Raw genomic sequence first — 112,614 nt, forward strand, 5'->3', positions numbered from 1 at the left:
CTCATTCGTGAACTACGTCATGGGCGGCGGCGTCTGGGATCCGTCCATTCGCGGCATCTACTCCTTACCCGCTGAGTTGCACCTTTCAGATGTTCTCAAGGCGATTGGGCTGTCGTTGGGGCTGTCATTCATCGTCACCTATTTCCCGGCCCGCCGCGCGGCGCGGCTGAACCCGGTTGAGGCGCTGCGCTATGAATGATCTGACGATGCGGCTGAACGGTTTGACCAAGACCTACCTCAAGGGCACTCCAGGTGAGGTGCAGGTGTTGCGTGGGGTCGATCTGGAATTGCGCGCAGGTGAGGCTGTGGCTTTGGTCGCGCCATCCGGGGCAGGCAAATCGACACTGTTGCACATTGCTGGGCTACTGGACAAACCAGATGAAGGATCAGTTGAGATCGCGGGCCAGAATGTAGCGGGCAGGGGGGATCGAACCCGTACAGCGCTTAGACGGCAGGACGTTGGGTTCGTGTACCAGTTCCATCATTTGTTGCCCGAGTTTACTGCGCTGGAAAACATCACCCTGCCGCAACTGGCTAACGGTGTATCCGAGAAGGCTGCACTGGACAGGGCGATGGCCTTGCTGGACCGCGTTGGAGTGGCGGCACGTGCCAAACACCGCCCCGCCGCCCTGTCAGGGGGCGAGCAGCAGCGTGTTGCGTTTTGCCGGGCCCTGGCGAACAAGCCACGCGTTTTGCTGGCGGATGAACCGACCGGTAACCTGGATCCCGAAACCTCGGATCAGGTATTTGGTGCTTTGATGTCGCTGGTCCGGGATGAAGGGCTTTCAGCGTTGATTGCCACGCATAACATGGATCTGGCCGCGCGGATGGACCGAAAACTGCGGCTGGAGGCGGGCGTTCTTAAGCCAGTTGAGTGATGGCGACACCGGCCGCCATCACGGCGATGCCCCCGGCCCGTATCCATGTCAGCGGCGTGACCTGCGCACCAAACAGGCCAAAATGATCGATGGCCGCCGTGCTGATCAGCTGTCCCAGCAGAACAAAGAACACTGCGTTGCCGACCCCGAAATGGGGGGCAACATGCGTGATCGACAGAACATAAAACGCAATCAAAACACCGGCCAGCAACAAGTGTTTCGGGGCTTGGGCCACTTTGGATAGCGCTTCCATTCCTGGAAACAGCAGCATGACCAGGGCTGACGCCACGAACGCGATGGCAAACAGGACTACGCCGGCGGTTGTCGGGGACCCGATCAGCTTGCCCAGTGCGGCATTCAAAGCCGCCAGAATCGGAACGCCGATCCCGGCCGCCAGCATAATGGCTGCGTATTGTGTCATTGCCCGTATCCTCCCGCTTCGTTGATCTGGATCATTGCGCCAAGCCGCCCGGCGGGCAAGCCTGCAAATGTCAATCGTGACAGGAGGATGCGATGATCAGACCGATGTTCAGGGCCGTTTGTGCGAGTGTTGCTGCGTTGGCGTCTCCGGCCATGGCGCAGAACGTTGAAACCGGTGCCGAACTCTATCAGCATTATTGTGCGACTTGTCATGGGATCGATGCGACCGGGCATGGGCCAATGGCTGGTGTGTTGGTGATACAGCCGACTGATCTGACCCTGCTGGCATCCAGGGATGGAGTATTCCCTACAGCCCGTGTTGTGGCGCGTATCGACGGGCGTGATCCCTTGGTCAGTCATGGCAGCCCGATGCCGGTTTACGGTCCTTATTTCGACGGGCAGGATACCAGAATGAAAACACCCGATGGGCAGCCGATCCTGACCAGTCAGCCGATTGTGGATCTGGTGGCTTATCTGGAGACGCTGCAATAAGGCTTAGCCTTCGCGGCAAATCCCTTCGACCTTCGCTCCGCTCCACGGAATGACAACGGCACGCTCGCGCTGCGCGCCAGGCAGCGGTGACAAGTCGAAATGCGCGCCCAACATGTCATGCAAGCGCAGGGTCCGCGGTGCGGTAGGGTCCAATGCCCGGCAGCAGACGTATTCCTCGACGATCGCCCCCTGTTGTTCGAATCCATAGGATAGAAAATCAGGCGATGTCTGCAGGTCGAACAAGTACGGGTCCTTGCTTCCGCCATGTTCGGCGGCGGCTCGCAAGGGATGGTAACCAGTGGACTGGCGGTTCTGCCATTGCCAGACGTGTGTCAGTTCGTGTGCAAGCAACATCCCGGCAATCAGGTCCATCTGTTCCGGGAAATCGGACATATAGTCCTCAAGGTACCAGTCCTTGTTAAAATAGACCTTATTGAACAGCGCAACAGCGGCGGGTTTCGCGGTTACGACCCCTTCTTCGGTTGGTGGCAGGATACGTTCCCGACAGGCCAGGCGCGGCCGGTCCTTGCGGTAAAACGTGATCGGCGTTACCGGCGCACCTTCGACAAGTCGCACGCGATCCAAATCCAGCGTGTCGCCTTGAACGGCACTTGCAAATGCGCGTTCCTGATCCGTCAAAGGGCGACCACAGGCAGCAAGCAAAATTAATAGCGTCATCAAAATACGAAAGGCCATAATCAAAGCCTAATGCGAAGTGCCCGCGCTGCAACCCGTTTTCACAGGCTCATCGCCAAAACCCTGCTGATTTCGGTTAGCGACCGGCCTGATTGATCCATCCATGTATTAAAGGCCTCTTGCACCGCAGCCATTGCCTTTTTCGAAGTCGCGGGTTTATCAACCACCCCTTCGGCAACCAGCCGCGCGGTCACATCTTGCGAGAGGATAAAACTGTCACGCCCTGAAAATCGCATGGCGTATTGGGCCGACGCGCCGCCCAGACGCGACCCGCGCTTAGCCAGCATCGCCAACAGACCGACGTAGTCTTCGGATGGCCATCCTCCAAGCACCTGACCCGCGCCGCCTTCATTACGCAGTTCCAGCAGAAATGCGGCATTGTCACGAACGGTCGCGATCTTGGTCCCGTTGCGCACAATGCTGGTATCCTGCAGCAAGGCGTCGAATTTCTCATCATCCATGAAGGCGCAGCGTCCGACATCGAAATCGTCAAATGCGATTTCAAACCCGTCCCACTTGTTTTCGATGACCTTCCAGTTGAACCCCGCCTGAAAGATGGATTTGGTGATAATCGAAAGCCAGCGATCTTCCGGCATCTCAGCAAGCTCGGCCAGGCTTTTGGGTTTGCTCAATTTTTCATTCAACGCATCCGGGCCACCATGGCGATTGGCAGCCATTACAAAAATTTCATCGAAATGATGCATCAATCATGTCCTCCACCGATAAAGTTGCCTGTTGAACGCTTCGTTGCAAGGTCTCAAAGAGAGTGAGGTTTTGGACATTTGGTGCGTCTAAGATCAAAATAAATGCAGAAAAATCGAACATCGAGCAAAGAAATGCTCGACAAAACAGGGGATTCGGGTTTGTGATTGACTCGTCAATCAAAGACCTGCGCCAGATATTTGTGTTAAACAAAAACGCGCGCGATCAGTACAACGCAGCGAGTGGGGACTTGCGGCTTAATACAAGGCGAAAAATTCCGCCTTTGTTCAAAGTGTTCACTTCCCTTTTGCGGCCAATATTGTGCATGTTGCGACATGGTATTGTCGTCTGTCCAACCTTCCGGCGCGCACCTGTGCGCTGAGGTGGACGAAAAACAAAAAAAGACAGGGAGAATGTCGATGAAAAAACTTAGTGTCAGCCTGTTGGCTATGATGGTAGCCGGTTCCGCTTACGCCGCCGATATGGGTGCCGTGGACGAGCCGATCAAACTGGCGATCAACGAATGGACCGGTCAGCACGTAACGACCCAAGTGGCGGGCGAGATGCTGAAAGCCGCGGGTTACAACGTCGAATATGTGACCGCTGGTATGATGAACCAGTTCCAGGCAATCGCGGATGGCGACATCACTGCGACGCTGGAAATCTGGTCGTCAAACGTATCGGACGAATACGCCAAGAAAATCGACGAAGGCACCGTCGTCGAAATTGGCGATCTGGGTCTGGATGCCAAGGAAGGCATCGCTTATCCGGCGCACGTGGCCGATCTGTGCCCCGGTCTGCCGGCATGGGAAGCGCTGAAGGATTGCGCGCAGGTCTTCGCGACCGCTGAAACTCTGCCCGGTGGTCGTCTGGTCGACTATCCTGCCGATTGGGGTACGCCCGGCGCCGACCGTATGACCGGTCTTGAACTGCCGTTCAAAGCTGTGCCTGCCGGTTCCGAAGGCGCTCTGATCGCCGAATTGCGCGCCTCGACCGAGCGCAAGTCGCCGCTGCTGATCACTTTCTGGCAGCCGCATTGGGCGATGTCGGCCTATGACGTTCAGTTCGTTGAATTGCCTGCCGGTGAAGAAGCTTGCTTTAACGATCCGGCTTGGGGACCGAACCCGAACGCCGTGAACGACTGCGATTTCTCGCCCTCGCGCATCTTCAAAGCCAGCTGGAACGGGATGGAAGAAAAATGGCCCGCGGCTTATGAAATCCTGTCCAACTATCAATTGGCGGTCGAGGACCAACAGCCGATGATGGGCGCGATCGACGTTGACGGCGGTAAAGTCGAAGAAGTTGTCGCCGAATGGATGGCTGCGAACGAAGACAAATGGCGTCCGGTTGTTGACGCGGCAACGCAGTGAGTTCGCATAAGTGACTGATGCGAATACGCCAGCCATTACCTGCCAGAATCTCTGGCAGGTTTTTGGTCAAGGCGCAGACAAAGCCCTGACCGACGCGCTGTCTCGGTCAGGGAATGACGCAGACAAAGCCGCCACCGATCTGCGCGAACAAGGGTTCATCCCGGCTGTTCAGGACGCAAATTTCGAAGTCAAAGAGGGCGAGCTCTTCGTCATCATGGGGCTGTCGGGATCGGGCAAGTCCACACTGATCCGCTGTATCTCGCAATTGCTGCCGGGCACGGGCGGCGAAATCCGTGTCGACGGCGAAAACGTTATCGGCGCGTCGAAGAAAGCGCTGACCGAATTGCGGCGCAAAAAACTGGGCATGGTGTTCCAGCATTTTGGCCTGTTTCCACACATGACTGTTGCGGACAACGTGGCCTATCCACTGCGCGTATCGGGCGTCGGCAAAAAGGAACGAATGGCCCGTGCGCAAGAGGTCATCACTCTGGTCGGACTGGAGGGGCGCGAGGACAGCTACCCGCGTCAGCTTTCCGGTGGTCAGCGTCAGCGCGTGGGAATTGCACGGTCTTTGGCGGTGAACCCGGACATCTGGTTTCTGGACGAGCCGTTCTCGGCCCTCGACCCGCTGATCCGCCGACAGCTGCAGGACGAATTCCTGCGCATTCAGGCGACGCTGAAGAAATCCATCGTCTTCATTACTCATGATATCCAAGAGGCGCTGAAACTGGCCGACCGCATCGCCATCATGCGCGATGGCAAGATCGTCCAGATCGGAACGCCGACGGATATCGTATTGCGCCCCGTAGATGATTACGTGCGCGAATTCTCGAAAGACGTGGCCAAGGGTCAGCACGCCAAGGTTGCCTCGGTCATGCGGGACGAGTCTGAACGTGGCCCGGATGATCCTGGCCTGACAACCTCGATGACGCTAGACGCCGCGTTGGCGCATTGCATGGAGCTTTATGAGCCCGTTCCTGTGCGAGATGAAAACGGCAATATTGTTGGCACGGTTCATCCTTCTGATCTTGCCGCCGCCCTTCAGGTGGATGAGACATGACTGCCGTGTCAGACATCCCCAGCAACAGCGCGATCCAATTGACGGTTGGCGCGAAGGCGGCATTAATCACAGTCGTTGTCGGCGCGATTTGCCTTGCGTTGGAGGGTCTTGCGCCTTGGCTGGTCAAGTGGCCCACCGCCTGGGAATTGCCCGCGACTGAGTGGGTTGGCGCGTTTTTGGACTGGTTTCTGAACGGCATCAAACCAGCGATGCGGTTGTTTTCCGATTTGATGGCATATCCCATGAACGGGGCTAATTTCGTATTAGGTAATACACCATGGCCCATCCTCATCGGTCTGGTAACGGCACTGGGCTGGTTCCTGGGCGGATTGCCCATGGCGGCGTTGGGTTTCTTTGGGCTGTGTTTCGTGCTGGCCTCGGGCTATTGGGCGGAGAGCATGAATACGCTGGCTCTGGTCGCTGTTTCGGTTCCTGTCGCGCTGATCGTGGGTGGTGCCATCGGCATTCTTGCCAACGAAGTGCCGCGAGTGAAGTCCTTTGTTCAGGCGGTGCTGGACGTAATGCAGACGGTTCCGACATTTGCCTATTTGACCCCGCTGTTGCTGTTGTTCGGCTTTGGTCCGGTCGTAGGGCTGATCGCTTCGGCCATCTATGCGGCCCCGCCAATGGCGCGCAACGTGATGCTGGGTCTGGAACGGGTCGAGCCCGAGATCAAAGAGGCAGCCATCATGTCCGGCGGCACGCGGTTTCAGCAGTTGTTTCAGGTCGAAATCCCCGCAGCGGCGACGCAGATCATGGTGGGCGTAAACCAATGCCTGATGGCTGCCCTTTCGATGGTCATCATCGCCGCCGTTATCGGCGGGTTCAACGACATCGGCTGGGAAGTCCTTCTGACCATGCGCAAGGCGCAGTTTGGTGAGTCGCTGATGGCCGGTCTCGTCATCGTGGTCTTTGCCGTGGTGATCGACCGGATGAGCGGCACGCTGGCGACAGAGCGTAAGCGCTATGATCAACGCGTTATCTGGGCGGTGTTGGGCTTTTCAACCCTGTTCACAGCCGCCTTCTGGGCATGGCTGCCGAACCCGTCCGAACTGACCCTGCTGGACCCGATGGCCGAGGCTGTCGATAGCGGCCTGACCGCGTTCACGCAAGCGAACGGTCCTTGGCTGGATGCGCTCAAGAACAACTCATTGTTCTATGTCCTGTTGCCACTGCGGATCGGTCTGGATCAGGCCGTTCTGCCGTTCACATGGGGTTTCCAGTGGACAGCTGGCATGAGCTTCGGCCTGTTCGCCGTCGGTGCGGTCATCGCCGCACTGATGGCATGGCGCGGTCATCTTACGGGCGGTTTGATCGTGCTGATCCTGATCGGAATGTTGGAAACTGGTATTGCAAACCTGCCATGGCCTTTCGTTCTTACCGGCGCTGCCGCGCTCAGCTATGTCGCGGGCGGCTGGCGTCTGGCGGCGCTTTCGGTGGGCTTGCTGTGCACCATCCTTGTTTCCGGCCTGTGGGAACGCGCCTTACTGTCGCTTTACCTCAGTGGGGCTGCAGTGTTTTCCTGCGCCGTGGCAGGCGGCTTGATCGGACTGGCTAGCGCGGTATGGGCGCCGGTCTGGAAGGTCGTTCGTCCAATTTGCGACATGCTGCAGACGATCCCGCTATTCGTATTCCTGATCCCGGTGTTGATGGTGTTCCAGATTGGCGAGTTCTCGGCCTTTCTGGCGATCTGTGCCTACGCAATCGTCCCGATGATCCGCTATACGCGGCACGGGCTGGTCAACACACCGGACGAGATGATGGAGGCCGCAATCTCAAGCGGTGCGACTGAGTGGCAGATCATGCGCGACGTGCGCGCGCCATATGCTGCGCCGACGATCCTGCTGGGGCTGAACCAGACCATCCTTTATGCCTTTGCCATGCTGGTGATTGCGGCGCTGATCGGGACCACTGGTCTGGGGCAGTCAATCTATCTCGCGCTGGGGCAGGCGGATGTGGGTCTGGGCATCTCGGCCGGTGCCGCTATGGCGATTCTGGCGCTCGTTGCCGACCGTATCGTACAGGGTTTTGCCGAAGAACGGCGCAAAGCGCTGGGACTGTGAAATGGGGCAGGGGCGGCGCGTCCGCCCCTTTTGCCCTGCACTTGATCTTAGACAAAGACCGGACAGCGTTCGGGAAGTAGACCGCGTGTAACACGTTCGGAGAATACGATGACCGGTTGGGCCTTCTTCCTCGCAGCACTGATCACCTTTCTTCTCAGCCATGCCATTCCGGTAAGACCGGCCGTACGCGGTCGGCTTATCGAAACACTGGGGCGCAAGGGATATTTCGCGGCATATTCCGCATTGTCCCTGTTGGTTCTCGTATGGCTAATCGTCGCCGCAGCCCAAGCGCCTTACGTTGAGGTCATACCACCGCTTGCCATTTTTCGCTGGGCACCACTCTTGGTGATGCCGATCGTGTGTTGGCTGGCGGTTGCAGGCTTGTCGATCCAAAACCCGTTCTCTTTTGGCGGGATGGGGCGCCGCGCCTTCGATCCTGAAAAACCGGGCATTCTGCGGACAACGCGCCACCCTATTCTTGTCGCCTTGATGCTGTGGGCAGTGGCGCATCTGCTGGCCAATGGCAGTCTGTCACACGTGATCCTGTTTGGCCTTTTTGCCGGTTTTTCTGTCTTAGGCATGGCCTTGATCGACCGCCGTAAACAACGCGATATGGGTATGGAATGGACTCGGTTGTCCCGCAATACAGGTCGTCTGTCGCTGCGCGCGCCGCGTCCTTGGACGCGCCCTTGGGTCTGGTTTGTTGCTATCATCATCTACATGGCCCTGCTTCATCTGCACGCGCCTGTGATCGGGTTGTCACCACTGCCGTAAAGCAAGAGAGTGGCCGCGCGAGTACTTGCGTGCTATCTGGAATGTCACAAATCTGTACTTAGGGGTCCTTAGATGCATCTGGCCTATGTCACTACCACCGACCGCGGCGCAACCGATCGCCTTTTAAGCGCGGTTGCCGAACACCTGCTCGCGAAAGGCGCGAGCCTTGCCGGAGTCGTGCAAACTAATACCGAATGCGCGGATAGCAGCAAGTGTGACATGGATGTTCGGGTTCTGCCCGAGGGAGAGACCATTCGCATCTCGCAATCCCTTGGTGAGCAGTCGCGCGGTTGCCGTTTGGATCCTGCTGCGTTGGAACAGGCCGTAGGATATGTGACGTCTTCGCTGGCCGATGCGCCGCAATTACTGATCATCAACAAATTCGGCAAGCACGAGGCTGACGGGCGTGGATTCCGCCCCGTGATTGCCGAAGCTCTGGCACTGGATATTCCCGTCCTTGTTGGTGTGAACGGTCTGAACAAAGAAAAATTCGACGCGTTCACTGGTGGTGCTGCCGAACAGATCGCACCTGATCCAGAAAGCATCATTGCATGGTTCGACCGCGTCACTGCGCAACGTGAGGCCGCGGCCTGACAAAGCTCCCGTCGGGTAAGCTTCTGTTTTCCTGACTTGTTTCGTGTCGCATGTGCTGCAATCCTCTCTCTCGGAGGAGACAGTGCATGTGGACCAACTGGGCCGGAAACCAGCGCACGGATACGCCAATAGCGCGCCCGACGTCGATTGCTGAACTGCAAAATGAGATCGCGCGACCCCAAAGCCTGCGGGTCTTGGGTGCGGGGCATTCCTTTACGCCAATCGTGGCCGGTGGTGACCGGATCGTGGACTTGTCTGATTTGGATCTGCCAACGCTTGGTGATGCCCGGCAGGATCGGGTGTGGGTCAACGCCAATGCGCGGTTGCGGGATCTGTCACCGGCGCTGGCGGACAAAGGACTGGCATTTCGAAACCTTGGGGATATCAACACCCAATCGCTGGCGGGTGCGGCGTCGACTGCGACGCATGGGACCGGGCGGGACTTGCCGTGCCTTGCGGCAGAAATCACTGCAGCCCAGATGATCGGAGCAAGTGGAGATATTCTGACCACGGATGATATCCCGCTTGAGATGGTACAGGTCAGTTTGGGGATGCTAGGCGTTCTGACCGAAGCGCAGATTTCAGTCGTGCCAAAATACAACTTACGTCGTCAGGTTCAGCTTGCCTCGGTCGAGGAAAGTCTGGCCACGATGCACCAGAATTGGACGGAGAACCGGAATTTCGAATTCTTCTGCATCCCGTTTACCGGAAAAACTGTCGAGCTACGTCACGCCATCATCGATGCCGCCGAAAGCAAGGCACCGCGCGATTTGGATATGATCGCTGTAAAAGTACTGAAACTTGCACGCAGCGCGGGGCGGATCAGCGAGGGTTTGCGCCGTGCGATGCTCAAGCTACTGACGCTTGCGCAGTCGGACGAGGATTACGTCGGCGAAAGCTGGCGGGTTTTGTGTAGCGACCGGCATATTCGTTTCAAGGAAATGGAATACCATCTGCCGCCAGATGTGGCTGGGGATGTTCTGCAAGAGATTCTGACGCGCCTGCACCGCGACCATAAGGATATCTACTTTCCGATCGAGGTGCGCCAGACCGCTGGTGACACGGCCTGTCTGTCTCCGTTCCAGGGTGGGCCGCGCATTTCCATTGCCATCCACACCGACGCAGCCGAGGATCATAAACGGTATTTCGAAGCCATTGAGCCGCTATTTGTCGAAGCAGGGGGCCGCCCTCATTGGGGCAAGTTGCACAATTTGACTTACAAAGACCTGTCCGTAATGTATCCGGGTTTTGACCAGTTTTGCGCGTTGCGCGAACAGCTCGATCCACAGGGTAAATTTCTGACGCCCTCGCTTGCTCGGTTGTTTCGACCATGAACGCAGCAGCCCTGAATGCTCTGTCAAATGTTCTGCGATCACACGGGGTCGACAAGCCCGTCGTCGTAGTGGACTTAGACTTGTTGGACGCCAATTGTGTTGTCGCGAACAGGGCTGCTGACGCTGGGCTGGCCCGCAGGCTGGTTGCCAAGTCTCTGCCCTGTCTTCCTTTGTTGGATTTCATTCGCGAGCGCATCTCGAGCTCTGGCCTGATGACGTTTTCCGAACCGATGTTGCAGGCGCTTTTGATGGCCGAGCCCGATACGGACCATCTGATCGGCAAGCCCTTGCCTGTCAGTACGGCTGCAAGGCTACTGACCACCAATCACGACGCGGCAAGGCGCGTTCAATGGTTGATCGACACCCCAGCTCGGCTTGGCGAATATCTGGCGTTGGCTTCAGATCGCCAGACGTCACTGCGTTTGTCTTTGGAGCTGGATATCGGCCTGCACCGTGGCGGGCTAAATTCTCAGAATGTCGCAGAACTTGCCCAACAAATAATAGCGCACCCATACGGGCAGCTTGCCGGGGTCATGGGTTACGAGGCGCATTTGGCGAAACTGCCCGGCATTCTGCGCAACCGCGCGGTTCGGGCCAGTGCAGATGCGTTCAACACAGCCGTCGCCGCTTTGCCGCGTGACGAGGATGGGTTGTGTCTGAACACAGGCGGCAGCCTGACCTTTCAATCCTACCTTGCCGAGGGTTCTGCGAATGAGGTGGCATTCGGCTCGGTCCTGGTAAAGCCCGGCGATTTTGACCACGCCACGACGCAGGCGTTTGACCCAGCCGCGTTCATTGCGACACCAGTTCTGAAAGTAATGCCGGGAAACGCATTGCCGGGTCTGGAGTTCTTGCCGCGACAAAAAACGGATATTGCGATCTTTGGCGGCCACTTCCTTGCCCAGCCGGTTTTCCCAGCAGCGTTTGGCTACTCAGCGGTCTTTGGCCGTTCAAGCAATCAGGAAGTGTGGACAGGCCCGCGTTCGGCAGACGTATCGCCGGGCGACATCGCACTGCTGCGCCCTGATCAAAGCGAGGCTGTGCTGACTCAGTTCGGCACCATTCTGGCCGTCCGAGGCGGGCAGGTGGTTAGTGAATGGCCATGCCTGCCTAACTAGGCGTCGGTTAATCTGCAAACACGGCTTCGGCGGCGCGGCGCGCCTCGGGGTCGCGTTTGATTTCTTGGTTGTCAGGAAGCTCGGCCAGTTCGGGCACCGACTGACGCAAGATCGCCGCGTTCAGCTCTCCATTTCGGCGCCGGGCAGGAGTGACGCCCATACTGCGCGAGATCAGGTATCTGTCGTTGAACGGATTGAGCGTAAAGTGACATGGCATCCCGTTCAGCATGGCACCCATTGTGTTTGGAAGGATGTTCTCAAGAAATGAAAGGTCATATGCGTTGGCGCGCGCTTCTGGCGGCAGTGTGTCAAGCCAAGTCATCACCTCACGCTGCCAAAAAACGGCTTGTTGAATGCCTTCGGGTGCCCTTAGGCGCAGACGTCGAACCAGATGAAGAAACCGAAACGCATCCTGCCTTTTCCACTGATTTGCACGGTTCATGTCCATGACGTTGCCGCGCAGAGAGATCTGGGCATCAGGGAGGAACGCATGCGCTGCCAATTCACGATACCCCATCGTCGACGTGTGCCCCCCCCGTGCGTAGGCCGAATAGTTTCTCATCTAAGCTCGGTGCATCCGAGGGGGCACGTTTTTCGGTCAACTTCATGCCGTCAATCAAATCGGGTTCGAATCCAAGTTTCTGTCCAATTTTCTGGGCAAGCAGACAATCCAGCGATGACAGATAGTTAACCCGGTGCGTATAAAACGCACTGACATGTTCAAGGTGCTCCTTGGCCGACGCGACCAGTGCCCGGCTGTCATACCCACCGGTAATCGGAATGGCGGACCGGCAAGATCGCGCAAGTGCACCAGCTGTCGCCCTGAGACGTGTCACTATTTCTGATGCAACAGTGTCAATATCTGCATCTGCGGTAAACGGCGCGTCCGATTGGGGCCAATGGCGATATTGCTGATACCGGTCCAGGGTCAGCGAATGACTTGGTCGGGCCAGCCGAAGATCGCGGTCAGCAGTGAAGCCTAAAGAAAAGTTAGTTGCCCCCGACATGACGTCCTCGACCCGGATATAGCGACCTGGCTCAATGGGTCGGTCCAGCGCCAAGAAAAGGTGATGAGCCGATTAGGCCCGTCTTAGGGTAATAGAAAAAGGACAATTCCAGTGTAGGATCGAAGTATAGCCTTTGTTCCCGCCTGAGCCTGCTGAATATGACAAAAGCGCCCGGCCAGGTTTTTAAGCCAGTCTTCCAAATCGCGCCAAGTCGGACTGGCACCAAGACCGACCAGTGTATCGCCTGCTATGACCGTTCCGGTGTCGACCGCGATCCCCAGAATCAACAGCTGTGGGCCAGCGTCGGCGCAATCGCGTAGCGTTCTGCCAAGGTCAACAATTTGCAACAGAGCCTCGCAATCGAAGGCCAGTGCAAACGAAAATGCTTGGATCGAGGGATCTCTATGTGATTGGAAAGTGGTGGGCGACCCTGGAATCGAACCAGGCGTGCGTCTCCGCGAGGGAGTTACAGTCCCCTGCCACACCTTGCGGCCTGTCGCCCACTGTCAGGCGTTGCACCTGACGTGGAGGCGTGATTACTAGCGCCTTGAAGAAGCGTCAACAGGAAAATTTGGCTTTGACGCAGGAAACCGAATTCCCGGCCCGGAGGCCCAAGAAATGAAGAAACCCAAGTGGGTCGTTGAAAAGGAACAGGCGCGCAAAGCTGCGGCGTCTGAAACCGTTTGGCTGTTCGGTTTGCATGCCGTTCGGGATGCTTTGATGAACCCGAACCGGCAGAAACTGAAACTGATTGTGACGCGGAACGCACGGGATAAACTGGCAGAAGCGATTGAATTTGCAGGGATTGAGGCCGAAATGGTCGATCCGCGAAAATTCACCGCGCCCATTGATCCCGGTTCAGTCCATCAGGGGGCTGCACTTGAGGTCAAGCCGCTGGATTGGGGCGGGCTGGCTGAAAATTGCATTGGGCGTGAGCATCCCAGGGTGATTTTATTGGACCGCGTTACCGACCCGCACAATGTTGGGGCGATTCTTCGCTCGGCCGAAGTGCTTGGAGCCAGTGCCGTGATCGGTACGCGACACCATTCGGCCCCGGAAACCGGAGCGCTGGCCAAAACCGCGAGTGGAGCACTGGAGCGTCAGCCCTATCTGCGCGTGCGCAATCTGGCGGATACCATTGTCGAGCTGCAGAACATGGGCTTTCTGGTATTGGGTCTGGACGGTGAGGCCGAACAAACCATCGAGACGGCGTTGGGCGGCAAACTGGACCAACCTGTCGCGTTGGTGCTGGGGGCCGAAGGACCCGGCCTGCGGCAAAAGACCAAGGAAACTGTCAATCAACTGGTGAAAATCGACGCAGCCGGTGGGTTTGGTTCTCTTAACGTCTCAAATGCTGCCGCAATTGCCTTATATGCTTCAAGGCATCGATAGACAGGAGAGAGCCATTACCAGCCCGACCAAAATCGCTACTTGCTGTTACTGCGGAACGCGCGCTGCGTTGGTTCTGAAAGGGAAGCAACGCCACGAACTCAGCTGCTCTAGCTGTGGGGCCCCTTTGCATGACCTCAAGATGGTTCCCAAGCGCAAGCTGAGCAATGACAAGCCAAAGCGCGACAGCTACAAAACCGCTACCGCATACAAGTCCAAAAAGAAAAAGAAGAAAAAGGGGATTTTTGCGCGCGTCATTGATGAAGCATGGGATGTGGTCGAGGATATCTTTGACTGACGCGGGATAAAGCGACACGAGCGTTCACAACCGCGTTAATAGGGGTGTTTCGCGCGACAAAAGATTGCATTTTGATACCCTGAATTTGTAATCCTGAGCATGTGATGCCAATCAAACGTTTCATACTTGGCGCGATAGCCGCCGTTGCCCTTCTTTCTGCCGCCCAAGCACAGGACATGCCCGTCTTCTATGAGGCGGACGGTGCCGTCATGGCCGGCTACGACCCTGTCTCATATTTTCTTGAGGAAACGCCGGTCCGCGGATTGCCAGAATATTCTGTGATCTGGAAGGGGGCTGAGTGGCATTTCGCCTCGGCCGAGAATCGCGATCTGTTTGAAAGCAATCCTCGCGCCTTTTCCCCTCAGTTCGGGGGCTACTGCGCCTATGCCATGGCGCAAGGTATCTTAAAAAGCACCGATCCGATGCTTTGGGACATGGTGGAAGGCCGGCTGTACCTGACCCACTCGCCTGAGATTGAGCAGCTCTGGCGTGGAGATCGTGCAGAATACATTCACATGGCCGAGGAAAACTGGCCTGTGGTGCTGTATCAAGACTAGGCGAATTTCCGCCTTCTTTGGGCTGTCATCACAAAAATGCGACGCCCCTCTTTTTTTCTCTAAACTTATGCCTAAATGTCACAGTGACCGCGGAACGGAACTGCCGCGGGTCATTTCACTGTCCCTCGTTCCAACAACTGGCGCTCAGGTTCGACCTGAGCGCTTTTTTCTTTGCTGCGCCAAGTCTAGGGTGCCCGCATGCCGAATTACACAGACCCATTCCTGAAAGACATCCTGCGTCGCACCAAGGTGATTGCTGTCGTGGGCGTTTCGATGAACCCGGTGCGGCCCAGCTATTATGTCGCTCGGTATCTTTCACTTAAGGGATACACGGTGATCCCGGTGAACCCAGGTCATGCCGGGAAAGTACTTTTCGGGCAGACCGTTCGCGCGTCATTGTCCGAGATTACTCAGCCGGTCGATATGGTTGACATCTTTCGCCGTTCCGAAGCTGTTCCGTCAATAGTCGACGAAGCACTGTCTTCTTTTCCCAACCTATGCACGATCTGGATGCAGATCGGCGTTGAACACCCCGAAGCCGCAGCCAAAGCACAGGCGCGCGGCGTGGATGTGGTGATGAATCGCTGCCCTAAAATCGAATATCAGCGCCTGTTCGGTGAGCTGCGCATGGGTGGATTCGCGACCGGAGTGATTTCTTCCAGACTGTGAAGGTTAGCCGCCGACATACGGCAGCAATTCCCCGTATTGTTCCTGGCGGCGCTTTTCCAGAACAACGCTTCGGGGCACCCACTCATACTTGGTGTCTTCCACCAAGGGCGACCAGAACAGAACACCGCCGTACCGCCATGGGTCCAGCACCACGCCTTCGTACATCGTCTCGCCCTTGCGGCTGATGATGGCTGTGCTGTGGTCGATTCTGAACTGGTTGTCCGCATTTGCTATCGCACGGTGCAAGTCCAGCGTCCGGAAGTTCTCTTGCTTCAGTCGACGTTCGATATCCTCGGCCCAATGCCAACACAGCCCACGCGGGCGTAGACCCTTGTTGACCTTGGCATTGTGGATCAGCGGAGGGTCAGTAATTTCGTATTCCTGAACCAGCTGCGCAGTATAGGAATAGGCGATGCGGGCCGCGCGGTCGGCTTCTTCGGGGTCGATGTCGGGACCAAGGCTGCGGATTTCCGTTGCCAGTCTTTGAACTTCATCACCGGTCGTGCGCGGCGGCGCCGAACACGCGGTAATCATCACAAGCGAAAGCAAAGCCATTACACTGGCCAGAGCCCTGGTCATTCCCGCGTTCCTCGGTCGGTCCCACACTGGTCCCTGACTATACAGGGCAGGGCGGCAGGACGGAACCCGCGCTTAGGTCTTTGGGCGTGATGCCTTTTCCGCGATTCCGCTTGTGCCCTGGCGTCGGGCCAACTCGGCCAAAACGTCATCCAGCGCCACGTCCCGCGCGGCCAGCATGACCAACAGGTGATAGAGGACATCCGCAGCCTCGGCGGTCAGCTTGTCCTTGTCGCCTTTGACGGCTTCGATGATGGCCTCAACAGCCTCTTCCCCGAACTTCTCGGCACATTTCTCTGGCCCCTTGGCCAGCAGTTTTGCGGTCCAGCTAGAGTCGGGCTCGGCACCTTTGCGGGTCTCAATTGTCGCGGCCAGATCGTGCAGGATGTTCATGTCAGCCTCATGGGGATGCCAGCCGCAGCCATGTGTTCTTTGGCTTCGCGGATGGTGTATTCGCCGAAATGGAAGATCGAGGCCGCCAGCACGGCACTGGCCCCGCCTTCTGTCACACCTTCGACCAGATGATCCAGGTTGCCTACGCCGCCAGAAGCAATCACCGGCACGTCCACCGCGTCCGAGATCGCGCGGGTCAGCGGCAGATTGAAGCCTGCCTTGGTGCCGTCGCGGTCCATTGAGGTCAAAAGGATTTCGCCAGCCCCTTTGGCGACAACGGTTTTGGCGAACTCAACCGCGTCGATACCGGTCGGCTTGCGGCCACCGTGGGTGAAGATCTCCCACTTGCCTGGGCTGGTTGTTTTTGCGTCGATGGCACACACAATACACTGGCTGCCGAACTGATCGGCAGCTTCTGCGATGACATCCGGATTGGCGACAGCGGCCGAATTGAAGCTGACTTTGTCCGCGCCAGCCAGCAACAGCGCCCGAACGTCGTCTTTGGTACGAACGCCTCCGCCAACCGTTAGCGGAACAAAGCATTGTTCTGCCGTGCGCTGAACCACATCGAACATGGTGCCACGATTTTCATGGGTGGCATGAATGTCCAAAAAACAGATCTCATCCGCGCCTGCTGCGTCATAGGCTTTGGCCGACTCTACAGGATCGCCCGCGTCACGCAGGCCAACGAAATTGACACCTTTGACAACACGGCCATCGGCGACATCCAGGCAGGGAATGATACGGGTTTTCAGCATACCGGCGTCCTTTGTTGGCGCACCTGTATCGGCAAAACCCCGCCTTTTCCAGTACCGTTAGGGCGCGTTGCGGAAAATGGCGGGGTCAATCATTGGCTAAGATCTTGCGCCGGTTCTATTGCTTGTTGTCCTTTAGCAATTTGAGCGCAGACAGAAGATTGGCCTTGTCGTCCGTCCACGGCTCACCTCCATCCGAAACCACGGCCTTCCATTTTCCGCTCTCGACAAAACTGTCGATCTTAGACTGGTCTTGGCTGGCAATCATCACATGGGATTCGTGCGCGCCAAGTTCATTGCTGTCCGGCTCGATCTGATGAAACTGACTGGCGGTATGAAGCCCAAGCTTGCCTGCAATGCGCGCTAGCGGGTCAACCAAGTCGTAGTAGCGATTGGTGATGTGGAAAACCAGAATCCCGTCATCAACCAGTCGATCCATGTACATCCGCACCGCTTCTTCAGTTGTCAGATGCAGGGGGATTGCGTCAGAGCTGTAGGCGTCCAGAACGAGTACATCGAAGGTATAGTCTGTCTGCGCCAGGACGATACGAGCGTCACCAAGATGCGTTGGCGAGTTTGGTGCACATTCCGAGATGTAGGTGAAAAGGGATGGGTCGCGCGCCACTTGATCCACCATGGCGTCGATTTCAAAGAAGGCCCATTCCTGCGATGGAAGTTTGTAGCAGGCCAGGGCCCCAACTCCGAGGCCGATAATGCCAATGCTGTCGGCGTCACGCCCGAAATCGGATGTTATGACCTGAGCGATCGGACCGTTGGGGTAGAAGTATGACTTCGGCGTTGGTTTTTCGCCAAATTCTGATTCCAATTGCAAACCGTGCAGAGTGGTCCCGTTTTGATAAATTCTCAGGCCCGCTTCCGAGTACACCCTATGGGTTCCAAAGAAGCTCCGATCCTGAAGTAGCGAACCCTTATGTGGCCAAAGGACCGGCAGCATCAGCGCCGCGATGATGGCGACGATACGTGCAGGTTGACTGCGAAACAGGATCAATGCACCCAGCAGCATTGCGGTTGCGACAAGTGCACTCAGAGGCCCGTCTGCAATAAGGTCAACTCCATCGATCATGCCGAACAGAAGAAGGATCGGGTAGCTGACTATCAGACCGATCGCCAGGTTTCTGGGCGTAACTGTTCCTTTTCCTATCAAGAGCAATCCGCTGGCCAAGAACAGTGTCAGCTGCGCCTCGACTTCTTGGGCAAATGCCAAAGGGGCAAGGATTGAATTGAACAATCCACCGAATGCGCCGCCTACCGACAGCGCGATGTAGAACACTGTAAGCTGTTCTGCTGGCGGCCTCATTTCGTAAAGCAACCTGTGCGCATACAGGGCGATTACGAACAGTACGGGGACGTACAACAAAAAGACGATTGGGCCCGAATGGTGGCCGATTTTGTTGGACAGCAAGACTACACCTGTCGCCAGTGCCAAAATCATTGGAACGTGTAGAGATTTCGCGCTTAGTCTTTTCAATTTCGCAAAGGCGAAAATGAAGGAAAGAAGGTAAGTTGCCAGAGGCACAACCCAGATAAGCGGGATTGACCCCAGATCTGTGCTGGCTTTCGTGGTAAATGACAGCATCAGAGATGAAGGTACAAAGGCGATCACAATCCAGGTTGCAATCTGCTTCATTCTTGGGGTGCTCTTCGCGATATCAGCTGCGATCGGCGCAATGACGCTGCTCGATCCGCGCAGCGCAATAAGGCCACTTATCGCCATTAACCCACCGAAGATGACAAACCCGATGGACCAAATGTTACTGGTCGCACTGGCACCCAGAAGGGGGTCTGCCAGCAAAGGAAAAGCCAAAAGAGCCAGCAGGGAACCGACGTTACTTGCGCTGTATAGGAAATAGGGGTCGTCTGCCGAAGGCCCACCGGACCGTGAATACCACGCCTGAAGCAATGGCGCATTGGCAGAAAGAACCGCAAATGGCAGGCCGACACCCAGGGCAAACAACTTAAGGGTTTGCAGCGCGGTCGAGCTGGATGCGTCATAACTCCAGCCGTCGCTTATTGTGAGGGGCAGGTATGTCAGTGCAGCCGCCCAAAGTGCCAGGTGAGTCACAAGCTGCCAGCGCAAGGGGATCCATTTCGTCAACACATGGGCGTAAATGTAGCCAACGATCAGAACCACCTGAAAGAACAGCATAGCGGTCGTCCAAACCGCAGGAGCGCCACCAATTTGCGGCAAGACCAGCTTGGCAAACAGGGGCTGAACAAAAAACAATAGAGAAGCGCTGACAAAAACTGTGGTGCAAAAGCTGAATATGATCGCAATTCTGAACCAAGAATTGTTCGAATATTCTGTGCTGGTAATACTCACGGTGGAATTCCCTGCTCGAGTTCTTTTGCGAACTGCTACAGGCGAATTAAGACGAAGTTTGGGCCAAGCTGGGTAAAATATCTGTCAGAATGGGTTATTGTTCTCGAATACGGGACGGTCTGCGCGGGTTTCAAAGTTGCGAGGGGTCGGGTGCGTGGCAAGGCTTCGCCGATGCCGGAGATGTGATTGCAAGTTCGCGAAAAGCTGAGACAATTTGGATGAAATTTACAGAAGGAAACCCGATATGCGAAATCTGATATTGGCAACAATTTTGACTTTTGGAGGGGCGATGTCTGCCATGGCTGACGACATCATCAAAGTAAACACGAACAAATCGGTGCAAGAGGCGTTGGACGCGCTAGAAGCTGCCGTTGGCAATGCGGGCGCGACCGTCTTTGCACGCGTCGATCATGCAGCTGGTGCGGAAAAGGTCGGTCTGACCATCCCCGCCAATCAGGTTCTGATCTTTGGCAACCCGGCACTGGGTACGCCCGCGATGCAGATTGATCCACGTGCCGGGCTTTTCCTGCCGCTCAAAGTGCAGGCATACGAAGACGAGACCGGGCAGGTCTGGCTGGCCTATGAGGACCCGAAAGAGACGATGGATGAGCTCGACGAAGTCGAGAAATCACCTGTCATCGAAAAGATGCGCGGTGCGCTTGCAAAACTGACTTCGGTTGCGGCCGAGTGATCAGCTTAAGGCGCGAATGGCCTCGGAAAGGTCAATCGCGCCATCATAAAGCGCCCGGCCCGAGATCGCGCCGTCCAATGCCACGCCACAATCACGCAGGGCGATCAGATCATCCAGCGAACTGACCCCACCCGAGGCGATGACCGGGATTGACACCGCACGGGCCAAATCTGCCGTTGCCTGGATGTTCGGCCCCTGCATCGCCCCGTCGCGATTAATGTCGGTATAGATGATGGCCGCAACGCCTGCGTCCTCGAAACTGCGGGCCAGATCGGTGACCTTCACGTTGGTCTCTTCGGCCCAGCCCTTGGTGGCCACCATGCCGTCGCGCGCATCGATGCCGACAGCAACTTTGCCCGGAAACTCCTTGGCAGCTTCACGCACCAGATCGGGGTTTTCGACCGCCACGGTGCCCAGAATCACGCGCGCCAGACCTTTGTCGATCCATGTCTCAATCGTGGACATGTCGCGAATGCCACCGCCCAACTGCGCGGGCACGTTGCATTCTCTCAGGATCGCTTCAACCGGGGCGGCGTTGACCGGCTCACCCGCGAAAGCGCCGTTCAGATCGACGAGGTGAAGCCATTCACAGCCTGCCTCGACAAAAGCACGGGCCTGTGCCGCCGGGTTTTCGTTGAACACCGTTGCCTTATCCATTTCACCACGCAGCAGGCGTACGGCCTGTCCGTCTTTGAGGTCGATGGCGGGGTAGAGGATCATGTCAGGCGGCCCTATATCTGATTTGTTCGCGCGGGATATCGCACATGCGGGGCAGGGGATGCAACGCGACGCCAAGTCAATCTTGCCGGAATTGCCCAGCCGGGCCAGACTGAGCAGAAATAAGGGAGGAAATCATGAAAACATTCACACTTGCAGCCGGGTTTGCGGTATTGGCCAGCGCTGCTTTTGCAGCCGATCCGGTTGACGGTCTTTGGAAGACTCAGCCCGGGGATACCGGTGGGTATCTACACGTTTCGATTTCGGAATGCGGCAGCGCGATTTGTGGCACCATCGACACCGCCTTTGACAAAGACGGTAATGAGCAGCTGGCGTATGAAAACCTCGGCAAGCAGATCATCTGGGATATGGTGCCCGATGGCGGCGGCAGCTATAGCGGCGGCAAGATCTGGGCCCCGGACCGGGACAAGACCTACAGCTCGAAAATGACGCTGGACAGCCAGAACAAGCTGACCGTCAAAGGCTGTGCTGTAGGCGGTCTCGTGTGTCGCGGGCAGGACTGGACGCGGGTTCAGTAACCGCTCAGGGCGTCCAGGTCAGGAAGTTCCCGATCATCCGCAGGCCCACATCCTGACTTTTCTCAGGGTGAAACTGCATCCCAACCATTGTGTCGCGGCCGATCACGGCCGTGACCTCCTGCCCATAATCCACAAAGGCCAGACGCTGCGCCGGATCGGTGACACGGAAATGGTAGGAGTGCACGAAATAGGTGTGATCGCCTGATTGCACCCCGGCAAAGACCGGGTGCTCGTTTTCCAGAACCAGATCGTTCCAGCCCATATGCGGTACTTTCAGCGCACTATCTGACGGCTCGATCCGCACCACATCGCCTGCAACCCAGCCAAGACCGTCGGTCTCGCGATATTCGTGACCCTTGGAGGCCATCAATTGCATGCCGACGCAGATGCCCAGAAAGGGGCGGCCTTTCTGTTCGACGGCCTCGACCATCGCGTCGTAGATGCCTTTGTGCCCGCGCAGCTCATTCGCGCAGGCGGGAAAAGCGCCGTCACCGGGTAGAACCAGCCGGTCCGCACGGGCAACCACCTCCGCGTCCGAGGTTACGACAACTTCACCCGCGTCCATCTCGCGCGCCATGCGCTGAAACGCCTTTTCGGCCGAGTGCAGATTGCCACTTTCGTAGTCGATAATGGCCGTCAGCATCTACAACGCGCCCTTCGTGGACGGAATCGCGTCCGCCTTGCGCGGATCGGTTTCGACCGCCAAACGCAACGCACGCGCGACGGCCTTAAACGCGGCCTCGGCGATGTGGTGGCTGTTGAAGCCGTGCAACTGGTCGATGTGCAGCGTGATGCCGCCGTGGGTGCTCAGCGCCTGAAAGAACTCGCGCACCAATTCGGTGTCAAAGTTGCCGATATTGGGTGTCGGCAGGTCCACGTTCCAGATCAGAAATGGACGCGCGGACAAGTCCAGAGCGCAGCGTACTTGCGCGTCATCCATGGGCAGGTGGCACTCGCCATAGCGTCGGATACCCTTCTTGTCGCCCAATGCCTGTGTCAGCGCCTGACCCAGTGCAATACCGGTATCTTCGACAGTGTGGTGGTCGTCGATGTGGTAATCACCCTTGGCGCGGATCGTCATGTCGATCAGCGAATGGCGCGCAAGTTGGTCCAGCATGTGATCGAAGAACCCAACACCGGTTTGGTTGTCATAGGTGCCGGTTCCGTCAAGATTGACCTCGACCGAAATCTCGGTCTCGGCGGTTTGACGGCTGATCTTTGCGCTGCGCATGGGCGAATTCCTTTTGCTACAGGCGCGCTTATAGACGGGGATTGGTCGGCTTATCCAGACCAAGCGTTGCTTTCACTACAATCTGTTGCAGGGGATTGCGCCCGGTGACGTGCCATGCCAGCCTGCCGGAAACTCAATCAACAGGTCCAAAACATGTCCACCTGCGTTTTCATTCAGATCCGCTGCACACCCGGCACCACCTATAAGGTCGCCGAAGAGATCGCGCTGCGCGAGATTCACTCCGAGCTTTACTCGACCAGCGGCGAATATGACCTGCTACTCAAGCTCTACATCCCTGAAACCGACGATGTCGGTCATTTCATCAATGAAAACCTGCTTGTGATCCCGAATATCGAGCGTTCGCTGACCACTATGACCTTCAAGGCGTTCTGAGTCAGGCCGAAGCGTCGGACACGGAACCTTGTGGCGCGGCACATGCCAAAATCGCGCCATTGCGCGCCTGCTGATCAGTTGTTCCTGCCCGGAGCAACTGATGCACACCGAACAATACCATCAGCGGAATGCCAAGCGAGACCAGATAGTTTTCTCCGGCCAATTGCGACCAAACCACACCGAAAGCGCAGACAATCAGCAAAACGGCAGAGTGCGTGTTTCTCTGTTTTGTCCCATTGGTCTGATAGTTCAGGAATCCGTTCGTTCTGAACAAGGTCAAAACGACACCCGTCAAGAAAACGCTCATAATAACGAGGGTCGCGATGTTCCGGGTCAAAATCGTCGCCGTGTCGCGATAGCCAAGCAAGATCAGGCATTCGATCAGTGGCGTGATCGCCACCATGAAGAGATTGATACCAAGTAAAATGGGCTGTGGACGCAGCGTTTTCCTGACATAGGTAACGCAAACCGAGGCGGCCAGAACCGTGCCGATCCACCCGGCCAATCGCATATCATCCGTGGCCCGAAACAAAAGCATGAAAACCACGCCCGGCAGATTCTCAAACATCTCAAGCAGCAATCGCTTTTGGGTATCGCTGGGCATTCTATAGATTTCCTTTTTGTAAATGCGCTTTTGGAATGTCGAGTGTGGGGTTAATTTACCCCAGTTCGAATGTTGTGATGCCGTAAATCCGGTCCAGATCAATATTTGGTGCGTGGCTGGAATACATGCGACCTGTTTCGAAGACTTTGGTCAAACCCAACTGTTGCGCCATTGCCATAGCATGCGCGTTGGGGTTGGGCATGTCGATGAAGACCTCCGCATCCATCTGATCGGCGGGAAGTGTAGCCAGCAGTGACATTAAAAGGGCTTGTGCGATCTCGGGATTGTTCGCAAATAGGGGGCCGACCTTGTACCCGCTCAAACATCGCCGCAGGGTTGCATAGCCCTTGATCTGACCATCTTCTTCGAACACGCGAGAGACGTGGCTGGGCGCACCGAGCCAGGCGTGAAGGAATGTGTCGCGCGGTGCAGGGAACAGGCCCCGATCATACGACCTCAGATCATCTGACAGGGCGCTGAGGGGTGTGATCTGATCGTGAAGGGACCGGCCCAGTTGATCTAGGATTTTACCCACCGTGCCCGAGAAGCGGTAATTGTCATAGGCCAGCTCGAACCCGAATTTTCGATAATTGTCCTGCTGTTCGACGACACCGTCCATGCCCATGTTCCGGTGCTGGCAATGCGCCTTGACCGCCTCGGCAACCTGCAGCCCATATCCCGATCCGCGATACTCGGGTTGCACGATATAAAAGCCTAAAAACGAGTAGTTATTGTCATAATTCACAGCAGAGGCCGATGCGATCATCTGCCCATCCAGGAAACCGCCCTTAAACCCTTCAGGGTCGGAACCGCGAAAGCAGACCGCGTCGTGTAGCCCTGGGTTCCAGCCTTCCTGGCCGGCCCAATCGACGGCCGTTTGTACTTCGTCTTCAGTCAAAGCGCGAATAACGTATTCTGGCATCAGCGCACCTCTGTTGTGATTGCGTGCCATTCGAGAATGCCGCAACACCAGACAAAGAACCAGCATGTTCAGAGAGGTTTGTATCTGGAGCGGGCGAGGCGATTCGAACGCCCGACCCTAACCTTGGCAAGGTTATGCTCTACCCCTGAGCTACGCCCGCATCAGATACATATTTTCGACCATTCGGTCTCTCAATGGAGCGGGCGAGGCGATTCGAACGCCCGACCCTAACCTTGGCAAGGTTATGCTCTACCCCTGAGCTACGCCCGCGCCGTTGAGTGAGGAGGGGTGTATTAATTCCCAAGCAGGGCTTCAAGCGGAAAAAACAAAAAAGAGGAAAATTCTTTGCGACGGAAACGCGCCTCTTAACCGTTCAAGAACCAGAGCATCCAAGAATAAGAACGGTGGAGGTGACGAAAATGACGTATACTAAGGATCTGAAGATGGCGGCCCTGGCGGCGATGATTTTGCTGGCTACGGCGGTGTCTGGCAAAGGCGAGAATCGAATGGGCGATGTCGAATCAATTTTTACGGAATCCCCTCGAATCGAAACGCAGATTTTGACGGGGTAATCCCCGCCATCCGGTTCACAGCGCCATCAAAAGGCTGGCTATGGCTGCTACCACAATCACGGCGAAGGTCAGCAACATGCCGATCTGGCGCAGAATCACGATCTGCGGTTTGCGGCCGAACCCATAGGCATGCAGCACGCGCCCGGCCAGAATGCCAAGGCCCAACAGATTGACCAACCAGCCACCGGCGCCCTGCAGCTCGACCATGGCGATCAGCAACAGGGCAAACGGTGCATATTCGGCAAAGTTGGAATGCGTGCGCATCACTTTGAGCATGTCGGTGTTACCACCATCGCCGTAAGAAATCTTGTCGCCGCGGCGCTGCATGATGACCCGCACACTGAGCGCGACATAGAGAAGTGCCAGCAATGCGGCATAGACTGGGGTGATGGACAGCATGGTCTGCTCCTTTCAGGATCAAAAAAGGGCCGCCCGGTTCCCCGAACGGCCCTTGTTCCCGAAAAGGTTAGGTCGTTTATTCCAGTTCGACCAGTAGGTCCTTTGCGTCAATCTGGCTGCCCGGCTGAACATGCACAGCCTTGACCGTCGCATCGCGCTCGGCGTGGATGCCAGTTTCCATCTTCATCGCTTCGATGGTCAGCAGCATGTCGCCTTCCTTGACCTCCTGGCCCGCGGTCACGGCAATGGTGGCCACCACGCCGGGCATCGGCGCGCCGATGTGGTTGGGGTTGCCTGCCTCGGCTTTAGGACGGGACTGCGTGGTTGAGGTCACCAGACGGTTTGGAACCCGGATCACGCGCGGTTGGCCGTTGAGTTCAAAGAACACTTTGACCTCGCCCTTTTCATCGGTCTCACCGATGGCCTGACAGCGGATTTCCAGTGTTTTGCCGGGGTCGATCTCGGCCGTGATCTCTTCGCCGGGTTCCATGCCGTAGAAGAAGGTGCGCGTGGGAAGAGTGCGCACAGGTCCGTAAGCCCGGTGACGCCCCATGTAGTCCAGGAACACCTTTGGATACATCAGATAGCCGTTCAGATCCTCGTCATCGACCTCTTTGCCTTCCAAAAGTTGGGACAGCTCGGCGCGTGTGCCTTCAAGGTCAACCGGTGGGACATCCTTGCCCGGGCGATCTGTGTTGGGTGTTTCATCCTTGAGGACCTTCGTTACGATAGTGTCGGGGAACCCGCCCGGAGGTTGACCCAAATTGCCGCGCATCATGTCCACAACCGAGTCGGGGAAGGCCACATCGGTATCCGGGTTTTCGACCTGTTCGCGGGTCATGTTCTGGCTGACCATCATCAGCGCCATGTCACCGACCACCTTGGATGACGGTGTCACCTTCACGATGTCACCGAACATCCGGTTCACGTCAGCATACATCTGAGCGACCTCGTGCCAACGTTCTTCCAGCCCCAGCGAACGCGCCTGCGCCTTGAGGTTGGTGAACTGTCCGCCGGGCATCTCGTGCAAGTAAACCTCAGAAGCCGGAGCCTGCAGACTGGATTCGAAGGCTGCGTACTGGCCGCGAACCGCTTCGAAATAGTCGCTGATCTCACGGATGGCCTTGATGTCCAACCCGGTGTCGCGCTCGGTATGGCGCAGTGCTTCGACCACGGTGCCCAGCGTCGCCTGCGAAGTGTTGCCCGAGAAGCTGTCCATCGCGCAATCCACCGCGTCCACGCCCGCCTCGGATGCAGCGAGAATGGTGGCGCTGGCGATACCGGCAGTATCGTGTGTGTGGAAGTGGATTGGCAGGCCGACCTCTTCCTTCAGCGCACGGATCAGGATTTTGGCCGAGGCCGGTTTCAAAAGACCCGCCATATCCTTCAGACCCAGAACGTGTGCACCTGCATCGCGCAGTTCTTTCGCCATGCCGACATAGTATTTCAGGTCATACTTGGCGCGGTCCGGGTCCAGAATATCACCGGTGTAACAGACGGTGCCCTCACAGATTTTGCCGTTCTCAACCACGGCGTCCATGGCCACGCGCATATTCTCGACCCAGTTTAACGAGTCGAACACACGGAACACGTCGATGTTCTGCGATGCTTGACGCACGAACTCCTGCACAACGTTGTCAGGGTAATTGGTGTAACCGACCCCGTTCGCGCCGCGCAGCAGCATCTGGGTCATCAGGTTCGGCATCGCCTCGCGCAGGTCGCGCAGGCGCTGCCACGGGCATTCCTGCAAGAAACGATAGGCCACGTCAAAGGTCGCGCCCCCCCAGCACTCGATCGAGAATAGCTGGGGCAAGTTCGCTGCATAGGTTGGTGCCACTTTGATCATGTCGATCGAACGCATCCGGGTCGCCAGCAGAGACTGATGCCCGTCACGCATGGTTGTGTCGGTGATCAGAAGCTGGCGCTGCGCCTTCATCCAATCAGCAACGGCTTGCGGACCTTTTTGTTCCAGCAGGTTGCGAGCGCCCATCTGCGGCTCGGAGTTCGGTGCCGGGGGCTTTGCGTCTTTCAGATCAGCGCGAGGTTCGGGGCGGTCCTTGGTCTCGGGATGCCCGTTCACCGTGATGTCGGCGATGTAGGTCAGAACCTTGGTGCCCCGGTCGCGGCGGCGTTTAAAGGAGAACAGATCCGGCGTCGTGTCGATGAATTTGGTCGTATATTCATTCGACAAGAAAGTCGGGTGTTTGAGCAGGTTGATGACAAAGTCGATATTGGTGCTGACGCCGCGAATTCGGAATTCACGCAAAGCGCGGTCCATCCGGGCAATCGCAGCCTCGGGTGTCGGCGCCTTGGCGGTCACTTTGGTCAGCAGCGAGTCGTAATAGCGCGTGATCACACCCCCCGCATAAGCGGTGCCGCCATCCAGACGGATGCCCATTCCGGTGGCCGAGCGATAGGCGGTGATACGACCGTAGTCGGGAATGAAGTTGTTTTGCGGGTCCTCGGTGGTGATCCGGGTTTGCAGCGCGTGGCCGGTCAGGTGCACATCCGACTGGCTGTTTGCGCCGGTGGCCTCGGCCAGAGTTTTGCCTTCGGCAATCAGGATTTGCGCCTGAACGATGTCGATACCGGTGACTTCTTCGGTGACGGTGTGTTCCACCTGAACACGTGGGTTCACTTCGATGAAGTAGAACTTGCCGGTTTCCATATCCATAAGGAATTCAACAGTGCCGGCGCATTCATAATTCACATGGGCGCAGATTTTGCGGCCCAGTTCGCAGATCTCGGCACGCTGCTCTTCGGACAGATACGGGGCAGGGGCGCGCTCGACCACCTTCTGGTTCCGCCTCTGGACCGAGCAGTCGCGTTCATACAGGTGATAGATCTCACCATGCTTGTCGCCCAGAATCTGCACCTCGACATGGCGGGCGCGCATGATCATCTTTTCCAGATAACCCTCGCCATTGCCGAACGCGGCCTCGGCCTCGCGACGGCCTTCCAGAACCATCTCTTCCAGTTCATCCTCGGATAGGATCGGGCGCATACCGCGCCCGCCACCGCCCCACGACGCCTTGAGCATCAGGGGATAACCGATTTCTTTTGCCTCGGCCCGGATCGCATCCATGTCATCGCCCAGAACCTCAGTCGCCGGAATCACAGGCACACCCGCCGCGACGGCCACGCGGCGCGCGCTGGCCTTGTCACCCAAGGCGCGCATGGTTTCCGCCTTCGGGCCAATAAAGGTGATGCCGTTCTGCACGCAGGCATCGACAAAGTCCGGGTTCTCGGACAGCAGGCCATAGCCGGGATGGATCGCATCTGCCCCACATTCTTTAGCGACGCGGATGATCTCATCGATGCTCAGGTAGGCCGCAACAGGCCCCATCCCTTCGCCAATGCGATAGGCTTCGTCCGCTTTGAACCGATGCAAGCCCAGCTTGTCCTCTTCGGCAAAGACGGCAACGGTGCGTTTGCCCATCTCATTGGCGGCGCGCATAACGCGAATGGCAATCTCGCCTCGGTTGGCGATCAGGATCTTGGTGAATTCAGTCATGTCGAGTCCCGGTCCTACTTGTTTGGCCGTGTTGATAGGCGGACAATACGCGCACGTATATCAGTCGTTCTGGGTAGAACCGGCATGTTAACGCTCGCAAACGCCCCCTATTAGCGCTATTTATCTAATAACGCTGCACCGCAGCATCGGCAAGCGGCACGACTGGGGGCAGGTGATTCAGCGACACAGCCCCCATTTGACCCATATTCGCGTGCATATCCTGCCGCAAAATGTCGATGACATGGGCAGGGCCTTTGGCGCCGAGGGCGGCCAGCCCATACATGAAGCCACGGCCCAGCATCACAAAATCGGCCCCAAGGGCCTTGGCACGCAAGATGTCCAGACCACCTTCGATACCACTGTCGAAGATCAGGGGCAGGTCTGTGGCCGCGCGGATTGCAGGCAAGGCGTCGATTCCGGCGGGGGCACCATCGAATTGTCGTCCGCCGTGATTCGATATCCAGATGGCGTCGACGCCAGCCCGCTGCAATGGCTCGGCATCTTCAGGGCGCTGCACGCCTTTCACAATCAGCGGGCCATCCCAGGCATCGCGCAGCCAGTGAACATAGTCCATGTCCGGAGACGTGCGGAGCAGATACCCAACATGGGCCGTCGGGGGCAAGTTGCTGGAGTTGTCCGTATACTTGTCCAGTGTCCGCATCCGCGGCGGCCCGCTGCGCGCTATTCCAAGCGCCCATTCCGGCCGCATCGCGATCTGGGCCAAAAGGCGCGGCGTCAATCTTGGTGGATTGGTCAGGCCCGAGCGTGTTTGCCGTTCGCGTCGGGATGCAACCGGAACGTCTGCGGTCATCACAAGCGTCGTAAATCCAGCATCCCGGACCCGATTCAGAAGATCCTTACGAATGTCCGGGTCCTTTGGCGGATAAAGCTGAAACCACGCGTTGTCACCCAGATGCGGCGCGACGTCCTCGGGGCTTTGGCAGGCAACGTTGGATAGGGTAAATGGCAGACCGGCGCTTGCGGCAGCGCGGGCAAGATGAGCTTCAGCGGCAGGCCAAATCAGGCCGGCCATACCGATCGGGGCAACGCCGAACGGTAATGGGTAGGTCTGACCCAGGAACTCGGTCGAAGTGTCAAATTCCAATGGTCCGTGCAGGATAGACGGCAGGAAACCGACGCGGTCCAATCCCTCGCGATTGCGGCGCAGCGTGGCTTCAACCCCGGTTCCGCTGTCCAGATACTCCCAGACAAAATGAGGAATCCTGCGCTGGGCGCGGTGTTTCAGATCGGCGATGCCGGGAAAGCGACTATGAAGGTCCATGGGGATTGATCGGACCAAAGGCGCGATTCGGCAAGGATTTTAAGCCGTTGATTTCCCACCAATGGCTTTTACCGGCTTTTTGAGCTGGGAAATCTGCTGTGAGTCACTTCCGCTGCCGGCGACCTGCACTTGATTGCGACCTTTGTCCTTTGCCGCATACAACGCATCATCGGCAGCGCGCATCAGATCCTGCGGCATGGTGCCATGTGCCGGATAATGCGAAACCCCAACCGAGATCGTGATACGGGGCAGGGATTTCTCACCGTAGCGCACCGAGACGGCCTCGACCGCTTGCCGCAATTGTTCGGCGCGGGTGACTGCGTCGTCTGATGTATTGTCGGGCAGGATCAGCATAAATTCTTCACCACCAATGCGGCAGGCAACTTCATCCCGGTCGCAGCCCTGTTCCAAAGCGGCACCAACTGCACGCAACACCATGTCACCGGCATCATGCCCATGGGTGTCGTTGAATTTCTTGAAATGATCGACATCCACGGCAATCAGGCTGAGCGGCGCTCCGGTTTGCTGACTGCGATTGATGGATTTGCGCAGGGTTTCAAGCATATGCCGCCGGTTGAACAGCCCGGTCAACGGGTCCCGGACGGACTGGTCATGCAACTGATCGCGCATCCGTACATTGGCAATCGCCATGCTGATCTGTTCGGCGCTGAGCTGTGCCAGCTTTTTACTCGTGTGAAACGCCTCATCTGTACCCTCAAGGGCGCGGAGGTGCAGAAGGCCGACCGTTTCCCCATGCGCCAGTATCGGAAAGCAGAAATAAGGTCGCCCGTCATGTGGTTCGGCGTGTTCACAGACAAAGTCGATCTCGGACGCGCCGTATTCATAGGTTCGGCCACGCCGAAGCCCCCAACACCCTTCGGGATGGATGTGCGCCTTATGGGTCCCGCCATTCCAACTGGCACAGCCATCCAGGACGTCGCGCGAGTTGGAATACACGTAAACGCTGCCCTCAGCCTCGGGTAGGATATGGGTCATGAAGCGCGAGACCATATCGAACAGCTCGTCCAAGGACCGGCTGGATTGCAACCACTCGTTCAATTCGCCTAACAATCGTACTTCGCGGGCCAGGCGCAGCTGATCTTCCATCAGATCACGCTCTTTGGCGGATTGTTTTTGCAGGGCCCGCAATTGCAAGCGGTTCGCCCGGTAGCTGGCAAAGGACACGGCAACAAGCGCAAGCAGGGCGATGCCACTTAGAACGGTCAAAGAAATCCTAAGCCGCGTGATGAACGTGGTGCGCAAGTCGGAGATATCAGTAAAGAATTCAATGGCGCCTATAAAACGCCCATTCTTGGCCACGGGCATAAAAACTTCGGCAACATGGTGCTGCGTTGCGTTCAGGATATTGTCCGTATGCAGATCAAGCCCGTCGATCTCGGACAGTGGAACTACTTCCTGAATGTAGTGAATCATTCCTCTGGCAACGTCGCTGCGAAAGAAATCACGGTTTTCAACACTGCCTACCTCTGTCGGACGAGTCGACCAGGTGACACGCCCATTCGAGTCAAGCAATTTGAAGCGGTAAACATCAGAAGCTTCGGGCATCGCGGCCAGAAATTCGGCGTCATGCGCATCAATCACGCCGGTCTTAAGCGCGCTCTCGGGGTCCTCCAGATGCAAGACGACGCGGCGCTTCCACAGTTCGGCTTGCTTGAGAATGTCGACCTTTAGCATCCTGTCGACCAGCGGCGCAGGCAATTTGTAAATTCCCCAGCCGCATCCAATTGTCAGAGAAATCAGCAACATGCTGATACCGATCCATTTCAGCCGGTGATTTACGGCCCCCCGATTATCCTGAGTCATACCTTCGCGCTCCCACAGCAATTTACTGATCATCGCGGCGGGTGTTTTACAGATGGTTAATGAAACCGTTCTCAGTCCAAGTCGCTTGATTAGAATTGATCGTAACAGAGCATCAAAAACTGTGCGAACAAGGCGTGAACAAACCCTTTCCCTCGGCCAACATCCAGCGTAGTTTGGCAAGATGAGCAGTTTCGACGAAATGGACGCCTTTGAGGGCGCATCCCTGTCCGCGCGCGCCATGGCCGCGCGCCCTATGCCTTATCTGGACGAGCTGAACCCGGCGCAACGTGACGCGGTCGAGCGACTGGATGGGCCTGTCCTGATGCTGGCAGGCGCAGGTACGGGCAAAACCAAGGCACTGACCGCGCGTATCGCGCATCTGCTTAGTATTGGGCGTGCGCGCCCGAACGAGATCTTGTCGGTGACATTCACCAACAAGGCCGCGCGCGAGATGAAGAACCGCGTGGGCCGTTTGTTGGGGCAACCAGCCGAGGGGATGCCTTGGCTGGGCACGTTCCACTCGATCTGCGTCAAGCTGCTGCGGCGGCACGCGGAACTGGTCGATCTGAAATCAAATTTCACCATTCTGGATACGGATGATCAGTTGCGGCTGCTCAAACAGCTGATTCAAGCGGCTAATATTGATGACAAACGCTGGCCTGCGCGCATGTTGGCCGGCATCATTGATGACTGGAAGAACCGCGCCCTGACGCCCGACAAAGTGCCGGCAGCCGATGCGGGGGCTTATAACCACAAAGGTCTCGAGATCTACGCGCAGTACCAAACTCGTCTGCGAGAGCTGAACGCGGTGGATTTTGGCGACCTACTGTTGCACATGGTCACGATCTTCCAGACTCATCAGGATGTGTTGGAGCAATACCAACGCTGGTTCCGCTACATTCTCGTGGACGAATACCAGGATACCAACGTCGCCCAATATTTGTGGTTGCGGTTGCTGGCCGGGGCGCACAAGAACATTTGTTGCGTGGGGGACGATGATCAGTCAATTTATGGTTGGCGCGGGGCCGAAGTGGGCAACATCCTGCGGTTCGAGAAAGATTTTCCCGGGGCTTATGTTGTCCGGCTGGAACAAAATTATCGTTCAACCCCACATATTCTGGCGGCTGCGTCCAATGTAATTCGCGGCAATGAAAGCCGGTTGGGCAAAGAACTGTGGACTGATGCGCAGGATGGCGAAAAATTACGATTAATTGGCCACTGGGATGGCGAGGAAGAGGCGCGCTGGATCGGTGAAGAGATCGACGCAATGCAGGGGGGAACGCGCGGTGCGCGGCCCTTTAATCTGGATGAAATTGCGATTCTCGTGCGGGCCAGCCATCAAATGCGCGCGTTTGAGGACCGTTTTTTGACCATCGGCCTGCCCTACAAGGTCATAGGCGGCCCACGATTCTATGAGCGGATGGAGATCCGTGACGCGATGGCCTATTTCCGGCTGGTGGTTAGCCCCGGCGACGATCTGGCCTTCGAGCGGATCGTGAATACCCCGAAACGCGGGCTTGGTGACAAGGCGCAGCAGACGATTCAGATGACGGCGCGGGAAAATGGCGTGTCGCTGGTCGATGGGGCGCGGATTGCTGTCGACAATGGGCTGATCAAAGGCAAAGGCGGCAAAGCACTGCGCGAGCTTATCGACGGGTTGGCGCGTTGGAACGCGATGACGCGCGGGCCCAAGATCGAAGTCGACGATGATTCTGTGATTGATGACGGCACAGCTCCGATGCGGTTTGGTGAGCCAGAGGTGTCACATATTGAGTTGGCGCAGATCATCCTAGACGAATCCGGCTATACGGCCCACTGGCAGAACGAGAAAACGCCTGAGGCTCCGGGGCGGTTGGAAAACCTCAAGGAATTGGTCAACCAACTGGATAATTTCGAGAATCTGCAAGGGTTTTTGGAACATGTCAGCCTGGTGATGGACAACGAGAAGGAATCGGACGGGGCAAAAGTCTCGATCATGACCCTGCACGCGGCAAAGGGGCTGGAGTTCCCGGCCGTGTTCCTGCCGGGGTGGGAGGACGGGTTGTTCCCGTCGCAAAGGTCGATGGACGAATCCGGGATCAAGGGACTCGAGGAAGAACGGCGATTGGCCTATGTCGGCATCACACGCGCGGAAGAGATCTGTACGATTTCTTTTGCGGCCAATCGTCGGGTGTTTGGTCAATGGCAAAACGCGATGCCGTCGCGGTTCATTGACGAGTTGCCTGAAGATCATGTCGAAGTTCTGACGCCGCCGGGGCTGTATGGGGGTGGTCAGCCGACTGCCGGTATCGAAACCCGTGCGGCCGAGGCCAATGTCTATAACTCCCCCGGTTGGCGGCGATTGCAGGCCCGGCAGGGGCAGTATGGAACGTCCCAACCCCGCGAAAGCCGCAATACGGTGATTGACGCGACTGCGGTCGCCAGTTTCACCCTTGGCGAGCGCGTGTTTCATCAGAAATTCGGCTATGGCGCGGTGATCGGCATCGAAGGCGACAAGGTCGAGGTCGATTTCGAAAAAGCTGGATTGAAAAAAGTGGTTTCCCGCTTTCTGTCCGCCAAGGATGATGTGCCGTTTTAAGCAAACGGAATTTGCCTGACGGCACATGCTCGATCTTTTTGAAAAGCGCCCGGTTTCGACCGCGGCGCTTTTTTCTTGTCTGCAGAAACAAAAACGGCGGTTCCCAGGGAGGAGGAGAGGGAACCGCCGTTCTTTTCAACATCAGGGCAGGGAGGAGGAGAGCCCCGATGTATCCGAACCCGGGTTTGATCCCGGTATGAGGAAGACGCGGCGACGTCAGGGAGGAGGAGAGACGTCGCCGCGCGCTTTCAACACCGGGAAAGGGAGGAGGAGTACCCGGTGTGTCACGTTCCGGCGTTCAAGGCCGGTATTAAGGGCGGCGACATCAGGGAGGAGGAGAGATGTCGCCGCTGAAATACAGGTCCAAAAGGGAGGAGGAAGGACCTGATCTCGATGTTTCTGTGTCGCTTAACGCGCGACGTGCTCTTCGGCCGCTTGCTGAGCCAGGCGGCGGATCATTGAGCGGTGAAGCCCCAGATCAGCCAGTTCGCGGTTCGACAGATCAGACAGTTCGTGAACTGTCTGGCGATAGACGCGATATCGGGTGAACCGGGTCTTTGCCGCCTCGAACAGCGAAGCCAGGCTAACTGCCGGTGCGCCTTTGAGCGCGGTGTTCTGTGTTGCTACAGCCATTTGCTTTACTCGATGTATTCGTTGTTGCCGGTGTTGTCCGGCGCTTGCTTGAGATTGAAAATAATCAAATGCTGCGATTGCACAATACCCGACAACGTCAATGCTGCTATGCAGCAAATGCATAGATATCAACCGGTTGCCAGTGTGGGTTTGGCCGAGCCAATAAAATAAGGCCTTCAGTGAGTGTTTCCCCTAGGGAAGGTCTTAACAAGGTTTTCTGAATTTTCGTGTCTGCGCGTCTTTTGAGCGTAGTTTGTCAATTCTTGTGCGCTTTGTGTATTGGACGGGCCAGGCGCGCGGCGGCTGACATGATGATTTCTGATCGTGGGAATTCATGGGCGTCAGCTGGGGCGGCGCAGAATCCACATGTGGCTGAGGTTAAAAATTGGGATGATTCGTTAACCCAGTGGCCCATTTTCGCTATGCTCATCATAAAATATCACCTCTGGGAGAATTTTCTGGGAAATTATGGGAATATTTGGGGTGGCTCCGAATTTGGCCTATTTAGTATATTGATAACATAAACTACCTACAATTGGTGTCTACGGGATGGTTTTCTTTCCCAGTTGCGTTGGCTAAACTGTGATTCTGAACATGGGGTCGGCAAATTTTCTGTTGATTTCCATGAATTCCCATGTCATCCCTAGTTCATCCGATGAGGACGAGGCACATGGGGCGCCAAACGACCCCGAACCAATAAAAACAGGTTTCATACAGGCATCTCGCTTTCATCAATCAAGAGATCCGGCGCGCGGGCGAGCAGACATCCCCCCAGGTGGCGCGCGCAGCTGGACATCCCGCACAGCGGGTCAATGCGGCGGGTTGATCAGTGGCAGCAGATCAACCCGCCGTTTTTCATCTGGGGGAGTGAATTTTAAGTGGGGCGCAAGCGGAAGGGACAGTCGTCTTGGCGCGCAGGTTTAGAGGTGAAAGCCACCACAAGGTGGATACGAAGGGCAGGGTGTCGATCCCGGCCTCGTTTCGCCGTGTGCTTGAATCCTCTGACCCGAACTGGCAGCCCGGCGACACTCCTGAGCTTGTAATTGTCTACGGCGACCACCGACGCAAATTCTTGGAATGCTATACTATGCAGGCGATCGAAGAGGTCGATGCCAAGATCGATGCGCTGCCGCGCGGGTCGATGCAGCGGAAGATGTTGCAGCGCATGTTCCACGGTCAATCTTTCCCGACCACAGTGGATGAAACCGGCCGTCTGGTGCTGCCGGCCAAGCTGCGCAACAAGATCAATCTTGAAGGTGAGGCATTCTTTATCGCCGCGGGTGACACGTTCCAGATTTGGAAGCCTGAAACTTACGATTCCGAAGAATTGGCTGCGGCCGAAGAGTGGTTGGACGAACAGCCCGAGGACTTTGATCCTTTGGAGTTCCTTGACGGCACCGGGGATGCGTAACGGCATGGCCGGCGCTAACACCCCTTCTGATAAACCTCATATTCCCGTTCTGCTGCGTCCATTGCTGGCTGCTGTTGCGCCCGTGTCGGGCGTCTGGCTGGATGGAACGTTTGGCGCAGGCGGATATTCAAGGGGCCTGCTGGACGCTGGCGCAGATAAGGTCATCGGCGTGGACCGTGATCCATTGGCCTTTGAAATGGCGGCGGATTGGGTCGGAGATTATGGCGACCGGCTTGTGATGCAGCCGGGTGTATTCTCGCGCATGGACGAATACGCACAGGATCTGGATGGTGTCGTTCTGGATCTGGGTGTGTCGTCGATGCAGCTCGACCTGGCGGAACGCGGATTTTCTTTCATGAAGGACGGCCCGCTCGACATGCGTATGAGTCAGGAGGGCGAAAGCGCGGCAGATTTGGTCAATACTGCGACCGAGGAACAACTGGCTGATATCCTGTATCATTATGGCGAAGAGCGTGCCAGCCGCCGCATTGCCAAAGCCATCGCCAAAGCGCGTGCGGAAGAGCCGATAACAACAACTCTGCGCCTGGTTCAGATCATCGAATCCTGTTTGCCGCGTCCCAAGCCGGGGCAGTCCCACCCTGCAACGCGCAGTTTTCAGGGCCTGCGGATCGCAGTGAATGCTGAATATGAAGAGCTGTATCAGGGCCTTATGGCTGCTGAGCGCGCTTTGAAGCCGGGCGGGCAACTGGCAGTCGTGACGTTCCATTCCATCGAAGACCGGATGGTCAAACGGTTCTTTCAGTCCCGTTCGGGCAAAACGGGCCGGGCCAATCGCTATGCGCCCGAGATTGAGCAGGAGCTGCCGCAGTTCACGCTTAAGACTCGTAAGGCCGTGGGGCCGGATGATCAGGAGCTGCAGGAAAATCCGCGTTCACGCTCGGCAAAGCTGCGTGTTGCAATTCGAACGGATGCGCCGTCGGGGGAAATTGATGCCCGCGCCGTTGGCATGCCGCAACTAGGGGGAAGAGCAAAATGAAGAGTGTTTTGTATGTGTTGACTGCTCTGTCCGTGTTTGGACTGGCGCTGTGGGCGTATCAGGAAAACTATCGCACGCAGCAGGTGGTGAAGGAAACGCAGAAGCTGCAGCGCGAAATTGGTATGGCGCAGGTGAAGCTGGCGGTTTTAAACGCCGAATGGGCTTATCTGAACCGCCCCGATAGGTTGCGTGAGCTTGCAGATCTAAACTTTGAACGGCTGGGCCTTTTGCCCCTGCGGGCTGAGCAATTCGGTCGCGCCGATCAGATTGCCTATGCGGAAGATCCTGACCTGCCGATCGTCGACCCGATCGAGCTGCAGGCCATCACGAATATTCAGGCGCTGGGTGAGGTGCAGATTCCATGACCCGCACGCCGCTGCGCCCTCTCGCCCGAATCCTTGACGCGCGCTCGCGGGGCGAGAATCCCAAAGCCATTGAGCGCGAAAACATCCGCAAGCGTCACGAAGACATGAAAGACCGCAGCCGCACCCGTGCTGAGGGCCGCTTGCTGGTGCTGGGTCTGTTCTTTTTCTGTGCCTTTTCAGTCGTGGGCGTCCGGATGGGCATGTTGGCCACATCCGAAGCGCAGGAGCCTGTGGCTTCGGCCCCTGGTGCAGCCATTGCGATGCAGCGGGCCAACATCGTAGACCGGGAAGGGCGCATTCTTGCGACCAATCTGGACACTTATTCGGTATATGCGCAGCCGCCGCTGATGATCGACCCGATTGCCGCAGCTGATCAGCTTGTGGCGATTTTCCCAGATCTGGAAAAAGAACGCCTGGTCAAGGACTTCACCGGCAATCGCAAATTCCTGTGGATCAAAAAGCGTATCTCGCCCGAGCAGAAACAAGCCGTGCACGATATCGGTGATCCTGGCATCCTGTTCGGCCCGCGTGAGATGCGGTTGTACCCGAATGGCCGTCTGGCGGCGCATATCCTTGGCGGGTCAAGCTTTGGGCGCGAAGGCGTCAGCGCTGCTGAAGTGATCGGTGTGGCCGGTGTTGAAAAGCAATTCGACGACTACCTTCGTGATCCCGCGAATGGGACTAAGCCGCTGCAACTTTCATTGGACCTGACGGTTCAAGCCGCCGTTGAGCAGGTGCTATATGGCGGCATGAAGATCATGAACGCCAAGGGTGCGTCGGCGGTTCTGATGAACGCGCATACGGGCGAGGTGATCTCAGCGGCCTCGTTGCCGTCTTTCGATCCCAATGATCGCCCGCGCCCGCCGACCTCGGGGTTCGATCCATCAGATAGCCCGCTGTTCAATCGCTATGTACAGGGCGTTTACGAACTGGGATCCGTGTTTAAGATTTTCACCGCCGCGCAGGCGGTTCAGTTGGGTTTGGTGAATTCAAATACGATCATCGATACCTCAGGGCCAATGAAGATCGGCCGTTTCCCGATTGGTGAGTTCAACGGCAAGAATTACGGCAAGATAAGCGTCGCGGATGTGATCGTCCACAGCTCGAATCGGGGCACTGGGCGACTGGCGCTACAGATTGGCGCGCAGCGGCAGCAGGATTTCCTAGAATCGCTTGGTATGTTCGATCCCACCCCGTTCGAAATCGTCGAAGCCAAGGGCGGCGAACCGCTGAAGCCCAAGAAATGGGGCGAACTGAGCACGGTGACCATCTCATACGGTCATGGTCTGTCGACCAGCCCCATGCATTTGGCGGCAGGGTACGCGGCGATTGCCAATGGCGGGCACTATGTAAGCCCGACGATTCTGCGTAAAAATGGGCCACAATACGGTCCTCGGGTGATGTCTGATAACGCGGCAAACCAGGCGCAGAACATGTTGCGCCGGGTGGTAACAGATGGCACCGCCAGTTTTGGCGATGTTGCAGGCTATGATGTGGCCGGTAAGACCGGCACCGCGGACAAACCCAAGCCCCGCGGCGGGTACTATGATGACAAAGTTATCGCGACCTTTGCGACGTTCTTTCCGGCTTATGATCCTAAGTATGTCCTGATCGTGACGTTGGACGAACCATCCATACTTGCTTATGGCGAAAAGCGCCGTACGGCAGGCTGGACAGCGGTTCCTGTGGCCGCAGAATTGATCGGGCGCATCGCACCGTTGCTGGGCCTGCGTCCTCGGGTTGAGCCTGAGGCCGGCGCTGCTATAACGCTGACCTCAAATTAGGCTGTCCAAACGAGGTGGGTCATGGGCGCAAGGACAAAGAAACTCAGCCAACTGGCCCTGACCGCCCGAGGTGGCACCAATCCTAATATCACAGGGCTGGCGGTCGACAGCCGCGAAGTCAAAGACGGTTTCCTCTTTGCGGCACTTCCCGGTACACGTGTTCATGGCGGTGAGTTCATTCAATACGCTTTGCGTATGGGGGCCGCAGCCATCCTGACGGATGCCGAAGGGGCAGAGATCGCAGCCGAGGAACTGGCCGCATCAGATGCGGCGCTGATCGTGCTCGAGGACCCGCGTCAGGCGCTGGCCGGGTGCGCTGCGCTGTGGTTCGGAGCGCAGCCTAAGACCATCGTTGCGGTTACTGGCACCAATGGCAAAACCTCGGTCGCGACATTTGTTCGCCAGATATGGACCGAACTTGGTCACGCCGCGGTGAACCTCGGGACCACAGGGGTTGAGGGGGCGTGGACCGCACCACTAGCCCATACAACGCCCGAACCAATCACTTTGCATCGTTGCCTGTCCGAGGCTGCGGAGAACGGAGTGACTCATGCTGCGATGGAGGCATCCTCGCACGGGTTGGAACAGCGCCGCTTGGACGGGGTACAGCTGGCTGCGGCGGGGTTTTCGAACTTCACTCAGGACCATCTGGACTACCACGAAACGTTTGAGGCGTATTTCAACGCCAAGGCAGGTCTGTTTGATCGGGTCCTGCCGCAAGACGGCACCGTTGTCGTCAACATGAGCGATCCCAAGGGGGCTCAGGTCCTCCGAATTGCCAAAGACCGGGGGCAAAAGGTTTTGACCGTTGGGCTTGGGGAAGCAGACCTGTGCCTGATGAATCAGCGGTTTGACGCAACAGGTCAGGACCTGCGGTTTTCTTGGCAGGGCAAGATCTTCCAAACTCGTTTGAATCTTATCGGCGGGTTTCAGGCTGAAAATATCTTGTTGGCCTGCGGTTTGGTTATTGCTGCAGGGGAAGAGCCTGAACACGTTTTCGAAACCCTGCCGAATCTCACGACGGTTCGTGGACGCATGCAGCTGGCGGCGACACGAGAGAATGGGGCAGCGGTGTTTGTTGATTACGCTCATACACCTGACGCAGTGGCGACCGCGCTCAAGGCACTGCGCCCGCATGTGATGGGCCGTCTGATCGCCATTGTCGGCGCGGGCGGTGATCGCGACGCGACCAAGCGCCCGCTGATGGGGCAAGCCGCCACCAATCACGCAGATGTGGTTTTCGTCACCGACGACAACCCGCGCAGCGAAGATCCGGCCACCATACGCGCGGCCGTGATGGATGGGGCACCAGAGGCCACCGAGGTCGGCGATCGGGCCGAGGCCATCTTGCGCGGGATAGACGCGCTGCAACCCGGCGACGCGCTTTTGATTGCGGGCAAGGGGCATGAAACCGGCCAGATCGTTGGTGATCAGGTTTTGCCTTTTGATGATGTCGAACAGGCAAGCATCAGTGTGGCCGCACTGGACGGGAGGGTGGCATGACATTGTGGACTGCAGCCGAGGCCGCCGAGGCAACCGGTGGACGCGTCACTTCGGATTGGGCGGTCAATGGTGTGTCAATCGACACGCGTACAATCCAACCCGGTGATCTTTTCGTCGCACTCACAGCCGCGCGGGACGGGCATGAATTCGTGGCACAGGCTTTGGAAAAAGGCGCTGGGGCGGCCTTGGTGTCGCGTATTCCTGAGGGCGTAACCGAAGATGCACCCTTGCTGATCGTCGAAGACGTGCAGTTGGGGCTTGAGGCGCTGGGGTGCGCGGGTCGTGACCGCTGCAATGCGCGGGTGCTCGGGGTGACCGGAAGCGTCGGCAAGACATCGACGAAGGAAATGCTGGCCACGATTTTGGAAACGCAGGGAAAAACTCATGCCAGCGTTGCCAGCTACAACAATCACTGGGGCGTGCCGCTGACCTTGGCGCGGATGCCGCGTCACACAGAATTCGCGGTGATCGAGATTGGTATGAACCACCCCGGAGAGATTTCTCCGCTGGCGCAGCAAGCCCGCCCGCATGTGGCGCTGGTCACGACAGTGGCGGCAGTGCACCTAGAAGCGTTTGACTCGGTGGCCGGTATTGCGCATGAAAAGGCCGCGATTTTTGACGGCCTGACGGAGGGCGGCGCGGCCATCCTGAACGCAGATATCGAGCATGCGGACATCCTGCGCGACTGTGCGCGGGATTTGGGCGCGAAAACGGTAGATTTCGGCCGCAATGGCACCGACTACACATTGACCGATGTAACCCAAGAGGCTGACTCGGTTCATGCAAAGGCAACAGTCGCAGGACGCCAGTTTGCGTTTGACGTACAATCAGCGGGCACGCATTTCGCCATGAACGCCCTGGGGGCATTGGCTGCCTGTGTCGAATTGGGCATCGATCTGGATCAGGCGATTGCAGGTCTCGGCGGATGGTCGCCGGTCAAGGGTCGCGGGGTGCGCGAACAGATCGCGTTGACCGACGGTGGCCGGATCGAACTGTTGGATGACAGCTATAACGCCAACCCGACGTCGATGGAGGCCGCACTGGATGTTTTGGCCGCGGCGCAAGGGCATCGTCGTATCGCTTTTCTTGGGGATATGAAGGAGTTGGGGCCGGAAGAAACTGCTATGCATGCGGCGATGGCGGATGTTTCGGCTATGCAGCGCGTGGACAAAGTACATTGCGTCGGCCCGCTGATGAAGGCGCTGTACGATGCACTTCCGGCGGATAAACGCGGGCTTTGGTTCGAGACCAGCACCGAGATGGCGGTTCAACTGCCCGAGCTTGTTCAGGCCGGTGACACTGTGTTGGCCAAGGGATCGCTGAGCATGGCATTGGCGCAGATTGTTGACGGTTTGCGTAAAATGGGGCAAGGGGGCGCGCTTGATTGATGATCGCGCCCGCCACCTCAGTGTGAGAAAGGTTCTGAAATGCTCTATTGGTTGACCGCCCTGTCGGACGGAGGAGATTTTTTCAACCTCTTCCGCTACATCACGTTTCGCGCAGGCGGCGCCTTTTTGACCGCGCTGATTTTCGGTTTTCTCTTTGGCAAACCGCTGATCAACGTGCTGCGCAAAAAGCAGGGCAAGGGCCAGCCGATCCGGGATGATGGGCCCGAAGGGCATTTTTCGAAGGCGGGCACACCGACGATGGGCGGGCTGCTGATCGTGGGCGCGCTGATGACATCGACATTGATCTGGGCGCGGTGGGACAATCCCTATGTCTGGATGGTTCTGTTTGTAACGCTGGCCTATGCGGCGATCGGGTTTGCTGATGACTATGCGAAGGTGTCGAAACAGAACACCAAGGGCGTTTCGGGTAAAATGCGTATGGCACTGGGGGTTATCATCGCAGTTCTGGCCTCGGCCTGGGCCACGCTGCACCATCCCGAGGCCCTGCAGAACCAGCTGGCGCTGCCCATTTTCAAGGATACACTGATCAATCTGGGCATGTTCTACATACCCTTCTCGATCGTAGTGATCGTAGGTGCAGCCAACGCTGTGAACCTGACCGATGGTCTGGATGGTCTGGCCATCATGCCGGCGATGATTGCGGCTTCGACGCTGGGAGTGATTGCCTATGCCGTTGGACGGGTCGACTTTACCGAATACCTGGATGTCCATTACGTGCCCGGAACAGGTGAGATTTTCGTCTTTACCTCGGCCCTGTTCGGTGCCGGTCTTGGCTTCCTTTGGTACAACGCGCCACCAGCTGCGGTGTTCATGGGCGACACCGGATCGCTGGCTCTGGGCGGTGCATTGGGTGCCATCGCGGTAGCCACCAAGCACGAACTGGTTTTGGCGATTGTAGGTGGTTTGTTCGTGGTCGAAGCGCTGAGCGTGATCATCCAAGTGCTGTATTTCAAACGTACTGGACGTCGGGTGTTCCTGATGGCGCCGATCCATCACCATTACGAGAAAAAGGGCTGGGCAGAGCCGACGATCGTGATCCGGTTCTGGATCATCTCGCTAATCCTGGCAATGATCGGTCTGGCAACGCTGAAAGTCCGGTAACGCTCCCGTCAGGTTCGGCGGACCTGCGGTCCACCTGTCACCTGTTGGGCCCGGCTCGCGCTGAAGCGCGAGCCTTTTGCCACCCTTGCCATCGGTGATTTCTTCGGTGCAGTGTGGCGGCCAAATTTAAGTCACTAAAAGGTAGGCAGTATGATCCCGGTCAAAGGGTTTTCAGGGCAGAAGGTTGCGGTTCTGGGGCTTGGCCGGTCGGGGCTGGCCACGGCGCGTGCCCTGCAGGCAGGTAAAGCTGAGCCTGTGTGTTGGGATGACAACCCTGCCGCCCGGGAAGTGGCTGAGGCTGAAGGGTTCGTCTGTGCCGATCTGCGCCGTCATGGAGCGTTTGACGATATCGCCACGCTGATCGTTTCGCCCGGTATTCCTCATCTCTATCCTGACCCCAATCCAATTGTGGCTGCGGCGCTTGAGGCCGGTGTCCCGGTCGATAACGACATCGGGCTGTTTTTCCGATCCTTTGCAGGGCCTGAGTGGAACAATTATGACTCTCCGCCGCGTGTGATCGCGGTGACCGGGTCGAACGGGAAATCGACCACCGCGGCTTTGATCCACCATATCCTGACCGAAGCCGGGCGCGAGGCACAGCTGGCGGGTAATATCGGTCGTGGCGTGCTGGATATTGATCCGGGTGGTGACGGTTCGGTCGTTGTGCTGGAGCTGTCCAGCTATCAAACAGAACTGGCCCGGGCCCTGACCCCGGACGTGGCCGTTTTCACCAACCTGTCGCCCGACCATCTTGACCGCCACGGCGGGATGGGGGGCTATTTTGCCGCCAAGCGTCGGTTGTTCGCCGAAGGTGGCCCGGACCGCGCCGTGATTGGCATTGACGAGAAAGAGGGCGCGTTTTTGGCCGGTCAACTGGCAGAGGGCCGCGCAGACGATCGGGTTATCCGGGTGTCGGTTGCGCGCAAACTGACGGGACCCGGATGGCAGGTGTTTGCGCGTAAAGGGTTCTTGTCGGAATACCGTAAGGGACGGCAAGCAGGTTCGATTGACCTGCGCGGAATCACGGGCCTTCCCGGCGCGCATAACCACCAAAACGCCTGTTCAGCTTATGCCGCCTGTCGCGCGCTTGGGCTGGCACCGCGCGTAATCGAAGACGCGCTGCACAGCTATCCGGGCCTGCCGCATCGCAGTCAGATCATCGCCGAGGTAGGCGGTATTACTTATGTGAATGACTCAAAAGCCACCAATGTGGACAGCGCTCTCAAGGCGTTGAGCGCCTTCAGGAAGGTCCGCTGGGTCTGTGGGGGGCTTGAGAAGGAAGGCGGTGTCGCCGCTCTGAACGCAGCCGCAGACCAGGTGGTCAAAGCTTATGTCATTGGTCGCGAGGCCGCGAGTTTCGCCATGCAACTTAAGGCTGATGCGCTGGTTTGCACCACCATGTCCGAGGCTGTTGAGCAAGCCATGAAGGATGCCCAACCCGGCGAGACAGTCCTGCTTGCGCCGGCCGCGGCCAGTTTCGACCAATACGACAATTTCGAGCAGCGCGGAGAGGACTTTGTAGCGGAAGTCAGGCAACGGCTTCCGGAATAGCCATTTGCAATAGACCGCCGGTTGGGCCAAGCTGCGATGCTATCAGCTTGACGCGCCATCATTATTGGTTTTGCTTGCCTGCAAATTCAACACGAGGTTATGACTATGCCATTTCGTAAGTTTTCTCTGATCCTGCCTGCCATTCTCGTTGCCGGTGCCTGCACCAACACAGGTGCCAATTATCAACCAATCGTCGACGGCCCGATCGGCCCGAACTACAACGTAGACCTTCAGCAGTGCCAACAACTGGCGGCATCACAAGCCAGCGTTGATGGCTCTACCGCAGGAAACGCAGCGATAGGCGCGGCAGGTGCGGCGGCTGTAACCGGGATTGTTCAGGACAGCAGCGACAATCTGGGCCGTGCGGCAGTTGCCGGTGCGCTTGTTGGCGCCGGCGCTGACGTGATCAACAAAAACCAGAACAAAGAAGTAATCGTGCGCAACTGCATGCGCGGACGTGGCTACAACGTCGTCGGCTAACTCTGCCCGGCGATTGCAATACCTGCGGCGTGGCCCGAGGACCACGCCCATTGGAAGTTGTAACCGCCCAGCCAGCCGGTGACATCCACCGCTTCGCCAATCGCATAGAGGCCGGGGATATCCCTGGCCTCCATCGTTTTTGACGATAGGCTATCAGTGTCGACCCCGCCCAGCGTCACCTCGGCTGTACGATACCCTTCGGTGCCCGAGGGGGTAAGCTGCCAGTCGGACAGTGCTGCGATCAGTTCGGACAGCGCGGCGTCCGACTGATCGGCCAGATTGCCTGGCATGGGGATATGATGGCTCAGGTACTCGACCAGACGCCCGGGCAGGTGGCGCGCCAGTTCCGTGGTCAGCGCCTTGCGTCCGCCGCTTTGCCGCTGATCCCGCAGCAAACCAAACAGCGGCAGATCCGGGATCAGGTTTACGCGGACCGCCTCGCCTTCGCGCCAATAGGAAGACAACTGCAGAACCGATGGTCCACTAAGCCCGCGATGGGTGAACAGCAAAGCCTCGTCAAAGCTGGTCCGGTCATTCGACAGCCGCGCGGGTAGGGATACGCCAGACAGGTCCTTGAATTTGCCATCCGAAAACGTAAACGGCACGAGCGCGGCCCGCGTTTCGGTTATCGTTAGTCCGAACTGGCGCGCAATCTCATAGGCCAGCCCGGTCGCGCCCATCTTGGGGATCGACTTGCCGCCAGTAGCCAGCACGAGGTTGGTGCAGCTCAGGTTATGCCGCTGCCCTTCACGTTCGAGGTCCACAGCAAATCCGCCATCGGTCTTGCGCAGGTTCTTCAGTTCAGTCCGAACCCACAATTCCGCCCCGGCGCGCTCCATCTCATCCAGCAACATTTGGATGATCTGTTTTGATGACCCATCGCAGAACAGTTGCCCCAGCGTTTTCTCATGCCACGCGATGCCGTGTCGACCGACCAGATCAATGAAATCCCACTGCGTGTACCGCGCCAGCGCGGATTTGCAGAAATGCGGATTCTGCGACAGGAAGTTTCCCGGTCCCGCATACATGTTGGTGAAGTTGCAGCGCCCACCGCCCGAGATACGAATTTTCTCTCCGGCAGCCTTGGCGTGGTCGATCACCAAAACGCGCCCGCCGCAATGGGTGGCGCACATCATACCGGCTGCACCGGCGCCAAGGATGATCGTGTCATAGGTCATGTGCTGCGCATGGCTTGGATCGCAAAGGAAGGCAAGGGGTCAAAGTCTCAGATGAACGATCCAGAATTTTGTCTTGAGCTCAACCTAGCTTGAGGAATTACAAGCAAGTTTATGACGCCAAACAGTGCAGTGCTTTTGAGGGTGCTTAAATGGATTTGAAAAACTACTTGGACCGAATAGCGTATTCGGGCGACCTAAAGCCAGATCGGGTGACGCTCGACAATCTCTTCGCGGCCCAACTAAGGATGGTTGCTTTCGAAAATATCGATCAACAATTGAGGGTTCCGGTTTCGTTTGATCAGAACGACGTGTTTGAAAAAGTCGTTGCGCGGAAACGTGGCGGATGGTGTTTTGAGCTAACCTCTCTTTTCAGTTGGGTACTGCAGGAAATCGGATTTGAGGTGTCATACTTGGCTGGATACGTCGGCCCGGACAAACCTTCTCCAGATCAGGCACCGGATCATATGCTTTTGAAGGTCAAATGTGATGAGCATTTGCTTGTTGATGTTGGATTTGGTGGCGCGATGTCTACTCCAATCCCGCTTGAACCATTCACGGGATTGCAGCAGCCCTACAATATTTCGTTAACCGCCCAGAAAGATGGCTTTGTTCAATATTCAGAAAGCGCAGGCGGAGGGGAAACAGGCTATTGGTTTACTCAGGAAAGTGTCGAACCAAGCGTGTTTCAGTCTGCCAGTCGACATTTGCAGACCGATCCCAACTCGCCATTTCTACGCACCCTGACCGCGCAAAGGCGTTATACCAACAGGCATATTATACTACGCGGTCTGGTGATGAGGACGATTGATACTATGGGAATACGTGAGGAAACCGTTTCGACACCAAAGGAGTTGGTTGACTGCCTGAAGTATGACTTTGGCCTGAATGTCCCGGCGGTTGCTGAAGTCTGGCCCAAGATCAAGAAACGTCATGACGAGCTTTTTCATGATAAAGTCCGGTAGGTGTTCCGCCGCTCAGCCGCAACGATGAGCAGATTTCTCCATCCTTATTCATTCCGCTAGCCCAAACGCAAAAATCCCTGTAGACTCTCAATCAGATCCCGAAAAAACGGGACGTTAACGAGGCAGATAGTGGCGGTATCTCATGACTGAGATGGTGTATGGCGCGGTCCAGGACCAGCGCGGAGAACCGATTCTTCCGAAATGGTGGCGGACGATTGATCGCTGGACGATGTCCTGCGTTCTGATCTTGTTTGTCATCGGTTTGTTGCTGGGGCTGGCCTCATCACCGCCGCTGGCAGGGCGCAACGGGTTTGATCCGTTCCACTATGTCGAAAGGCAGGCGCTGTTCGGCGGACTGGCGCTGATTGCGATGCTGCTGACGTCGATGATGTCGCCGACTTTGGTGCGCCGTTTGGCAGTACTTGGATTCCTTGCCTCGTTTGTGGCGCTGGCCTTTCTGCCCGTCTTCGGAACGGATTTCGGAAAAGGGGCGGTGCGCTGGTACTCGCTGGGCTTCGCATCTTTGCAGCCGTCGGAATTTCTGAAACCAGGATTTGTCGTCGTGGCCGCGTGGCTGCTGGCTGCGTCGCAACAGATCAACGGCCCCCCGGGTCGGTTGTGGTCATTTGCGTTGTGCATTGCAATTGTGGCGATGCTGGTTTTGCAACCGGACTTCGGTCAGGCCTGCCTGATCCTGTTTGGATGGGGTGTGATGTACTTTGTGGCCGGTGCGCCGATGCTGCTGCTGGTTGGCATGGCGGGCGTCGTTGTCCTGGGGGGTATGTTCGCCTATTCGAATTCGGAACACTTTGCCCGCCGTATTGATGGCTTCTTGAACCAGGAGGTCGACCCTACCACCCAGCTTGGCTATGCCACGAACGCCATCCGCGAAGGCGGTCTGTTCGGTGTCGGCGTGGGTGAGGGGCAGGTGAAGTGGTCCTTGCCCGATGCCCATACGGATTTCATCATCGCCGTGGCGGCCGAGGAATACGGGCTGATCCTGGTGCTGATCATCATCGCGCTGTATTCACTGATTGTTGTACGCTCGCTTCTGCGGCTGATGCGGGAACGTGACATGTTCATCCGATTGGCCGGGACTGGTCTGGCCTGCATGTTCGGCGTTCAGGCCATGATTAACATGGGTGTGGCTGTGCGCCTGCTGCCAGCCAAAGGTATGACGCTGCCCTTTGTCAGCTATGGTGGTTCGTCGCTGATTGCGGGTGGTATCGCGGTCGGCATGTTGCTGGCGTTCACCCGAAGCCGCCCACAGGGCGAACTTGGCGATATTCTGCGCGGAAGAGGATAATGGGGACACCTTACCTGTTGATAGCGGCGGGCGGCACCGGGGGCCACATGTTCCCGGCGCAAGCGCTGGCTGAAGCGATGCTGAAGAAAGGCTGGCGTGTGCGCCTGTCTACGGATGAGCGTGGCGCGCGTTACACTGGTGGCTTTCCGCAAACGGTCGAGATTGTGGAAGTTGCCTCGGCTACTTTTGCGCGCGGCGGTCTTGCGGCCAAGGCAATGGCTGGACCCAAAATCGTGGGCGGCGTTGCCAGTATGGCCTTTCAGATGACACGGGACAAACCGGATGTCGTGGTCGGCTTTGGCGGATATCCGTCAATCCCGGCGCTGGGGGCGGCCACTATGCTGAAACTTCCCCGCATGATCCACGAACAGAACGGGGTCCTGGGTCGCGTTAATCAAGTTTTTGCCACACGCGTTGCCAATGTGGCCTGCGGTGCTTGGCCGACAGATCTGCCCGAAGGCGCGCACGGAATCCACACCGGCAACCCGGTTCGCGCGGCAGTTCTGGAACGTGCGGCAGCAGGATACATTCCGCCTGGCGACTATCCGATGTCGATCCTTGTAATGGGTGGCTCTCAAGGCGCTCGCATCCTCAGCGATGTTGTCCCCGGAGCAATCGCAGCCTTGCCTGACGATTTGCGCAGCCATATACGCGTTGCACATCAGGCCCGCGACGAAGATGGGGAACGTGTTACGGCATTCTATGCCGAGCATGGCATTCGGGCGGAGGTCAAACCTTTCTTTGACGACGTTCCGCGTCGCATGTCGGATGCACAACTTGTCATCAGCCGGTCCGGCGCATCCAGTGTGGCGGATATCTCGATCATCGGACGTCCATCGATCCTGATCCCGTTTGCCGCAGCCGCAGGCGACCATCAGACCGCCAATGCGCGAGGATTGGTTCAGGCAGGCGGCGCGATCATGATCCCGGAAAACGCACTTGACGTTCCCGCGCTTGCAGAGCAAATCAGCGCCGTTCTTACCAACCCCGAAGCCGCCCAAAAGATGGCCCATGCCGCCCTCTCGACCGGTGCCCCCGACGCGACTGAACGTCTGACGGCCCTTGTCGAACAACTGGCGCAGAAGGAGACCACATGAATCCTGCAACCAAACTGCCGCAAGACGTAGGGTCGATTCACTTTGTGGGGATCGGCGGGATTGGGATGTCGGGCATTGCCGAGGTTTTGCTGAACCTCGGTTACCGCGTGCAGGGGTCCGACCTGAAGGCGTCCAAGATCACTGATCGTCTTGCGAGCCTTGGGGCGGAGATATTTGTCGGCCAGCGTGCCGAAAACCTTGAAAACGCGGCCGTTGTCGTGGTGTCGACCGCGATCAAGCCAGGCAACCCCGAGCTGGACGGCGCCCGAGCGCAAGGCCTGCCGGTTGTTCGTCGCGCCGACATGCTGGCCGAGCTGATGCGCCTGAAATCCAACATCGCCATTGCCGGAACCCACGGCAAGACCACCACGACCACCATGATGGCCGAGCTAATGGTGGCCGGCGATTTCGATCCGACCGTCATCAATGGCGGCATCATCCACGCCTACGGTTCGAACGCACGGATGGGGCAGGGTGAATGGATGGTGGTCGAGGCCGACGAGTCCGACGGTTCGTTCAACCGACTGCCCGCGACCATTGCCATTGTTACGAATATCGACCCTGAGCATATGGAGCATTGGGGTGACTTCGACCAACTGCGCGACGGGTTCTACGAGTTCGTATCAAACCTGCCATTCTACGGTCTGGCTGTGTGCTGCACGGACCACGCCGAAGTGCAGACGTTGGTTGGACGTATCACCGACCGCCGTGTCCGGACCTATGGGTTCAACGCGCAGGCCGATGTGCGCGCCTTGAACCTGACCTACAAGGGCGGCATTGCGCATTTCGACATCCACCTTCAATACGAAGACAAGGTGATCGAAGGCTGCACATTGCCGATGCCCGGCGACCACAATGTCTCGAACGCGCTGTCTGCAGTGGCCGTTGCCCGCCATCTGGGCATGAAGGCCTCTGAAATCCGCGATGCGCTGGCCAATTTCGGTGGCGTCAACCGCCGCTTCACCAAAGTCGGAGAGGTCGATGGAGTTACCATCATCGACGATTACGGCCACCACCCGGTAGAAATCGCAGCCGTTCTAAAAGCCGCGCGTCAGGCAACCGACGGGCGCGTTATCGCCGTGCACCAACCGCACCGGTACTCGCGCCTGTCCAATCTGTTTGACGATTTCTGCACCTGCTTCAATGACGCGGACGTTGTCGCCATCGCCGATGTTTTCTCTGCCGGAGAGGACCCGATCGAAGGAGCCAGTAGAGATGATCTGGTGCAGGGCCTGATCCGTCACGGCCACCGCCACGCGCGTGCATTGCTGAACGAAAACGATCTGGAGCGCCTTGTGCGCGAACAGGCCCGCCCCGGCGATATGGTCGTCTGTCTCGGCGCTGGTACGATCAGCACTTGGGCCAACGGGCTGCCAGAAAGGCTGCGACAAAAACAAGCCGTTTGATGGAATGGACTCTCTAGCATTGCAACTTTAAAGTGTGATGTTGCAGTTGCAGCAATGATCGTCCTCGGAGGGGCAGTTGGTATATTCAGTGCTTTTTGCTGGCTTGTGGGTTTTGGCCTCAACGGTCGTGGCTATGCTGCCGATGCGCCTGCAATTTCCGCCGGGCGTTGTGCTGTTCATTTCGGCACCTGCGCTGATCGTCTGGTTAGGCCATGACTTTGGCTGGTTTTTTTCGGTGCTGGCCTTTGCCGCCTTTGCATCCATGTTCCGCAATCCCATTCGCTATTACTGGCGCCGCTGGACCGGGCAGGAGGTCGAGGAATGAATTTGTCGATCGCCCTCGCTGCGCTTTGGGGAATTTCGGCGAATGTGCTGGCGATGATCCCCAGCAAGGACAACCACTGGACGCGCGCCTATGTTTTGATCGCTGTGGGGATTCCGATATTGGGTTACGTCACCTTGCAAAACGGCCCATGGATTGGACTGATCGTTTTGGCCGCAGGAATGTCGGTACTGCGTTGGCCGGTGATCTATTTGGGGCGGTGGGTACGGCGGATGGGGCGCAGTTTTGAATGACAGCTGCATTAATCGCCTTATGTTTCCTGGGTGTTGTTTCTTTTCTTGCCACTACAACCGTCGCCCATTCGTTGTTTAGGGGCGGATTTGCGTGGATCGTGATTGTGGCAATCGTGGTATCAGCTATGAGCATCGCATATCTCTTCCCCTCTGGTAACGACGGCCCGCCAGAAGACGCTGATTTTTTGGCGGTCATTTTGACGTGGTCATTGGTACTTCCCGCTCTGGCGGGAGCCATCTTAGGCGGGTTGATTGGTGCCCTTAAGAAGATGCGGGATAATCATTGATCATTGTTTGTTCGAAGGATGACATCCACGAAAGCCAGTTATAGAAGAGGCCGATGACACTTACTTCATTCCCGGTTCGCGGTAGACTTACCGAGCAGAGATCCCTCAATGATCTGACATGGCTGCGCGTTGGCGGTCCGGCGGATTATCTGTTCCAGCCAGCTGACATAGAAGACTTACAGAGTTTCCTGAGTGGGTTACCCGCAGATATTTCGGTTTTCCCGATGGGGGTCGGGTCAAACCTGATTGTGCGTGATGGCGGTCTGCGCGCGGTTGTGATCCGATTGGGGCGCGGGTTCAATGCTATCTCGGTAAAGGGAAACATCGTTACCGCCGGAGCAGCTGCGTTGGATGCGCATGTGGCGCGCAAGGCGGCGGATGAGGGTGTGGACCTGACCTTTTTGCGTACCATCCCGGGCTCAATTGGCGGTGCGGTGCGGATGAACGCAGGGTGTTATGGCAGCTACACGGCGGACGTGCTGCGCAAGGCGACCATTGTTACCCGGCAGGGAGAGCTTGTGGAACTGACTCCGGAAGACCTGAATTTTCGTTATCGCCAGTCCGATCTGCCCGAAGGCGCGGTGCTGATCTCGAGCACTTTCGAAGGTCCATCCGGCGATCCGGAAGAGCTGCACGCCCGGATGTCCGCGCAGTTGCAAAAACGCGACGAAACACAGCCGACCAAAGACCGCAGCGCCGGGTCAACCTTCCGCAACCCGGCAGGGTTTTCTTCGACCGGGCGGGCGGATGATGTGCACGACCTCAAGGCATGGAAGGTCATTGACGATGCGGGCATGCGCGGCGCGACGCGCGGCGGCGCACAGATGAGCGAAAAGCACTCGAATTTCCTGATCAATACCGGTGATGCCTCTGCCGCGGACCTCGAAGGTCTGGGCGAAGAGGTGCGAAAAAAGGTTTACGAAACAAGCGGCATCACGCTAGAGTGGGAAATCATGCGGGTCGGTGATCCGTTGACAAAATAAGGCCCTGACCGTCAGACCATAACAGGCAAATTAAGGCGACGGATCAAGGAGATAAACGCAGTACGGACCACCACATAAGGTCCGGGGACATTGAGGCGCACGTTGGGTATGTCGAGCAGGACAAACCCCAAAGTGGCGGTATTGATGGGTGGACCCTCGAAGGAACGCGAGGTGTCTCTCAGCTCTGGGCGCGAATGCGCGGCCGCCCTTGTGGGAGAAGGCTTTGAAGTAGTTGAGCTGGACGCAGGTCCTGACCTCTATGCGCGCCTTTTGGAAATCAAACCAGACGTTGTGTTCAACGCCCTGCATGGCCGCTGGGGTGAGGATGGCTGCGTTCAGGGTCTGCTGGAATGGATGCGCATTCCGTACACGCACTCTGGTGTTCTGGCCTCGGCGCTGGCGATGGACAAGCAGCGCAGCAAAGAGGTGTTTGAGGCCGAGGGCCTACCCGTTGTTGCCAGCGTGATCGTACCAAAGGTTGAGGTAGTTAAGGTTCATGTGATGGAGCCCCCTTACGTGGCCAAGCCCAACAACGAAGGCTCCAGCGTTGGGATCTACATCGTGCATGAAGGGTCTAATGGCCCTCCGCAGCTGTCGCATGAAATGCCCGATCAGGTTATGGTCGAGAAATACATTGCCGGGCGCGAGTTGACCGTGACGGTGATGAACGACAAGGCCGTAACGGTTACCGAGATCATGACCGATGGCGGTTGGTATGATTATGACGCCAAGTACAAGCCCGGCGGATCGTGGCATGTTTTGCCCGCTGACGTACCGACCGAGATTTTTGACCTGTGCATGGACTACGCATTGCGCGCTCATTCTGCGCTGGGATGCAAGGGCGTAAGCCGTACGGATTTCCGCTGGGATGACAGTATGGGTGCCGATGGGCTTTTCCTTCTCGAGACCAACACTCAGCCCGGCATGACGCCGACGTCCCTGGTGCCTGAACAGGCCGCACATCTGGGGATGAGTTTCGGGCAGCTTTGCGCCTGGATGGTGGAGGACGCATCATGCGACCGCTAAGAGCCACCCGAGCGCCTGTGGTTCAGCGGCCCAAGCAACTGGCCGGTCCCGATGCCGAATTCGAATCCGGCGCGCGTACCGGAGCCGAACCCAAATTGCGGTTGCGCGGAATGTTTGGCCGCAAGGGCGATCGCCTCGACCCGGCCCCGTCTCGTCTCAGCTACCGCTTGCAGCGCTGGATGCTGACGCGGGGCGTTCGGCGCAGCCTAAAGATTGGCCTGCCGGTATTTGCCGTTTGCGCCGCAATTGGCATTTATTTCGGTTCGCAGGAGCGTCGCGATGCGGTGGTGGCCTATGTCATCGACATCAAAACCTCGATCCAGCAACGGCCAGAGTTCATGGTCAATCTGATGGCCATTGACGGGGCAGGGACCAACCTGTCCGAGGATATTCGTGAGGTCGTACCGCTGGATTTCCCTGTCAGCTCATGGGATCTGGATGTTGAGCAAATCCGCGACACGATTACCGGGCTGAATCCGGTCAAATCCGCCACGGTACGGGTGCGCCCGGGCGGCATTCTGCAGGTGGATGTTGTCGAGCGTCAGCCCGTCATCGTCTGGCGTACGCGCCGTGGGATCGAATTGCTGGATGAGACCGGCGCGCATGTGGAACGCATCGCGTCGCGCAAGGATCACTCTAATTTACCTCTGATCGCGGGCAAAGGTGCAGACGGTCACGTAGGTGAGGCGCTTGAATTGCTGACAACCGCCCGCAGCCTCGGCGGTCGTGTGCGCGGATTGGTCCGGATTGGTGAACGTCGCTGGGACCTGGTTATGGACCGCGGCCAACGCATCATGTTGCCAACCGAACGCCCCGTACGCGCGTTGGAACGCGTTCTGGCCGTGAATGAGGTGCAGGACCTTTTGGAACGCGACGTCGCGGTGGTCGACATGCGCCTTGGGCAACGTCCGACAATAAGAATGACCAAAGCTGCCAGCGAAGACTGGTGGAATACAAAAGTGACAGTGGGTAGCGAGCAGTAACGACCATGATGACCGATCTTTATCAGTCCCAGCGCGCCATGCGGCAGATGCGCAGACAAGCCATGCAACGCGGTGTTGTCGCCATTCTAGATGTTGGCAGTTCCAAGATTGCCTGTCTTGTATTGCGCTTTGACGGGACCGGCCGCCTGACCGAGGACAACACCATCGGGTCGATGGCCGGGCAGACCGGGTTCCGGGTGATTGGTGCTGCGACCACACGGTCGCGGGGCGTTCAATTTGGCGAAGTCACCGCCATGCAGGAAACGGAACGGGCGATCCGAACCGCCCTGCAGGCGGCGCAAAAGATGGCCGATATCCGGGTCGATCATGTGATAGCCAGCTTCTCGGGTGCGAACCCGCGCTCTTACGGGTTGGACGCGCAGGTCGATCTTGAGGGTCAGGTCGTGACCGAGGCAGAGGTTGGCCGTGTCCTGAACGCCTGTGATGTGCCGGACTACGGGGCAGGGCGCGAGGTGTTGCATGCCCAACCGGTAAACTTCGCTTTGGACAACCGCTCAGGTCTGATCGACCCGCGCGGCCAAATGGGGCAGAGCCTTGCCGTCGACATGCACATGCTGACCGTCGACGCAACTGCGATCCAAAACATCGTGCGCTGCATCAAACGCTGCGATCTGGAATTGGCCGGAATTGCAAACTCGGCCTATGTGTCTGGTGTTTCCGCCTTAGTCGAGGATGAGCAGGAACTGGGCGCGGCCTGTATCGACATGGGTGGCGGCACGACCAGCGTGTCGATCTTTATGAAAAAGCACATGATCTATGCCGATTGCGTGCGCATGGGTGGCGATCACGTAACCTCGGACATTTCGATGGGGTTGGGTATCCCGGCCTCGGTGGCTGAGCGGATTAAAACCTTTAACGGCGGGGTTCACGCAACTGGCGCGGATGATCGGGACCTGATCGACATCGGTGGGGATACTGGCGACTGGGAACATGATCGCCGCACCGTCAGCCGTGCTGAACTGATCGGGATTATGCGTCCCCGTGTGGAAGAGATCCTTGAAGAGGTGCGTGTTCGTCTGGATGCCGCCGGGTTCGAGCACATGCCGAGCCAGCAGATCGTCCTGACCGGCGGCGGCAGCCAGATCATGGGACTGGACGGACTGGCCACCCGCATCCTTGGGCAGCGCGTCCGCCTTGGCCGGCCGCTGCGTGTGCATGGTCTACCGCAATCGGCGACCGGGCCGGGGTTCTCCTCCGCAGTGGGGCTTAGCCTGTTTGCAGCGCACCCACAGGACGAATGGTGGGACTTTGAAATCCCTGTCGACACCTATGCCGCGCGCCCGTTCAAGCGGGCCGTGCGTTGGTTCCGTGACAATTGGTAAGCTAGGGGTCGCAGCGCTGCTGGCCCTGACACCGCTGACCACTCAGGCGCAAACCCGGATCACCCCTGAGGCATTTCTGGATGCGGTTCTGGGCAAAACCGTCGACTTTCATGACTTTCGCAGCGGCGACCTTGTTGGCACCGAAGAATTTCTCAGCTCCACCGTGTCGGTTTGGCGCCGAGAAGGAAGAGGGTGCGTTTATGGGCATATCACAACGCCGAACGGGCAAATCTGTTTTCTCTATGATGATGAAGTCGAAGGGCCAGCCGTGTGTTGGTGGCCTTTCGAATATAAGGGCAGGTTGATGGTGCGACTGGCCACTTTTGCGGACAGCGAAATCCAGGAGGTGCGCAGCATCACCGAGGACGGTTTGAATTGTCCAAGTGCCCCGATCAGCTAAAGAAATGGGTTGCAGCTGACTCGTTTATCCCGCAAGATATCCACAAGGCCCGACAGAGGCCCGCGGCAGGACCTGAGCAGTTTTCCGCAGTTTGACAGTTTATGAGTCCCTTTGGTGATGCGTCGGTTGAGTGCCGCGCGCAAATCGCCTGTTTTGTGCTACATTGAGTTCTTTACGCAACATCTGGCGGTATTTGCGAAATACTGCCGGTCAGCGCCTTATTTCCTCCATATTTTGTGGAATTGCGCGATTTTTGGCGTGACGTTTGCCGTTTCAAACGGTAGGATTGTTAGTGGATAGGTAAGAAAAACACCGCTTTGGCGGGAACAAAAAAACAGGCGGACAGAGCATGACATTGAATCTTTCGATGCCCGGGCACGACGAACTGAAGCCTCGGATCACAGTATTTGGCGTTGGTGGTGCAGGCGGAAACGCTGTCAACAACATGATTGAGAAACAGCTGGACGGCGTCGATTTTGTGGTCGCCAACACCGATGCGCAGGCACTGCAACAAAGCCAGTCCTCGGCACGGGTTCAACTGGGCGTGAAAGTCACCGAAGGTCTGGGGGCAGGGGCCCGTCCGACCGTGGGTGCGGCAGCAGCCGAAGAAAGCATTGAACAGATTGTTGATCATCTGGCTGGGGCGCATATGTGCTTTATCACCGCCGGAATGGGCGGTGGCACCGGTACAGGCGCGGCCCCGATCATCGCGCAAGCTGCACGGGAATTGGGCGTTCTGACTGTTGGTGTTGTGACCAAGCCCTTCCAGTTTGAGGGTGCCAAGCGGATGCGTCAGGCCGAAGACGGCGTTGAGATGCTGCAAAAGGTCGTCGACACTCTGATCATCATCCCGAACCAGAACCTGTTCCGTCTGGCCAACGAAAAGACCACCTTTACCGAGGCGTTCTCGATGGCGGACGATGTTCTCTATCAGGGCGTCAAAGGCGTGACCGATCTGATGGTCCGTCCGGGCCTGATCAACCTCGACTTTGCAGATGTTCGCGCCGTGATGGATGAGATGGGCAAAGCGATGATGGGAACCGGCGAGGCCACCGGCGAAGATCGCGCGGTTCAGGCCGCCGAGAAGGCGATCGCCAACCCGCTGCTGGACGAAATCAGCCTCAAGGGTGCCAAGGGCGTTCTGATCAACATCACCGGCTCGCACGACCTGACCCTGTTCGAACTGGACGAAGCCGCCAACCGCATCCGCGAAGAAGTGGATCCCGAGGCGAACATCATCGTTGGTTCGACACTGGATACCGTGATGGAAGGCGGCATGCGCGTATCGGTTGTCGCGACCGGTATCGATGCCAGTGAAAAGCAGGAAGATGTCCCTGTCGCGCGCCGCTCTATGTCGGCACCGCTGACCCGCACCGTTTCGGCAGAAGAGTCGGTGCAGGAAGAGGTCCCGGTTGCTGCGGAAGTCGCTGAGAAAGCGCCGCAGGAAGATATGATCCGCGAACCCTCGCTGTTTGAAGCGCCGGAAGAGCCTGCCCAGCCGCAGTTCCAGTCGCGTGCCCGGCAGGATGATGATGGTTTGCCTCCGCCGGCCTATCAGCCGCGCGTTGCCGAATTCGAGCCGACCCCCGAACCGGTTGAGCCTGCGTCCGAAAACTATGTCGCGCCGCAGCCTCAACCGGCAGCGGGAACACCGTCGCCCGAGGCGCTGCAGCGCTTGCAGGCCGCAGTCCAGAACGTTCCGCCGTCCGAGCGGAGCCCTTCGATGGCTCGCCCTGCGACCCCACAGCCGACCCCTGCGCCGCAGGAAGAAGCGCATGATCGTCCCCGGTTTGGCTTTAACCGATTGATCGATCGGATGACCGGTCACGCGGCAGATACTCCGGCGCAACCACCGCGCCAGCAGCCCGTTATGCGCCAATCTGACGCTACGGCACCTGCAAGGGATGAGATCGATCCCGAACAGGACCGGATCGAAATTCCCGCCTTTTTGCGGCGCCAGGCCAACTGATCGCGGTAACAAAATGAATGCAGAGGGTCGCCAAATGGCGGCCCTTTTCTTTTGTTTTACAGATGCTTAATGGGGTGTAAGCAGGGATTTGCCGATCTGTCACATACATGTTTCATTCGGTTGCAAAGAGTGAGTTGAGCCTTGACGCCGCCTTCCTTAACTGAGTGTCCAACACGGCCAACCGAGGCCGGACACCACTCTTCGAGGTTCACCTTGCAACATACGCTCAAATCTCCGGTCACGTTTACAGGCGTCGGACTACATAGCGGTAAGCCTGCGACGATGGTCCTGAAACCGGCGGCCGCCGGTCACGGCATCTGGTTCAAACGGACGGATATTGAGCTGGGCAATGCCCTTGTCCCTGCGATCTATGACGTGGTCGAGCGCACCCCGCTGTGCACCCGCCTGATTAACGACGCAGGTGTGTCTGTGTCTACGGTTGAGCACATCATGGCCGCGCTGGCCGGTTGCGGAATACATAACGCACTGATCGAGATTGATGGTCCCGAAGTTCCGATCATGGATGGGTCTTCGATTGATTTCGTTCGCGGTATCATGGCGAAGGGCGTGCGTCGCCAAGCCAGCCCGGTTCTGGCCTATGAGGTTCTTAAGCCGGTGACCGCTGTGCGCGAAGGTGCCAGCGCATCGATTGCGCCTGCAAATGGTCTGATCATCGATTTCCATATCGACTTCGAAGACGGTGCCATCGGCAGCCAGACCAAGACACTGGATATGCGCAACGGCTCGTTCGCACGTGAGCTGTGTGACTGCCGGACGTTCTGTCGCCGTACTGATGTTGAGGCGATGCGCGAAAACGGGCTGGCTTTGGGCGGTACGCTGGAAAATGCCGTCGTTGTCCAGGGTGATGAAGTCCTTACCCCGGGTGGTTTCCGCCACGCGGATGAGGCAGTGCGTCACAAGATGCTGGACGCCCTTGGTGACCTGTATTTGGCAGGCGGTCCGATCTTTGGTCACTTTACCGGTGACAAATCCGGCCATGCAATGACCAATACTCTGCTGCGCAAGCTGTTCGAAACACCGGGTGCCGTCCGTCCGATCCTGTGTACGCCCGAACAGGCAGCCCGCCTTCCGGGGCAGGGCCTGGTCCGGGACGAAATCCCCGAAGTCGCCTGATTGGATCAACTCTGTCGACAATTCCGCGAAGGGGCGCATAAGACGTTTTGCACCGGAATTTTATGTGCTAGACCTTGGCCTAAATCGGGGCTTAACCCCGTCAAGTAATACGACAAGGATAGGCGGAATGGTTGGCAGCAAAGCGGCAGTCAGGTTCGCAGGCGCGATTCTTCTGACAGCAGTTTTGACGGCGTGCGCTGGAAAAGGCGCAGACCGCAATCAGAACCTGGAAGGGTTCACTCCTGAACAGATTTTCACGCGCGGCGAATATGAGCTGTCGCAGAATCGTTCGGACGATGCGGCGTGGTATTTTTCAGAAGTTGAACGTCTGTATCCGTATTCCGATTGGGCCAAGCGCGCGCTGATCATGCAGGCGTTCTCATACCACTCGGACAAAAACTACGAAGAGAGCCGAGGCGCCGCACAACGGTACATCGACTTTTACCCGACGGACGAAGATGCGGCTTATGCCCAATATCTTCTGGCGCTCAGCTATTATGACCAGATTGACGAGGTCGGGCGCGATCAGGGCCTGACTTTTCAGGCGTTGCAATCGCTGCGCACAGTGATCGAGGTCTATCCGGATAGCGAATACGCGACCTCTGCGGTGTTGAAATTCGATCTGGCATTTGACCATCTGGCTGGCAAAGAGATGGAAATTGGACGCTATTATCTGCGCCAGGACCATTATACCGCAGCCATCAACCGGTTCCGTGTGGTGGTTGAAGATTTCCAGACCACATCTCATACCGCCGAAGCTCTGTACCGCTTGATTGAAGCCTATCTGGCACTGGGTCTTGCGGATGAGGCACAGTCGGCAGGGGCCATTCTTGGGTACAACTATCAATCGTCCGAATGGTACGATGCGGGCTATTCGTTGCTGACGTCACGCGGGTTGGATCTCAAGAGCCGTGGCAACAACTGGCTCAGCACGATCTACCGTCAGACCGTCAAAGGTGAGTGGTTGTAATCGCCATGGCCAATGGGGTGGGACGCTAAGACCCGATGCTGCGCGCCCTCGATATCCGTGACATGCTGATCATCGACCGGCTGGAACTGACGTTTCAGCCGGGCCTGAATGCGTTGACTGGTGAAACCGGTGCGGGCAAGTCGATTCTTCTGGATTCGCTGGGGTTTGTTCTGGGCTGGCGTGGCCGGGCTGAACTGGTCCGTCAGGGCGCCGCCCAGGGTGAAGTCGTGGCGGAGTTCGAATTAAACGAAGACCATCCTGCACATGCAATTCTGGCCGAAGCGGGCCTGCCCGGCGGAGAGGAACTTATCCTGCGGCGGGTGAATACGGCCGAGGGGCGCAAGACCGCGTGGGTCAATGATCGCCGTTGTTCGGGCGAGGTGCTGCGCGCATTGTCCGAGACCCTGATCGAACTGCATGGTCAACACGATGATCGCGGCCTGTTGAACCCGCGCGGTCACCGGACAATGCTGGATGATTACGCCGGCGCAGAACCCCAACTGGCAAAGGTGCGGTCGGCCTGGTCCGAGATGTCACGTGCGCGCAAAGCTCTTGCTCAAACGGAATCGACCCTTGTGGCGATGCGCGCGGAAGAGGAATTTCTTAGGCATTCGGTATCCGAGCTTGATCAGCTGGACCCGCAACCCGGCGAGGACGCCGAGCTCGATGCCCGCCGTCGCATGATGCAAGGAGCTGAGCGTATCCGGGATGATGTCGCTCGGGCTTTCTCTCTGCTAGGCGGGGACGGGGCTGAAAGCGCAATGGCGGACGCTGTGCGTTGGCTCGAAGGCGTCTCGGACAATGCCGGCGGCCAATTGGAGGCACCAATCGCGGCCCTGGGGCGCGCCCTGATCGAATTGGGTGAGGCGCAGGACGGTGTCGAGGCTTGTCTGCAGAAATTGGATTTCAATCCGGCGGAATTGGAACAGGCCGAAGAACGCCTGTTCGCCATCCGCGCACTGGCTCGTAAACATGATGTTGTACCTGATGAACTGGGTACCTTTGCCGAAATTTTGCGTGACCGTTTGAACCGGCTTGACGCTGGCGACGCGGATCTGGCCGATCAGCGGGCAGCGGTGGACGCCGCTCAGACCGCATATAACGGCGCAGCGGCCAAGCTAAGTGCTGTGCGACAGAAGGCAGCCGGTCAGCTGGATGCCGCCGTGATGACCGAACTCGCCCCGTTGAAGATGGAGCGCGCTGTGTTCCAAACCGAAATTACAGCCGCGGATCCCGGTCCCGATGGAATTGACGCAGTAGCTTTCACAGTTGCCACCAACCCCGGCGCACCTTCTGGTCCGCTGAACAAAATCGCCTCGGGCGGCGAACTCAGTCGGTTTCTTCTGGCGCTCAAGGTCTGCCTGACCGGGAATGACAGCGCGCGCACGATGATTTTTGATGAGATAGACCGGGGCGTTGGTGGTGCAACTGCCGATGCGGTCGGGCGGCGTCTGGCGGCGCTGGCGCAGGGCGGGCAGGTGCTGGTTGTGACGCACTCACCGCAGGTGGCGGCCCGCGCGGCACATCACTGGCGGGTGCAAAAACACGTCACCGACGGGCAGACCCTTTCTACCGTTGTTCCGCTGGCCGAACCCGACCGCGTGGATGAAATTGCCCGTATGGTCGCAGGCGACACGATCACGGACGAGGCGCGCGCTGCCGCCCGAGCCCTTTTGCAGGCCTGAGGCAATTCTGCCGCTTTCGCGTGTTCAATCCGTCGCGATCCCACTTTTATAAGGGCGCTCCGTGGCTTACTAAGGGGAAAGACGTGATCCCCGAGGGCCAATGACCCAATCAACCCGCACTGTTCTGCGCAACCAGCTCAATCAGGCTTTGGCCGCGATCAAGGACGCTTGGCGGGTGATGCGGCGGCGTGGGCCCAGCCAAATTCAGTTCTGGTTCATTGCGCTGGCGATCGGGATTGCGGCAGGTTTCATGGCATTGGGGTTCCGCAAGGCCATCCGGTCGCTGCAGGCTTATGTCTATGATACGGATGACATTTTGCTGCTGCACAGCCATGCGGAAAAGTTGCCTTGGTTTCTGATCCTGATCATTCCCATCATCGGCGGGCTAATCGTGGGCGTGATCCTGAACAAGTTCACCGACGACGGACGCGTGCGATCCGTCGCTGACGTCATCGAAGGGGCTGCGGTGACCGATGGTCGCGTGGAAAGCAAGGCGGGTATCGCGTCGTTCTTTGCCTCGCTCGTCACGCTCAGTACAGGCGGGTCCACGGGCCGAGAGGGGCCGGTCGTGCACATGGCTGGCGTGATCTCAACCTGGGTCAGCAACCGCATCCATGCCGATGGCATCACCGGGCGCGATCTGTTGGGGTGCGCCGTTGCCGCAGCCGTCTCGGCCAGCTTTAACTCACCGATCGCAGGTGCACTGTTCGCGCTTGAGGTCGTACTGCGCCACTTTGCAGTGCATGCGTTTGCGCCCATCGTGATCGCTTCGGTTGCTGGGACAGTAATCAACCGGCTGGAATATGGCGACGTGACCGAGTTTGTTCTGGATACACCCGGTTCCCTGCAATTCTACGTGGAATTGCCCGCCTTCCTGCTACTTGGCCTGATCTGCGGGCTGGTTTCGCTTCTGCTCATGCGGTCGATCTTTTTTGCCGAAGATATCGGCAACCATATCCAGAACCGGCTTGCCTTGCCTGGCTGGCTGCGCCCAGCTGTTTCAGGCGCGATGTTGGGGCTGCTGGCTATCTGGTTCCCGCACATCATCGGCGTCGGGTATGAAACCACGATCCGCGCTTTGGCAGGTGACCTGACCCTGAGTTTTGCCATCCTGTTTGCGGTAATCAAGACGGTTGCCGTAGCGATCACCATGGGCGGACGTATGGGCGGCGGGGTGTTTTCCCCATCGCTGATGATTGGGGCGTTGACCGGACTGGCCTTCGGCCTGATCGCAACCGGGCTGCTGCCGGATGTGTCTGGCACCCATACGCTCTATGCCTTTGCCGGAATGGGGGCCGTTGCTGCCGCGGTTCTGGGCGCACCGATTTCGACCACGATGATTGTCTTTGAACTGACCGGAGACTGGCAAATCGGCCTGGCTGTGATGGTTTCGGTGTCGATGTCGACAGCGCTGGCCTCGCGTCTTGTGGATCGGTCCTTCTTCTTGACCCAGCTGGAACGTCGTAACGTGCATCTGGCCGCAGGGCCGCAAGCCTATCTGCTGGCGATGCTGCGAACCGGGGCGGTCATGCGCCCCTTGGGCGATTCGCGCTCGATCACGAAAGAACAGGCGGTCGAATTGATCGAACAAGGGCTATGTGTTCAAGCTAGCGCCACGCTAGAGGCCGCGATGCCTTATTTCGACAGGGATGACATCCCCTGTATTCCGGTGGTGATTGTCGAAGAGGACGGCAGTGAAAACCCGGTCGGAGCGCTTTACCACGTCGATGCACTGAAAGCGTATAATCGCGCCTTGGCTGCCACGGCGGCTGAAGAGCACTCTTAGCGTTTATACACGGTCGCGGTATCGCCTAGGTAGTTGTCCCAAGCAAACCAGTACGAAATATGGCCTGCGACCCGGGGCAATTCCGTGCCTCCCGGTCCAACCAGCGCCTCTTCGGTCATGGTCCACTTCTGACCCGTTTCATCCACCAATTCGCTGCCAGACGCAGCGAACTTGTGGGATGCGCGTTCATAAGCCCGCACTGCGCGCTTCTCGTCGTTTCCGATAAGCACCAGAGGCCGGTTGGCGATGGCGTCGTTGATTACCCGGCTCCTGCCGAACGCATCCAGGGGCCATGCTCGCGCCGCGCCGAATTGCCGGATGGCGAAAACATAGTCTTTCTGCCTGTGGCTGGACTGATCGACCAGCGCCGGGAACATCAATTCGGACGAAGCGAAATACTCCCGATACACGACACCCGACCCATAGTTCCGCCGGTGACCGGTGTTCATTGAAAGAACTTTCGTTTTGGGATGCGATGTTTTCCAACTTTGCCATGTGGTGATAACCACCGGGCGTTGTTTCAACTCGATACCGCTGCCGACAAGCGCGCCAACAACTGGCTTACCGGTATATTGGTTCCACAGGGAATGCGTCTGACGATCGAACATCAGTTTATTGGATCTGTACAGAAAACCGGATGAGCCGAAGATCAGCGGTTTGCTGCGACCCGGCACTTGCGTTTCAAACAGAATGCCTGAACCACACAGTGTGCAGTAGGCCAAGGCTACCGGAACCCCGCCAATCACCTCGTTGAACATTTCATGCCAGCCCATGATCCGCAGCGGGTAAGCCCGTTCGTCCCCGTTGATCGAAACGCCAAAGACCAGGTCATCGTCCTTAAGGTAATCTGCGCGCGCGGCAGGGATCAGCGCCGGATTGTCCAGCGATGGGATACCATTCTTGTTCACACCACCCCACGCGATCTCTTCAAGCCGGATCTTCATCTTGTCGCGCTGCAAGTACTTTGGCTTCAGGAAGACATCGAAATTCGTATCTATCCCCAGGAGAACCTCGCGCTTGAAAGGGATGAGCGAGGGGTGCGGCACGATTTGCGGGTTCTTTTCCTGCCAGAGCATCCACTCAAACCAGTCTTGGCCGATACTCTCACCTGTCAGGGTCTGCATGACCTTCACGATGTCGCTGCTGCGACGTCTGGCGTATCGCATACCGGTCAGCAAAGCAGGCACCACATCCGGGTTGTCGCGTTGCACGAGAATGGCCATGCCTTGCTCAAACTCCGCGTTGCTTCCGAACAAGGTGGAACGCACAGCATCCAGCACGGGGTCTTGTTGCGCGGACAATGCGCCAGGCAACAAGAGCACGGTCCCCAATGATCCTGCGAAACTGCGACGGGTAAGTGACATGGCATCCTCTGGGCGGTGTTTGGTGGCATTGTGCACTCTTGATGCCTCACATGCATGCAACAGCCCCGTGATTAGATCGTGAACCCGATGTTTTTGGGGGTGTGGCCCGGGTTGAACTGCTGGCGAAACCCTTCTGGCTGCATGTCTTGGCGGGTTTTTGCTGGTAAGCTGCATCCCAAATACAGCTAAAAATTTCACTTTTTTTCCGAATTTCTTGATCAAAAGGCCAAAAAATCGTTAATATTTGTGACGATTGCAGCGATATCCCTACGCGACCAAAGGAAATTTACTCCCAAAGCGAGTGTCGGGAGCCAAGAAATTTCAAGATCTTGAACGACATAACTGCATTGACTTATTTTTGAACTGAAACTCGCGCGAACGGGAGTACTTTGAAAATGCTATTTCTGCATCTTGATTTGCACTCCCGGATTTATGCAGCCTACACGTATCACGTGTCTCAACGGCTATGTTTCAAAACCCCTCCTTCAGGTATCCGGCTCGGAGACCTGGTTTGAGGGTCTCGCACGGAAATAACCGGATGGGCGGGTTGTTGTCCGAACAAGGAGGTTCGTACCTCGCCAAATTGGGAGGCAGGTGGTTTGCTGATCGGGACGGGTCAGGCAAACAAGTATCTCAGGACGTCCAATTTGTTACCAGTTTTTCTGCAATGCCCCCACGAGGCTGTTTCAGCCACTGTTTGGCGACCATCAGGTCAATACAACGGTGGGCGCCGGGCAAAGGTCCACACTATGCGAGTATTTGATGTTGCGTTGATAGGCGCGGGCCCCGCTGGCTACGCCGCTTTGACTGCAATGCGAGCGGTTTCAGGTTCGGTGGTGGTGATTACAGGCGCGGGATCTGAACCATGTGAGGACGGCCCGGCCAAGATTGTGTCTGTCGCGTACGAACGTCAGCAGCCGGCCTTTATGACCGAACGGACCGATGTATCCGGGGATGCCCCGCCGCTGTTCGTCGCCGCCGAAGTGGGTGGGCTTGCCAATTTTTGGGGCAAACAATTGCAGGTCTACGATAACGATGATCCCTGGGGTCAGGGGCGATATCTTGAAAGCTGGGCAGATTACACCGCCGCCTGCGAGACCGTGCAAAGTGACCTGCAGGTCATAGGCGGCATCCGGCGCGAGCAACTGGGCGATGGGTTGGAAAAAAGTGTGCCACGCCTTTTGACAGGAACAAAAGACGCCCCGGATATCGGCTTGGGTGCAATGGCGCGGGCCGTAGGAAACCGTCTAAGCGAAATGCCAAATGTCGAAGTCCGTGCGGGCCGTGTGCAACGGATCGAAAATGACCAGAATTGTGTAAGCTTGGAACTGGCGGATGGGACACGCATTCAGGCCCGCCAGGTGTTCCTGGCTGCAGGCGTCCTAGGCACGGCCACATTGCTTGCGCGAAGCCTGCCGCAAATCACTCAGATCGGCTTTTTGGACCACGCGCCTTATACGATCAACTGTCTGAGGCTGGCGCGCGCGTTGGGATCCCCGCGGAACTACACGAATCGTGGAAATTTCAATGCGCTGACACTCAAGCGGAAACAGGATGGTCGATGCAGCCTTTTTGCGTCTGTCTATGCCGTGTCGCAAGCCCCGGTAAGCCTTGTTACGACAACCCTGGGCCTGGGTCCGCGTCTGCGCGGCTGGCGCATGGGACGTTTCATTGATTTCGTGCAACCCGTTCGGATCTGGACGCCCAAGACATATGTACAGTTTCGTCTGCAACCTGAGCTTGGTCAGATTGAGGCGACGCATGTACCGGACCCGGGGCAGGACGAGGGGCTACAGTTTCTATTGCACTGGCTGGGCTCGCATCGCGTGCGACACAATCTGGGCGTTACTGCGCCAGGGCAGGGGTTCCACTATCACAACCTGACCTTTGGGCCGGGCGATGAACCTGTAGATCAGGTGGTTGAGCAGGCCTTTCAGCGGCGCGTGCGTGTGATCGATGCCTCTTGCCTCGCAGAAATTGGCTGCCCGCCGCATACTCTGACATCCATGGCACAGGCCTATGGGCGTGTGCGTCACGACATGGCCGCGACCGAGCGGGTCACAGAGGCCATCTGAGGGATTTAAATCTGTTCGACCTTAACGGAATCGACGCGGTAAAACGCGACATAACCCTTGATCTCGGCCATTGCGGCGACCGGGTCCTCATAGCTCCACGCTGCGTTTTCGGTCACGGATGATTTATTGACGATTGAGAAATGCGTCGCATCGCCTTTGTGCGGGCAGTGCGTAACCTTTTCTGTACGGTCCAGAAATGCCATTCCGATATCGGCGCGAGGGAAATAGATTACCGGATCCAGATCACCTTCCAGCAGCTCCAGCGCATTCATGCTCTCTCCGAGAACGGCGCCCCCGGAACGAACGCTCCATTTACCAGCTGCTTTGCGGATCGTTATGTCTGTCATCTCTGCTTCTTCCCTCGTCTTCAGTACGGATCACTCCTCTGCCCGGTTTATGTGACAGTCCGGTGTCAGATCGGCGCAGTTGCGGCATCCAACCACAGTTGAGCGTCGTCGCCCAGCCTTGGGCGGACTTTTTCCGCAACGTCGCGGTGATATGAATTCAGCCACGCGCGCTCATCTACCGTTAGCATATCAACTACTATCAGCCGCCGGTCAATCGGTACGTATGTAAGTGTCCGCCAGTTCAGAATCGCACGCTCGGTGTCAGCGGTGGGCAGCGTCGGGGCATCCTGAACCACAACAAGGTTCTCGATCCGAATGCCGAACGCGCCTTCGCGATAATATCCGGGCTCGTTGGACAGGATCATACCTGGCTCGAGCGGTACGTGGCTGACCTTTGACAAGCGCTGCGGCCCTTCATGGACGCTCAGATACGCACCGACGCCATGGCCGACCCCATGATTGAAATCCTGGCCCGCTGCCCACAAGGGGGCGCGTGCGATGCATTCGATATCTCGTCCGGCCAGCCCGGCGGGCCAACGCAGCATGGACATATCGATCATCCCTTTCAGCACGCGGGTAAAGCAGGCTTTTTCCTGATTGCCTACTTCCCCTATCGCAATGGTGCGGGTGATGTCGGTTGTGCCATCCAGATACTGCCCACCGCTATCCAAAACCAACAGTTGCCCATTTTCCAGTCGGCTGTCGGTTTCTTCGGTCACCCGGTAATGCATGATCGCGCCATTGGGCCCGGTGCCCGCAATCGTGTCGAACGAGATATCCTGTAGCGCGTTATCCCGGCGGCGGTTTTCCTCAAGCTGCGTGACTACCTGAGTTTCCGTCATTGTGCCCGGGGTCTTTGCGTCCAGCCAGCATAACGTCTCAATAACGGCCACCGCGTCGCGAAGATGCGCTTCGGCACTTCCAGCGATTTCCGCCGGATTCTTGCGAGCTTTGGGCAAGGCACAGGGATCCCCTGCATCCATCATCTTGTCGCTGAGAACGTCAGCAACTGCTTGCGGCAAAGTCCCCAAGTCGACTTGAACCTTGCCGACCAAACCCGCAACGGCTTCCAGAAACACCTGTGGGTCGTGAACCTGAACATGGTCGCCAAGATGATCGTCCAACCCCGCCAGTTTTTGTGCCGCCATGAACAGATCAACCCGACCGTTGGCATGCAGAATGGCAAATCCATGGGCAACCGGGTTATACCCGATGTCCGATCCGCGAATGTTAAGCAGCCACATGATCGAATCCGGCAAGGAAATGATCGCCGCCTCACACCCGTTCTGCTTTAAATCATCCGCCAGCCGCGCGATTTTGCTTGTAGCGGTTTCCCCGGCAAACTCAATCGGGTGTGCCTTGACCGGGTTCATCGGGGCGTCCGGCTGATCCGGCCACACCCGATCCACCAGATTGTCACACCGAACCAGCTCGATGCCGCTCGCGTTCAACTCTTTCTTCAGGCTGGAAATCTGCCCAGCTGCATGCAGCCAGGGATCAAAACCAACCTTTCCGCCGCTCGGCAGTTGTTCCTTGAGCCAGGCGCTAAGGCTTGTTTCGGGCCAGGGTACGGGCGTGAATTCTTCCGCCACTTGCGCCTTGACCTGGGTGCGGTATCGGCCGTCGATGAATACACCCGCAATTTCGGACAATGCCGCACAGAAGCCGGCCGAACCGGTAAAGCCCGTCAGCCATGCCAGCCGTTCATCGCGTGTGGCCACATACTCGCCCTGATGCGCATCTGCGCGTGGGATCAGAAAACCGTCCAACCCATCCTGCGCCATCTGGGATCGCAAAGCGGCCAGTCTGGGCGGTCCCTGTTCCGGACGTGCAGTGACTGCAAAGGACTGAAACATGTGACACCTCTCGTAAACGGGGGGCAGTCCCCTTCATCTTTTGAAAAATACTCCTGCCGGAGGCAGGGCCAGCGTCAGCTGGCCCTTTTCATCCCCATCACGCGTGCACGTGCCCGAGGATCGCTGTCGAACAATGCCGCCAACTGTTCAGTCATCGCACCTGCCAGCTGTTCGACATCCGTGATTGTTACCGCGCGATCGTAGTATCGGGTTACATCGTGGCCGATACCAATGGCCAAAAGCTCGACCATCTTGCGTTTTTCGACCATCCCAATCACGTCGCGCAGGTGTTTTTCCAGGTAATTCGCGGGGTTAACGCTGAGCGTTGAATCATCAACCGGCGCACCGTCCGAGATCACCATCAGGATTTTGCGCTGCTCGCGTCGCGCAAGCATCCGGCGATGCGCCCATTCCAGTGCTTCGCCATCGATGTTCTCTTTCAGCAGGCCTTCTTTCATCATCAAACCCAAGTTAGGTCGCGCTCGACGCCACGGGGCATCCGCACCTTTATAGATGATGTGGCGCAGATCGTTCAGACGCCCCGGCTGTTGCGGGCGACCGTCATTCAGCCATGCCTCACGTGCCTGGCCGCCTTTCCAAGCGCGCGTAGTAAAGCCAAGGATTTCGACCTTCACGTTGCAACGTTCCAGCGTCCGGGCCAGAACATCGGCACAGATCGCCGCGATCGAGATCGGGCGACCGCGCATTGAGCCCGAGTTATCCAGCAGCAGTGTCACCACCGTATCGCGGAACTCGGTATCTTTCTCGACCTTGAAGCTCAGCGGCGTGGTCGGGTTGGCCACAACGCGCGCCAGACGACCGGCATCTAGAATGCCTTCCTCGCGGTCGAACTCCCAGCTGCGGTTTTGTTGCGCCTGCAACCGGCGCTGCAGCTTGTTCGCCAGACGGCTGACGGCACCTTTAAGCGGCTCAAGCTGCTGATCCAGATAGGCGCGCAGCCGTTCTAATTCAGCAGGCTCGGCCAAATCCTCGGCTGCGATCTCTTCGTCATATGTGCCAAGGTAAACCTTGTAGTCCGGATCGGCCTCGGATGCAGGTGGCGGGGACGGCGGCTCCATCGGGGCCTCACCGTCAGGCATCTCGGCCTCATCGCCCATCTCATCCTCGGCCATCTCGTCCATCGAGACCTGGGCCTGAGATTGGTCCTGCTGCTCTTCCTGCGTTTGCTCGGGGGTCGCGTCGGCGTCCTGCTCGTCCTGATCATCCTGACCAGTGCTATCGGGGTCGGGCTGTTCTTCGGCGTCGTCCTCGGCCTGATCTTCCTGATCTTCGTCCAGCTCGTCCGGATCTTCGCCCAGCTGGTCACCATACCCCAGATCCTTGATCATCTGACGGGCAAATTTGGCAAACTCGGCCTGATCCGACAGGATTTCCTGCAGGTTTTCCAGCGTCCCGCCGGCTTGCTCTTCGATGAAGCCGCGCCACAGGTTCATGATGTTCTCGGCCGCAGGCGGCAGGTCCCGTCCGGTTGCCAAGTGACGGATCAGATAACCCGCGGCCACCGACAAGGGGGCATCAGCAGGCTGCTTGCACTGGTCGTACCCACGGCGCAGCGCCTCGTGCCCAATTTTAACATCGATGTTAGAGGCCGTGCCGGGCATATCCCGCGCGCCCATCGCCTCACACCGGGCAACTTCCATGGCCTCATAAAGATCCCGCGCCATATCACCCGGAGGCGCATAGCGATTATGGGTCGCATCGTCATGGTACCGGCGCTGCAACGCCAAAGCATCCGCCGTACCGCGCGCCAGCAAAACCTCTTCGCGAGTCATGCGCCGAGAAACCTGCGGCAAACGCATCGACTCGCCCGACAGACCCGAGGGGTCGACAGTATAGCTTACCGATAATTCGGGATCATCGGCCATCACCTTGGTGGCTTCGGCCAAGGCCTTCTTGAACGGATCAGCGGGGTTGTCGTTTGGTTTAGACAATGAACGTACTCCAGATCATTGCTGCCGAGAAAAGCACTAAGCATTCCCAGCGCAGCCGTGTCAGGTGGACATGCTGCGGCGCCGTCATTTCTGAAGGCGCCGTCTTTTTCCAATCTACTTTGTCAAAAAGCCAAGCTGAATCAAGAACAACCCAGATAGATGCTATGACAAAGAAGATTATCACCCCAAGCTCACACTCGCCGCGCTTTCCGGCAGCTCCTCGTCAAAGCAACGCTGATAGAACTCGGCGACGGTCTGGCGTTCCAGCTCATCACACTTGTTCAAGAAGGACAGGCGGAAGGCGTAGCCGACGTCGCGGAAGATCTCGGCGTTTTGGGCCCAGTTGATCACGGTCCGGGGCGACATGACAGTCGACAGGTCGCCATTCATGAAGGCGGTCCGGGTCAGGTCGGCGACGGTGACCATTTGGCTGACGGTCTTGCGGCCCTTTTCGGTGTTGTAATGTGGCGCCTTGGACAGAACGATCATCGTCTCGGCATCGTGGCTTAGGTAGTTCAGCGTCGAGACCAGCGACCAGCGGTCCATCTGTGCCTGGTTGATCTGCTGCGTTCCGTGATACAGGCCGGTAGTGTCGCCCAGACCGACGGTGTTCGCGGTGGCAAACAGGCGGAAGTTCGGGTTCGGCGTGATAATCTCGTTCTGGTCCAGCAAGGTCAGCTTACCGTCATGTTCGAGAACACGCTGGATCACGAACATCACGTCCGCACGACCTGCGTCGTATTCGTCGAAAACGATGGCAACGGGGTTGCGCAGCGCCCAGGGCAGGATGCCTTCGTGGAACTCGGTCACCTGTTTGCCATCACGCAGTTTGATCGCGTCCTTACCGATCAAGTCGATCCGGCTGATGTGGCTGTCGAGGTTCACACGGACGGCGGGCCAGTTCAGGCGGGCCGCGACCTGTTCAATATGGGTCGATTTGCCCGTACCGTGATAGCCTTGGATCATCACACGCCGATTGTGCGAAAAGCCTGCCAGAATGGCTAGTGTGGTTTCGGGGTCAAACTTGTAGGTCGGGTCGATCGCGGGTACGCGGTCACTGCGGTCAGCAAAGCCCTTGATCGCCATGTCGGTTTCAATACCGAACACGTCACGGACCGAAATTTCTTCGGTGGGTTTTGCGTTTACATCGATCGATCCGTCAGCCATTCGCCTTGTCCTTATCCTTTGCCCCGCGTTGCCGGGTTTGAACTCGTGTGTGGTGCAACATATTGCGGGCAAGGGCAAGGGAAAGCCGTGCTGGTAGGTACTTAGGCGGATGTTTCTTTGAAACTGGCCTTATCGACGTTGCGTCCAATGTCTCGAGCTAATCTTTCAAATCTTGGACAGCTCGAATTTTGGGTCCAGAACGCCGCCACGCAGTCCCGTGAAGCATTAATATTGCAATAGTAAGATGTGATGAGTTAAATATGCATATATGATTATGCAAAAGCGGTTCCCGATTTTGTTTTTTTATGAGTGTAGGTACAAATGTCGTTAGTAATCTCAGGTCCGACTTCTATCTCGATCCCCAGTGGGTCGACCTCGGTTATGGAGCAGTATACCACGACCAAAGCTGTGACTTGGAGCGTGACCGTAACTGGCGATGGTGGATTGGATCCATCAGACTACACTGTTTCGATTTCACCTAGTGGAGTTTTGACCGTTGAGCTTACTGAGGGGGCGGACATCCCTCCGAATACGCAACTCACGGTTCGAATAGGGGCGACGAACGGGCAGCCAGGGGCCGGTAACAATGCCATCCTGAATGTGACAGTCGACCTTCCTGCGGGAACAGTGCCGTGTTTTGTAAAGGGCACCTTGATAGAAACCGAAAAAGGCCCTCGCCCTGTCGAAGAACTGTCGGTTGGGGACAAAGTTCGTGTTTCCAGCGGTGAGTTGCTATCCATTCTGTGGATTGGCAAGAAGACCCTTAGCGCGGAAGCGTTGCAGCAAAACCCGCGATTGCGTCCCGTTTGTATCAAAAAAGGAGCGATCGGAGATGCTTTGCCTGACCGCGATTTGTACTTGTCACCGCAACACAGAATTGTTCTGGAAGGGTGGCGCGCCGAATTGTTGTTCGGTGAGCCGAGGGTTTTTGCAGCAGCAATACATCTTGTGAACGACAACACTATTCGACAGGTGTGCTCCAATGAGGCGGTGACATACTTCCATATTGCCTGCAACCGCCACGCAGTTTTGATGTCGCACGGTTTGCCGACGGAAAGCTTGTTTCTGGGTGATATGGCGCTGTTGTCTTTCGGTCGCGGAGATGTAGAAGAACTTCGTGTGCTCTTTCCAGAACGGTTCAGCCGTGGATCCGCCTGGAAACAAACGCGTGTGCGTTGCTTGAAGCGCCCCGAAGCCGAGCTTTTACGGGAAATGATCAAACAATAGATCGACTATCTGAAATTCCGGCTGTCCTTGATCTGATCCCACGCCCAGACAACCTCTTGCAGCTGTTCTTCCTGGGAACGGTCGCCGCCGTTCATGTCGGGGTGCAGAACCTTGATCAGCTTTTTGTACGCTTTGCGCACCTCGGCCTTGGTCCAGCTGTCATTGGCTTCCAGAATTTCGATCGCGCGGCGTTCCGTGGGGGGCAGGCGACGACCGCCACCACCTGACGTGCGTCCTTTGTTTTGGGTGCTGTTTGCGCCAAGTACCTGATGCGGGTCCTCGATTCCCAGACGGGCCCATGCGCGCGCTTCGGGGTCACCCATCGGCTTGGTCTCGCGCTCCCACACTTTGTCCTTGGACCGCTGAGCGTTCAGCTCGGCCTCGGTGGTGCCGTCAAAGAAGTTCCACTTGTTGTTGTATTCGCGAACGTGCTGCTGGCAGAACCAGAAAAAGTCGTCCAGTACATCCGGGGCCTTGGGTGCACGGAACTTGCCCGGTTCTTCGCAACCTTCGTGATCGCAGATACGCGTCGAGGTTTCAGACGCGCCCGACATTCCGCGACGCCCCCGCGGGTTCTTTTTCTTGGAAGTGGATACGGACATATCAAATCCGAAGGGGTCTGACTTCACCATGTGCTCATCCTTAAGAACGCATCTTTTCGACTCGGAGGCAGCAGTTTAGTCTAAGCAGCCGAAAGTAGAAGAGGGGGGGCGGTAAAATTTTCGCCCGTGAGCAAAAAAATGACCGTGACCGATGAGATCCGAACCCGCCTGATGGCAGCCTTTGAACCGCGCGAGTTGGAAGTCGTAGATGACAGCGAAAGCCACCGCGGGCACGCCGGGTTTCAAGAGGGCGGCGAAAGCCATTTCAACGTCCGCATTCGTGCCAACGCTTTTCAGGGGCAATCCCGCGTCGCCCGCCACCGTGCGGTACATAAGGCATTGGGCGACATCGTGCCCCGCATTCATGCGCTGGCGCTGGATATTGATGCCTGAACAGACCCATTGGTCGATGCCTAGGCGACCAGAGAAATGGCCCTGTTGACCGCGATTCCCTGATTCACCGCGCGATAGGTGGGAAAAGGCAGTCGGTGCGTCGCATCAATGTCTCGCCGTATCCACGCTTGCTCTTCCAGGCGCAGAAGCGACGTCGAAAGTGCGCGATCGGAAATCGTGATCAGACCGGATTTGAGAGTCGAAAATCGTTGGGGCCTGTCGGTCAGCGCCAGAATAGGTGCCGTCCAACTGCGTCTGAGCAACGCGAAATCAGCGTCATCTGGCACGACATTCACGATCCTGCTGGCGATTTCGGCCGCAGATACACCCGCTTGGGTCAATCGAAATTCGGGACGCAGCGGATGACCGTGGCCGGGATTCCGTTCCAGAAAACCCAATTGAATCAGGTGGTCAAGGCTTTGGGCAAATGCCGTTCTGCCGGCGCTTGTCGCAGCCAGCAGCGGTGCCTGTCGTCCCGGCATGCCTTCATGCATTAACGCCAGAATGTTCAGGGACCAGGCGCGGGACGTAAGCTTGACAAGAATCTTTATGTCCATAAAATATAGTTACTTTAATTTTCGCCAAAAGGATAGTTCAATGCCACTCGTTTCACTGGAAAACACGATCACGCTCGCCATGTCCGTGCAAGACAGGCATGTCAGTGCCGAATGGTATCAGGCCAAGCTGGGGTTCGAGCTGATCCACCATATTGACGAAGCCGGTTGGAGCGAGATGAAGACCAAAACCGACGGTGTGACCTTGGGCCTGGGTGAGCAGGCCGAGCCTGCGCCAGGCAATACGGTGCCGGTGTTCGGGGTGTCCGATATTGCGACGGCGCGTCAGGCGCTCGAATCCTCGGGCGTCAGGTTCGATGGGGCGACTGAAACGATCGAGGGCATGGTCAGCACCGCAACGTTCTACGACCCGGACGGCAATGCGCTGATGCTGGCGCAGGATCTTAGCCAAGCGGCAAGCGCTGCCGAGTAATTCAGCTGCAGGCTGTGAAAACGCGGAGCAGACCGCTTAGGTCTGCTCTTTGCCCTTTTCGGACAGGTCCGTGGGCTTCAGGGTCAATGGCGGATCTTTGACCTCTTCTGAAATCGGTGCAGGGGCCTGCACTTCTTCTGGTCCGGGCACCGGCTGAGCCACGGGCGCATCATCGCTGTCCTCAACCGGCTCACGCGCTGAAGAAAACTCAGCCGCAACCTCTCGCCGAAACACCAGAACATTGCGCCAGTTCACGGTGGAACTGGTCAGGCCCGCGCGTTCCTCGCTGGGCAAAAGTTCCGCACGTTGGTAATCCCAGCCATCCTGCCCCATCTGATTCAGGATCTGTTCGATCGACACTGCAAACCGCCCTTCGGCAGTTTTGACGCCCTTGGCCTTGGTGCCTTTTTGTGGGGCGGGGACAACTTTGTATTCGTAGCGCTGCATCAGATTTTCCTGGTTGCCGATCCCCAGCAATCTAACATGTTGTCGGGTTTCGAACAGTCATCATCGCCCGTTGGGCAAATTCTGTTTTGTCTGTTGCGCCCCGTGGGCGGGACCGGAAAGGTCCGCGCCAGACGCACGGACCCTGCCGTAGCAGTTTCTTGGACCGAAAGGCTTACGAGCTCAGCTTTTTGCTGACCAACTCATTGACGGCCTTGGGGTTCGCCTTGCCGCCGGTTGCTTTCATGACCTGACCAACAAACCAGCCTGCCAATTTCGGGTTCACCTTGGCTTTTTCGACCTGCGATGGGTTGGCCGCGATGATTTCGTCCAGCGCAGTTTCGATGGCACCGGTGTCGGTAACTTGTTTCATGCCGCGTTCTTCAACGATCTGCGCCGGGTCGCCGCCTTCGGTGTAGACAATCTCGAACAGATCCTTAGCGATCTTGCCAGAAATGGCGTCTGAGGCGATCAGGTCGATGATCCCACCCAGCTGCGCAGGCGAGACCGGCGAGGCGGTGATGTCGTGGTCTTCTTTCTTCAGGCGGCCAAACAGTTCGTTGATGACCCAGTTCGCTGCCAGTTTACCGTTGCGGCCTTTGGCGACCTCTTCGAAATAGGCAGCCGACTCTACTTCGGCCGTCAGAACCGACGCATCGTAATCCGTCAGACCGAAGGTGCCAATAAAACGCGCCTTTTTGGCATCCGGTAGTTCCGGAAGCCTGGCTGCGATGTCATCAACCCACGCCTGTTCAATTTCCAGGGGCAGCAGGTCAGGGTCGGGGAAATAGCGGTAATCATGCGCTTCTTCCTTTGACCGCATCGAGCGTGTCTCACCCTTGTCCGGATCATACAGGCGGGTTTCCTGATCGACAGTACCGCCACCTTCGACGATGGCAATCTGACGCCGGGCCTCGACCTCGATCGCTTGCTGGATAAAGCGCATCGAGTTCATGTTCTTGATCTCGCAACGCGTACCCAGATGCGAGAAGTCCTGCGTTTCCTGATACTTTTCATAGGCACCGGGCAAGCAGATCGAAACATTGACGTCCGCCCGCAAGTTGCCGTTTTGCATGTTGCCATCGCAGGTACCCAGATAACGAAGAATCTGGCGCATCTTGGCGATGTAGGCTGCTGCTTCTTCGGGGCCGCGAATATCGGGGCGGCTGACGATCTCCATCAGGCAAACACCGGTCCGGTTCAGGTCGACAAAGGACATATGCGGGTCCATGTCATGGATCGATTTGCCTGCGTCCTGTTCCATGTGGATGCGTTCAATTCGCACCATGCGCGCGGTGCCGTCGCCCATTTCCACCAGCACTTCACCTTCGCCCACGATGGGCTGGTACAGCTGAGAAATCTGGTAACCCTGCGGCAGGTCCGGATAAAAATAATTCTTGCGGTCAAAGGCCGATACCAGGTTGATATCCGCCTTCAGGCCCAGACCGGTTCGTACCGCCTGTTCAACGCAGTATTCGTTGATCACCGGCAGCATTCCCGGCATCGCCGCGTCCACGAATGCCACGTTCGAATTTGGCTCGGCCCCGAATTGAGTCGATGCGCCCGAGAACAGCTTGGCATTGGACGAGACCTGCGCATGCACCTCCATCCCGATGACCAGTTCCCAATCGTGCTTGGCCCCGGCAATGGTTTTGGGTTTGGGCATTTCGTATGTCAGGTCGAGCATGGCGCGCCTCATTTCCGCAGAAGTCTAAGCCTGCGTATTAGGCCCGGCACGGCCTAGGGGCAAGGGGGAATCAGTGCCCGGACAGGCGCAAACCCGTCGGAGTAAACGTCACATCCAATCCGCTGCGCAGCTCATCGCGGAACAGATCGCCAATTGCACGCAGGGCATCGCGCTGCCCGCGGGCCGCGAACCGTTCGGGTGAATTGATCCGAACACTGTTGTTGAACCCATTTGCTGCATGGGCCCAAATCAACGGGTGCAGTTCTGTCAGGTGATCGCGGATCAGCCAGTTTGCAGCCTGGTGTATCTGGCTGCGCACCAGATCAGCCTTGTCGCACTGGCCAGCACCGTTCTGGATCGTGATGGCGCAGTAGGCAGACAACATGTTGACGGTTTGCTGGTCAGGACGCCGACGGAGAATATCGTGCATGCCTTCCAGGAAGAAATCGACATCCAGACGCGCGCAGGCCTCTTCGTCCAGGGCAATTGCGTCGAACTGAACCCAAGTATAGCCTCCGGCCCCCCAGATGTCCCGGGCCTGAGCCGCCATACGCAGCGCCTGGACCTCGAGCTCGCCATAGCTTCCGAACCAGCGCGGCAGCAGGTGGGTCCCCATCGCGCGCATGTGCCGATGATTCAACGGGTCGAGCTTAATCAACCGCTCGTATTCATCCGCCACCCGTGTGTTGGCTCTACGCTGACCTGCCAAAATTGCGCAGCCAGCCGAGGCGACAATGGGGCTGTCCGCTGCGGCCTCGCGACAATTGGGAAGGATTGCAGCTGCCCGATCGAAATGGGCGGCGCAGCGGGATTGGTGCAGCGAGGGCAGGGTTGCTTCGTTCGTCGTACCGCGCCATGCCCATGCCATATCAATGTGGGCCAAAGCGACAACCAAGGCGATCATCGGGTCACCCGAATGCGCGCGCATCTCGTCTTCCAATTCGGAAATGCCGCTCAGGACGTCAAACTCTGATAGCGCTTTGGCATCGGACAGCGCATGTTCTGCCGCCAGAACCACATCGGCCCGCGCCCCAAACGCCAGCAATTCCGCGACAGGCATGCCGTCGGGTGCAGTTTCCCGTGCGTCGTCTGCTTTGTGCATCAGGTCGGACAATTCTGCCCAGCGATCCTGCCTGGCGAGGAAACGGCCTTTTTCTATCGAGCTGCGCCCAATCTCATCCTGGGCCTGAACATCAGCCAATGGGATGTTCAGTTGCCCTTGGTCCGGTAACACGGGCGAAACAGCCGGGTCAGCGAAATACGCGCCGGATTCAGCGGGATGAGCAATAGAAGATCGGGAACGGGACGAACGGTCCCTAAAAAACCAGAACATGGCGGCACTCGAAACAAACAAACCAGAAACTTGAGGGTAAGAGCTTTGCCGTAATCGGTGTCAAATTCAAGGTCTTTGAAGGGGATTGGTTAGCATTTGCTTCCAATCCTTCAAAAAAGAACCTATTGTTTCAAAATGTGACGAAGTGATGACGTTCAATTCGAAAACCAGCCTGTTGCAGGACCTGTTCGAACTCCCTGTGGTGCGGAGACGACTCATCAGGCAGCCGAATCTGCTTGCCGGATGTCAGAACCAGAGAAACGCGCACCGAGAAATCCCAACGCGTGTCAAAGCGAACATAATCAACGTCTGAACGATCAATTTCGGCCTCACGAGCGCCGGTAAACCAGCGCAGTTTGTTTTGATCAAGAACCAGCCCTGCGCTGGTGTTCTGAGCAATATCCCAAATGGCCGGTAACGTAGGCAACGCCAACAGCACCACCAGCCACCATGCCGCGTCGAACAGGATCACAAGTGCCATCAAGGCCGCATAAACGCAGATCAGGACACCGACAGTGCGCGGTGCCCGGTTCTGACGCGTAAATTCGAATTCCGTCATGCGTTGAGAATGCGCGAAACCATTTCTGTCGTGTCGCGCGACAGGTCAGGCGTTTCTGCGATGCGGGTCAGCTTTGCACGGATCAGGTCCTGACGGTCTGCGTCATAGCGTTTCCAGGTCTGGAAGGCCGAACACATCCGCGCGGTGGTCTGCGGGTTGACCGGGTCCAGTTTAATCAGCCAGTCGGCCAGCAACGCATAACCCGCACCATCTGCGCGGTGGAAACCGGCATGGTTCATCGCCAGCGCACCCATCACCGCCCGGAAACGATTGGGGTTTTTCCAGTTGAAATCGGCGTGCTCGGTCAGGGTGCGGGCGATGTCTACTGTGGCCACTGGCGAGGCCATTCCGACCTGAAGGGCAAACCATTTGTCCATCACCAGACGGTCGTGCTGCCATTGTTCGTAGAACGCAGAAAGCTCGGCCTCACCCTTGCTTGCGCGCAGCAGGCAGGCCAGGGCGTTCAGTTGCTGTGTCATGTTGCCAGCCGCCGCGTATTGCTCGGCTGCCATTGCCGCACCATCAAGCCGTGACGTCAGGGCCAGTGCGGCATTGCCAAGCGAACGTTTGCCGGCTTGGTCTGCATCGGGACTGTATGGTGCCTCGATCAAGGTTTCGCTGTGCAAGCGCGGCAGCAAGTCCTGAACGTGCTGCGCGGTTGCCTGCCGCAGTGTTTCTACCGCTGTCCAGATCGCCATCGGGTCAGGTGTTTCACCCCGGTCGAACAACGCAGCGGCCAGTTCGGATTGGGAAGGCAGACCCAGCATCAGGGCGCGATACGCCGGGTCCAATTCGCCGTCGCGCAGAACGGCCAGCACCCCGTCCAAGTAATTCGCACCCGGCGTTGCGTCTTCGAGGATCATGCGCAACAGCGTGTCCTGCGCCAATGACCGTCCCGCCTGCCACCGATTGAAAGGATCAGTGTCGTGGGCCAGAAGGAAGGCGCGTTCGGCATCGGTGTGATCGTGCTCAAGGATCACAGGGGCCGAGAAATCTCGCAGGATCGAGGCCATAGGTTTTGCCGCCAGCCCAGTGAATTGGAAGCTTTGTTCCGCCTCAGTCAGTTCCAGAACTTCGGTCGCGCGTACTTCGTCACCATTTTGTCCAAGCAAACCCACCGCGACAGGGATCACTTGCGGCAGCTTTTCGGACTGCCCAGGTGTTTCTTCGGTGTGCTGCGCCAATGTCAGCGTATATGTGCCGTCATTCCAATCTTCGCTCACTGTCACGCGCGGCGTGCCAGATTGGCTGTACCAGCGCTTGAACTGGCTCAGATCGCGGTCGGTGGTGTCCTCAAACACCTTGATCCAGTCTTCAATGGTGCAGGCCTGTCCGTCATGGCGGAGGAAATACAGATCCAAGGCCTTTGAGTAGGCCTCATCACCAACCAGACGTTTCAGCATACCGATGATCTCGGCACCTTTTTCGTAGACGGTCGCGGTGTAGAAGTTGTTGATTTCCTGAAAACTCTCAGGCCGGACTGGATGCGACAAGGGCCCGTTATCTTCGGGGAATTGCCGCGCACGCAGGTCGATAGCGTCCTCAATCCGCTTTACCGGGGCCGAGCGCAAATCTGACGTAAACTGCGCATCCCGGAAAACGGTCAGGCCCTCTTTCAGGCACAGTTGGAACCAGTCGCGGCAGGTGATCCGGTTGCCGGTCCAGTTGTGGAAATACTCATGCGCGATGATCGCTTCGATCCGTTCAAAATTGGCGTCGGTCGAGGTTTCAGGGCTGGCCAGAACAGCAGATGAGTTGAAGATGTTCAGCCCCTTGTTCTCCATCGCACCCATGTTGAAATCGTCTACGGCCACGATGTTGAACACGTCTAGGTCGTATTCCCGACCATAGACGTCTTCGTCCCACTTCATGGATTTCTTCAGGGCTTCCATACCAAAAGCACATTTGCCTTCGTCGCCGGGACGGACCCAGAGGTTTAGTTCGACCTCGCGGCCCGACATTGTGGTGAATTGGCCGGGATGGTTAATCAGATCGCCCGCGACCAACGCGAACAAGTAGGCGGGCTTGGGCCACGGGTCGGTCCATTCTGCCCAACCTTCGCCTTTGTCCGAGGGGTTGCCGTTGGACAGTAAAACAGGAAGATCACCATTGATGCGCACAGTGAAAGTGGACATCACATCAGGGCGGTCAGGGTAAAAGGTGATCTTGCGGAACCCTTCTGCCTCGCACTGGGTGCAATACATGCCGTTCGACATATAAAGCCCTTCGAGGGCGGTGTTGTTTCCCGGGTCGATCTCAACCTCGGCTTCCCAGATAAATGGCGCGTCGGGGGCAGCAACGGTCAGGCCCTTATCGGTAGTCTCGGGGGTGATATCCGCACCGTCGATGGATGCGCGGATCAGCTTGAGGTCTTCGCCGTGCAGGAAGAACGTCTTGTCGCTGGCCTCCGGGTTCGGGCGAAATGCAATGCGAGAGGTGACGTGGGTTGCGTGGGCGGCGAGGTCGAACGTCAGGTGCACGCTGTCCACCAGATAACCAAAGGGTGTGTAGTCTTTCAGATAGATCGTCGTTGGGGCAGCGTCGCGCATCAGGGGCCTCGCGTGATTTTGTGTTTGCGCGAACGTATGGGCTGTGGCGGTGGGCTGCAAGCGGTGCGATCCGCGCGTCGGAATGTCCCGAAAATTGATTTTGGTAAGTCTTTTTGACCGCGACGCTGCGGCGCACGTTGCCTATCGGAAACTTTCGTCCTAAATGCTGACGGCATACAGTCGTGCACATTCCCGGGAGAAACAAAATGAGCAGCAGACAGGCGCGCAGCGGATTGCAGGTGGATACGGTTCTGGCCGAGTTCATCGAAGGCCAAGCCCTGCCGGGAACCGGTGTCACAGCAGATGCCTTCTGGGATGGTCTGGCGCGCATGGTCGCCGAGCTTGGCCCCAAGAACCGCGCCTTTCTGGCCAAGCGGCAGGACATTCAGGGCAAGGTCGATGCATGGCATCTTGAGCGCCAAGGGCAGGACCACGACGCCGAGGCCTATCAGGCTTTCCTGCACGAGATCGGCTATCTGGTTGAGGAAGGTGCGGATTTCCAGATTGAAACCGCCAATGTCGACCCCGAGATCGCCTCGATCCCCGGACCGCAGCTTGTTGTTCCGATTACCAATGCGCGATTTGCACTGAACGCAGCCAATGCACGTTGGGGCAGCCTTTACGATGCGCTTTACGGAACGGATGCGATGGGTGATCTGCCCGCGGCTGGCGGCTACGACGCAGCGCGGGGCGCGCGGGTGATTGCATGGGCCAAAGGGTTCTTGGATGACGCAGTGCCGCTGGCTTTCGGGTCATGGGCTGATGTCTCAGATCTGAGCGTACAGGACGGCGCGCTGATGCCAACTCTGGCCAATCCTAAACAATTTGTAGGTTACGACGGAGATCCGGGCAAACCGGATGCGGTACTGCTCTGCAACAACGGGCTGCACATTCAGATCAGGATCGACGGACACAGCGCTATAGGGGCCACTGATCCGGCGCGTATTGCCGATATGCGTCTGGAATCGGCCTTGTCGACCATCATGGATTGCGAGGATTCGGTCGCTTGCGTCGATGCCGCTGACAAGGTGGTGGCATATGGCAACTGGCTTGGGTTGATGAAGGGTGACCTGACCGAAGAGGTGAACAAGGGCAACACGACTTTCACCCGCAAACTTGCCAAGGACCTGAGCTTTACAACGGCATCCGGTGAGACAGGCAGCTTGAAGGGTCGTTCGCTGATGCTGATCCGCAACGTCGGGCATTTGATGACAAACCCTGCTGTGTTGGATGAACAGGGCAATGAGATCGGCGAAGGGTTGATGGATGCACTCTGCACGACGCTGATTGCCATGCACGATCTTAAGCGAGACGGCGGAAATTCGGTCCAAGGCTCGGTCTATGTGGTGAAACCCAAAATGCACGGCCCGAAAGAAGTCGCGTTCTCTGTCGAGATTTTTGACATGGTCGAAGACATCCTTGGCCTGCCGCGCAATACCGTGAAGCTGGGCATCATGGATGAAGAACGCCGCACGTCGGTCAACCTCAAGGAATGCATCCGCGCTGCGAAATCGCGGGTGGCCTTCATCAACACCGGTTTTCTTGACCGGACTGGGGATGAGATTCACACCTCGATCGAAGCTGGGCCAATGCTGCCTAAGGGCGACATCAAGAACACGCCGTGGATTGCGTCTTACGAAGATCGCAACGTAGATATTGGTTTGGCCTGCGGCCTGAAAGGCAAGGCGCAGATTGGTAAGGGCATGTGGGCTATGCCCGACCGGATGGGTGATATGCTGGAGCAGAAGATCGGCCACCCGAAATCCGGCGCGACATGCGCCTGGGTGCCGTCGCCGACAGCCGCGACATTGCACGCGACGCATTATCACAAGGTCGACGTGCTGGCGCGCCAGGATGAACTGGCTGCCGGTGGGGCGCGGGGGACGCTGGGGGATTTGCTGACCATTCCGCTCCTGGGCGGTCGAAACCTTAGCGAGGACGAGATCGCCCGCGAGATCGAGAACAACGCGCAGGGCATTCTTGGATACGTGGTGCGCTGGGTTGATCAGGGTGTTGGCTGTTCGAAAGTGCCGGATATCAGCGATGTCGGTCTGATGGAGGATCGCGCGACCTGCCGGATTTCATCTCAGGCGCTGGCCAACTGGTTGCACCATGATGTTGTCTCGGAAGGGCAGGTCATGGCTGCGATGCAAAAAATGGCCGCTGTGGTGGATCGCCAGAACGAAAATGACGCAGACTATCGCCCCTTGGCACCCGGATTCGACGGAATTGCTTTCCAAGCGGCCTGTGATCTGGTCTTCAAGGGGCGTGTGCAACCCTCGGGCTATACCGAGCCGGTCCTGCATGCTCGCCGTCTGGAACTGAAAGCCAGCCTTTAAACCATCAGGAACGATAGGACACGACATGGGAGTTTCCCTCCGCAAAGCCCGCACCATCATCCGAAAGACCCTTGAGAAGGGGCACGAAATGGAGCTGAAACCCCTTTCCGTCGTCGTTCTTGATGCAGGCGGCCACGTGATCGCATTTGAACGCGAAGACGACGCGGCCCCCGGTCGGTTCGCAATTGCGCATGGCAAGGCCTATGGCGCAGTGATGCTGGGCATGGCTGGCACCGCGCAGATGCAGCGGGCCGAAGCGCAAGCCTATTTCATGGCAGCTGTGAATGGCGTCTATGGCGGGCAGGTCGTGCCAGTTCCGGGTGGTGTGTTGCTGCGCGACAAAAAGGGCGCAGTTATCGGTGCGGTCGGCGTGACCGGCGATACGTCCGACAATGATGCCGCAGCGGCATTGGCCGGGATCGAAACTGCCGGCCTGATTGGCGAGATCTGAACCTGATGACTGGCGGAGAGCCTTTTGGGCTCTCCGCCCCAATGCGATGTTCGTGCAAAGCCACAAAAACGGGCAATGGCTAAAGTACCAGACAAAGCGCGATCATTTTCCAACATGTGCACAGTTGAACAAGAGCTTGCGCTGACACGCAGGGCCTGTGCTATTGCGCGCTGTTCTTGCGGTCGATAGTTTTTGGGAAGCAAACAGAAAACGCAGGAACGCAGCATGTCTCGACCCGTCGTCGGTATCATCGGCAACTCGTACTTGATGAATGATCAATATCCGACCCATGCCGGTGGCACGATGAACTCAGACGCGGTTGCCAATGTTTCGGACTGTCTGCCGCTGCTGATCCCAGCCGATCCGCGCTATGTCTCGGTCGATGAGCTGCTTGAGGTCTGCGACGGATTTCTGCTGACCGGCGGGCGCCCGAATGTCCACCCCGAGGAATACGGCGAGTCCGCGACCGAGGCCCATGGCGAGTTCGACCGGGCGCGCGATGCTATTACCCTGCCGCTGGTGCGATCCTGTGTAGAGCGTGGGCAGCCCTTCTTTGGCATCTGTCGAGGGTTCCAAGAGGTCAACGTGGCGATGGGCGGGACACTGTACCCGGAAATACGCGATCTGCCGGGTCGGATGAACCACCGCATGCCGCCCGATGGGACTCTGGAAGAGAAATTTGCCCTGCGACATGTCGTTGCGCTTAACGAAGGCGGTCGATTCCACCGCTTGATGGGCGCGACCGAAGTGATGACGAACACGTTGCACGGACAGGGGATCAAATCGGTTGGGCGTCGGGTTGTGATTGATGGTCAAGCCCCCGATGGAACGCCCGAGGCGATATACATTCAGGACGCGCCCGGATTCACGTTGTCAGTGCAATGGCACCCGGAATGGGATGCTGAAAATGATCCCGTGTCCCGCCCTTTATTCAAGGCATTCGGTGCTGCTGTACATGCATGGGCAACCGGGTCGGATAGGGCGTTGGCCCAACAATCCGCGTAAGTCCTGCGCCGATCCGAGAGAGAGGGTCCGGACCGGCGCAGCGCGATCAAACCAGCAGATTGAACTGATTGATCAAAGGCAGGGTGCGTGCGCGCTCACCCGTCAGGTCAAAAAGGGCATTGCCAAGGGCCGGCATGGACGGGGGTGTCCCCGGTTCGCCAACGCCACCCATGTGGTGGTTGGTTTCCAGAATTTTCACCTGGGTCACCGGAGCATTGTGCATCCGCAGAGCGTCGTAGTCGGGGAAGTTGTATTGTTCGACCTCACCGTCCGAGAATGTGATCTCACCCATCACAGCCGCCGACAGGCCATAGATCATGCCGCCGAACATCTGCGCCTCGACTGTGCCGGGGTCCAGGGCCAGACCGACGTCACAGGCGATCCATGCCTTGGAGATACGGATAGTGCCGTCCTCATCGACGACCTCGATCACCTGAGCGACCGGTGTGCCAAAGCTATAGGTCATCGCCACACCGCGCCCGACACCGTCCGGGGTTTCTCCGGTCCAGCCGGACATCTCTTTCACAGCCTGTAGGCAGCCTGCCGATGGCGCGTGCTCGTCCCTAGCCAATTCCAATCGGAACTCCAGCGGGTCACGACCTGCGGCATGGGCCATCTCGTCCAAGAATGTCTCATGGAAGAATCCATTGTGGCTGTTCCCGACCGAGCGCCAGAAGCCGACCGGAATATCCAGATCGGCGATGTGCCCGCTCATGCGATAGTTTGGCACCGCGTAGGGTTGGTTAAAAAACCCTTCGACCAGCACTTTGTCAGGTCCGCCAGCCGGCAAGCCGGTATAGCGCTGAACCGCTTGTTGCGTGCAGGATTGCGCCGCGACCTTGCCGTCAATCAGAACGGCTTGGCCGTCTTTGACTGCCCCCCGCATCCGAGCCATCGCGCCGGGGCGATAGTAGTCATGGCGCATGTCCTCTTCACGGCTCCAGGTGGTCTGGACAGGGACGCCGGGCATGGCCATTGCGACCTTTGTCGCGATCTCGCCGAAGTCCAGCTCGCCCCGGCGGCCAAACCCTCCGCCCAGATAGGTGGTGTGGACCTGAACGGCCTCTTTGTCCAGGTTGGCCGTGTTGGCCGCGCGTATTTGGACAAGCGTCGGGGCCTGATTGCCGCACCACAGTTCCAGCGCCGAGCCTGTGAACAGCGCTGTGGCGTTCATCGGCTCCATCGTGGAATGGGCCAGATAGGGCACCGTATATTCGGCCGTGATTTCGGTGGCGCCGTCGGGCAGAGTGTCAACGTCGCCGTCATCGCGCATGGTCGAATTGGGGGACGCGTCGAATGCACTGGCAATTTCGGTGAAAATGGCGTCGGTTTCCGGCGGGTATGGGGCGTCGCCCCAATCTACGTCAATCGCCTCGACGGCCTGAATGGCCAGCCATGTGTTGGTGGCAATCACAGCCACACCGTTGCCCAGATCAACCACCTTTTTCACGCCGGGCATTTGTTCTGCCGCGCTGGCATCAAAGCCTTTCATCTCGCCGCCCAGCTTGGGATTGATCCGGACCGAGGCGAATTTCAGACCCTCGGGGCGCACATCGATCCCGAACTCAGCCGTTCCGGTGGATTTGCCGACCACATCCACACGCGGCAAGTTCCGCCCCAGCAAGCGCCAGTTGGACGGATCGCGCAATTCGACTTCCGGCGGTTCAATCTGACCGGCGGCCTCGGCAAGCTCAGTATACGGAATGCGCGTCCCATCCGGCGCGATTACAGCACCATTCTCGGTTTTCAGTTGCGCACGATCCACGCCCAGACGGTCGGCAGCGGCCTGTTTCAGCGTTTCGCGCGCGGTCGCACCCGCCTCGCGCATGCGCTCGAACCCGTCCTTCATCGAGGTCGAGCCACCGGTAACTTGCAGGCCCAGCGTTCGACCTAACACACCCAGCGCTTCCCCCAGATTGTGCTGGAAGTCCGAGATGTCATAACCCTTGTTCGGCAAGCCTTCCCCAATCAGGGCAGAGTTGTAGTAGGCCGCCGCTGCAGGGCCGTGCAGAACGCGGATCTGGTCCAGTTCCACATCCAGTTCTTCTGCGATCAGCGCCGCCCACGTGGTCATTACACCTTGTCCCATCTCAGCACGCGGGGCGAACAGGGTGACGCCTTGCTGATCAATCAGAACAAAGGGGCTGAGCGCGGTTTCGCCCCTAGCAGGTTTGAGCGGATTGGCGGCCGGACGGCTGACGTAATAGGCGCCAAAGGCCACGCCCCCGACAATCGCTGCTGAGCCAATCAAGAAAGTACGACGGAGGATTTTTCCAACGGATGCCATCGTTTATGCCTCTTTCAGCTTGGATGCCGCGTCGTGGATTGCAGCGCGGATGCGGGGGTAGGTGCCACAGCGGCATAAATTGCCCTGCATGGCATCGTCGATATCGGTATCCGAAGGCGCAGGGTTCTCGGCCAGCAGCGCTGCGGCCTGCATGATCTGGCCCGACTGGCAGTAGCCGCATTGCGCCACCTGATGATCGACCCAGGCCTGCTGAATCGCGGCCATCGCGTCCGGGGTGCCAATGCCTTCAATCGTGGTCACATCGCCCCAGACATCGGACAGGGCCACTTGGCACGAACGCACAGCCTCGCCGTCAATGTGCACGGTGCAGGCCCCGCAAGCGGCCACGCCGCAGCCGAATTTGGTGCCAGTCAAACCGACCTCATCCCGTAGAACCCAAAGCAGGGGGACGTCATCGGGCAAGTCAACCTGATGTTGCGTTCCGTTGATCTTAAGGGCGGTCGCCATGGCGCACCTCTCGTAGCTGTGGCTGGTTTCTGACATAATTGTTGAAAAGTGTCAGTATGTCAATTGACAAAATGAACAAAAAGTGTCACGAGTTCGGGGATGGCAGATGTAACTGAAGATTCACGGCAACAGGCGATCCTGGACTCGGCGTTTCGGGCCTTTGCGACTTATGGATTCCGCAAGACCTCGATGGATGACATAGCGCAGGGCGCTGGGATGTCCCGTCCGGCAGTGTATCTGCATTTCAAAAATAAAGAGGCGATCGTCACTAAGCTGACCGAACTCTACTATGCAGCGAAAAGCGTTGCAGTGGCTGCGGCGCTGACCAAACCGGGCTCAGTTTCGGACGTTTTCAAGGGCGCGGTTCACGCTCAAACCGAAGGGATGGCCACCATCCTTGCATCCCCCCATGGGCTGGAAATGTTGGATACGACCAAGTCTATGTCCTCAGAAATCATATCGCGGGGCGAGGCTGAGCTGGCGCGCCTATATGCCGAGTGGCTGTCGCGCGAGGATCAGGCCGGGCGAGTCAGGTTGCAGGTGGAGGCAGACGAGACGGCCAAAACGATAACGGCCACTCTGAAAGGGCTGAAGGCAAGCGCTATTGGCGCGGAAGAATATGAAACCCGTGTTGCCCAGTTTGCCGCTCTGATAGGAGCTGGGCTAGAAGTCAGGTAACGCGCTGACGCACCTTGAATTCTGGTGCGTCCCACAGGCGGTTCTGCATGATGTCCGCCAAGATTTCGACTGCATTTTCAACATCCTGCTCATCAATGTACAGCGGCGTGAAGCCAAACCGCATGATGTCAGGCGCGCGGAAGTCTCCGATCACACCGTGGGCAATCAGGGCCTGCATGGCGGCATAGCCGTCGGCAAATCGGAAAGACACCTGACTACCGCGCTGGGCAGGATCACGCGGGCTTGCCAGTTGCAAATCGGGGCAGGCGGATTCGACACGTTTGATGAACAACTCGGTCAATTCAATGGATTTGGTCCGTACGTCCTGCATGTCAGCCATATCCCATATGTCCATCGCCGCGGATAGGGCGACCATCTGAAGGATCGGAGGCGTACCGACACGCATTCTTTCGATCCCGTTGCCGGCACGATAGTCCAGATCAAAGGCAAAAGGCGACTCGTGGCCCAACCACCCGGACAAAGCGGGGCGCACCTGTTCCGTCAGGCGCGGGGCGACATAGATGAATGCGGGCGCACCCGGCCCGCCGTTCAGGTATTTGTAGGTGCAACCAACCGCGAAATCTGCATTGCATGCCGCCAAATTGACGGGAATCGCGCCAGCTGAATGGGCTAGGTCCCAGACTGTCACTGTACCGTTTGCATGGGCAAGTTCTGTCAAGGCTTTCATGTCGTGGATCCGGCCCGAGCGGTAATCCACCTCGGTCAGCATCAAAACGGCTACATCCTCGGTCACATTTTCAGCTACGTCTTCCGGTGCGACGACGCGCAGTTCATATTCCGGCCCGAGTGAGCGAAGCAGGCCATCCACCATGTAGAGGTCGGAAGGAAAGTTACCGTTGTCCGAAAGCACGACCTTGCGGTCCGGGCACAATTCCAGCGCTGAAGCAACGGCCTGGTAAACCTTGATCGACAGGGTGTCACCGGTGACGATACTACCGGGTTCTGCGCCAATCAGCCGTCCGATGCGATCACCCAAACCGGTCGGCATCGCCATCCAGCCTGCCTTGTTCCAGCCGGTGATCAGCATCTGCCCCCATTCCTGAACCATCATGTCACTGACCCGATCTCCGGCAGCGCGCGGCAGCGGTCCAAGCGAATTACCGTCCAGATAAACGACGCCTTGGGGAAGGTTGAACATGGCTTTTGTCGCGGCAAAGTCGGTCATCGTTTTCTCTTCATTATGCGGGCAATTGTTGATGTAAAATGGCTATCTGATCCAAAAGCGACTGTCCATCATCGAAGACCCTCTCTGCATCCATGTCCGGACCCGCGTCGATTGCGCGGCTGCGACCAACTGTGATTTTGCTATTTCCAGCGAAAAGCGGTAGGTCATCGGGCAAAAGCGACACTTTGCCCTGCCCGAATACGAAAGACTGCCCGACATGCAAAAAATCGACATCCCACCGGTGTGGCTGCTGGGCTTTGCTGTGGTTGCATGGCTGCAGGCGCGGCATATGCCGATGGGGCTGTCGCTCGACAACGGGTTTGTTGATTTGCTCAGCGGTGTTCTGATCGGTGGCGGTGTTATCATGATCGTTCTGGCCGCAGCCGAATTTCGCCGTCATCGCACCACGATTATCCCGCATGAAACGCCTACATCGCTGGTGCAATCGGGGATATTCAAGCGTAGCCGAAACCCCATATACGTGGGCGATGTGCTCATCCTGTCGGGCCTGATCCTGCGGTTTGATGCCATAGCGTCATTGGTTCTGATTCCAATATTCGTATGGCTTCTGGAACGTCGTTTCATCGTGCCAGAAGAGGACAGAATGCGCAGAACTTTTCGCGCCGACTTTGCCCGATATGAACGCCAAACCCGCCGATGGATATGAGGTAATGTGGTAATGACACAACGTAATAATGCTGCGCTTGCGAAATAATGTTGCGCAGGATACACCTTTGCTTAACAAACAATACCGACCACCCGCTCGGTCAGAGTGAAAATTAGGGGGACTGCCAGTGAAGATAGGCACACCGAGAGAGACTTATGACGGTGAAAACCGTGTTGCGATGACGCCAGAGTCAGCGTTGCAGCTTCAGAAGTTGGGCTATGAATGTCTGATTGAGAAGGGTGCTGGTGCTGCGGCTGGATTTTCGGATGCGTCGTATGAGGCCGCGGGGGTTGAGGTCGTCAAGACGGCTGCGTCGCTGTGGAAGCAGGCCGACATTGTTGCCAAGGTGCGTCAGCCGAACGAGGCTGAGCTGAAGCGTTTGACCAAGGGTAAGACGTTGATTTCCTTCTTCAACCCTGCGGGGAATGAAGAGGGGATGGAAGCGGCCAAGGCCAAGGGTGCCAATGTCATCGCCATGGAAATGGTGCCGCGGATCAGCCGCGCGCAGAAGATGGACGCGCTGTCTTCGATGGCCAATATCGCCGGTTACCGCGCGGTGATCGAGGCGGGCAACAACTTTGGCCGCTTTTTCACCGGTCAGGTGACGGCTGCCGGTAAGGTTCCGCCTGCGAAGGTACTGATCGTTGGGGCCGGTGTGGCTGGTCTGGCGGCCATCGGCACCTCGACCTCGCTGGGCGCGATCACTTACGCGTTCGACGTGCGCCCCGAGGTGGCCGAACAGGTCGAATCGATGGGGGCCGAGTTCGTCTATCTGGATTTCAGTGAGGATCAGCAAGACGGCGCGGCCACCGGTGGCTACGCCAGCGTTCAGTCGGAAGAGTTCCGCGAGGCGCAGCTGGCCAAGTTCCGCGAGCTGGCACCCGAGATAGACATCGTGATCACCACCGCGCTGATCCCGAACCGCGAAGCGCCGGAGCTTTGGACCAAGGATATGGTTGAGGCGATGAAGCCGGGCTCGGTCATTGTTGATCTTGCGGCGGAAAAGGGCGGCAACTGCAAGCTGACCGTGGCGGATGAGAAGATCGTGACCGACAATGGCGTGACCATCATCGGCTATACCGACTTCCCCAGCCGGATGGCGGCGCAGTCCTCGTCTTTGTACGCGACCAACATCCGTCACATGATGACCGACCTGACGCCTGAAAAGGACGGTCAGATCAATCACGACATGGAAGATGACGTGATCCGCGGTGCGACTGTGACATTTGAAGGCGACATCACCTTCCCGCCGCCGCCACCCAAGGTGCAGGCGATCGCGGCGCAGAAGAAACCGGAAGTCAAGGAACTGACCCCGGAAGAGAAAAAGGCGCAGGAGGTTGCGGCCTTCAAGGCGCAGACCAAACAGCAGTTCACCCTGCTGGGTGTTGGTGGCGCGCTGATGCTGTTGGTGGGGCTGATCGCTCCGGCCAGCTTCATGCAGCACTTCATCGTCTTTGTGCTGGCCATTTTTGTGGGCTTCCAAGTGATCTGGGGTGTCGCCCACAGCCTGCACACACCGCTGATGGCGATCACCAACGCGATCTCGTCGATCATCATCGTCGGGGCAGTGATGCAAATCGGATCGGGGTCGATCCTGGTCATTCTGCTGGCGGCGCTGTCCATCTTCATGGCCGGGATCAACATCTTCGGCGGCTTCCTCGTAACCCGGCGCATGCTCGCCATGTTCCAGAAATCTTAAGGAGGCCGGGCACATGGAATTTGGCTTCACTACTGCCGCCTACGTTGTTGCGGCTGTTCTGTTCATCCTTTCGCTCGGCGGCCTGTCGAACCAGGAAAGCGCCAAGCGCGCGGTCTGGTATGGCATCGTCGGTATGGCGCTGGCGGTCTTCGCCACGCTGGTTGGTCCCGGTTCGGGTCTGTGGCTGCTGTCGCTGCTGCTGATCGCGGGCGGTGGTCTGATCGGTCAGTACGTCGCACAGCGCGTGCAGATGACCGAGATGCCGCAGCTGGTGGCCGCGATGCACTCGCTGGTCGGTCTGGCAGCTGTGTTTGTCGGATACAACGCGCATTTTGAAGTTCTGAACGTCGCCGAGGTGATGGCGGTCTCGGATGCATCGAAAGAAGTTCTGTACACGGGCCTCGGAGGGTTTGCCAAACTGATCGCCAAGAAAACCCCGGCGGAATTGTCGATCCTGCATGTCGAACTGTTCCTGGGCGTCTTCATCGGTGCGATCACCTTTACCGGCTCGGTCGTGGCTTATGGCAAGCTGGCGGGCAAGGTGACGTCTGCGGCAACCAAGCTGCCGGGCGGTCATGCGCTGAACGCGGCTGCGGCAGGTCTCTCGCTGATCTGTCTGATCTGGTACACCGCATCGGGCGGCTTCTTCCCGCTGTTCCTGATGACGCTGGCGGCGCTGTTCATCGGCTATCACCTGATCATGGGTATCGGCGGTGCCGACATGCCGGTGGTTGTGTCGATGCTGAACAGCTACTCGGGCTGGGCGGCTGCGGCGATCGGCTTCAGCCTCGGCAACGACCTGCTGATCGTGGTTGGCGCGCTTGTGGGCTCGTCGGGTGCGATCCTGTCCTACATCATGTGTAAGGCGATGAACCGTCACTTTGTCAGCGTGATCCTGGGCGGCTTTGGTGGCCCACAGGGTGAACAGATGGCGGTTGAGGGCGAGCAGATCGCCATCGAAGCCGACGGTGTGGCCGCCGCGCTGAACGATGCTGACAGTGTGGTGATCATCCCCGGCTACGGCATGGCGGTGGCGCAGGCACAGCAATCGGTGTCCGAACTGGTCCGCAAGCTGCGGGCGCAGGGCAAGAATGTGCGCTTTGCGATCCACCCGGTCGCGGGCCGTTTGCCGGGCCACATGAACGTGCTGCTGGCCGAGGCGAAGGTGCCATACGACATCGTGCTGGAAATGGACGAGATCAACGACGACTTCCCCGAAACGGATGTGGCCATCGTCATCGGCTCGAACGACATCGTGAACCCTGCGGCGCAGGAAGACCCCAACAGCCCCATCGCCGGCATGCCGGTTCTGGAATGCTGGAAGGCCAAGCAGGTCTTCGTGTCCAAACGCGGCCAAGGCACTGGGTACTCGGGCATCGAAAACCCGCTGTTCTTCAAAGAAAACACCCGCATGTTCTACGGCGACGCAAAGGCAAGCCTGGACAAATTACTGCCCATGATCGACTGAACGGGTCAGGATAACTATCGGAAAGGCGCCCCAGTGGGCGCCTTTTCTGTTTTTGGTGTATTCTGAATTGAAAAGGAGGTGCCCGATGGAAAAAGTGAACGGCATAGGCGGCGTGTTCTTTCGCGCTCGTGATCCCGAGGCCCTGAGCGCGTGGTATGAAAAGCACCTGGGCGTAAATCACTATATCCCGGAGCCATGGAAACAGCGCGAGGGTTACACAGTCTTCGCCCCCTTTGCGCAGGACACCGCGTACTTCGGAAGATCCGAGCAGCAGTGGATGATCAATTTTCGTGTCGATGATCTGGCCACCATGACTGCACAGCTTGAAGCCGCAGGGATCAAGGTTGAAACTAACGCAGAGTGGGACAGTGAGGTTGGCAAGTTCGCGCGCATCCATGACCCTGAGGGCAACCCGATCGAGCTGTGGCAGCCAAATCAATGAGATAGCGGGTTTGTATACCGTAGTATCCTTGTAAGTATATGAAATAAAAAGAGAATTGATGAATTTTATAGGTGTCGTATAGTGCCTCGGACGAAACGGAGCCCGAAATGACGCCGATTGATGATCATCCGCTGCGCTATGCGCTGGCCAATGAGCTGCACGCCCGGCCGTTTCCGGTGGCGGCGATGCCTTGCACAGTGGTCTTTCTGGCGATCAAGAAATCGGTTGCGGCCGTCGCACGGGATCGGCGCGAAGATCTGGATCACCTGATCGATCTTCTCGACCGCCACGGGGCGCAGCATCCGCAGCCGGACGCCACACACTATGCCGGACAAATCGGCCGCCATTGGTTGAAGTGGGAGCAACATACCGAGTTCGTGACCTATACGGCCATCGCCCAGAACGTCAGCGAGCGTGCGTTCAACCCGGCTGATTTTGAAGTTTTTCCCCCCGACTGGTTGATGGCCAGCCCCGGTCAGAGGGTCACGTCGGCCATGGTGCGTGTTGTCGAACGCGAAGGCGACGAGGTGATCAAATCCAAGCTGCTGGAATGGTTCGAACCAGAAAGCCTGGCTGTTGCTCGGGTGCTGGATGACGCAGCTGTTTGTGCAAGTGATTTTCGTATCGATCCGGCAGGGCACATGCGGTTTGCGCTGTTTGTCGCGAATGGAACCGGTCGGCGCAGGACGGGACGGATCGTCCAGCGTTTGTGTGAGATCGAGACCTACAAGGCAATGTCTATGCTGGGTTTTGCGCGGGTCAAACAACTGATGCCTCGTATCGGAAAGCTGGATGAAAAGCTGACGCGCCTGATGGGGCAAATGACCGACAATTCTGCCCAGCCCGACGAGTTGCTTCAGGACTTGCTGTCGACCTCGATTGAACTGGAAACTTTGGCGGCGCAGTGTTCGTTCCGGTTCGGAGCCACGGGTGCTTATGAGGCCATCGTAAATCAGCGGATTGAGGTCCTGCGCGAAGAGCGTTTTGAAGGCGGTCAGAACTTTGCGGACTTTATGATGCGCCGATACGACCCGGCGATCCGTACGGTGAAATCCACGGAACGTCGCCTGCAAGCTCTTTCAGATCGGGCCATCCGTGCAGGGGAACTGCTGCGAACCCGCGTAGATGTTGAGCGAAGCGCACAGAACCAGGCCCTGTTGGAAAGTATGGATCGCCGCGCGGATCTGGCACTGCGTCTGCAGCACACGGTCGAGGGGCTTTCCGTGGTCGCGATCAGCTATTACGCCGTATCGCTGGTCAGCTATCTGCTCTACCCCCTGACGGGTGCCGGGATCAGTAAAGGGATGTTAAGCGCAGCAGTGACGATTCCGGTTGTCTTGGCGGTATGGTTTGCCGTTCGCAGGATTCGAAAGCGGTTGGAGTAGATCCGTATTTGCCTTTGGACCTGCGAGTTGTACAACAAACGCGTTTGACACTTGGGTCGAGGAATTCTCTGTGATTGGAATCGTGTCGGCGTGGCGGGCCGTGGCCGCCATGTTCATATTGAATGGCGCATTGTTCGGCATCTGGGCATCGCGCATTCCAGCGGTCCGGGACAAACTGGACCTGACGCATGAGACACTGGGATATGGCCTGTTGTTCATGGCGGCGGGCGCAGTGTGTTCATTTCCGATCACAGGCCGGTTGACCGACAGGTTCGGCGCGGTGGTTCTGACGCGGTACATTGCCGTTCTCTATACGGTTTCGTTGATCCTTCTGGCCCTCGCGGGTAGCTTCTGGTCGCTTGCGGCTTTTTTGTTTGTATTCGGGGCTTTCCACGGCTCGATGGATGTGGCGATGAACGCCTGGGCGGCGGAGGTTGAGCAGGCGTACAAGAAACCCGTGATGTCATCATTCCACGCGATGTGGAGCCTTGGGGCAGGGTTGGGCGCCTTCAGCGGATTTGCAGCAGTGCAGATAGGGCTGACAGTGATCCAACACTTTTTGCTGGCGGGCGGGATCGTCGTTGGGCTGGCATTGGCATTGTCATGGGTACGCTGGACATCGCGCCGCGCGGCCATGTCCGGAGGCAAGGTTTTTGCTTTGCCTTCAGGCGCTTTGATCCTTGTGGGTTTCACCGCTCTGTGCGGAGCTTTGGGGGAAGGTGCAGTGGCGGATTGGAGTGCGATTTTCCTGCGGGACGTGACCGACGCCGCCGAGAGCATTGCGGCATTGGGCTATGCGGTATTCTCGGTAGCCATGGTTGCTTTCCGCTTGGCAGGCGGGTTTGTCATTGCGCGGTTTGGACCGGTGGTAACAGCGCGATTTGGCGGGGCTTGCGCCGCTTTGGGCGTGTTCTGTGTTGTGTCCGCTGCCGAGGCAGGGCTGGCATTGGCAGGTTTTGCGATGATGGGGGTCGGATACGCGGTGATCATGCCGTTGGCGTTCAGCCGGGCGGCAAGTGATCCCAACGTACCGCCGGGGCAGGCGATCGCCAGCGTCGCCACGCTGGGGTACGGAGGCCTGTTGATTGGCCCGCCGCTTATTGGGTTTCTCGCAGAGATGCTTACATTGCGCGTAGCATTCACGACGCTGTTGCCGCTGGCCGTATTCATTGTCCTGTTGGCGGGTTCGTTGCGACCTGCCGAAACAGATTGAAGTCATGGCGGGGTCATAGCGGAGCAGCAAGCCGGAAAACCAACAGTTAGGAGACCAACATGCCGATCAAAAACCGGTTCGCCGAGTTACAGGGTGAAATCACCGAGTGGCGACGCGATATTCATGAAAACCCGGAAATCCTGTTCGAAACCCACCGCACCAGTGCTCTGGTCGCCGAAAGATTGCGGGACTTTGGCTGTGATGAAGTGGTGACAGGCATCGGCCGTACTGGAGTTGTCGGCGTGATCCAGGGCAAGACGGACACCAGCGGCAAGGTGATCGGGTTGCGTGCAGACATGGATGCGCTGCCGATCCACGAAGCGACGGGGTTGGACTATGCCTCGAAAACTGACGGCGCCATGCATGCCTGTGGGCATGACGGGCATACGGCCATGCTGTTGGGGGCCGCGAAATACCTGTCCGAGACGCGCAATTTTGACGGCACCGTAGTCGTGATCTTCCAACCTGCCGAAGAAGGCGGCGGCGGTGGGCGCGAGATGTGCGAAGACGGCATGATGGACCGCTGGGGCATACAAGAGGTCTATGGCATGCATAACTGGCCAGGACGTCCGGTGGGCAGCTTCGCCATCCGACCTGGGGCCTTTTTTGCGGCAACAGATCAATTCGATATCACTTTCGAAGGCAAAGGCGGGCACGCCGCCAAGCCTCATGAAACGGTCGACACCACTGTGATGGCTGCTCAGGCCGTTTTGGCGCTGCAGACCATTGCATCGCGCAATGCCGATCCGATTGATCGCCTTGTGGTCTCGGTCACGTCGTTTGAGACGTCGTCAAACGCGTTCAATGTGATCCCCCAATCGGTGAAGATCAAAGGGACCGTGCGCACGATGAGCAAGGATATGCGCGACTTAGCTGAAAAGCGCGTTCAGGAAATCTGCGCAGGTATCGCCACCACTTTTGGTGGTCAGGCCGATGTGACCTATTACCGGGGTTATCCGGTGATGGTAAACAGCGACGAGCAGACCGATTTTGCAGCGGATGTCGCGCGCTCGGTGTCTGGAAACTGTGACGAAGCGCCCCTGATCATGGGCGGTGAGGATTTTGCCTTTATGCTGGAAGAACGGCCAGGAGCCTACATCCTGGTTGGCAATGGCGACACGGCTGCTGTGCATCATCCTGAATACAATTTTAACGACGAGGCGATTCCGGCTGGATGCAGTTGGTGGGCCGGGATCGTGGAACAACGGATGCCCGCGGCCTGATGACGGCGTAGGGAAGCGAGGGGTCAGCCCCTCGCGCTCCCCGGGATATTTATGGCAGATGAAAGTGGACCCTTGCTGCGTCAGGCGAGGCTGAGTGTCTCGCACAAGGTGTTGATCACATCGCCCAACGCGGATTTCTGGAGATTTACGCAGGATTTCGCGCCAGCCTGCGCTTTGTCCAGCGCGGTGTCGTCTGACAACAAATTTGCAACGGCATCCGCGAGTTGCGGGGCGGAGTTGACCTCGGTCGCGCCGCCGCTTTCGATCAGTGGCGCGAAGGTTTCCGCAAAATTGAAGTACCCAGGACCAGTGATCACAGCGGCACCGGCCTGTGCGGGCTCAAACGGGTTGTGACCGCCGATTTCCTTGAGCGAGCCGCCCAGGAACACGATTGGGCACAATGCGTACCATGTGCCGGTTTCGCCCAGTGTGTCAGCGACGTAAACTTGAGTCTGCGGCGCGATCTTGTCGCCCTTGGTGCGGAAGGCGGCGGACTGCCCGGCGGACTCGAGAAGATCTGCAACCTCTGACCGTCGTTCGGGGTGCCGGGGGATCAGCAGAAGCAGCAGATCGGGCCAGTGTTGCAACAGCTTGGCATGCGCGGCCAGAACCGCTTCTTCCTCACCTGCATGGGTCGAACTGGCGATCCAGACCGGGCGGTCGGCGATTTGAGCGCGGATATCGCTCAGCGTGGTCCGATCGACCGGCAGGGGGTCCGACATGGCTTTGAGGTTGGTGCCGGGCTGTACCCGATCGGGGAGTGCACCCATGTCGATAAGATTTCCCGCCGTCTTGTCATTCTGGGTTAGGAACAGTGTGAAATGGTCCAGAATAAATCGCGCGGTTTTGGGTCGCTTCTTCCATCCCTCGACCGAGCGATCCGATAGACGCGCGTTGAGCAGCGCCAGCGGAACCTCGCGCCGAGATGCTTCGACAATCAGGCGTGGCCAGATTTCACTTTCGACGAAGACGCCGGCGTCAGGGCGCCAGTGATCCAAAAAACGCTTCACCGGTCCGGCTGTGTCTAGTGGTGGGAATTGATGGCGTGCGCGCGGTGGCATTCGTTTTTCGATCAGCGCGGCCGAAGTTGGGGTTCCGGAGGTAATCAGAAACTCAGCCTGGGGCAGGCGTTCGCCCAGACGTTTGATGAGGCTGATGACGGACAGAGTTTCGCCAACGCTGGCGGCGTGGAACCAGATCAGCTGCCCATCCGGGCGGGTTTGCGTGGCGTGGCCAAGGCGTTCCTGCTGGCGCGTTTCGGGAACGCCCGCCGTCTGCAGCTTTTTGCGAACGGTGCGCCATGCCAGCGGGGCCGCAACGGAAGTCAGGCCGCAATACAGCTTGTACAGCAGCGTTGGCTGGTCGGGGTTGTTTGGCACTTTAGCCGCCCGTGTGGCTCATGTGGCGGCTCATCTGGCCGTCGACGGCCTGACGGGAATAGTCGAAATCATGCCCTTTGGGCTTGAGGGTGATCGCGGACCTGATTGCCTCTTCCAATGATTTATCACTGTCGGGATGATCGCGCAGCGGGGCGCGCAGGTCGGCCATATCCTCTTGCCCAAGGCACATGTACAGCTCACCGGTGCAGGTCAGGCGCACGCGGTTGCAACTTTCGCAGAAGTTATGCGACAGCGGAGTGATAAAGCCGATTTTCTGGCCCGTATCCTCAAGCCGTACATAACGCGCAGGTCCACCAGTCCGCTCGGCCAGATCCGTGACGGAATAGTGTTTTTCATATTCCTTGCGCACATCTTCAAGAGACCAGTACTGGTCCAGGCGGTCTTCGTTTCCGATATCGCCCATGGGCATGACCTCAATCCAGGTCAGATCCATGTCACGCTCGGCACACCATTCAGTGATCTTTGGCAACTCGGGTTCATTGAACCCTTTCAAGGCGACCGCATTGATCTTGACCCGCAGACCCGCTTTCTGCGCGGCGTCGATTCCGTTAAGAACCTGTTTGAGGCGTCCCCAACGGGTGACCTTGGCAAATTTATCCTCGTCCAGCGTATCCAGCGATACGTTCACGCGACGCACACCTGCGGCGTACAGATCATCGGCAAATCGGTGCAGTTGCGAACCATTGGTGGTCAGCGTCAACTCTTTCAGGGCGCCGCTGTCCAGGTGTCGGGTCATCGAATTGAAAAATGTCATGATATTGCGGCGCACCAGTGGCTCGCCGCCGGTGATGCGCAACTTTTCAACACCCATGTTCACAAAGGTCGAGCACATGCGGTCAAGCTCTTCCAGCGTCAGTAGGTCTTTCTTGGGCAGAAAGGTCATGTCCTCGGACATGCAATAGACGCAGCGGAAATCGCAGCGATCCGTGACGGATACGCGGAGATAGGTGATGGCACGTGCGAACGGGTCGATAAGCGGAGCTGTCATGCGACATAGGTAAAGCTGCAACCGCCCTGCGACAAGGGCGAACTGCGCTTTGCGCTGGAACAGATGCGCGCAGGGCGATAGGTTTGCGTCATGAGATATGCGCTTTTGGCTTTTTGTGTTCTGGTGGCGGGATGTGACACCGTTCGGTCGACCACCGATCGTGTGTTTGGTGGCGACAAGCCCGCTGAAGAGGCAGAACCAGCCGTTGTGGAAGAGGTGGTCGAGCCGCAAGCCGTTGCCGTTGCCGCCACTGGTTGGCTCGGTCCAAAAACCACGATTGCCGGTCTGGGAGATCCCACAACACCTGGTCGATGGCTGGAAACGTCTTTGGTGGAGACTGAATTCACCGGGCGAGTGGTTGTGCCGCGGACAGGCGCGCAGGCCTATATCACGCTTATTCCGGCATCCGGGCCAGCGGGGGGCGGCAGCCGTCTATCGCTGGATGCCATGCGGGCACTGCTGTTGCCATTCGATGAATTGGTTGAGCTGGAAGTTTATTCCAACTGACCGCTCAGATACTTGCCGGCCTCTTTTCGCGCAAAAGGCTTCATCGCGTCGCCGTGTATGTTCAAAAAGGCGACGACCCGGTCCGGGTCGTGCTTGGACAACTCGCGCAGCCACCACGCAACAGATTTTTGAATGAACCAGTCGCGGTCAGGCACATAACTTGCCACCCAGCCCAGAATGCGGTCTCGGCGTTGCAGGTCTTCCGGTTTGGGGTGGTTCTGTTTGGTCCAGGGCAGGGTCGCCACCAGCGCCGCGCGCCTGGTCCACATGTGGTCCGATTTTGTCCAGCTTTCCACCTGATCCAGCCGCGAAGGGTCGGCTGACAGGCGCTTTTGCATCGCCATGCAGGCGTGGTCTGCTACAGCCCAGGCATCAAAATCGGGCAACCAGCTTTGCAGTAGGTTCCAAACGGCATCATCTGGTCGGATGCGCGCTTGCGTCAGCAGTTTGGCTGCGGCAAGACGTCCTTCGTGAATATTGGTTTGCCACAGCGCATCTGCCAGTTCCACACGCTCTGCCACGTCCAACCCTTGTCGCCAGGTTTTGGTCAGATCATTCAGGATCGGGTTCGCCACGCCCAGATGGGTGCGGTCGGCCTTGTGGTAGGCCGCCATTTGTTCCGCGCGCTCGGGATCGGAATGGGCTTTGATCTGGTCCAGATAGGCTTCAATCATCAATAAACTCAGGGTCGGGTGCGCGTGGGTTTGCCATCAATGGTCTGATGGTTCTTTTCAACCCAGTAGGATTGGATCTGCTCGTCGGACTTGCCATCGACCCATTTCTGCATCGTGTCGCGTTCGGACTGATATTCCATGAACGGCACGGCATAGCCGCACGAAGTCTGGACCACGTCGATATCCAGATCATAGATCTGACGCGCGCTGCGGTGATCAGGGAAAAGGTTAGCCAATTCATCCCAGCCATCGTCCCCCACATGCAGCGTGCGCGCGGTGCCATAGGTTCTCAGGATCATGGGGCGGGTCGTGAACGAACACCACATCAGCGTCATGCGGTTCGCTTCAAGCAGATGACCGGCGGTTTCGTTGCCGCTGCCGGTCAGGTTCATCCAGGCAATCCGGTTCGGGCCAAGAACGCGTAGCGAATCCATGCCCTTGGGCGAGATGTTGACCCGTCCGTCGGGTGCCGCAGTGCCGACGAAGAACATGTGCTGTTCTTCGATGAATTTACGCTGCCCGTCGTCCAGTTCCGGAAATTGCTTGGCCATGTCTCACTCCACTGTAACCGATTTTGCCAGGTTGCGCGGCTGGTCTACATCCGTGCCTTTGGCCACCGCCGTGTGATAGGCCAGCAGTTGCGCCGGGACCGAGTAGAGGATCGGCGCCAGGCTAGGGTGGACATGTGGCATCCGGATGATGCTCCAGACGCCATCTTCAGCCTCGGCAATCCCGTCATCGTCCGAGACTAGAATAACCTTACCCTTGCGCGCCATCACCTCTTGCATGTTCGACACCGTTTTGTCGAACACGGCGTCGCGCGGGGCCATAACCACCACAGGCATGTTCTTGTCGATCAGGGCGATTGGTCCGTGCTTCAGCTCACCCGAAGCATAACCTTCGGCGTGGATATAGCTGATTTCCTTGAGCTTCAGCGCCCCCTCCATCGCCAGCGGATACATCAGGCCGCGACCCAGGAACAGAACGTCGCGGGCTTCGGACAGGCGCTGTGCGGACGTCTTGATGGCCGGATTCTGATCCAGCGCTGCATTCATCACCGTTGGCAGGCCGCGTAGCGCAGCATAGTGGTCGGCCAGCTCGTCGTCGTTCAGCGTACCACGATCCGCAGCCGCCTTGAGCGCCATCATCAGCAGAACGCTCAGTTGACACGTGAACGCCTTGGTCGAAGCCACGCCGATCTCAACGCCTGCATGGATGGGCAGGGCGATATCGCTTTCGCGGGCGATCGAACTTTCGGGGACGTTGACGACCGAGACGATCTTGTCCGCCTTGCCTTCGCAATAGCGCAGTGCCGCCAGAGTGTCGGCAGTTTCACCCGACTGACTAACGAACAGCGCCATCGTGCGCCCCGTGATCGGAGGTTCGCGATAGCGGAACTCGCTGGCGATATCGACCTCGACGGGCATTTGGGCCAATTGCTCGAACCAGTACTTCGCCGTCAGGCAGGCGTAAAATGCGGTACCGCAGGCCACCATGGTCAAACGATCCAGTTTGGTGAAATCCAGATCGGCGCCAGGCAGAACTACCTCATCACCACCACTTGGCAGGTATGACCGGATCGCGTCGGCAATCACGATGGGTTGTTCGGCAATTTCCTTGGCCATGAAGTGTTTATGGCCGTTCTTTTCGGTCTGTGTGTGGTCCAGTTTGATCTGGCGAGTCTCGCGATTAGCCAATTCACCGGCTTCGTTGCGGATTTCCAGAGAGGTTCGGGTCAGAACAGCCCGGTCGCCTTCCTCAAGATAGGTGATGCGATCCGTAAGCGGGGCCAGCGCAATGGCGTCTGAGCCCACGTACATCTCACCATCTCCGTGACCGATAGCCAAAGGTGATCCCTTGCGCGCGGCGACGATAAGATCGTCCTGACCGTCGAACAGAAAGGCCAGCGCAAACGCACCAACAAGCTGATCGATGGTCTTGAAGGCGGCCTCAACCGGCGACAGGCCTGTCTTCAGGTAATACTCCGTCATCAGGGCGACGGTTTCGGTGTCCGTCTCGGTCGCGAAACCGATGCCATGTTCGGCCAGTTCTGCCCGCAACTCACGATAGTTTTCGACGATACCATTATGAACAACCGCCACAGGGCCGGCCTGATGCGGGTGCGCGTTGGTCACCGACGGTACGCCATGGGTAGCCCAACGGGTATGACCAATACCGGATTTGCCGGGCAGCGGGTCGTGCACCAGCAGATCGCTCAGGTTGACCAACTTGCCGACCGCCCGACGACGTCCAAGCGTGCCACCATTGACCGTGGCAATCCCGGCGCTGTCATAGCCACGATATTCAAGACGTTTTAGCGCCTCGACCAAAGTTGGCGCGGCCTCATGCTCACCCAGTACACCTACAATTCCACACATAACTCAGGCTCCCTTGTTGCGGCGAGCCTTCTTCGCCTTCAACATCTCAAACAATTTGCGCGCATAGCCGGGCTTGTTGTCCTGCTTGGCACGTGCCACGGCCAGCGCGTCGGGTTCTACATCCCGCGTGACGACTGTACCTGTTGCGGTCATCGCGCCGTCACCAACAGAAACGGGGGCAACTAGCATAGTGTTGGAGCCGATAAAGACGTTCTCTCCGATGGTCGTCTGGTGCTTCATCACGCCGTCATAGTTACAGGTGATCGTACCTGCGCCGATATTGGTCGACGCTCCAACCGAGGCGTCGCCGATATAGCTGAGGTGGTTGACCTTAGCGCCTTCAGCGATCTGGGCATTCTTTGTCTCAACGAAATTGCCGATACGGGTGTTTTCGGCCAGTTCTGTACCTGGGCGCAGGCGCGCGTAGGGGCCGACGATGGCACCGCGGCTAACATGGCAGCCTTCCAGATGTGAGAATGCACGGATCGTCGCGCCGCTTTCGACGGTAACGCCGGGGCCGAAGACGACGTTGGGTTCGATCACCGTGTCTCGACCTACGATCGTGTCAGCGGACAGATAAACCGTTTCGGGGGCCATCAGCGTCACGCCCAAAGCCAACAACTCATTGCGCGCACGGGTCTGAAACTCGGCATCGGCCGCAGCCAGATCAGCACGAGAGTCCACGCCCAGCGTTTCAGCCTCATCGCATTTGATGGCAGTTGCCGACAGACCGCGCGCATTTGCCAGTGCCACGATTTCGGTCAGGTAGTATTCACCCGAGGCGTTATCGTTGCCGACCGCGTCAATCAATTCGAACAGTACTTTTGCGTTGCAGGCCAGTAATCCACTGTTGGTAAAGCGTATGGCGCGCTGTTCTTCGGTTGCGTCTTTGTACTCGACGATTTCGACCAGTTTTTCGCCATCCATGATTAATCGGCCATAGCGGGGCTGAACTTCGGCAATATCAAAGCCCAGCATGACCAGATCAAAGGATGCGCGCGCCTCAATCATACGCTCCAGTGTTCTGGGGTCGATAAAGGGCGTGTCGCCGTAAAGGATGATCACATCGCCATCGAAATCGGCCAGTGCATCCCGCGCCTGCGCAACTGCATGCGCTGTTCCAAGCTGTTCTTTCTGAACGACAATCTGCGCGGCTTCATCCTCGGAAGTGGCGGTCCTAGCAACCTCCTCAGAGCCGTGACCAGTGACAATAACGGTTCGTTCGGGTGACAGCACCGCACCGGCGCGCATCGCGTGCACCAACATCGGCGTTTGGGCAATCGGGTGCAAAACTTTCGGGGTATCCGAATTCATCCTGGTGCCTTTTCCGGCGGCAAGGATAACAAGGGCGATGGTCATAAAAACGATTTCTCTTTGTGTTTTGTTGCGGCCCGTTTTATCCGCTGAGTTCAAAGTCGCAAGCGGTTCGGGCATCAAACAAGATTGCCGTTTGCAACACTTATGGCGAAGTCTCGCCGAATTAGGGGGCAAAATGCGTACGGTTATCTTCGATCTGGACGGGACCTTGGCCGATACATCGGGCGATTTGCTGGCCGCCGCCAACCACTGTTTTCGGCATATGGGGCATGGGGATGTGTTGGTTCACGGCGAAGATGCGGGCGTTGCGCTGCGCGGTGGCCGAATGATGCTGACCCATGGATTGAAACGGGTGGGCGCTTATGACGATGCAACGGTTCAAGACTACTACCCGATGCTGCTTGAAGCGTATTCCGACGATATCGACACGCATACCCATTTCTACCCTGGCGCGCTGGACGCAGTGGAATTGTTGAAGTCCGCAGGTTACGGGGTTGGCATCTGTACCAATAAGCCTGAAGCCTTGGCCCATCAGTTGCTCACGCAGATGGGAGTGCGTGACCTGTTTGCCTCTTTAGTTGGTGCAGACACGCTGTCGGTGCGCAAGCCTGATCCGGAACCGCTGCGTGAAGCTGCACGCCGGGCGGGTGGTCATCCTGATTTATGTGTTCTGATTGGCGATTCCGACACTGACCGAAACACGGCCCGCGCCGCGGGTGTGCCGTCGGTATTGGTTACCTTCGGCCCGTCCGGCGATGATATGGCCGCGCTGGAACCCGAAGCTCTGCTGCACCATTTCCATGATTTACCAGAATTGGTTGCAGAGTTGATTGGCGCGGCCGCGTAATCCCTTGACCCGAACCTTTTGCAGGACCAGAACACTCTTATGACCGAGATATTCACTGGCAGTTTCACCCAGCAGGAACCCATCCCCGAAGAGGCCGTTGAGGCCGCGCTGGCGGTACTGCGCCACGGGCGTCTGCATCGTTATAACGTCGTACCTGGCGAATTGGGCGAAACCGCCCTGCTGGAACAGGAATTTGCCGCCCAGACAGGTGCCAAATACTGTCTGGCCGTGTCCTCGGGCGGCTATGCGATGGCAACGGCACTGCGGGCCGTGGGGGTCAACCCGGGGGACCCGGTGCTGACGAACACGTTCACTCTGGCACCTGTGCCCGGATCTATTGCTTCGGTCAGTGCGCGCCCCGTTTTTGTGGGTGTGACCGAAGACCTTACGATTGATCTGGACGATCTCGAAACCAAGCTGGATCAGGCTCGCGTTTTGATGCTGAGCCATATGCGTGGCCATCTGTGTGACATGGATCGGCTGATGCAGATGTGCGATGCCGCAGGTGTCACGGTGATCGAGGATTGCGCCCACACAATGGGCGCTGCATGGCATGGGCAGGTTTCGGGCCGACAAGGCGCGATTGGCTGCTATTCCTGCCAGACCTACAAACACGTCAATTCGGGCGAGGGCGGCTTGCTTATCACCGATGATGAGGAACTGGCGGCAAAGGCAACGATGCTGTCGGGGTCCTACATGCTGTACGAACGCCACCTTGCGGCACCGGGGCCAGAGGTGTTTGAGCGGATCAAGTATCATACCCCCAATGTCTCGGGGCGAATGGATAATCTGCGGGCCGCAATCCTGCGCCCGCAATTGCGCGATCTGGATCGGCAGATCGAACGCTGGAACGAACGCTATTTCGAAATCGAAAAAGGCCTGCGCGAGACGCCAGGTCTGAGCGTTGTCGACCGGCCAGAGGCCGAGACATTTGTCGGTTCCTCGATCCAGTTCCTGTTGCTCGATTGGTCGGCGGAGCGGGTAAACGAGGTTATCCAGCGCTGCGCGGCCCGGGGGGTCGAGCTTAAGTGGTTCGGCGGGGCCGAGCCGAACGGCTTTACATCGCGCTATGACAGCTGGCGATATGCCGACAGCGCGCCGATGCCAAAAAGTGATCGAATCCTCGCCGGGATCGTCGACATGCGCGTTCCCTTGACCTTTTCGCTTGATGATTGCGCGCTGATCGCACGGATCATTCGGGCAGAGGTGAGCGCAGTGTATCAGTCGTAATCCAATCGAGTGCGCGTGACGCGCACGCTTTATTTGTATGAAACCGCCGCCCCGATCAGGGCGGCGGTTTGTTTTTTGGGATGCCGTCGTTGACCCAATTCAGATTCGCTGCTATTTATTGAACAACTGTTCATTAATGCGAAAGAGGAGATCGCTTATGTTCACGGCGGCCATGCAATTTGATCTGGGCGAGGACGTGAATGCCCTGCGTGAAATGGTACACCGGTGGGCGCAGGAGCGGGTCAAGCCGATGGCGGGTGACATCGATGCCTCGAACGCATTTCCAAACGAGCTTTGGAAAGAGATGGGCGATCTGGGTTTGCTCGGCATCACTGTGTCCGAGGAATACGGTGGGGCAGGGATGTCCTATCTGGCCCACACCGTTGCGGTGGAAGAGGTTGCGCGGGCATCGGCCTCGGTCTCTCTGTCTTATGGCGCGCATTCGAACCTGTGCGTCAATCAGATTAAGCTGAACGGTAATGACGAGCAAAAGGCGAAATACCTGCCGCGCCTGATCTCAGGTGAGCATGTTGGTGCGTTGGCCATGTCCGAGGCTTCCGCCGGATCCGATGTAGTGTCGATGAAGTTGCGTGCTGAAAAACGCAATGATCACTACCGGCTGAACGGCAACAAATACTGGATCACCAACGGGCCGGACGCGGATACGCTGGTCGTATATGCCAAGACCAACCCGGAGGCCGGATCGAAGGGCATCACCGCGTTTCTGATTGAGAAGGAGATGAAGGGCTTCTCGACCTCGCCCCATTTCGACAAGTTGGGGATGCGCGGTTCGAACACGGCCGAGCTGATCTTTGAAGATGTCGAGGTGCCGTTCGAAAACGTTTTGGGCGAAGAAGGTAAGGGCGTTGCGGTTCTGATGTCCGGGCTGGATTACGAACGTGTGGTTCTGGCCGGAATTGGAGCCGGCATCATGGCGGCCTGTCTGGATGAGATCATGCCCTATCTGGCAGAGCGAAAGCAGTTCGGCAAACCGATCGGCAGCTTTCAACTGATGCAGGGCAAGATCGCCGATATGTACACCGCTATGAATTCCGCACGGGCCTATGTCTATGAGGTCGCCAAGGCTTGTGACCGGGGGGATGTAACCCGTCAGGATGCGGCTGCGTGCTGTCTTTATGCTTCAGAACAGGGCATGTCGCAGGCGCATCAAGCTGTTCAGGCGATGGGTGGGGCAGGGTTCCTGTCTGACTCGGCGGTCAGCCGGATTTTCCGCGATGCCAAGCTGATGGAGATTGGCGCGGGCACTAGCGAAATCCGCCGGATGCTGATCGGGCGGGAACTGATGAACGAGATGCGCTGAGAGAAGAAAACGCTTCGCAGACGAGGGAACTGCGAAGCGTTTTCCTTGGAAGGATCAGAACTTATGAACGTAGGATACGCCGACAAGGAAGGGATCGATATCGGCTTTGCCGATCTTGGTTCCGTTCAGCTTGACGTCCGTGTCAATGTCGAACCAGCGTACGTTCAGACGGACAGCGCCATTGTCCGAGACCATGTAGTCCAGACCGGCCTGCAGCGAGACACCGAAAGAGTCATCGACCTTCAGATCACCCAGTGCGGACTGCTCGTCGAAGAAGATGGTGTAGTTCAGACCGGCACCGACATAGGGCTTCCATGCGCTGTTGGTCGGGAAGTGATAGTTCAGCGACAGGGTGGGCGGCAGGTGCTTGACGGTGCCAGCCTCGGTGCTTCCGCCCAAGGTTACGGTGTGCTTGAACGGTGTCGCGGCCAGCAGTTCGATGCCAAGATTGTCACGGATGAAATACTCGGCAGTGAAGATCGGGCGGGTGTCCGAGTCGATCTCGGCCTTTTGTCCGGCCAGCGTGCCATTGTCGGACTTGGGGTTGAGGTAACCGACACCGACACCGACGGTCCAATCACCCTGCGATTGAGCAAAGGCGGGGGCGGCAAGCGCCACCAGCGCGGTGGAAAGTGTCAAAGCGGCGAGTTTGTTGGTCATGGTCTTGCCTTTGGTTCAGTTGATGAGATTGAATTGACAGCCGCGCGGTCCGCGCACTCTGATCTGCATCAAATTTGTGTGACGGGGTCATCGGAGGTTTCTCCGGTAAGGCCCTTGAAAATAAGGGAATTGCAGCGTGCCAGAAGCTAATCGCATACCGGGTTTGCGTTCAGCGGGGGGCTGGGACGTGCCATCTCGTCTGAATATGGCGCGTCAGTGTCTTGATCACGCACCGGATCAGGTCGCCGTGATCGACTTGACAGGAAGCGACGAGCGGCGCGTCACCTACGGGCAGCTTGCTGAAATGACAGACGGCATCGCGCGCGCACTGTCGAAGAAAGTGCAGCCGGGGGATCGCGTGGGCGTGTTGCTCAGCCAGTCACCGTGGTGTGCGGCGGTGCATCTGGCGATCTGGAAGATCGGTGCCATCTCGGTGCCGTTGTTCAAACTGTTCAAGCAGGATGCTTTGCGATCCCGAGTGGGTGATGCCGGGGCGCAGGTTGTGCTGACCGACCCGGACGGCGCGACGCTGTTAGGCGACTTGGCAGAACCGCTCATGGCGGACCAAATTGGTGAAGACGGGGGCGTAGTTCCTTTTGCCGACACCGGGCCAGAGGATCCGGCGGTGTTGATCTATACATCCGGCACCACGGGCAGTCCGAAAGGTGCGTTGCATGGCCACCGGGTGCTGACCGGCCACCTGCCGGGGGTTTCGATCAGCCATAACAACCTGCGCGAAGGCGACTGCCTCTGGACACCGGCCGATTGGGCCTGGATCGGCGGGTTGTTCGATGTGCTGATGCCCGGTCTTGCGCTGGGCGTTCCAGTGGTTGCCGCGCGGCTGGACAAGTTCACCCCCGAAGCCTGCGCCGATGTGATCGCGCGCGGTGGTGTGCGGAACGTATTCTTTCCCCCAACGGCACTTCGAATGCTCAAGGCCTCTGATCAGGCGATTTCCGAGCTACGCTCAGTCGCGTCTGGGGGTGAGCCGCTGGGGGCCGAGATGTTAGCATGGGGGCAGAAGGCCTTCGGTCTAACGATCAACGAATTCTACGGCCAGACCGAATGCAACATGGTTGTCTCTTCCTGCTCAGATGACTTCCCGGTGCGGCCCGGCTGCATAGGCAAACCGGTCCCGGGGCACGAAATTGCGGTGATCGAC

General features: G+C 57.8%; 107 protein-coding genes and 3 tRNA genes (2 of these 110 only partly in view). 65 read left to right on the forward strand and 45 right to left on the reverse strand.

What is annotated here, in order from left to right:
- On the forward strand, window positions 1-199 hold the end of the coding sequence (locus AC2FID_RS06655) for a lipoprotein-releasing ABC transporter permease subunit (RefSeq protein WP_282168854.1). 1,097 nt of this gene lie to the left of the window's left edge; only the last 199 of its 1,296 coding nucleotides appear in the window; its start codon lies off the left edge, out of view; its stop codon occupies window positions 197-199.
- Complete coding sequence (locus AC2FID_RS06660) at window positions 192-878, forward strand: ABC transporter ATP-binding protein (RefSeq protein ID WP_282119099.1); 687 nt, start codon at window positions 192-194, stop codon at window positions 876-878. The genes AC2FID_RS06655 and AC2FID_RS06660 overlap by 8 nt, the downstream gene beginning before the upstream one ends.
- Here the strand turns inward: AC2FID_RS06660 and AC2FID_RS06665 are convergent.
- Complete coding sequence (locus AC2FID_RS06665) at window positions 862-1,299, reverse strand: DMT family transporter (protein WP_058275676.1); 438 nt, start codon at window positions 1,297-1,299, stop codon at window positions 862-864. The two genes, AC2FID_RS06660 and AC2FID_RS06665, sit on opposite strands and share 17 nt — an antisense overlap.
- Window positions 1,300-1,391: 92 nt before the next feature.
- Here AC2FID_RS06665 and AC2FID_RS06670 point away from each other — a divergent pair, with 92 nt between their 5' ends.
- Window positions 1,392-1,790: a c-type cytochrome gene (locus tag AC2FID_RS06670; protein ID WP_496836000.1), complete on the forward strand. Its 399-nt coding sequence runs from the start codon at window positions 1,392-1,394 to the stop codon at window positions 1,788-1,790.
- Window positions 1,791-1,793: 3 nt separating this feature from the next.
- On the opposite strand, the gene AC2FID_RS06675 is transcribed toward AC2FID_RS06670, so the two are convergent.
- Together AC2FID_RS06675 and AC2FID_RS06680 are read right to left on the reverse strand one after the other, a co-directional pair.
- A complete protein-coding gene (locus AC2FID_RS06675) occupies window positions 1,794-2,486 on the reverse strand; it encodes a hypothetical protein (RefSeq protein ID WP_496704650.1) in 693 nt (230 codons plus the stop codon).
- 41 nt (window positions 2,487-2,527) lie between these two features.
- A complete protein-coding gene (locus AC2FID_RS06680) occupies window positions 2,528-3,190 on the reverse strand; it encodes a DNA-3-methyladenine glycosylase I (protein WP_496836002.1) in 663 nt (220 codons plus the stop codon).
- A 417-nt stretch (window positions 3,191-3,607) separates the two neighbouring features.
- On the opposite strand from AC2FID_RS06680, the gene AC2FID_RS06685 reads away from it, so the two are divergent.
- The 7 genes from AC2FID_RS06685 to AC2FID_RS06715 all read left to right on the forward strand — a co-directional run bounded on the left by AC2FID_RS06685 (window position 3,608) and on the right by AC2FID_RS06715 (window position 11,501).
- Window positions 3,608-4,558: an ABC transporter substrate-binding protein gene (locus AC2FID_RS06685; protein ID WP_058275748.1), complete on the forward strand. Its 951-nt coding sequence runs from the start codon at window positions 3,608-3,610 to the stop codon at window positions 4,556-4,558.
- Window positions 4,559-4,568: 10 nt separating this feature from the next.
- Window positions 4,569-5,618, forward strand: a complete 1,050-nt coding sequence (locus AC2FID_RS06690; RefSeq protein ID WP_058275679.1) for a quaternary amine ABC transporter ATP-binding protein — start codon at window positions 4,569-4,571, stop codon at window positions 5,616-5,618.
- Window positions 5,615-7,681, forward strand: coding sequence for an ABC transporter permease (locus AC2FID_RS06695; RefSeq protein WP_496836004.1), 2,067 nt, complete (start codon window positions 5,615-5,617; stop codon window positions 7,679-7,681). The genes AC2FID_RS06690 and AC2FID_RS06695 overlap by 4 nt, the downstream gene beginning before the upstream one ends.
- 108 nt (window positions 7,682-7,789) lie before the next feature.
- Window positions 7,790-8,455 carry an NnrU family protein gene (locus AC2FID_RS06700; RefSeq protein WP_496836006.1) on the forward strand — a complete coding sequence of 222 codons (666 nt, stop codon included), beginning with the start codon at window positions 7,790-7,792 and terminating at the stop codon, window positions 8,453-8,455.
- 72 nt (window positions 8,456-8,527) lie between these two features.
- The gene (locus AC2FID_RS06705) at window positions 8,528-9,049 is read left to right on the forward strand and encodes a DUF2478 domain-containing protein (protein ID WP_496755033.1); all 522 of its coding nucleotides are present in this window, start codon (window positions 8,528-8,530) and stop codon (window positions 9,047-9,049) included.
- Window positions 9,050-9,135: 86 nt separating this feature from the next.
- Window positions 9,136-10,383 (forward strand): D-arabinono-1,4-lactone oxidase, encoded by a 1,248-nt coding sequence (locus tag AC2FID_RS06710; protein WP_496836008.1) that lies wholly within the window; start codon window positions 9,136-9,138, stop codon window positions 10,381-10,383.
- Window positions 10,380-11,501, forward strand: a complete 1,122-nt coding sequence (locus tag AC2FID_RS06715) for an alanine racemase (protein ID WP_496836010.1) — start codon at window positions 10,380-10,382, stop codon at window positions 11,499-11,501. Before AC2FID_RS06710 ends, AC2FID_RS06715 begins: the two co-directional genes overlap by 4 nt.
- A gap of 7 nt (window positions 11,502-11,508) precedes the next feature.
- On the opposite strand, the gene AC2FID_RS06720 is transcribed toward AC2FID_RS06715, so the two are convergent.
- The 3 genes from AC2FID_RS06720 to AC2FID_RS06730 all read right to left on the reverse strand — a co-directional run bounded on the left by AC2FID_RS06720 (window position 11,509) and on the right by AC2FID_RS06730 (window position 13,010).
- Entirely contained in the window at window positions 11,509-12,018 is a 510-nt protein-coding gene (locus tag AC2FID_RS06720; RefSeq protein ID WP_496836012.1) for a PX domain-containing protein, read from the reverse strand.
- Window positions 12,005-12,508: a hypothetical protein gene (locus AC2FID_RS06725; RefSeq protein ID WP_496836013.1), complete on the reverse strand. Its 504-nt coding sequence runs from the start codon at window positions 12,506-12,508 to the stop codon at window positions 12,005-12,007. Before AC2FID_RS06725 ends, AC2FID_RS06720 begins: the two co-directional genes overlap by 14 nt.
- A 418-nt stretch (window positions 12,509-12,926) precedes the next feature.
- Window positions 12,927-13,010: transfer RNA gene (locus AC2FID_RS06730), tRNA-Tyr, on the reverse strand.
- Window positions 13,011-13,126: 116 nt separating this feature from the next.
- On the opposite strand from AC2FID_RS06730, the gene rlmB reads away from it, so the two are divergent.
- The 4 genes from rlmB (at window position 13,127) to AC2FID_RS06750 (ending at window position 15,421) form a co-directional block, all read left to right on the forward strand.
- Window positions 13,127-13,900, forward strand: a complete 774-nt coding sequence (gene rlmB / locus AC2FID_RS06735) for a 23S rRNA (guanosine(2251)-2'-O)-methyltransferase RlmB (protein ID WP_496836015.1) — start codon at window positions 13,127-13,129, stop codon at window positions 13,898-13,900.
- A complete protein-coding gene (locus tag AC2FID_RS06740) occupies window positions 13,881-14,195 on the forward strand; it encodes a hypothetical protein (protein ID WP_200833257.1) in 315 nt (104 codons plus the stop codon). Before rlmB ends, AC2FID_RS06740 begins: the two co-directional genes overlap by 20 nt.
- 104 nt (window positions 14,196-14,299) lie before the next feature.
- A complete protein-coding gene (locus AC2FID_RS06745; protein WP_282151636.1) occupies window positions 14,300-14,752 on the forward strand; it encodes a YHS domain-containing (seleno)protein in 453 nt (150 codons plus the stop codon).
- A 198-nt stretch (window positions 14,753-14,950) separates the two neighbouring features.
- Window positions 14,951-15,421 carry a CoA-binding protein gene (locus AC2FID_RS06750; protein WP_496836017.1) on the forward strand — a complete coding sequence of 157 codons (471 nt, stop codon included), beginning with the start codon at window positions 14,951-14,953 and terminating at the stop codon, window positions 15,419-15,421.
- Between the two features lie 3 nt (window positions 15,422-15,424).
- Here the strand turns inward: AC2FID_RS06750 and AC2FID_RS06755 are convergent, their stop codons facing one another.
- The 4 genes from AC2FID_RS06755 to AC2FID_RS06770 form a co-directional block, all read right to left on the reverse strand.
- Window positions 15,425-16,000: a hypothetical protein gene (locus AC2FID_RS06755; RefSeq protein WP_282168843.1), complete on the reverse strand. Its 576-nt coding sequence runs from the start codon at window positions 15,998-16,000 to the stop codon at window positions 15,425-15,427.
- Window positions 16,001-16,072: 72 nt separating this feature from the next.
- Window positions 16,073-16,390, reverse strand: a complete 318-nt coding sequence (locus AC2FID_RS06760) for a phosphoribosyl-ATP diphosphatase (RefSeq protein WP_282151633.1) — start codon at window positions 16,388-16,390, stop codon at window positions 16,073-16,075.
- Complete coding sequence (hisF, locus tag AC2FID_RS06765; protein ID WP_282151632.1) at window positions 16,387-17,148, reverse strand: imidazole glycerol phosphate synthase subunit HisF; 762 nt, start codon at window positions 17,146-17,148, stop codon at window positions 16,387-16,389. Before hisF ends, AC2FID_RS06760 begins: the two co-directional genes overlap by 4 nt.
- Before the next feature lie 115 nt (window positions 17,149-17,263).
- Window positions 17,264-19,486 carry a fused MFS/spermidine synthase gene (locus AC2FID_RS06770; RefSeq protein ID WP_496835935.1) on the reverse strand — a complete coding sequence of 741 codons (2,223 nt, stop codon included), beginning with the start codon at window positions 19,484-19,486 and terminating at the stop codon, window positions 17,264-17,266.
- 244 nt (window positions 19,487-19,730) lie between these two features.
- Between AC2FID_RS06770 and AC2FID_RS06775 the strand changes: the two genes are divergently transcribed.
- A complete protein-coding gene (locus tag AC2FID_RS06775; protein ID WP_282119114.1) occupies window positions 19,731-20,177 on the forward strand; it encodes a DUF302 domain-containing protein in 447 nt (148 codons plus the stop codon).
- On the opposite strand, the gene hisA is transcribed toward AC2FID_RS06775, so the two are convergent.
- Entirely contained in the window at window positions 20,178-20,897 is a 720-nt protein-coding gene (gene hisA / locus AC2FID_RS06780) for a 1-(5-phosphoribosyl)-5-[(5-phosphoribosylamino)methylideneamino]imidazole-4-carboxamide isomerase (RefSeq protein ID WP_282168841.1), read from the reverse strand. It lies immediately after the preceding gene.
- A gap of 134 nt (window positions 20,898-21,031) precedes the next feature.
- Between hisA and AC2FID_RS06785 the strand changes: the two genes are divergently transcribed.
- Window positions 21,032-21,433 carry a DUF2147 domain-containing protein gene (locus AC2FID_RS06785; protein ID WP_058274317.1) on the forward strand — a complete coding sequence of 134 codons (402 nt, stop codon included), beginning with the start codon at window positions 21,032-21,034 and terminating at the stop codon, window positions 21,431-21,433.
- A 4-nt stretch (window positions 21,434-21,437) separates the two neighbouring features.
- Here AC2FID_RS06785 and hisH read toward each other — a convergent pair whose 3' ends face one another.
- Window positions 21,438-22,076: an imidazole glycerol phosphate synthase subunit HisH gene (hisH, locus tag AC2FID_RS06790; RefSeq protein WP_496836021.1), complete on the reverse strand. Its 639-nt coding sequence runs from the start codon at window positions 22,074-22,076 to the stop codon at window positions 21,438-21,440.
- Complete coding sequence (hisB, locus tag AC2FID_RS06795; RefSeq protein WP_496836023.1) at window positions 22,077-22,664, reverse strand: imidazoleglycerol-phosphate dehydratase HisB; 588 nt, start codon at window positions 22,662-22,664, stop codon at window positions 22,077-22,079.
- A 153-nt stretch (window positions 22,665-22,817) separates the two neighbouring features.
- On the opposite strand from hisB, the gene AC2FID_RS06800 reads away from it, so the two are divergent.
- Window positions 22,818-23,057 (forward strand): Lrp/AsnC family transcriptional regulator, encoded by a 240-nt coding sequence (locus AC2FID_RS06800; protein WP_058274459.1) that lies wholly within the window; start codon window positions 22,818-22,820, stop codon window positions 23,055-23,057.
- Between the two features lies 1 nt (window position 23,058).
- Here the strand turns inward: AC2FID_RS06800 and AC2FID_RS06805 are convergent, their stop codons facing one another.
- The 4 genes from AC2FID_RS06805 to AC2FID_RS06820 all read right to left on the reverse strand — a co-directional run bounded on the left by AC2FID_RS06805 (window position 23,059) and on the right by AC2FID_RS06820 (window position 24,853).
- Entirely contained in the window at window positions 23,059-23,661 is a 603-nt protein-coding gene (locus tag AC2FID_RS06805) for a hypothetical protein (RefSeq protein ID WP_282168839.1), read from the reverse strand.
- Between the two features lie 55 nt (window positions 23,662-23,716).
- On the reverse strand, window positions 23,717-24,583 hold the full coding sequence (locus AC2FID_RS06810) for a GNAT family N-acetyltransferase (RefSeq protein WP_496836025.1): 867 nt from the start codon (window positions 24,581-24,583) through the stop codon (window positions 23,717-23,719).
- Window positions 24,584-24,668: 85 nt separating this feature from the next.
- Window positions 24,669-24,743 (reverse strand) — tRNA-Gly (locus AC2FID_RS06815).
- 35 nt (window positions 24,744-24,778) lie between these two features.
- Window positions 24,779-24,853 (reverse strand) — tRNA-Gly (locus AC2FID_RS06820).
- Window positions 24,854-25,026: 173 nt separating this feature from the next.
- On the opposite strand from AC2FID_RS06820, the gene AC2FID_RS06825 reads away from it, so the two are divergent.
- Complete coding sequence (locus tag AC2FID_RS06825; RefSeq protein ID WP_496836027.1) at window positions 25,027-25,155, forward strand: hypothetical protein; 129 nt, start codon at window positions 25,027-25,029, stop codon at window positions 25,153-25,155.
- A gap of 15 nt (window positions 25,156-25,170) precedes the next feature.
- Here the strand turns inward: AC2FID_RS06825 and AC2FID_RS06830 are convergent, their stop codons facing one another.
- From AC2FID_RS06830 to AC2FID_RS06845, 4 genes are all read right to left on the reverse strand, one after another.
- On the reverse strand, window positions 25,171-25,554 hold the full coding sequence (locus AC2FID_RS06830) for an MAPEG family protein (RefSeq protein WP_082637226.1): 384 nt from the start codon (window positions 25,552-25,554) through the stop codon (window positions 25,171-25,173).
- 76 nt (window positions 25,555-25,630) lie between these two features.
- A complete protein-coding gene (locus AC2FID_RS06835; protein ID WP_496836028.1) occupies window positions 25,631-29,068 on the reverse strand; it encodes a pyruvate carboxylase in 3,438 nt (1,145 codons plus the stop codon).
- A gap of 124 nt (window positions 29,069-29,192) precedes the next feature.
- Entirely contained in the window at window positions 29,193-30,350 is a 1,158-nt protein-coding gene (locus tag AC2FID_RS06840; protein ID WP_496836030.1) for an alpha-hydroxy acid oxidase, read from the reverse strand.
- 39 nt (window positions 30,351-30,389) lie between these two features.
- The gene (locus tag AC2FID_RS06845) at window positions 30,390-32,174 is read right to left on the reverse strand and encodes a sensor domain-containing diguanylate cyclase (protein ID WP_496836032.1); all 1,785 of its coding nucleotides are present in this window, start codon (window positions 32,172-32,174) and stop codon (window positions 30,390-30,392) included.
- A gap of 181 nt (window positions 32,175-32,355) precedes the next feature.
- On the opposite strand from AC2FID_RS06845, the gene AC2FID_RS06850 reads away from it, so the two are divergent.
- The gene (locus tag AC2FID_RS06850) at window positions 32,356-34,752 is read left to right on the forward strand and encodes an ATP-dependent helicase (RefSeq protein ID WP_496836033.1); all 2,397 of its coding nucleotides are present in this window, start codon (window positions 32,356-32,358) and stop codon (window positions 34,750-34,752) included.
- Between the two features lie 408 nt (window positions 34,753-35,160).
- On the opposite strand, the gene AC2FID_RS06855 is transcribed toward AC2FID_RS06850, so the two are convergent.
- Window positions 35,161-35,385, reverse strand: coding sequence for a DUF1127 domain-containing protein (locus tag AC2FID_RS06855; protein ID WP_058279568.1), 225 nt, complete (start codon window positions 35,383-35,385; stop codon window positions 35,161-35,163).
- 907 nt (window positions 35,386-36,292) lie between these two features.
- On the opposite strand from AC2FID_RS06855, the gene mraZ reads away from it, so the two are divergent.
- The 9 genes from mraZ to AC2FID_RS06900 all read left to right on the forward strand — a co-directional run bounded on the left by mraZ (window position 36,293) and on the right by AC2FID_RS06900 (window position 45,986).
- Window positions 36,293-36,796: a division/cell wall cluster transcriptional repressor MraZ gene (gene mraZ, locus AC2FID_RS06860; protein WP_082637227.1), complete on the forward strand. Its 504-nt coding sequence runs from the start codon at window positions 36,293-36,295 to the stop codon at window positions 36,794-36,796.
- 4 nt (window positions 36,797-36,800) lie between these two features.
- A complete protein-coding gene (gene rsmH / locus AC2FID_RS06865) occupies window positions 36,801-37,793 on the forward strand; it encodes a 16S rRNA (cytosine(1402)-N(4))-methyltransferase RsmH (RefSeq protein ID WP_496836035.1) in 993 nt (330 codons plus the stop codon).
- On the forward strand, window positions 37,790-38,158 hold the full coding sequence (gene ftsL, locus AC2FID_RS06870; RefSeq protein WP_058274326.1) for a cell division protein FtsL: 369 nt from the start codon (window positions 37,790-37,792) through the stop codon (window positions 38,156-38,158). The genes rsmH and ftsL overlap by 4 nt, the downstream gene beginning before the upstream one ends.
- Window positions 38,155-39,942 (forward strand): peptidoglycan D,D-transpeptidase FtsI family protein, encoded by a 1,788-nt coding sequence (locus AC2FID_RS06875; protein WP_109313115.1) that lies wholly within the window; start codon window positions 38,155-38,157, stop codon window positions 39,940-39,942. The genes ftsL and AC2FID_RS06875 overlap by 4 nt, the downstream gene beginning before the upstream one ends.
- Window positions 39,943-39,963: 21 nt before the next feature.
- Window positions 39,964-41,445 carry a UDP-N-acetylmuramoyl-L-alanyl-D-glutamate--2,6-diaminopimelate ligase gene (locus tag AC2FID_RS06880; RefSeq protein ID WP_496836037.1) on the forward strand — a complete coding sequence of 494 codons (1,482 nt, stop codon included), beginning with the start codon at window positions 39,964-39,966 and terminating at the stop codon, window positions 41,443-41,445.
- Window positions 41,442-42,833, forward strand: a complete 1,392-nt coding sequence (locus tag AC2FID_RS06885) for a UDP-N-acetylmuramoyl-tripeptide--D-alanyl-D-alanine ligase (protein WP_496836038.1) — start codon at window positions 41,442-41,444, stop codon at window positions 42,831-42,833. Before AC2FID_RS06880 ends, AC2FID_RS06885 begins: the two co-directional genes overlap by 4 nt.
- A gap of 39 nt (window positions 42,834-42,872) precedes the next feature.
- Window positions 42,873-43,955 carry a phospho-N-acetylmuramoyl-pentapeptide-transferase gene (mraY, locus tag AC2FID_RS06890; protein ID WP_058274330.1) on the forward strand — a complete coding sequence of 361 codons (1,083 nt, stop codon included), beginning with the start codon at window positions 42,873-42,875 and terminating at the stop codon, window positions 43,953-43,955.
- Window positions 43,956-44,105: 150 nt separating this feature from the next.
- Window positions 44,106-45,506, forward strand: a complete 1,401-nt coding sequence (gene murD / locus AC2FID_RS06895) for a UDP-N-acetylmuramoyl-L-alanine--D-glutamate ligase (protein ID WP_496835954.1) — start codon at window positions 44,106-44,108, stop codon at window positions 45,504-45,506.
- A gap of 105 nt (window positions 45,507-45,611) precedes the next feature.
- Window positions 45,612-45,986: a glycine zipper family protein gene (locus AC2FID_RS06900; protein WP_233493524.1), complete on the forward strand. Its 375-nt coding sequence runs from the start codon at window positions 45,612-45,614 to the stop codon at window positions 45,984-45,986.
- Here the strand turns inward: AC2FID_RS06900 and AC2FID_RS06905 are convergent.
- Window positions 45,983-47,164: a BaiN/RdsA family NAD(P)/FAD-dependent oxidoreductase gene (locus AC2FID_RS06905; protein WP_496836040.1), complete on the reverse strand. Its 1,182-nt coding sequence runs from the start codon at window positions 47,162-47,164 to the stop codon at window positions 45,983-45,985. The genes AC2FID_RS06900 and AC2FID_RS06905 overlap by 4 nt on opposite strands.
- 149 nt (window positions 47,165-47,313) lie before the next feature.
- On the opposite strand from AC2FID_RS06905, the gene AC2FID_RS06910 reads away from it, so the two are divergent.
- The 17 genes from AC2FID_RS06910 (at window position 47,314) to AC2FID_RS06990 (ending at window position 65,077) form a co-directional block, all read left to right on the forward strand.
- Window positions 47,314-48,126 carry an arylamine N-acetyltransferase family protein gene (locus AC2FID_RS06910; RefSeq protein WP_496836042.1) on the forward strand — a complete coding sequence of 271 codons (813 nt, stop codon included), beginning with the start codon at window positions 47,314-47,316 and terminating at the stop codon, window positions 48,124-48,126.
- Window positions 48,127-48,268: 142 nt separating this feature from the next.
- Window positions 48,269-49,432, forward strand: a complete 1,164-nt coding sequence (gene ftsW, locus AC2FID_RS06915; RefSeq protein WP_058279575.1) for a putative lipid II flippase FtsW — start codon at window positions 48,269-48,271, stop codon at window positions 49,430-49,432.
- Window positions 49,432-50,529, forward strand: coding sequence for a UDP-N-acetylglucosamine--N-acetylmuramyl-(pentapeptide) pyrophosphoryl-undecaprenol N-acetylglucosamine transferase (locus AC2FID_RS06920; protein WP_496836044.1), 1,098 nt, complete (start codon window positions 49,432-49,434; stop codon window positions 50,527-50,529). Before ftsW ends, AC2FID_RS06920 begins: the two co-directional genes overlap by 1 nt.
- The gene (murC, locus tag AC2FID_RS06925; RefSeq protein WP_496836046.1) at window positions 50,526-51,935 is read left to right on the forward strand and encodes a UDP-N-acetylmuramate--L-alanine ligase; all 1,410 of its coding nucleotides are present in this window, start codon (window positions 50,526-50,528) and stop codon (window positions 51,933-51,935) included. Before AC2FID_RS06920 ends, murC begins: the two co-directional genes overlap by 4 nt.
- A gap of 76 nt (window positions 51,936-52,011) precedes the next feature.
- Window positions 52,012-52,260: a DUF2484 family protein gene (locus AC2FID_RS06930; protein ID WP_082649322.1), complete on the forward strand. Its 249-nt coding sequence runs from the start codon at window positions 52,012-52,014 to the stop codon at window positions 52,258-52,260.
- Window positions 52,257-52,511 carry a DUF2484 family protein gene (locus AC2FID_RS06935; RefSeq protein WP_496695904.1) on the forward strand — a complete coding sequence of 85 codons (255 nt, stop codon included), beginning with the start codon at window positions 52,257-52,259 and terminating at the stop codon, window positions 52,509-52,511. Before AC2FID_RS06930 ends, AC2FID_RS06935 begins: the two co-directional genes overlap by 4 nt.
- On the forward strand, window positions 52,508-52,798 hold the full coding sequence (locus tag AC2FID_RS06940) for a hypothetical protein (RefSeq protein ID WP_472723265.1): 291 nt from the start codon (window positions 52,508-52,510) through the stop codon (window positions 52,796-52,798). Before AC2FID_RS06935 ends, AC2FID_RS06940 begins: the two co-directional genes overlap by 4 nt.
- Before the next feature lie 53 nt (window positions 52,799-52,851).
- Window positions 52,852-53,781 carry a UDP-N-acetylmuramate dehydrogenase gene (gene murB / locus AC2FID_RS06945; RefSeq protein ID WP_496695902.1) on the forward strand — a complete coding sequence of 310 codons (930 nt, stop codon included), beginning with the start codon at window positions 52,852-52,854 and terminating at the stop codon, window positions 53,779-53,781.
- A 102-nt stretch (window positions 53,782-53,883) separates the two neighbouring features.
- Complete coding sequence (locus AC2FID_RS06950) at window positions 53,884-54,807, forward strand: D-alanine--D-alanine ligase (RefSeq protein WP_108859453.1); 924 nt, start codon at window positions 53,884-53,886, stop codon at window positions 54,805-54,807.
- A complete protein-coding gene (locus AC2FID_RS06955; RefSeq protein WP_496836049.1) occupies window positions 54,795-55,790 on the forward strand; it encodes a cell division protein FtsQ/DivIB in 996 nt (331 codons plus the stop codon). Before AC2FID_RS06950 ends, AC2FID_RS06955 begins: the two co-directional genes overlap by 13 nt.
- A gap of 8 nt (window positions 55,791-55,798) precedes the next feature.
- The gene (ftsA, locus tag AC2FID_RS06960) at window positions 55,799-57,133 is read left to right on the forward strand and encodes a cell division protein FtsA (protein WP_282151894.1); all 1,335 of its coding nucleotides are present in this window, start codon (window positions 55,799-55,801) and stop codon (window positions 57,131-57,133) included.
- Window positions 57,120-57,533: a hypothetical protein gene (locus tag AC2FID_RS06965; protein WP_496836051.1), complete on the forward strand. Its 414-nt coding sequence runs from the start codon at window positions 57,120-57,122 to the stop codon at window positions 57,531-57,533. Before ftsA ends, AC2FID_RS06965 begins: the two co-directional genes overlap by 14 nt.
- A gap of 349 nt (window positions 57,534-57,882) precedes the next feature.
- The gene (gene ftsZ, locus AC2FID_RS06970; RefSeq protein ID WP_496695896.1) at window positions 57,883-59,502 is read left to right on the forward strand and encodes a cell division protein FtsZ; all 1,620 of its coding nucleotides are present in this window, start codon (window positions 57,883-57,885) and stop codon (window positions 59,500-59,502) included.
- 213 nt (window positions 59,503-59,715) lie between these two features.
- Window positions 59,716-60,636 carry a UDP-3-O-acyl-N-acetylglucosamine deacetylase gene (gene lpxC, locus AC2FID_RS06975; protein ID WP_113789279.1) on the forward strand — a complete coding sequence of 307 codons (921 nt, stop codon included), beginning with the start codon at window positions 59,716-59,718 and terminating at the stop codon, window positions 60,634-60,636.
- A 127-nt stretch (window positions 60,637-60,763) separates the two neighbouring features.
- On the forward strand, window positions 60,764-61,606 hold the full coding sequence (locus tag AC2FID_RS06980) for an outer membrane protein assembly factor BamD (protein WP_058279586.1): 843 nt from the start codon (window positions 60,764-60,766) through the stop codon (window positions 61,604-61,606).
- A 35-nt stretch (window positions 61,607-61,641) separates the two neighbouring features.
- Window positions 61,642-63,291: a DNA repair protein RecN gene (gene recN / locus AC2FID_RS06985; RefSeq protein ID WP_282168817.1), complete on the forward strand. Its 1,650-nt coding sequence runs from the start codon at window positions 61,642-61,644 to the stop codon at window positions 63,289-63,291.
- Window positions 63,292-63,391: 100 nt separating this feature from the next.
- Window positions 63,392-65,077 (forward strand): chloride channel protein, encoded by a 1,686-nt coding sequence (locus AC2FID_RS06990; RefSeq protein WP_282119140.1) that lies wholly within the window; start codon window positions 63,392-63,394, stop codon window positions 65,075-65,077.
- Here the strand turns inward: AC2FID_RS06990 and AC2FID_RS06995 are convergent.
- The gene (locus tag AC2FID_RS06995; protein WP_496836056.1) at window positions 65,074-66,441 is read right to left on the reverse strand and encodes a DUF3179 domain-containing protein; all 1,368 of its coding nucleotides are present in this window, start codon (window positions 66,439-66,441) and stop codon (window positions 65,074-65,076) included. The two genes, AC2FID_RS06990 and AC2FID_RS06995, sit on opposite strands and share 4 nt — an antisense overlap.
- Before the next feature lie 749 nt (window positions 66,442-67,190).
- Between AC2FID_RS06995 and AC2FID_RS07000 the strand changes: the two genes are divergently transcribed.
- Window positions 67,191-68,516, forward strand: coding sequence for a hypothetical protein (locus AC2FID_RS07000; RefSeq protein ID WP_496836058.1), 1,326 nt, complete (start codon window positions 67,191-67,193; stop codon window positions 68,514-68,516).
- 5 nt (window positions 68,517-68,521) lie between these two features.
- Here AC2FID_RS07000 and AC2FID_RS07005 read toward each other — a convergent pair whose 3' ends face one another.
- The 4 genes from AC2FID_RS07005 to cobS form a co-directional block, all read right to left on the reverse strand.
- Window positions 68,522-68,863: a DUF427 domain-containing protein gene (locus tag AC2FID_RS07005; protein ID WP_496754975.1), complete on the reverse strand. Its 342-nt coding sequence runs from the start codon at window positions 68,861-68,863 to the stop codon at window positions 68,522-68,524.
- 65 nt (window positions 68,864-68,928) lie between these two features.
- Window positions 68,929-70,719, reverse strand: a complete 1,791-nt coding sequence (locus tag AC2FID_RS07010; RefSeq protein WP_496836060.1) for an aminopeptidase P family protein — start codon at window positions 70,717-70,719, stop codon at window positions 68,929-68,931.
- A gap of 74 nt (window positions 70,720-70,793) precedes the next feature.
- Entirely contained in the window at window positions 70,794-72,671 is a 1,878-nt protein-coding gene (gene cobT / locus AC2FID_RS07015; protein ID WP_496836062.1) for a cobaltochelatase subunit CobT, read from the reverse strand.
- 180 nt (window positions 72,672-72,851) lie between these two features.
- Window positions 72,852-73,838: a cobaltochelatase subunit CobS gene (cobS, locus tag AC2FID_RS07020; protein WP_058274350.1), complete on the reverse strand. Its 987-nt coding sequence runs from the start codon at window positions 73,836-73,838 to the stop codon at window positions 72,852-72,854.
- A gap of 321 nt (window positions 73,839-74,159) precedes the next feature.
- Between cobS and AC2FID_RS07025 the strand changes: the two genes are divergently transcribed.
- Window positions 74,160-75,065: a Hint domain-containing protein gene (locus tag AC2FID_RS07025; protein ID WP_496836064.1), complete on the forward strand. Its 906-nt coding sequence runs from the start codon at window positions 74,160-74,162 to the stop codon at window positions 75,063-75,065.
- A gap of 5 nt (window positions 75,066-75,070) precedes the next feature.
- On the opposite strand, the gene AC2FID_RS07030 is transcribed toward AC2FID_RS07025, so the two are convergent.
- Complete coding sequence (locus AC2FID_RS07030) at window positions 75,071-75,697, reverse strand: J domain-containing protein (protein WP_058274352.1); 627 nt, start codon at window positions 75,695-75,697, stop codon at window positions 75,071-75,073.
- 108 nt (window positions 75,698-75,805) lie between these two features.
- Here AC2FID_RS07030 and AC2FID_RS07035 point away from each other — a divergent pair, with 108 nt between their 5' ends.
- Window positions 75,806-76,060 (forward strand): BolA family protein, encoded by a 255-nt coding sequence (locus AC2FID_RS07035; RefSeq protein WP_282119145.1) that lies wholly within the window; start codon window positions 75,806-75,808, stop codon window positions 76,058-76,060.
- Window positions 76,061-76,080: 20 nt separating this feature from the next.
- On the opposite strand, the gene AC2FID_RS07040 is transcribed toward AC2FID_RS07035, so the two are convergent.
- On the reverse strand, window positions 76,081-76,617 hold the full coding sequence (locus tag AC2FID_RS07040) for a winged helix-turn-helix transcriptional regulator (RefSeq protein WP_282119146.1): 537 nt from the start codon (window positions 76,615-76,617) through the stop codon (window positions 76,081-76,083).
- Between the two features lie 40 nt (window positions 76,618-76,657).
- On the opposite strand from AC2FID_RS07040, the gene AC2FID_RS07045 reads away from it, so the two are divergent.
- Window positions 76,658-77,047, forward strand: coding sequence for a VOC family protein (locus AC2FID_RS07045; RefSeq protein WP_058274355.1), 390 nt, complete (start codon window positions 76,658-76,660; stop codon window positions 77,045-77,047).
- 36 nt (window positions 77,048-77,083) lie between these two features.
- Here AC2FID_RS07045 and AC2FID_RS07050 read toward each other — a convergent pair whose 3' ends face one another.
- The 5 genes from AC2FID_RS07050 to pepN all read right to left on the reverse strand — a co-directional run bounded on the left by AC2FID_RS07050 (window position 77,084) and on the right by pepN (window position 83,619).
- On the reverse strand, window positions 77,084-77,494 hold the full coding sequence (locus AC2FID_RS07050; RefSeq protein ID WP_496836067.1) for a DUF4177 domain-containing protein: 411 nt from the start codon (window positions 77,492-77,494) through the stop codon (window positions 77,084-77,086).
- A 172-nt stretch (window positions 77,495-77,666) separates the two neighbouring features.
- Window positions 77,667-79,178, reverse strand: a complete 1,512-nt coding sequence (gatB, locus tag AC2FID_RS07055; protein WP_109313088.1) for an Asp-tRNA(Asn)/Glu-tRNA(Gln) amidotransferase subunit GatB — start codon at window positions 79,176-79,178, stop codon at window positions 77,667-77,669.
- Window positions 79,179-79,248: 70 nt separating this feature from the next.
- Window positions 79,249-80,511, reverse strand: a complete 1,263-nt coding sequence (locus AC2FID_RS07060; protein ID WP_496836068.1) for a hypothetical protein — start codon at window positions 80,509-80,511, stop codon at window positions 79,249-79,251.
- A gap of 130 nt (window positions 80,512-80,641) precedes the next feature.
- On the reverse strand, window positions 80,642-81,070 hold the full coding sequence (locus AC2FID_RS07065) for a hypothetical protein (protein WP_496836070.1): 429 nt from the start codon (window positions 81,068-81,070) through the stop codon (window positions 80,642-80,644).
- Window positions 81,067-83,619 carry an aminopeptidase N gene (pepN, locus tag AC2FID_RS07070; RefSeq protein ID WP_496836071.1) on the reverse strand — a complete coding sequence of 851 codons (2,553 nt, stop codon included), beginning with the start codon at window positions 83,617-83,619 and terminating at the stop codon, window positions 81,067-81,069. The genes AC2FID_RS07065 and pepN overlap by 4 nt, the downstream gene beginning before the upstream one ends.
- 206 nt (window positions 83,620-83,825) lie before the next feature.
- On the opposite strand from pepN, the gene AC2FID_RS07075 reads away from it, so the two are divergent.
- The 3 genes from AC2FID_RS07075 (at window position 83,826) to AC2FID_RS07085 (ending at window position 87,414) form a co-directional block, all read left to right on the forward strand.
- A complete protein-coding gene (locus tag AC2FID_RS07075) occupies window positions 83,826-85,958 on the forward strand; it encodes a malate synthase G (protein ID WP_496836072.1) in 2,133 nt (710 codons plus the stop codon).
- 25 nt (window positions 85,959-85,983) lie between these two features.
- Window positions 85,984-86,409 carry a GlcG/HbpS family heme-binding protein gene (locus AC2FID_RS07080; protein WP_282119153.1) on the forward strand — a complete coding sequence of 142 codons (426 nt, stop codon included), beginning with the start codon at window positions 85,984-85,986 and terminating at the stop codon, window positions 86,407-86,409.
- 225 nt (window positions 86,410-86,634) lie between these two features.
- Window positions 86,635-87,414, forward strand: a complete 780-nt coding sequence (locus tag AC2FID_RS07085; RefSeq protein WP_496836074.1) for a gamma-glutamyl-gamma-aminobutyrate hydrolase family protein — start codon at window positions 86,635-86,637, stop codon at window positions 87,412-87,414.
- A gap of 46 nt (window positions 87,415-87,460) precedes the next feature.
- On the opposite strand, the gene AC2FID_RS07090 is transcribed toward AC2FID_RS07085, so the two are convergent.
- Together AC2FID_RS07090 and AC2FID_RS07095 are read right to left on the reverse strand one after the other, a co-directional pair.
- The gene (locus AC2FID_RS07090; RefSeq protein ID WP_496836076.1) at window positions 87,461-89,701 is read right to left on the reverse strand and encodes a xanthine dehydrogenase family protein molybdopterin-binding subunit; all 2,241 of its coding nucleotides are present in this window, start codon (window positions 89,699-89,701) and stop codon (window positions 87,461-87,463) included.
- 3 nt (window positions 89,702-89,704) lie between these two features.
- Window positions 89,705-90,169, reverse strand: coding sequence for a (2Fe-2S)-binding protein (locus AC2FID_RS07095; RefSeq protein ID WP_282168808.1), 465 nt, complete (start codon window positions 90,167-90,169; stop codon window positions 89,705-89,707).
- A 99-nt stretch (window positions 90,170-90,268) separates the two neighbouring features.
- Between AC2FID_RS07095 and AC2FID_RS07100 the strand changes: the two genes are divergently transcribed.
- Window positions 90,269-90,847, forward strand: coding sequence for a TetR/AcrR family transcriptional regulator (locus AC2FID_RS07100; protein WP_496836078.1), 579 nt, complete (start codon window positions 90,269-90,271; stop codon window positions 90,845-90,847).
- On the opposite strand, the gene kynU is transcribed toward AC2FID_RS07100, so the two are convergent.
- Window positions 90,840-92,033: a kynureninase gene (gene kynU / locus AC2FID_RS07105; RefSeq protein ID WP_496836080.1), complete on the reverse strand. Its 1,194-nt coding sequence runs from the start codon at window positions 92,031-92,033 to the stop codon at window positions 90,840-90,842. The genes AC2FID_RS07100 and kynU overlap by 8 nt on opposite strands.
- Before the next feature lie 217 nt (window positions 92,034-92,250).
- On the opposite strand from kynU, the gene AC2FID_RS07110 reads away from it, so the two are divergent.
- The 7 genes from AC2FID_RS07110 (at window position 92,251) to AC2FID_RS07140 (ending at window position 100,130) form a co-directional block, all read left to right on the forward strand.
- Window positions 92,251-92,700, forward strand: a complete 450-nt coding sequence (locus tag AC2FID_RS07110; RefSeq protein ID WP_058274366.1) for a methyltransferase family protein — start codon at window positions 92,251-92,253, stop codon at window positions 92,698-92,700.
- Window positions 92,701-92,827: 127 nt separating this feature from the next.
- Entirely contained in the window at window positions 92,828-94,399 is a 1,572-nt protein-coding gene (locus AC2FID_RS07115) for a Re/Si-specific NAD(P)(+) transhydrogenase subunit alpha (protein ID WP_058274367.1), read from the forward strand.
- 13 nt (window positions 94,400-94,412) lie between these two features.
- On the forward strand, window positions 94,413-95,867 hold the full coding sequence (locus tag AC2FID_RS07120; protein WP_282119159.1) for an NAD(P)(+) transhydrogenase (Re/Si-specific) subunit beta: 1,455 nt from the start codon (window positions 94,413-94,415) through the stop codon (window positions 95,865-95,867).
- A gap of 85 nt (window positions 95,868-95,952) precedes the next feature.
- Complete coding sequence (locus tag AC2FID_RS07125) at window positions 95,953-96,309, forward strand: VOC family protein (RefSeq protein WP_496836081.1); 357 nt, start codon at window positions 95,953-95,955, stop codon at window positions 96,307-96,309.
- 107 nt (window positions 96,310-96,416) lie between these two features.
- Window positions 96,417-97,694, forward strand: coding sequence for a DUF3422 family protein (locus AC2FID_RS07130; protein ID WP_282168803.1), 1,278 nt, complete (start codon window positions 96,417-96,419; stop codon window positions 97,692-97,694).
- 70 nt (window positions 97,695-97,764) lie between these two features.
- Entirely contained in the window at window positions 97,765-98,907 is a 1,143-nt protein-coding gene (locus AC2FID_RS07135; protein ID WP_496836082.1) for an MFS transporter, read from the forward strand.
- Window positions 98,908-98,966: 59 nt separating this feature from the next.
- On the forward strand, window positions 98,967-100,130 hold the full coding sequence (locus tag AC2FID_RS07140; RefSeq protein WP_496836083.1) for a M20 aminoacylase family protein: 1,164 nt from the start codon (window positions 98,967-98,969) through the stop codon (window positions 100,128-100,130).
- A gap of 80 nt (window positions 100,131-100,210) precedes the next feature.
- On the opposite strand, the gene AC2FID_RS07145 is transcribed toward AC2FID_RS07140, so the two are convergent.
- Window positions 100,211-101,509 (reverse strand): 3-deoxy-D-manno-octulosonic acid transferase, encoded by a 1,299-nt coding sequence (locus AC2FID_RS07145; RefSeq protein ID WP_496836084.1) that lies wholly within the window; start codon window positions 101,507-101,509, stop codon window positions 100,211-100,213.
- A gap of 1 nt (window position 101,510) precedes the next feature.
- A complete protein-coding gene (gene moaA / locus AC2FID_RS07150; protein ID WP_058274374.1) occupies window positions 101,511-102,518 on the reverse strand; it encodes a GTP 3',8-cyclase MoaA in 1,008 nt (335 codons plus the stop codon).
- Between the two features lie 90 nt (window positions 102,519-102,608).
- Here moaA and AC2FID_RS07155 point away from each other — a divergent pair, with 90 nt between their 5' ends.
- Window positions 102,609-103,025 (forward strand): hypothetical protein, encoded by a 417-nt coding sequence (locus tag AC2FID_RS07155; RefSeq protein WP_282168799.1) that lies wholly within the window; start codon window positions 102,609-102,611, stop codon window positions 103,023-103,025.
- Here AC2FID_RS07155 and AC2FID_RS07160 read toward each other — a convergent pair.
- From AC2FID_RS07160 to glmU, 4 genes are read right to left on the reverse strand one after another with little or no spacing between them, the layout of a single operon-like run.
- A complete protein-coding gene (locus tag AC2FID_RS07160; protein ID WP_496836085.1) occupies window positions 103,013-103,699 on the reverse strand; it encodes a DNA alkylation repair protein in 687 nt (228 codons plus the stop codon). The two genes, AC2FID_RS07155 and AC2FID_RS07160, sit on opposite strands and share 13 nt — an antisense overlap.
- 8 nt (window positions 103,700-103,707) lie before the next feature.
- On the reverse strand, window positions 103,708-104,250 hold the full coding sequence (locus AC2FID_RS07165; protein WP_282119166.1) for a pyridoxamine 5'-phosphate oxidase family protein: 543 nt from the start codon (window positions 104,248-104,250) through the stop codon (window positions 103,708-103,710).
- A gap of 3 nt (window positions 104,251-104,253) precedes the next feature.
- Entirely contained in the window at window positions 104,254-106,077 is a 1,824-nt protein-coding gene (gene glmS, locus AC2FID_RS07170) for a glutamine--fructose-6-phosphate transaminase (isomerizing) (RefSeq protein WP_282119167.1), read from the reverse strand.
- 3 nt (window positions 106,078-106,080) lie between these two features.
- Complete coding sequence (gene glmU / locus AC2FID_RS07175) at window positions 106,081-107,436, reverse strand: bifunctional UDP-N-acetylglucosamine diphosphorylase/glucosamine-1-phosphate N-acetyltransferase GlmU (protein WP_496754936.1); 1,356 nt, start codon at window positions 107,434-107,436, stop codon at window positions 106,081-106,083.
- A 133-nt stretch (window positions 107,437-107,569) separates the two neighbouring features.
- On the opposite strand from glmU, the gene AC2FID_RS07180 reads away from it, so the two are divergent.
- The 3 genes from AC2FID_RS07180 to AC2FID_RS07190 all read left to right on the forward strand — a co-directional run bounded on the left by AC2FID_RS07180 (window position 107,570) and on the right by AC2FID_RS07190 (window position 110,792).
- Complete coding sequence (locus tag AC2FID_RS07180) at window positions 107,570-108,241, forward strand: HAD-IA family hydrolase (protein ID WP_496754934.1); 672 nt, start codon at window positions 107,570-107,572, stop codon at window positions 108,239-108,241.
- 39 nt (window positions 108,242-108,280) lie between these two features.
- Entirely contained in the window at window positions 108,281-109,471 is a 1,191-nt protein-coding gene (locus AC2FID_RS07185) for a DegT/DnrJ/EryC1/StrS family aminotransferase (RefSeq protein WP_496695841.1), read from the forward strand.
- A 157-nt stretch (window positions 109,472-109,628) separates the two neighbouring features.
- Window positions 109,629-110,792 carry an isovaleryl-CoA dehydrogenase gene (locus tag AC2FID_RS07190; protein ID WP_496836088.1) on the forward strand — a complete coding sequence of 388 codons (1,164 nt, stop codon included), beginning with the start codon at window positions 109,629-109,631 and terminating at the stop codon, window positions 110,790-110,792.
- Between the two features lie 54 nt (window positions 110,793-110,846).
- Here AC2FID_RS07190 and AC2FID_RS07195 read toward each other — a convergent pair whose 3' ends face one another.
- Window positions 110,847-111,452, reverse strand: a complete 606-nt coding sequence (locus AC2FID_RS07195) for an OmpW/AlkL family protein (protein WP_109310444.1) — start codon at window positions 111,450-111,452, stop codon at window positions 110,847-110,849.
- A gap of 205 nt (window positions 111,453-111,657) precedes the next feature.
- Here AC2FID_RS07195 and AC2FID_RS07200 point away from each other — a divergent pair, with 205 nt between their 5' ends.
- Window positions 111,658-112,614: the 5' portion of an AMP-binding protein gene (locus AC2FID_RS07200; RefSeq protein ID WP_496836133.1), read on the forward strand. 507 nt of this gene lie beyond the right edge of the window; the window shows 957 of its 1,464 coding nt (coding positions 1-957); the start codon lies at window positions 111,658-111,660; the stop codon falls past the right edge of the window.

The organism is Ruegeria sp. CDSC068, from assembly GCF_059610545.1.

Excerpts from the sequence above, each read along its gene's own strand:
- AC2FID_RS07125 (WP_496836081.1), top strand. The coding sequence starts at position 95,953 with ATGGAAAAAGTGAACGGCATAGGCGGCGTGTTCTTTCGCGCTCGTGAT.
- glmU (WP_496754936.1), bottom strand. The coding sequence starts at position 107,436 with ATGACCATCGCCCTTGTTATCCTTGCCGCCGGAAAAGGCACCAGGATG.
- AC2FID_RS06805 (WP_282168839.1), bottom strand. The coding sequence starts at position 23,661 with ATGCCCAGCGATACCCAAAAGCGATTGCTGCTTGAGATGTTTGAGAAT.
- AC2FID_RS07165 (WP_282119166.1), bottom strand. The coding sequence starts at position 104,250 with ATGGCCAAGCAATTTCCGGAACTGGACGACGGGCAGCGTAAATTCATC.
- AC2FID_RS07045 (WP_058274355.1), top strand. The coding sequence starts at position 76,658 with ATGCCACTCGTTTCACTGGAAAACACGATCACGCTCGCCATGTCCGTG.
- murC (WP_496836046.1), top strand. The coding sequence starts at position 50,526 with ATGAATCCTGCAACCAAACTGCCGCAAGACGTAGGGTCGATTCACTTT.
- AC2FID_RS06715 (WP_496836010.1), top strand. The coding sequence starts at position 10,380 with ATGAACGCAGCAGCCCTGAATGCTCTGTCAAATGTTCTGCGATCACAC.
- AC2FID_RS07065 (WP_496836070.1), bottom strand. The coding sequence starts at position 81,070 with ATGACGGAATTCGAATTTACGCGTCAGAACCGGGCACCGCGCACTGTC.
- AC2FID_RS06840 (WP_496836030.1), bottom strand. The coding sequence starts at position 30,350 with ATGGACCTTCATAGTCGCTTTCCCGGCATCGCCGATCTGAAACACCGC.
- ftsL (WP_058274326.1), top strand. The coding sequence starts at position 37,790 with ATGAAGAGTGTTTTGTATGTGTTGACTGCTCTGTCCGTGTTTGGACTG.
- AC2FID_RS06695 (WP_496836004.1), top strand. The coding sequence starts at position 5,615 with ATGACTGCCGTGTCAGACATCCCCAGCAACAGCGCGATCCAATTGACG.
- AC2FID_RS07005 (WP_496754975.1), bottom strand. The coding sequence starts at position 68,863 with ATGACAGACATAACGATCCGCAAAGCAGCTGGTAAATGGAGCGTTCGT.
- rsmH (WP_496836035.1), top strand. The coding sequence starts at position 36,801 with ATGGCCGGCGCTAACACCCCTTCTGATAAACCTCATATTCCCGTTCTG.
- AC2FID_RS06755 (WP_282168843.1), bottom strand. The coding sequence starts at position 16,000 with ATGACCAGGGCTCTGGCCAGTGTAATGGCTTTGCTTTCGCTTGTGATG.
- AC2FID_RS07120 (WP_282119159.1), top strand. The coding sequence starts at position 94,413 with ATGGAATTTGGCTTCACTACTGCCGCCTACGTTGTTGCGGCTGTTCTG.
- cobS (WP_058274350.1), bottom strand. The coding sequence starts at position 73,838 with ATGGCTGACGGATCGATCGATGTAAACGCAAAACCCACCGAAGAAATT.
- AC2FID_RS07010 (WP_496836060.1), bottom strand. The coding sequence starts at position 70,719 with ATGTTTCAGTCCTTTGCAGTCACTGCACGTCCGGAACAGGGACCGCCC.
- AC2FID_RS07180 (WP_496754934.1), top strand. The coding sequence starts at position 107,570 with ATGCGTACGGTTATCTTCGATCTGGACGGGACCTTGGCCGATACATCG.
- AC2FID_RS07130 (WP_282168803.1), top strand. The coding sequence starts at position 96,417 with ATGACGCCGATTGATGATCATCCGCTGCGCTATGCGCTGGCCAATGAG.
- AC2FID_RS06940 (WP_472723265.1), top strand. The coding sequence starts at position 52,508 with ATGACAGCTGCATTAATCGCCTTATGTTTCCTGGGTGTTGTTTCTTTT.
- AC2FID_RS06720 (WP_496836012.1), bottom strand. The coding sequence starts at position 12,018 with ATGGGGTATCGTGAATTGGCAGCGCATGCGTTCCTCCCTGATGCCCAG.
- mraY (WP_058274330.1), top strand. The coding sequence starts at position 42,873 with ATGCTCTATTGGTTGACCGCCCTGTCGGACGGAGGAGATTTTTTCAAC.
- AC2FID_RS06725 (WP_496836013.1), bottom strand. The coding sequence starts at position 12,508 with ATGTCGGGGGCAACTAACTTTTCTTTAGGCTTCACTGCTGACCGCGAT.
- kynU (WP_496836080.1), bottom strand. The coding sequence starts at position 92,033 with ATGACCGACTTTGCCGCGACAAAAGCCATGTTCAACCTTCCCCAAGGC.
- AC2FID_RS06685 (WP_058275748.1), top strand. The coding sequence starts at position 3,608 with ATGAAAAAACTTAGTGTCAGCCTGTTGGCTATGATGGTAGCCGGTTCC.
- AC2FID_RS06675 (WP_496704650.1), bottom strand. The coding sequence starts at position 2,486 with ATGGCCTTTCGTATTTTGATGACGCTATTAATTTTGCTTGCTGCCTGT.
- AC2FID_RS07090 (WP_496836076.1), bottom strand. The coding sequence starts at position 89,701 with ATGGCATCCGTTGGAAAAATCCTCCGTCGTACTTTCTTGATTGGCTCA.
- AC2FID_RS06875 (WP_109313115.1), top strand. The coding sequence starts at position 38,155 with ATGACCCGCACGCCGCTGCGCCCTCTCGCCCGAATCCTTGACGCGCGC.
- hisA (WP_282168841.1), bottom strand. The coding sequence starts at position 20,897 with ATGATCCTCTACCCCGCCATCGACCTCAAAGACGGACAGGCCGTACGC.
- AC2FID_RS06710 (WP_496836008.1), top strand. The coding sequence starts at position 9,136 with ATGTGGACCAACTGGGCCGGAAACCAGCGCACGGATACGCCAATAGCG.
- AC2FID_RS06745 (WP_282151636.1), top strand. The coding sequence starts at position 14,300 with ATGCCAATCAAACGTTTCATACTTGGCGCGATAGCCGCCGTTGCCCTT.
- AC2FID_RS06800 (WP_058274459.1), top strand. The coding sequence starts at position 22,818 with ATGTCCACCTGCGTTTTCATTCAGATCCGCTGCACACCCGGCACCACC.
- murD (WP_496835954.1), top strand. The coding sequence starts at position 44,106 with ATGATCCCGGTCAAAGGGTTTTCAGGGCAGAAGGTTGCGGTTCTGGGG.
- AC2FID_RS07155 (WP_282168799.1), top strand. The coding sequence starts at position 102,609 with ATGAGATATGCGCTTTTGGCTTTTTGTGTTCTGGTGGCGGGATGTGAC.
- recN (WP_282168817.1), top strand. The coding sequence starts at position 61,642 with ATGCTGCGCGCCCTCGATATCCGTGACATGCTGATCATCGACCGGCTG.
- AC2FID_RS07035 (WP_282119145.1), top strand. The coding sequence starts at position 75,806 with ATGACCGTGACCGATGAGATCCGAACCCGCCTGATGGCAGCCTTTGAA.
- AC2FID_RS06980 (WP_058279586.1), top strand. The coding sequence starts at position 60,764 with ATGGTTGGCAGCAAAGCGGCAGTCAGGTTCGCAGGCGCGATTCTTCTG.
- AC2FID_RS07110 (WP_058274366.1), top strand. The coding sequence starts at position 92,251 with ATGCAAAAAATCGACATCCCACCGGTGTGGCTGCTGGGCTTTGCTGTG.
- AC2FID_RS06835 (WP_496836028.1), bottom strand. The coding sequence starts at position 29,068 with ATGACTGAATTCACCAAGATCCTGATCGCCAACCGAGGCGAGATTGCC.
- AC2FID_RS06660 (WP_282119099.1), top strand. The coding sequence starts at position 192 with ATGAATGATCTGACGATGCGGCTGAACGGTTTGACCAAGACCTACCTC.
- AC2FID_RS07060 (WP_496836068.1), bottom strand. The coding sequence starts at position 80,511 with ATGTTCTGGTTTTTTAGGGACCGTTCGTCCCGTTCCCGATCTTCTATT.
- AC2FID_RS06900 (WP_233493524.1), top strand. The coding sequence starts at position 45,612 with ATGCCATTTCGTAAGTTTTCTCTGATCCTGCCTGCCATTCTCGTTGCC.
- ftsW (WP_058279575.1), top strand. The coding sequence starts at position 48,269 with ATGACTGAGATGGTGTATGGCGCGGTCCAGGACCAGCGCGGAGAACCG.
- AC2FID_RS06905 (WP_496836040.1), bottom strand. The coding sequence starts at position 47,164 with ATGACCTATGACACGATCATCCTTGGCGCCGGTGCAGCCGGTATGATG.
- AC2FID_RS06920 (WP_496836044.1), top strand. The coding sequence starts at position 49,432 with ATGGGGACACCTTACCTGTTGATAGCGGCGGGCGGCACCGGGGGCCAC.
- AC2FID_RS06705 (WP_496755033.1), top strand. The coding sequence starts at position 8,528 with ATGCATCTGGCCTATGTCACTACCACCGACCGCGGCGCAACCGATCGC.
- gatB (WP_109313088.1), bottom strand. The coding sequence starts at position 79,178 with ATGCTCGACCTGACATACGAAATGCCCAAACCCAAAACCATTGCCGGG.
- hisF (WP_282151632.1), bottom strand. The coding sequence starts at position 17,148 with ATGCTGAAAACCCGTATCATTCCCTGCCTGGATGTCGCCGATGGCCGT.
- AC2FID_RS06990 (WP_282119140.1), top strand. The coding sequence starts at position 63,392 with ATGACCCAATCAACCCGCACTGTTCTGCGCAACCAGCTCAATCAGGCT.
- AC2FID_RS07190 (WP_496836088.1), top strand. The coding sequence starts at position 109,629 with ATGTTCACGGCGGCCATGCAATTTGATCTGGGCGAGGACGTGAATGCC.
- AC2FID_RS06665 (WP_058275676.1), bottom strand. The coding sequence starts at position 1,299 with ATGACACAATACGCAGCCATTATGCTGGCGGCCGGGATCGGCGTTCCG.
- hisH (WP_496836021.1), bottom strand. The coding sequence starts at position 22,076 with ATGCTGACGGCCATTATCGACTACGAAAGTGGCAATCTGCACTCGGCC.
- AC2FID_RS07185 (WP_496695841.1), top strand. The coding sequence starts at position 108,281 with ATGACCGAGATATTCACTGGCAGTTTCACCCAGCAGGAACCCATCCCC.
- ftsZ (WP_496695896.1), top strand. The coding sequence starts at position 57,883 with ATGACATTGAATCTTTCGATGCCCGGGCACGACGAACTGAAGCCTCGG.
- AC2FID_RS06855 (WP_058279568.1), bottom strand. The coding sequence starts at position 35,385 with ATGGCTGTAGCAACACAGAACACCGCGCTCAAAGGCGCACCGGCAGTT.
- AC2FID_RS07030 (WP_058274352.1), bottom strand. The coding sequence starts at position 75,697 with ATGGTGAAGTCAGACCCCTTCGGATTTGATATGTCCGTATCCACTTCC.
- hisB (WP_496836023.1), bottom strand. The coding sequence starts at position 22,664 with ATGCGCAGCGCAAAGATCAGCCGTCAAACCGCCGAGACCGAGATTTCG.
- AC2FID_RS07085 (WP_496836074.1), top strand. The coding sequence starts at position 86,635 with ATGTCTCGACCCGTCGTCGGTATCATCGGCAACTCGTACTTGATGAAT.
- AC2FID_RS06775 (WP_282119114.1), top strand. The coding sequence starts at position 19,731 with ATGCGAAATCTGATATTGGCAACAATTTTGACTTTTGGAGGGGCGATG.
- AC2FID_RS07040 (WP_282119146.1), bottom strand. The coding sequence starts at position 76,617 with ATGGACATAAAGATTCTTGTCAAGCTTACGTCCCGCGCCTGGTCCCTG.
- AC2FID_RS07100 (WP_496836078.1), top strand. The coding sequence starts at position 90,269 with ATGGCAGATGTAACTGAAGATTCACGGCAACAGGCGATCCTGGACTCG.
- AC2FID_RS06670 (WP_496836000.1), top strand. The coding sequence starts at position 1,392 with ATGATCAGACCGATGTTCAGGGCCGTTTGTGCGAGTGTTGCTGCGTTG.
- AC2FID_RS06880 (WP_496836037.1), top strand. The coding sequence starts at position 39,964 with ATGGGCGCAAGGACAAAGAAACTCAGCCAACTGGCCCTGACCGCCCGA.
- AC2FID_RS06830 (WP_082637226.1), bottom strand. The coding sequence starts at position 25,554 with ATGCTGTCCATCACCCCAGTCTATGCCGCATTGCTGGCACTTCTCTAT.
- pepN (WP_496836071.1), bottom strand. The coding sequence starts at position 83,619 with ATGCGCGACGCTGCCCCAACGACGATCTATCTGAAAGACTACACACCC.
- AC2FID_RS06750 (WP_496836017.1), top strand. The coding sequence starts at position 14,951 with ATGCCGAATTACACAGACCCATTCCTGAAAGACATCCTGCGTCGCACC.
- AC2FID_RS06760 (WP_282151633.1), bottom strand. The coding sequence starts at position 16,390 with ATGAACATCCTGCACGATCTGGCCGCGACAATTGAGACCCGCAAAGGT.
- AC2FID_RS06680 (WP_496836002.1), bottom strand. The coding sequence starts at position 3,190 with ATGCATCATTTCGATGAAATTTTTGTAATGGCTGCCAATCGCCATGGT.
- AC2FID_RS07195 (WP_109310444.1), bottom strand. The coding sequence starts at position 111,452 with ATGACCAACAAACTCGCCGCTTTGACACTTTCCACCGCGCTGGTGGCG.
- AC2FID_RS06955 (WP_496836049.1), top strand. The coding sequence starts at position 54,795 with ATGCGACCGCTAAGAGCCACCCGAGCGCCTGTGGTTCAGCGGCCCAAG.
- AC2FID_RS07160 (WP_496836085.1), bottom strand. The coding sequence starts at position 103,699 with ATGATTGAAGCCTATCTGGACCAGATCAAAGCCCATTCCGATCCCGAG.
- AC2FID_RS06740 (WP_200833257.1), top strand. The coding sequence starts at position 13,881 with ATGCTTCAAGGCATCGATAGACAGGAGAGAGCCATTACCAGCCCGACC.
- glmS (WP_282119167.1), bottom strand. The coding sequence starts at position 106,077 with ATGTGTGGAATTGTAGGTGTACTGGGTGAGCATGAGGCCGCGCCAACT.
- ftsA (WP_282151894.1), top strand. The coding sequence starts at position 55,799 with ATGACCGATCTTTATCAGTCCCAGCGCGCCATGCGGCAGATGCGCAGA.
- AC2FID_RS06825 (WP_496836027.1), top strand. The coding sequence starts at position 25,027 with ATGGCGGCCCTGGCGGCGATGATTTTGCTGGCTACGGCGGTGTCTGGC.
- AC2FID_RS06810 (WP_496836025.1), bottom strand. The coding sequence starts at position 24,583 with ATGCCAGAATACGTTATTCGCGCTTTGACTGAAGACGAAGTACAAACG.
- AC2FID_RS07095 (WP_282168808.1), bottom strand. The coding sequence starts at position 90,169 with ATGGCGACCGCCCTTAAGATCAACGGAACGCAACATCAGGTTGACTTG.
- AC2FID_RS07140 (WP_496836083.1), top strand. The coding sequence starts at position 98,967 with ATGCCGATCAAAAACCGGTTCGCCGAGTTACAGGGTGAAATCACCGAG.
- AC2FID_RS07025 (WP_496836064.1), top strand. The coding sequence starts at position 74,160 with ATGTCGTTAGTAATCTCAGGTCCGACTTCTATCTCGATCCCCAGTGGG.
- AC2FID_RS06700 (WP_496836006.1), top strand. The coding sequence starts at position 7,790 with ATGACCGGTTGGGCCTTCTTCCTCGCAGCACTGATCACCTTTCTTCTC.
- AC2FID_RS06935 (WP_496695904.1), top strand. The coding sequence starts at position 52,257 with ATGAATTTGTCGATCGCCCTCGCTGCGCTTTGGGGAATTTCGGCGAAT.
- AC2FID_RS06845 (WP_496836032.1), bottom strand. The coding sequence starts at position 32,174 with ATGACTCAGGATAATCGGGGGGCCGTAAATCACCGGCTGAAATGGATC.
- rlmB (WP_496836015.1), top strand. The coding sequence starts at position 13,127 with ATGAAGAAACCCAAGTGGGTCGTTGAAAAGGAACAGGCGCGCAAAGCT.
- AC2FID_RS06850 (WP_496836033.1), top strand. The coding sequence starts at position 32,356 with ATGAGCAGTTTCGACGAAATGGACGCCTTTGAGGGCGCATCCCTGTCC.
- AC2FID_RS07000 (WP_496836058.1), top strand. The coding sequence starts at position 67,191 with ATGCGAGTATTTGATGTTGCGTTGATAGGCGCGGGCCCCGCTGGCTAC.
- AC2FID_RS06885 (WP_496836038.1), top strand. The coding sequence starts at position 41,442 with ATGACATTGTGGACTGCAGCCGAGGCCGCCGAGGCAACCGGTGGACGC.
- AC2FID_RS07080 (WP_282119153.1), top strand. The coding sequence starts at position 85,984 with ATGGGAGTTTCCCTCCGCAAAGCCCGCACCATCATCCGAAAGACCCTT.
- moaA (WP_058274374.1), bottom strand. The coding sequence starts at position 102,518 with ATGACAGCTCCGCTTATCGACCCGTTCGCACGTGCCATCACCTATCTC.
- AC2FID_RS06910 (WP_496836042.1), top strand. The coding sequence starts at position 47,314 with ATGGATTTGAAAAACTACTTGGACCGAATAGCGTATTCGGGCGACCTA.
- AC2FID_RS06995 (WP_496836056.1), bottom strand. The coding sequence starts at position 66,441 with ATGTCACTTACCCGTCGCAGTTTCGCAGGATCATTGGGGACCGTGCTC.
- AC2FID_RS07050 (WP_496836067.1), bottom strand. The coding sequence starts at position 77,494 with ATGCAGCGCTACGAATACAAAGTTGTCCCCGCCCCACAAAAAGGCACC.
- AC2FID_RS06785 (WP_058274317.1), top strand. The coding sequence starts at position 21,032 with ATGAAAACATTCACACTTGCAGCCGGGTTTGCGGTATTGGCCAGCGCT.
- AC2FID_RS07075 (WP_496836072.1), top strand. The coding sequence starts at position 83,826 with ATGAGCAGCAGACAGGCGCGCAGCGGATTGCAGGTGGATACGGTTCTG.
- murB (WP_496695902.1), top strand. The coding sequence starts at position 52,852 with ATGACACTTACTTCATTCCCGGTTCGCGGTAGACTTACCGAGCAGAGA.